Source organism: Propionispira arboris, assembly GCF_900109225.1.
GTDB lineage: Bacteria > Bacillota > Negativicutes > Selenomonadales > Selenomonadaceae > Propionispira > Propionispira arboris.
The window spans coordinates 1-115,343 of the sequence record NZ_FNZK01000011.1 but is presented as its reverse complement, the minus strand read 5'-3'; the positions used below and the strand labels follow the sequence as shown (position 1 = coordinate 115,343).

Sequence of the window (115,343 nt, the reverse complement as noted above, 5' to 3'; positions counted from 1 at the left end):
CTGCAAAATTACCTGGTAGTTTTTGTCTGCCGTTACGGATACCGTTTTATCAAAACGGACGGTGTTGGTCGTAGCATTTAGGATACGTCCATTTACAATCCCAATCTGACTAACCGCATGCGCATACCCTACAATATCGCCATAACTGCATACAAGCGCATCAATGTTGGTATTCAAGTCAATAAATTGCGTTATGAGCAGGTTATTTGCCAAAGAATACATACCTTCACGATAGGCTTGTGATTTTCGTTTGACACCTTCCAGTGTTAGGGAAGCCGGGCTTTCATCTGCTTCATTGTTGGTACTCCATGCGGAAGATCGAACCTGAAACTGTGTGTTTTTAAAATCATTGTCACTATCGGAATAAATAACATCAATGGACGATGCCCGATCCGCAATAGCAGAAAATTTGCCGGATACACTGCTCATGGTTGTCCGACCTTCGCCGAATACCTGCACCATATTCCCTGGCTTATCGCAAATAATCCCTATATTATTGCCACGCGGCATGATGACCGAATGTCCGACCGTTGCCGCTTTTTGTGCAGCAGCATAACGCTTTAGTTCCGTGTCATAAAAAAAATCAAACTCAAAACGATTTTCCAAGGTACTTTTATCACTACCAGTAACCTGACTATCTGAATATGCTGCCGCATCCACCCATTCATCCCAGCAAGCCGACAAGCGGGATTGATCTACACCAAAGACATGATATTCCATCAAACCTGTGTTGATGTTTTTAATATACTGGCACTGATGGTACACATCATAAGCCGCCCAAATTGGATTGCGTGCGGATCTCGTTTCATATTTTGAGGTTTCAGGGTTCCATACATTAACGGTATTTCTAATTTGCCGCCATGTAACGTCCGGTATTCCACTTGATAATTGATTTGTCGCGAGCATCCGCAAGCCGACTAAAACTTTGCCCGGTCTTGCATAGGTTCCCGGACTAATCGCCGTGAGCATGGACCAGGTACATATATTACAATGCCTTGAGCCTGTTTTTCTCGATACCATAATCAGTTTTACATCATATTGCCCAGCTTCCAACCCATTTATCCGTGTACTTTTTCGCAAGGCTGAACTTTGTGCGGCCGTAATAATAAATGCACTGCTTGATACAACGATGGTATAGGTTTGTTTTCTTAAAAAGCCATTATGCCGAATTATTGCCGGCATGAATTTTATAAATCCGTTATCGTAGGGGGTTCCCGAAACAGCATCTGCCGTTCGACCACTTACAGAGCCTGTGACAGAATAACTATTAATACCAGTGGCTGTTATGCTCCATGTTTGTGGTGGTGCAGACGGATAACAGGTCGCATCTGCTATTGTACTGGACGCCACCGAGCTATCGCCCGTAAGCCATGCAGTGTCACCTGTCTTTCGATAAAAAACGCCAATTTCAACCGTTTCATTTCCGTATGAACCATCATCATTGACAAAATACAGCCCGCTTGTGAATTCAACAACCACTTCAAGGCTGGTTGCTATGTTACTATCACTCGTTTGAACGAGTCCCTTTTCTGTTACTTCCAGACCAACCGCTTGATCCAGCGGCGTGTCTGTGAAAAATGAAATAGGTTCTTGATCATTGGTTCCCAGTCGGGTTTCCATTTGCACATCTGTATAATTGCCTATGCTTGTTGAGCCTATTTTTATATCGGTAATTGCGTCAATCGGTCCCATACCGCCACAAAGTAATAGGTTTAAATATTGTTTGTCATTAATGGTTTCCACGTGCCGTTCTAAAACCTGCGGGGCTGGTATACATTCTCCATAGGTCATACCAACCACGCCCCCTTCGCCCGTAACGATGGAAGGTGTTGACCATCCATAGGTCTGTGACGTACTGGTTTCAGAGGCGGCTTTTGCGGTATTATTGGGAACAACAGCATTAATGATTTTCCCGCCGACATACATCACCGCACCAGCGGCTAAGTAGGCAGACAGCGTGCCTTTGGCAATCCCGCCAAAAATCCCGCCCGCTGTGCCGGTTATAATCTTACCGGCAAATCCCATAAGCCACATCGAGGCAACCATACCAATGATGCTTTTTAAAGAGCCACTGCCCACATGAGCCATAACAATAATTTGATCACCATCCGCTGGATAGCTCAGGTTTGGAGCGTCTACAAAATTACCGTTTAAAACAAATTCTATTTCTGTATCCGTAATATAGTCCGTTAGGACATTACCCTGAACAAACTCGATCTGTTCTATTTCTCGTTTCGTTTTATCGAAGGGGTTTTTTAATTTTACAACTTCGAGCACATGTTTTCTCCTTTCTGGATATAAAATCCAACAATCAAACTTCGCCAGCTTTTTATTTTTTCAATGACAACCCCTGTTGTTTTATAGGCATGAATAAATTGACCGTTTCCGATATATACCCCCACATGATTTGCCCAAGATTTATCGGAAAGCCGAATGACTACAAGACAAGGAACACAAGGCTTTTCTAATTTCTGCCACATTGTTTCCTCTTGTTTCATTTGCTGACCAATCTTCACAGCATCCATTGCCGAAATGGGATACTCAGGAAGTGTCTGCTCATACATCAAATACACTTTTTTCGCTAAACCCCAGCAGTCATATTCAGTTGGCCCACGCCCACCATCTTTAAAGGGACGTCCTATTAGATCGTCAAACATTGTGCATCACCTACTATTTTGTAATCCTGATTCCCCGCCAAATCGCTTTGGAATTCGACATGTTGCAAGGGTATTATCGCAAATATCCAGTGAGCCATTATAGCCGCACTGGATATTTTTAAAACGAAATGGACAAAATTTTGTCATATAACGCCAGATAGGAAATCGAAAAGAATGATCATTGGATGCTCCTATCGAAAATGTGACCCATTCTTCTGTATAGGATGTCTGTTTCACTACAAAGTCCAGTTCAATCTCAGGAATTGTATTATCCAAATGCGCTGCATGAATGACCATTACTTTAACGTTAGCATCACAAAACCCGCGATATCTTTGGACGTAGCCTTGAATCAATCCTTGTACATTTGATACTTTGAGATTTACAGAGGGTATTTCTTTTCCATCTTGTGTTGTCAAATTATCAAAGTCGAAAGGAAACCGCTGCCATGTTTCACCATTCCACTCACAATCTACATTATCTCGCACTAAGCGTATCGGCTCATCAATACCAGCTACAACCATTTCAAGCACAATTAAAAATGGTTTATCATTTGCTAATTTATTTTTTTCGAGTATACCTGCTGTTGACCATAAATTCATCCTTACACCTCTTCAAAGGATAATGATCCACGATACCCTTCATAATATGGCTGCCAGTCACCTTTGGCCGAAAATCTTACTATTTTTTGAATGCCTTTATATGGACCTTCATACGGCGTGAAATAAAACATTCCGGCGGTACCGTTTACAAGCCGCCAAAAATCAATCAATGCAAAATACTGTTCTTCTGTTACACCTCTATAGGTATACGACCAAGAACCCGGCATTCTCGAAGCACGCGGCCTTGTGATTTTGTAGTTTGCATCCGTTGTTGAGGAGATCGTACTATCCTTAAAATCTTCCTTAAAACTAGAACTATCTGTTTCGGGAATAACAGGTTCGGGAAAATCACTTAAAAATACAAGCAATGCCATATCAAGAACCAACTCCCAGCGATGTTTTTAAATTGTTATTGAATCCCGAAACATTTCGTTCTGCTCCATCCACTACGATATCCAACACCCATTTTTGTAAATCCGGGCTATATTGCGGCTGTGAAGCTGCTACCTTGGCCGTACTATAGTTATTTACATTTACCTGAAGGTTTGCTGAACCGGATGATCCACTAAATCCTGCATTTTTCATTCCTTGTGGCGTAAGTGGCATAATTGCTTCTGGATAGCCGGCCTCGCCAATCATTCCAACCGTCGGTCCTGTTACAATGCCACCATCCGCAAATTTATATGGGTTCTGCCAATCCGTATTAACTAGTCCTGTTCCACTACTAGCATTTTGTGTTTCTGTTCCAAGCCAGTCTGTACTAATTGGCATATAGCTACTCATAGAGCCGCCATAACTATTCGCTGTTGTCCCTAAAAAGCTATTGAGTAAGCTACTAGTAATTTGAGTTGCCGCACGTTCTGCTACAATTTTTTCAATCGTGCTAAGTATTAAACTGCCAAAAGATTTAATCAAATCCTCCGCATTTTTTACACCTTTGCCTATATCTTCAAAAACGTTTTCCATCCCAGACTCGAAATCTCCTGAGGCTTCAGCCATATATTCCATCGCTGATTTATGTTCTTTTTTCCAAAGATCATAATACTCCGTTATAAATGCTTGTTTTCCCGCTAAATCTTGTGCATCCAAAGCCTGTTGTGTGCCTAATTGATTGACAGATCCTGATACATTGCCATATTCACTCAGACTCTGCATTGTTTTTTGATGCAAATCCCGTTGTTTCTTTTCGCGGTCTTTCTGCGCTATCAAAACTTGATCGTTATACCATTGTTCTACGACCAATGCATCTGCCTTATCATTTTTATCCTGCTGAATAGATTTTAATTTTTCTTTTCGTTCCTTATCCAACTTTGTAACCGTCATCTGATATTCGGCATCCGCCTGCCCGGCAAAATCATCAATAAGTTGTGCATGGGCTAAACGCGAATCATCTTTTAATTGCCTCAGTGCAGCTTCCCACTGATCTGTTATTTTACTTTTTAATATATCTTTATATTTCCCCAATTCAGCTGATAAATTAGTTGTATCAACACCTTCTGCCTGTAATTTTGCAATCTGTTCTGCTTTTTTGCTAACATCTTGTGCTATTTTATCCATTCCAGCTGAATAGGTAGTGGATGTTTCTGCATCAATTTCAGTTGCCATCCCAGCATAAAGAGTTACAGCTTCTTCTTTTGCTTGCTGTAATTTTTTCAATTCTGCTGCCTGATCATATTGTGCCGGTCCTTTTGATGTCGATGCACCTTGGTATATTCCCATGACCTTTGAAACATAATTTTGCGTTTCCGGTATATTAGGAACACCGCCTGCAGCTTTTACAGTATCTGGACTAGCGTTATAAGCTGCTAACGCTAATCGAATATCACCATTAAACATATCCAGCATACTCTTAAAATATGCGGCTCCACCCATTAGATTGTCATTCGGATCATAGGCGTTTACCCCAAGGCCTGCCGCTGTATCTGGCATAAGTTGCGCAAAGCCGATTGCACCAGCACTAGAACGTGCATTTGGATCGCCACTTGACTCGGCTTCAATTAACGCACCATACAAATTTGGATCAAGTCCATAGGTATTTGCTGCATATAATGCCTGGTTTGAATAATCACCCAATTTATCAATTTCGGAATAATGTTCCGTAGTATCTTTTTCTACTTTTTCTGTTTTTGGATGTCCTGTTTTATTTTCAGACTTAGCTTCATCTTCAAGTTCTTTCTGTCTTGCCCTAAGTTCTGCTAATTTGTCATCTTCATAACCTCCATTATCCATCCATGGTTTTTTGTTTTTTTGTTCTTCAATATATTTTATATAAGCATTATGTTCCTCAACTTCAGCATCGCTTAAATCCTTATATCCCCAGCCTCCATCCGATGCAGTCACTTCAATATTCTGTTTAGTGGTTGGATCATAAAGTGAAGAAGTTTTCCCTTCTATCCATGCTTTTTTCTGTAATTTTCCAGTTGTCTTATTGTAGCTTACTTCTGCATCAGAATTGTAACTTTCAATGTTATTTTTAGTACTTTCATATTGCACCAGCTTATAAATAGCATATCCCGTCGCCGCTGCCACACCAATCCAGCCACCCATCAAAGCAAATACAGCTGCCCTCAAGTTTCCAACTGCGGATATTGCTGTTGCCATGGCACCTACGGTCTTCGTTCCAGTTACCACTGCCTCATTTCCGGCTGCTTCTGTCGCTACGGTTAAAACTGTATTTGCCCCGGCATTTTCCAGTGCAGCCGCCGCGGCTGCCGTATTTGCTCCAACAGCTTTCGTTCCAGTTTCAACGGCTTCCAATCCGGCAGCCGTTGTTATTTCGACAACTTCTGCTTCAGCTACAGCTGCCGCTCTAGCTGTTTCAGCGGTTTCGGCATTGGCAATTGCCGCTTTTTCTCCGGCAATGGTTGCTTCTATACCCGTCATCGTTATATAATCGGCTAGTTCCGCTTCGGCTACACTTGCACCACGAGCCGATTCTGCTATTCCGGCATTCGCCAGTATTGTTTTTTCTCCAGCCGCTGTTGCCGCTATTCCTGTTTCCAACATTGTTTCAGCAAGACTTGCTTGAGCCGTTGCTGTTTCCTTTGTGCTTGCAATAATTTCATTGTTCGCAATTGTCACTTTATCAGCAGTTTCTGTTGCTACAACTCCCACAGCCTGCAAAGATACGGACGTATTAGTCAAAGACTCTTTAGCTGAAATATTGCTTTGCATAAAACTTGCTGTCATATCAGCTCGTATTTTTTCAGCCGCAATAGCTGCCTGATTTGATATTTCTATGCATTTTTCTGATATAATCGCCGCCGATTCCGTAGCACTTAAATTTGCTGTTTGTGCCGCTTTTACAGCTGCTTTTTCTATTTTTGCATAACCTGCATTAGATGTTGCAACCGCTCTATTAATTGATTTTTCTTGTGTCGTTGTCAAAGCTGCCGGGTCCACCGTCGGCACAATCGATTTTGCTGCCGTTGCAGTTGCATTCCCCCAAAAACTTGATACACCACTGCCAATCTTGCCAATTGCCTGCATGCTTTTATATAACGCTAATAATTCCAAGGCGTTTTTCGTAATATCTTTTATTTCAGTCTTATTATCAGCCAAATATTTTGCGGTTTGAGTAAGTCCTGACAGTATCACAGGAAACATTTCTTCTGCAACAGGGGCCAACGCTGCTCCACCAGCAAGTTCTAACTGAGAAGCCTGCATTTTTACAAGTTGTAATTCTTGCGACATTTTATGCATTTCTTCTGGATCAAGACCAATACTTTTTATTTTAGCAGCGTTCGTTGAGGCTTCATTATAGTTTTGCAATGTCTTTGTTAATGCCATGCCACGGACACCCAGGGTATTCATTATAAATTCTTGTTGTAACCCTGAATCAGAGGCTTTTTTATATCCAGCTGATAAATTTTTCAACTGTTCGTTCATAGGCAGCATATGGCCATTTGCATCCGTAACGGATACACCGAATGTTTCTAAAGTCGCCTTTATTTTAGCGCTTGATTCGCCACTCGCTGAAAGATTCTTGTCCAGACGCATCATAGCTCCAGAAAAAGTATCTGTATCGCCGCCAGTGAGTTTCAATATTCTTGATAAAGTTCCTGCTTCGCCAGCACTTATTTTAAGCTTGTTGGAAAGTTGATATACTGATTCACCTGCATTGACAGCGCTCTCAATCATACTTCCAAGACCAAATCCTCCAGCAGCTACAGCGGCAATACCTGATAATTTTCCAAGAACACCACCAATACCATTAGTGGCACCTGTAAGAGCATTTGTAAATTCATTAACTGGATTTGTATTAAATGCTGTATTGATCGTTTCTTGTGTCTTTGTCATTTCTGACTTTAATCCACTTGAATCCGCCCCAATCTTAATCAGCATTTCACTTACCGTTGACATTCCGCTATCCCTCCCTTCGGCATTTTAAATCGGTTGCGCAGATATTCTTCATCATCAGCAGTCTGTCTTTCATTTTGTTCTTCTTTCCAGATTGGTTCTAAAATTTTATGTGGTGTTATCGGCTCTTTTAACTGCGTATTCATGATGCATGCTGTGAAATATGCATCGTTGAATTCTTGTTCTTTTTTTCTTTTTTTGTAACCATCTATCAACTTTTCAAACTCATGCGGCTGCAATTCCTCAAATTCTCGGGGCAAAAGTTTAAGCGGACCGTATGCAATTTCCTCGGCCCGCTCTACCCATTCCGCAAATGACGAAACTATTACCCCTGTTTGGTTTCGTCCACTGCGTTTTTTTCTTCTTTTTTAGGTGTAAATAACCCAGTTTCTAAAATCGCCTCTATCAATTTCGAATTAATTTCGTCAATATCTGATCCTGCATTGCAACATGCTTCAATCGTATCGAAGGCCTCATCTACACTAATATTCTCCGTTAATCCATTTCGTAATCCTGCTACGGTAAAGTTTATATTTGCTTTTTGCACAACTCCACCTCTAAAAACTCCCAGAATAGATGTGCCAATGTCCTGTTCAAGCTTTGCCAATCTGCGAATATCGAAATATATTGTCTTTTCCTTACCATCTATTTTAATTTGTACTGTTTTTTTCATTTATTATTAAACCCCCACCGTAATAGTTATAGTCAAATCATTCGCAGGCGTATCGATAAGCAACGCTACCGATCCATCGGACTGATTGGCTAAATAATTCTTTAAAATCGTCAATGTTCCACCGGAATATGTGTAATCTGTGCCCAATATCAATATATCGCCCCCGTTCGATACGGAACGTACCGTCGTCGTTGTCGGTGAAATCGTAATAGGTAAGTCAGCTGCAGCCGCTTTACTAAATGTTCCTGTTGTTGGTGATGCCGATGCTGTTGCAGGTACTTTAATTTCCGATATAGGGCCAACACCTTCCAGCGACGTTTTCAGGGTTGCCACTCCATCGTGCGGTGTATCTAAAGCATAGGATGTAACACTTGCCCAGCCTGTTTGATAACTCCCATCTGGATATTCAAATTTTGTATTCACCTGTTGGCTTTCTCGAAAAGCTTGATGCATTGCCGCAACGCCGATATTTCCCAGCATGCCCAATCCTGAATAATCAATGCTCCATGATTTCATTCCAGGCAATGTGCTCTTCCATCCGCCCGATGTTTTATGTGATGCATCAATACTATCAGCCTTTTCATTCAATGCTGCATTTCGTTGTCCTCCTACAAGCTGCCATTCCGGAGCCGCTATCGTCCCTGTATTAATCGAAAGCAGGTGATCTTTACCAGTTGTCGCCGTACTTTTTGAAGGATTTTCCGGCAGTGTAATATTTTCTAATGTCGTTCCCATTTCTCATTACCTCACTTTATTTTGTATCCAACTTGGACACATTATTTTTCACATCTTGAATTTTAGCTATTACAGTTATTACTCCATGATAACCAGCGATTTCTTCTGGAAAGGCTTCTACAAAGTCAATATCTTGATCAATAACGCAAAAATTGGCAGCAGATAAGTCAACATTTACGGACGAAATTACAGTTGATACATCATCTAGTATTTCATTTATCTCAGCTTTACCGGAATACTCTGACCATCCGTGAATTTGTATAGATACATCCCAGATACTAGCCGTTTTATCTCCATTTTGTTTGCAGGTGAATGCACCCAATGTGATATATGGTAATTTTGCTTCATCTGGGACATCATCATATACAGGTGTTGTTTGCCCTTGTGTTAACAGAGCATATAAAGCAGTCTGCATGGCTACCATAGGTATTCTTTTTTGTATTTTTGCAATCATTTCAATGCCTCGATAATTTTCTTTTCAATATCTGGACGAACTTTTTCAATTGCGGGTCTCATGAAAGGATGTGCTGCTTTAGCTGGAATATTAGCATATGTCGCAAATTTCCCATTTATTTCTAATACTTTTCTCATTTGAGGTGTTATCGTTACGGCTCGTGTTCCATATTCGACAAGATGAGCATGTGGTGACTTTGCCCTGACAATTCCCATTGATTTATCATAATCAAAGCTCATCGTTATACTTGCTTTAAGTTTTCCCGTTCGCATTGGTGCCCGGCGTATTGCCTCAGTTAATACCTCTTTTGTCCCGTCTCGTACTGCACTTCTAATATTTTTTTGTGTTTCTTCATCATATTGTTTGATATTTCGTAAAACCTTAAATACTTCATCGCTAAGGTTTGAATATACTCGACATGTTACGGCCATTATTTCTAATTCCTTTCACACTCAGCAAATCTTCCTAAAACCACTCATGATTTCGTGTCCTCCCTGCATATAAGCACCATTTCCAAATCATTCAAGTCATATGTGTGATTTACCTTATAAATTTTTTCTTTATATCGTATACGCCAACCATCAACTATATCTGTCCTAGTCCATATATAAATATTAGCGGTAACATCCGACACAATAGTGCCTGTCTTGTTTAGTAGTGATGCTTTTTGTGATGTCTTTATGTTCGCCCATACTTGCGTAACGGTAGCCCAGCCATCACCACCGGGTTTTGGTTTTCGTCCACCGCTGCCATCATTAATCAAGTCAGGTTTTTGCAATGTTATTTTAAACTTTTTCTTTTCAACCATCATAGTGTTGCACTCTCTACCATATATTTGGAATGCAGTTGACCAATCATGGCTAACAGTCCATTATTACTAACTTTTCCCATTTGGCTAGGATCTTCAAACCACGTAACTAAAATTACACTGGCTATCATGACAGCTAACGGATCAATGGCGGTATACGTATCAGTCAGAATCCCCCAATCTTTTCCGGTGGCATTTGTAAGATAGTTATCAATTGCCGGCAGATAAATTGTTACAACTTTTTCTGGCATATCTGCCGGATCAATATAGTTGAGAGCATTTGCCGCATTCATTTCAGTTAAAATCAAGATTCCGCCTCCTAAACTTTATAAATATAAGAAAAGCCTTCTCCACCGATATCGATGAGGAAGACTTTTCTTTTTTATTTATTAGGTGGATGATTTTGTAAGTTTTACAAATGCCTGATTCAGTGCCGGTTTAGCATCTAAGAACATGGTTCCCCTGTAAATTCTTGATGTAGATAAGAAACCTGCACTATCATCTGCCGTAATAATAGGGTTTTGATTAATGTTCATGTAGTAGTAATCTAAATTTGCACATAAGATCGTGTCATCTGGTAAATAATAATCCACAATATATGGAATTCCTAACGGATTGCTAATCAATCCCGTAATAGGATTCTGGGTAAATAGTGGCTGTCCTTGTGTCGTTTTAATTTTAAATAATTGTGCTTCGGTATTATTATTCACAATCCAGACTGCATTGCTCCGGTACAACCCAAGTAATGCACGTGTATCGACAAGATCATCATATCCAAGCCCAGACTTAGCAAATGTTAAAGAATTTTTAGTATTCCACGTTACTCCTGTCAATATTCCACTCGGTTGATTCAAACCAGTACCATTGAGAATAGAATTTTCCAGCGCAATCGCCAGCTGATCAGCAATTGCAGAAACAATATATGTTTCAAATGCATCAATAGCCATAATAAGCAGCTGTCCTTTTACCGCTGCAAATTTTGAAAGTGGGAAAGCGCCAAGCGTTACAGATCCAATTGTATCGTCCTCTGTAGTTCCCGACATCAATGCAGCAGGTGCAGAATCCGTCCAGCCTGCCGCAACTTGCGGATCAGCTACCGGTAAAGCAACATTTCCCGGAATATAGGATTTTTTGATAAGACCAAAAATAGCCGATGTTTGCGTTAATCTTTTCAATATGAGATCATACGTTGTCGTTGGCACTGCCGCTCCGCCTGATCCAGCCGCCGTGCTTAACGCACGTTTTTCCACATCATTTAGACCTTTACCTGCCAAATTTTTAAGATACCCCGAACGATATTCTTCACATGCAAATAAAGCAGATCTCATTTCTGCCTTTTCTTCTTCCGAGCTAACCGACATCGCTAAAACTTTGTCAATTCCACGTTGTTCTGATGATGGCGTCACATTAAATGTTCCTAATGGTTTAAAGCCCCCCACAGGCTGTTGTGTGCTTCCACGTTTTTCTGGCTCAGTACCAGGTTGCGGTGGATCTTCAATGGTCGCTATAATACTGCGTAATTCGGCAATTTCACCATTTAAATCCGTTAGTTCATTATTCATACTGCGAAGTTCTGTTACATCCTCGCATGTGCTTGATTTTGTGTCCAAGGCAGCTTTACGCGCCTCTTTTTTTGCGATTAATTCCAGTAATTTTTTCTTATCCATGTTATATAGTTCCCACCTTTAATTTAATATTTTTTCTCAGTTCTTTGACTAATTCTGCTTGATTTCGCTGCTCATTTGAACTCTCCAGTTCTTTCGCACGTGCGCTGTCCAGTGCACGTTTTGCATTATCCAATGTATTGCTACTACGAGCATTTATGTCAGTCCCTGCATAAGCGGGAAATGATACCGCCGATACTTCAAATACTTTTGCAATGGATTTAATTGTCCTGTGCGGCATATCTGAATCCAAATTGGTCCACTCATCTTCCTTAACTTTGAAAATGAAACTCATCGCACTCATATCGCCCCTTTTAACAGCGCTATAAAGTGCTTTTGCCTCTGTATTATTTTCAACATCAAGTACTGCTCTTGTATCGAGTCCCTGCTCATCAACTTGCAGTTGAAGTGTTGAGCTAGAATTATTATTACGACTCCTAGCCAAAGGGATTCCATCCAAATCATGGTTAATTGTCATCAAAACATCTTTAAAATCAGTCTGATCAAAAGCACCCCGTGCTATTGTTTCTGTATACCAAAACATATCTGTCTGCTGGTCAAATACAGCCGCATGACCTTGAACGGTAGTACCGGCTTCATCTGCTTGTAAATCAGGCATAGCAAAAGACCTTATTTCAGAGCCTTCTTTAAGTTCCTTCCTCATTTGTTTCCCCCTTCTTCTGCCGCTGTAGGTTTTTGACTTTGAATACCTGCGCGGGCAAGTTGATATTGGTCTGCAATTGCAACATTGATGTAATTTAGCGACGTATAATAAACGTCACCATTTTCAATGGGCGGTAAGCCAAAAAGTGCTAATAAATCATTGTTTGACATAGCCCCACGGTTGCCTAAAGTATCACAAATCAACATTTTATTTTTTATATCTGTCAATTCCAAGGCATTTTGATAAAAACGAACCTCATTGCCGTTTGCTATCTCAAATGGTGAAAATAATACCGTCGTAAATGCTTGATTTAAAGATATTATGATAGGTTCTAATGTTTTATTGTAAAATGCTGCATATTCAGCGTCGGTATAGGTACCATCCAGAATTGGCACACTTACACCAAACCATCTGAGTATTTTGCTATCAATAAATTTCATTGTCTCACTATCAATTGTTTTACTGGCAAAATTCACAGGGGTAAAATCTCCTTTAAAATCCATGACTGCAACGCCTGATCCATCTGCTACAGATTTCATAAAAGCCGCTCGTTCTGCTGCTTTCATTTTATCGTCGATGGTTGTGTTTACTTTGAGTATTCCGCGAATGCCTTGACTTAATGTGACGCTGTTGGCGGTTCCTGTAAGTACGGTCTCGTTAATCGAAAGTACTTTTAACAGTGCGGCATTATCAACGGTTCCGCTTTCACCGCCGCCCATTACATCATTAACCGAAAACTTTTTCCGTAAATGAATCAAATCTTCGTAAGGAAGTGTTGTTTGTTTCCCACCTCGAAACGTCATTCGAATAAAGATTGATCCGCTTGCATCTTCTAACCATTCCGTCTGCATCGGATTAAGCGGCCATATCGCAGTGTAATTTCGACTAGAAATCCCCTTAGAATTTGTCACAACGTCATACGCTGGATAGATCCAAGTATTACTGTTTAGATATAATGTCCAAATTGTTTTTTCAATAAAATCTCTCGTTATCATGAGGGGATTTGGCATCCTTTTCAAAAGGTTATTGAGCATGTTACTTGCCGGTGTTAAAAGTTTTCCGGTATTTGGATCACACCGAATATGCCTTGGCTGTAATTTAGACATTTCCGACGCTATACAATCTATACAGGTTTGAACAATGTCACTTGCGTAGATATTTCTTCCATATTGTGAAAAAATCGGCACCGTATTGTTTAGCAGACTCGCCTGTGTTGCTTGCGATGGTCCTTTTTTGAATAATCCATCTAGTAGCAAATATGATCACCCCCTTATGCTGCATACTTTTTTGCTACGATAAACGCTAATAATACGAAACATATTCCTATCGATATAAAACCAGCCGGTATATTTACTAAAAATACACCGATATTAATAAACGCCATACCCAATAATAAGAGTATGGCGTCTATGCATTTTTTCAGAATTAAGACTATATGATCGATAAATTTTCTAAGTAATATTTTCATGATTCACCTTCTAACTATTCACATATGCATTAAATTCTGAACTATTCTGCAAGTAAACCGCTTCGCAGTTGATGATCGTTGCAGCTCCATCAATTTTTTTCTCTGCTTTCCCACCCGCTTTACATGGCAAAATAAGACCTCGCTTATCCATATCAATCGCCAGATTACTAAGACACCATTCATCAATTGGATTGTTATTTGTAACAATGAGTTTATTTCTCAGATCGGATTCCAGTAAACTAAAGGGTGCTGATAAAACTTCTCTTTTTTGTGCAATTCGCGTCATACAAACTTGATCAACATCATCAAATATTTCAGACATTGATTTTAGCCAGTATTTGGCCAAAGCATCATCATACCCAATTTTGAAAACTCGAAGGCTGTATTGATTTACCGTATTTACAAACCAATCTGTTATTTTATCAAAATCATTCGCCGCCCCCGGTGAAACTGTAATTAATCCTTGTCTTGACCATTCTTTATAATCTTTGCCATCATCCTTTGCGCTCAATTTGTCTTCAGGAATAAAGTATTGCTGAATAAAATATTTTTTGCGGTCATTTGGCCTCATGACCATAAGACGCGCCGACGCTAAATCAATCGACATTGCCAAATCCACACCACCTATTGCCATACATCCCTGCAATACGGAAGGATCAAACGTTTCCGAACAAGTGTAAAGTTCCGGTGAAAATGCTGCATTTGAATTATTCTGCTTCAGGTTAAAATCTTTTGACAAAACAAAAGCCCTGGTCTGCATATTTGTTTTTGCTTCATCAATCATTCCCGCCAAAAATGATTTCTTTTTGATAATCCCAATGCCCGGATTACTCTTAACCCAAGATTCTTTATCTTGCCATACTTCCGTTTCACTATCTTGTGTATACAGCCATATGAGCCATCTTGGTCGATCTAATTCACCTTTTAGAACCATTCTGGCATCATGCAATCTATGGTCTAAATAGCCATCATTCACAAATCCCTCTGTAGTCAGTTCAAAATATATTGGATCGTCCTGTGTTGACAGTGCTTGGCGAATCGGCATTACGGCGGCATCATCCTTCATTTCATGTATTTCATCCGACATTCCCACACGAATATTCTTACCTTCTTTTGCACCTGTCTTGGCTGATATTTTACGGATATTTCCTTTATTGGCATAACTAAATTTGCCTTTTTTCTTTACATGCCGTGGGTTGCCAAAATAAATACCCTTGATGTTTTTACGTGTGCATTTCTCTAGCTTTTTGCTTTGCTCCCGCATTGCATCAATGGCTTGAAAAGCTAAATCTGCCTGATCATAATCATTACTGCTGCATAAAATTTTAGTGCCAAGGTCGCCGCTAAAAAATTCTGCAAGACACAAGGCACTGATAAGTGGCGTTTTTCCATTTTTTCTAGATACTAAAAATAATATCTCGTTATATTTGCGTACCAGCCGGCCAACTTCTTCGTCATAGATCTTAAATGCGTAAATAGCTTCAACAAAAGCTTTCTGAAATAGTTCAAGTATAAAAGGTTTACCCGCATGTGGTGCCTCACTATGTTTACATTCTTTTTCTATAAAGCGAATACGTTTATCTGCATCAGAAAAATCAACGGTGATATCTTCATTGTTAAAATCATCCATGATTAAATCCAGTTGCAGCATTAGTTCTTTTCCTATTGTAATTTCACCGGATTTACAGGCTTTTATATATGCCATTAGATTTGAATCAGGGTATTTCTCAATTAGCTCTTGCAGTTCCATATGCTATCCCTGTTTCTATTCTTTTGCTTTGTCCTTGGCTTCTGGTTCTGTTCTGCCAATCTCAAACTTGCTTTTTTGTGCACCACAGGTCGGGCACTTTGCATCTTCACTTTCTGTCTCGAATTCATCATAACAATTAATACACCGAAATCGAATCATAAATAACACGTCCTTTTTATAAAATTAAAAAATTTGAAGTCATTCTTATTCGTAATCTTCCAGACCATCGTCATCATCATCAATATTTTTGCCAAGAATATTGGACAATTTGGCGATATAGTTTAAATAATTGGCTCTAACTCGAACAATCAGCTTACTTATAGGCAATTCTTTCTGTTGCACAGGATTGGCTATGTTTATTTTAAGTAGTCCTGTCTGTTTAATTATTTCATTAAGGCGATTCAGTTCAACGCGCAAGCGTGCAGCCTCCCAAATAGCCCCATCAATAAGCGAAAGCTGTTTTTCATCTGCTCCCTCAAACAAAGCCTTAATTCGCCTATATTCTTCTTTACTATCGATAAGATCACCCCATTTACCTTTTTCTTTCAAAATCGCCGCTAAAAAAAGTCAAAATTGCCTCATGTGTTAAAATGTTGGGTAGCAATCGGTCTGGCATTTCCGGTTAAAAGTTCTCAATACGGGGGGCTGTAATGGCAATAAATACAGGCTTATTTCAAGCTTCATAAGCATTCCACCATTTATCAATCCATTGCTGCCATTCTGTACTTTTTGCATCACAAGAAATAGCATGTGAATAGCATTCTTCCTTTGTACTTTCACAATAAATCAATTCTGCACCCAACTCTTTTGCTAAACGTTCTCTCTCAACTTTGGCAGGATACCCACCGACAATATAAGCGTTGTGCCACTTACCATAACGAGTTTTCACCATATCAATTATTTTGTCGCGCAATGCAAATACATTGAATCTCAGATTATCCGGCTTATCATACAGCGGCATACCACTAATACATTCAAATATTTTATCTAAATCTAAAATCAGATCGCCACGTACTGCCAATTGATTTACCATACTCGTTTTCCCACTGCACGGTGCTCCATAAACAATATAGACTTCGTGTTTCCTACTGCCAGCAAAGTGCCCCGGCTCTTTGCTATGGCACTCTGTGCAGATAAGTTCTATCTTTTCAGGATTCAATGTTATATTGACGTCATGAATATTTTGCGGTGTTAAATGTACTTTATGATGACCAATTAACTTTGATGTATCAATCATAATTTTTTTACAATGCTGGCATATTGGCCCGCGTTCTTGAATTAAATTAAATCGTAAACGTATCCACTCTTTTGTTGAATAGAATTGTTTGGCGAAATCCTGCGCCATAGTATCACCAATCTTCTTGCTTGATTTTTAATTCTTGTTTACGAATATCCAAAATAGCTTCATCATAATCCTTTTTATGTTTGCTCATTGGATTCATATTAAAGTAATCAGATAGCCACTGCATCGCTTTCATACGGTCTTCAAGCTTAACCCTGATGCCATTCTTACCAATACTTATTTCTTTTATCAAACCACCATCGACCTGATCATCGCTCTTGAAATTAACATAGTCTTGTTCATAGAACATCAATGTACCATTGTTATCAGTCACCCATTTGTTGTCCTTATCCAATATTGGTATCTTTCGAACCCCAAAATTTGTGAAGTCCGTCATATTTGCAAAGGCAATTTGCATATACTTTTCGACAAGATCTTCCGGCTCTAACATAATGCTTTCATTTTTTATTTTTTTCAGAATATTAATTTCTATTTTTATCTTAGTATTTCTTAGCAATTTAAAGCCATTCACCATGGCTGTTGTATAGGTACATGTATACGCTCGTAAATAGGCCTGTGTGGCATTATGATTATTGACAAAAAATAAGCAAAAAAGTTTTTGTTTCTCATTTAATGCCTCATTTTCTTCGACCTCAGAAAAAAGAGCCTTATTCAGCTTTTTCTTTTCTGTCAATTCAGGACTTTGAATGGTAAGATTTTTATTGATTTTCTTACCATTCGATTTGGTAAGGTTTTCTTCCCATTTGTCGAGATTTTTCCACTTACTGATTAAGTTTTTCGACACGCCCAATTGTTCGGCAATTTCTTTAATTTTGATCTTACCTTTATGCTTTTTCCAAAGTTCAAAAGCTTTGTCACGGTCTGGACTCCTAGCTCTTGGCATCTACATCAACACCACCCGCCCGTCAAATATTTAAATACTCTAAGTTTATTTCATGTATATACCACCGCCACGCGAAATTAGCCGTCAATATAAAAAAACCACCAGTACATAGGTACCAATGGTTTATCATTTCAATATTTTGTTTCTGCTCATATGAATAACTAGCTCATGATTGATATCTGTCTGATTATTAATCTGACAAGAATTCCCGATCTTTATTCTTTTCAACTTCTATTGCTTGTAACATATAATCTAGAAAGCATGAAATTTCTACTGTATTTTTGTTAGAGTTAGGAACATTATATATTAATTCAGTAAATTCCCCCGAAAGAAAAAATGGGAAATATTCCATTTCGTGCATTGTTATTTTGTTTATTATGCTCCTCCAATAATATTTAAACTTTGTTATATCAAGTTTATTCTTGTCACTTTTTTCACCATATATGTAATATGCCGCCCTAATTACATTTTGCTTTGGAATATTATCCCTGGCATATATAATATTTTTGTATAGTATGTTTGCACACTTTTTATTAATTGCTTTACTATTTAAAATATATAAGTTCTCTGCTAATTGCATAATCTCAATATGACACTTTAACCCTTGATGCTTATAAAATGAAAAAAAATCTGTATAACTTTCAAATGACATCTTTGCGCCTAAAAAAATCTTTGTCAAAACTCTTGTTCGATAAAAAATATTCCTTGGAAAAGTATCTTTTTCAATATTTTCCCCGCCAGGTCGAACCATAATTCTAACTTCATCTTCATTTTCCCAAACTTTAGATTTTGTTTTTAATATATCCTCTATTTGTTTTCGAGCCACAATAGGTTCTTTTGAAAATCTAAAAACAGGTCTATCTTCTTCATATTTAATTTCTATCAATTTAGATTGATAAGGTTGTTTTATATTCGGATAAATCCCGAAAAAAAATTTTTCCAAAGGTTGTCTAACCTTAAATTCTAAAGAAATGCCTTTATGTTTATCCCCATAATGTGCCCACATTAAAATATCCTTAGGTGTTTTTGAAAAACATGTTATTCCATAACTATTTCCATGCTTTCGATCATGAAGAAATGCTAATTGTTTTATATCACTGGAAGAAAGCCCCGTTGGATTGACTCCTGCAAGTTCCTCGATATATCCAACCTGTTCATTATCTATTTGATAATTAGGGAAAATATCAAATGGATCATTAAAATTCTCAACCACATTAAATCTTAAAAATTTTTTTGAATGTTATTCTTTACGTGTTGGTCACCTTCCCAACTAGAATATTTATACAAAAAACAACTTTTATTTGTTAACCGTTTCATAACTTCCCCCCCTTAAGATATATATTATATATCTTAAGGGCTTTCTTTACTACTAATGGCTTACTTACATATCTTTATATATAGTTTTCGAAAAGTGACTCATAGTCAATCTATAGAGAATAATATTTTTCCCATGTAAGTTTGCTCATTATCGAATTTACAGTTTTTATTATTTAGAAAGCACGTAGAAAAAGCCACCAGCAATTGCTAGCAGCTTATGTGTGATTCTTCAATTTCTCTTAATATAACATATATTTTATCTAGTTTTTTCCCAAAAAAGTTTCTTCGTCTAAATCTATTTTCTGATCATCTAACCCTAATCTTTTTACTGTCTTATTATATCCGTTAATAATTTCTGTCACTAACGATCTTTCCACTTGGCAACGTCTTTTTACAACTTTTAATAAGTCAACTCCTTCTGGAGATTTATTAATTTCTACTTTATCTTCAGGAGTAAGAGTAGCCGGATCATCATACTTCGGAAATCTTCTACTTAATTTATCTTTAAAGTCTTCATAAATTCCAATAATCAAAGCATATCTTGCAATTAATATTAACAAACCGGGTCGAGCCAATCCATAATTGGATTTTTCAAGAACCTTAAAAAAATCTTTATTATTAACCACACCTGGTCCCAAATCAATTACTGAAGTTGTTTCTTTACATACTGTATCTTTAAATTCAAACTTTGTTTCAATTCTTTTAGTTGTAATATTCAAAACAGGGTATTTTTCTCTATCTGCATCTGGTACCATGACAGCCCTATATTCCTCTTGATTGATAATTATTTTACATAATGGTGCATACACTTCTTGCAATCTTCGTTCATAAAGTTGTCTAGTTTTTTCATCATTCCACTTCCAATAAACGCCCCAAGCTGTACCAATAGCACCAAAACCAGCTAACGCTTTTATTAGATAATCAACATCTTGGTAATTTAAAATATATTTTAAGTAATACTCGAAAAGCAAAAACAAAAACAATACTATTATAGATATAATAATTAAACCTTTCTTCATATATCTTATCCTCCTTATTTAAAACAGTGCCATAAGTTGCAAACCGACCGCACAGAGCTGTGCATAATGCATTCCTTCCTGTAAATAGCAATAATAAATATTGCGACTGATATTCAATTTATTGCAAGTCTCACCATAACTTTCCCCAGAAAAACGATCTTGAAGAACATCCATCGTTGTTTTCCCTTTGAAATACGCATATGTATAATCCACAACCTTCATCCACTTCTCTGGATTAGAAACGACTAGTGAGTCTTGATTCTTACCCATATCAATAACAACTTTTCGAAGTTCCATTGAATTTCTTAATGCAGCAATAGCTGTTGGATCACTCACGAAAGCATGACCACTGCTGTTTCCTCCAGCTTTAATACTTCCTAAATCATTTCTTGCTTCATACACTGCCTGCCTTATTTTATCATAATTGTAAAATATTTTTTCTATATATTTTTGATTTAATTTCATCATTCTTCTTTCACCCCATCTAAAACGCACTAAGAGGACGACTTTCGCCGCCCTTTTATTTTACTTATATTTATATATACCCCGCTCAGTATTACGCAGCGGTATGTATTGACCAATTTTTATTTGTAAAGATAACCATCCGACATCTATACCTTTTCGTTTTCTCTGCCAATGTAGACCTAGGTTGAATTTACGATTTATTGCTATTTTAAACTCCATTGTTCATCACTCCATCAATCAAAATCACTCTTTTACTTTAATTAAAAACACTTTATCTAAAAAACAAACCCGCAAGCTGTATTTCACATGATAACGTTCTAAGTCATTTGCTTTTACGTACTTCCGCCCGAAATATTCTTTCATGTCTCGCCAAAGATCCCATGGTACCGTGAAAAATTCATCTTGTATGGCTATCAGTACAAAGGCAATTGCTCCAAGATTGTAATATGATTCTAACGTTGCACTTTGCTTTTTCGATAACACACTTTGTTTAATATTATCTTCCTGTGTGCTTTTCACTTCAAAGACAATCGTTTTGCCACCCCTCATAGTTCCCTTGAAATCTGGTTGCGCTTTGCTTTTTGTGAATTGGCCTGTAAATATTCCTCGCGTTCCTTTTTTTATAACACGAAACGGTTCTGGTGTTTTGTCTATGTCAGCAAACCCCCGTTCTTTATAATACATGCAGCCGCGCATAACTTCGCCCTCTATAAGGTGTCCTTGTGCATTGTTAATGCGATTTTGGTATGAACGCTCATTTATAATAAAACCATTATTCACTATTCAACGCCCCATTTCTGATCTGTTAATCCTGTATGTGCTCTAACCTTTTCGTCTATTTTTTTAAATCCATTTTTTTAATATTTTTAGCAATTTTATTTTGTTGCGGTGGTCCAGGCGGTATCCTTATTCGTCCTTCGTATAACTTGCAATAATCTTTATCATCATATGGTGTCATAATACAATATGTTCTTTTTTTAGTCCCAAATATCCAGTTAATAAACCTATAAAAGAGTCCTTTTTTTATTTTCACCAATGTTTCTCGCTCTTGATGTTTGCATTCATGCCGTTCTTCTCCCATATGTCCACATTTCCCATCATAATATTTGCAATCAGGTCCTGGCCAATACATTTTTTTTACCCCCGTTCAGCCTATAAAAATATTGTTCAAAGTTTTTTTGGCTTGCTTCTAGCACATATTCGCCGCCCGCTGCGCTTCTTGATATGTTTAAGCGGTTGCCCCCTGAATCTCAGCCACTTAATTATTTTTAGTATCCTTTTCATTACCTATCAACATGTCCTCCAAAATATTCTCTGCGTTGGCCTTCATATACCTATTAACTTTTTCATACCCTTCATCATTTGATTTTTCATCAAATCCACGATAGTTTACCCTTGCCGGATAAACTCTGCTTAACGTTCCAATTCCACTTTCATATACGATGGCCCAGCCAAAGGTATGAATAATCATATTTACCCACCACAATAATCCACTATCTTTGAATTCTTCCCATGTTTTTTCATCAACCATTATCGCCACTTCCATACGGGTTGTTGTTTACATCTTGCATTTTGAATTCCATTTACTGAACAATATTCGTTCTCCTCAAGATGGCAAGAAACACATATCTTACTGCGGTAAATAGCCTCACGCTTATAACATTTCAAAATCATTCGCCAACGTGGAGCCCTTCTTTTCCAATCTTCAGCACGAGATTTCCAAAAGATTCTTCTAAATGCTATTTCAGTTGCAGTGTTCCCTCGTTCTGAACAATATTCATCATAATCATTGCATTTTTGCGAGCATCGCATTTTACGACCACAAATACATTTACCATTATTAATATGTTTTCTTAACATTGCATGAGTTAATTGATCGCGCATATCGTTGCAAAGTTCTGTTTCATCAAACATACATCATTTCTCCTTTATTGATATTCTGGCATTCGGTAAAATTCTTCGTCAGACATCCACTTCTTGAATACCGTCATGCCTTCTATTTCTCTGCCTGTTTTATAGTATCTACCAGCATCACAATTAACTACCTTTTGCAAAATATTCTTAAACGATGGATATTTATTAAAAAACCTCTGAATATCGCCTCGATCGCAAGCCTGTTCATGTGCCTGATATCCGCTCCCCCAAATTTTTTTGCTTTCCTCGCAAGCTTTTTGCATATCATACTCATAGCCGTTATTTGCAATGATTTCCTGTACAATCATATATTTGTCGTCTGAATAAATCGTTTCAGTATCTATGGTCAGCCCGAATACTTCTTTCATTTTTCAACTCACATCCTTAATCGATCATATCAAAATGCATTACATCGTATCCTTTTTCCTTCAGGTATTTTGAAAATGCATTTCTTGCTATCACCCTATCGTTTCCCTGCCCCCCGCCAACGCTAATTAAATATCCGTTTCCAATCCAATGTATTTTGCTCCCGCAATATAACCCTGCATCATTTATAGCTTTAATCGTTTTCTTCTCATTCCAACGCGGCAATGTTAAAAATGTACTATCAAGATTTGCCGTTCCTCCATCATCGCCGGTTACAGCTTCTTTTGATTTCTGATGAGCTTCTTTTAAATCTTCTGTTAGCTGTTCATATTTTGTCATGATTTTTTCTCCACTTTCGGTTTTACATAGTTTTCTTCGCCGATATATGGAACGTCCCAACCACTCGGCAAACTGCACGGTTTATAGTTTTTCTCAAAGCAATTTACAAAGCAATCTTCGCACTTGTGATCTCTACACCAAGTTTTCATAATTGACGCGGCAAGTTTTGCTTCTGAACTTGTGATTTCCATCATTCTTCACCTTCATAAAATACGTTTTTGCTACATTCCATGCATTTGTCAGTTGGTTCATCGTTTTTATCTGATTTTCTAAAACCTACACATTTTCCGTTTTCTTCTCCTGGTTCACCATATATTGTTATAAGACTGCATCCTCCCGCCGTTTTACTTGCTAAGGCTTCTCTTTCTTTTCGCAATTCGTTCCATTCATCAATCCATTCTTTTGGGTATTTCTTTCCCGCGTGATTGTATTCTTTGGTTGCCCTGGCAATATCGTTCATTCTGTCTGTTAAAATGTTCATTTTCCATAAGTTATGGGGAGTAACGCCCCTTGGTGGCTTTCTTTCCATCAGTCCTCACCTTCCGCTGAAAGAAGTGCATCAATTAAATCATGGATTCCGCCGCCAATATCTAACATTTTATTTTCCATTTTTTAAATGCCTCCCTGTATCACCATCGTTGGCTGATGATTTTGCCAATCAATGATTTTCTGCTCTCTACGTTGTTTTTTGCGCCTATGTTCCTTTTGATGCCGTCCCGCCCGCTGTGTACGACATATATTGTTCATTGCCGTCCATGCAGTTGTATCTGCCATATATCCTGATCTCACTTATTCATGCACCCCTCAAAAATATTCTGTCCTACTAAATCAAATAGATCGTTTTGTGCCCGTCCTAATATCTCTCCTAAGTATTCTATCTGTGCCGCCCGATTTGCCACTCCTTGGGTGTTTCCTCCACTTTCGTCAATTTGTTTCAATGCAGCCACCTTTTCAATTTGTTTTTGCAATAGTTCCATGGTCGATTTTACAGCGTATATTCTGTGTTCTGTATCCGCCGGCAATTGGCTCCCAGATTCTTGGTATTCCTGTTTTTTCTCTTTTGCTGGTTTTGCTATATACCCGCCCGAAATTAACGATTTTTTCAGTGTTTCGTTCCAGTCAGCCATTTCTTGCAGTGCAGCCGCCCGTGCTTCTTCAACCGTGCTGTATGTTTCACCATATTCTGATGGCATATAGCTATGTCCCGACGTGCTCGTTTGGCAATCTATGCCATATCTATATTTACCGTCTGTGTAGTAACCAATTCTTATTTCTGCTTTTGTTTTATGGCTTTTTGGTAAAACCATAGTTTCTCTTTCGATTTTTCCGACTGGTTCGACTTTTTCTTGCAATTCAGGTATATTATTTTTATTATTTACATCGGAAAGTTTTACCTTACCGCCTGTTTGCTCATACACTGCTTTCTGATCGGCTGCCGACATGCCCGCCAATTCTGTTGCTGTTGTAAGTGCAATATCTCCATTTTTTAGAGAGCCTTTTAGTTCGGGTACCAAATTTTTATCTATTTTTTCTAACCGTCCTGCTGTCGTCGGTGATACATCCAATGCACCGGCAATATAATCTCTGAGCCGCCCAGGTAATGCATTTCCTAAATCTTTATATTCTTTCAGCACTTCTTTTAGCTGTCTGGTCTGTTCGACTCTTTCCCAATCACTGAGCTGTCGCATGGTTGCATTTGCAAAAAGCAGTTGTAGCCGCGCTCTTATTTTTTCTTCCTGTTCCCTTATAAGGCAAGGAACTTGGCGGAATTGCGTTTTACCTTCTTCTACAAGCCGATTAATGGCCATACAGCGACGATGTCCGGCAAGAATCCTATATTTACTACTGTCCGGTATTTTCGTTACCAGGATATTTTGCATGACTCCAAACATTTCAATGGTTGCCTTTAGTGTTTCGATTTCTTCTGTGCTATAAAAATTTTCTTTTGATGGCACAAGGTCTTTGATATCCAACATTTTCATAGCAGTTACCATATTATCCTGCGTTACTGTAATAGCTTGTTTACTGGTCTGATTCAGCATTTCGAAAATACTTTTCTTTGCCATGTGTCGCCCTCCTTTTTGTGTCCAAGTTGAACACAATTATTTTTGCAGATATTCTTTGACAAAGGCTTGATAATCTAGTGAAGCACGGCAATATCTTGAATGTCTCATGATTGGCATTTGATAGAATGTACTTTCATCGACTTTGACCGTGCGGTGTATGACTGTTTTAAACAATGGATATTCGGCTTTACTAGCCAACCATTCCGTACCATCTTTATTCGTCTTGTTGTTTGCGTACTGCGTCACAAGGCACCCTCTGAAAGTTAGTTGAGGATTCAGTCCTTCCCGAATTGAATCAAAGTATTCTATTAGCTGCTCAAGACCATCAAAAGCAAACTGGTCTATCTTTATCGGGACAATGACTTCGTCTGCCGCGACCAAGGCATTCATTACACCGATATTGATATCCGGTGCGTTATCGATAATTACAAAATCATAATCATCTTTCACAACTTTTAGTTTTTCACGCAATATGATCTGCTGTATCCGCGTTGAATCTAAAATCAACTTTTGATTTGCCATCATCAGGTCCATATTTGCACTGATAAGGTCTAAGTTTTTATATTTTGTATGCTCTATCACATCCCGAATATTGCATTTTGGATCAAGCAATACGTCTGATATTGTCTTTTTGTCATAGCCATGCAGGCCAAAGAATTTACTTGTGTTTCCCTGCTTATCATTATCGATTAGCAAAACTCGTTTTCCATGGACACTGACTAAAATATCCGCCATATTATCCGACGTGATAGTTTTGGCAACTCCGCCCTTAAGATTAATTACAGCAATTATTTTCATAGCATTTGCCTCCTAGCAGATAAGTCTATTACCTTCGCACTTTCAGACTGTTTAATTTGTTTTTTCTTGTGGGACGATGGAACGTTTTCGAAACCAACCTCTGCCGTACCAACATAAACACGCTCATTGGTTACTGGATCACGACGAAAAACCTTATAAATTCCTGGTTCTGGTGGTAAATCTAATTTCACATCATTCATTGCAAATATCTCCTTTTATTTTCGAATTTGTCTTAACAGCTTTCACGTTTCATATTCTTCGCCATGGATTTTTATAAAAATATAGTGTCGGTACGGGTACCCATCTTCTGTATATCCTTCGTATGTGTACCGCTTATCTAAGTAATACCCTTTTGGCGGCTTTGGTTTTCTCCATCTTTTTGCTTTTACTTTTTTTACTGTAATTTTTGGTTTTTTTAAATTTCTGCTTTTGCAAAATCGATCGGCATAAAGACGACGCTCTGGATCATAAAAACTTTCCAATGTATTTTTGATAATATATGCCGCAAGATCTGCGTGATTGATACGTGTATCCATCGGCTTAAAATTCATTGTTGGATATGGAGTTTCTTTTGTTCCTGCAATCGCTCTCCAAACCTCTGCAATCTTTCCTGCTTCAATGTAATTCATGACTAAATGAAAATGGACTGCTCCGCGTTTCCCCATCCCTGCCGCCATGATGTATTTCAGTTCTTTTCCCGCTTTTTTATAAATTGTTCTCATTCCGCGGAAAAATTTGCTTATATCGTTTTTTGCTTTCTCTATTGTCGGTCTGATCTTTGCCGGATAGGTCAAATATATCCACCAATCTCCAGCTCTAAAGTTTTGATTGATATACCACCGACATTTACTTTCAGCATTTTTGTCATTTTGCCGTTTTTGTTTTTCACTCGTTTCATTGCTTTTTGGGGCTACAGGAATTTTCAACCCTTTTCTCCCAGACGCATATTCGAAAATCTCAAATGTGTTTCCGGCTTTAATCTTCTTTCTCCAACGTCCCATATTGTCAACCTGCTTTTTAATTTTGTTTTACCATCTTGTAAAGTATTGATCTATCTATACTTTTTTTATAATATGTGTCGATAGATTAATACTTTTATCAAGTTATTTAAGCTCTTTTCAGGCTGACTTTTTACGCAAAATGTGCTATAATAATTACGTAAATATTTCGAAATCAGCCTATGAAAACAGCAGTGTTAGACGCGCTGCTGTTTTTGCTTTATAGGATTGTCTAATGGCAACTTCTTTCTTGGAGGCTGCTTTTTTCTTGCGCTGAAAACATACAATGCCAAAACATCCGGCGAAAATGTTCACAGTCCAAACAATGATTCATGCAAATCGTCCCTTCATACATGCGGCATACAACACCCGTCATGATTAAACTTCCACATATTAGGCAATGTCGGTTATTATAAAGCGGTGCATTTACTACAATTTGCGAATGATTTTTCATTGTCGGTCGACGACCATATTTGTATTTCGTCAACGCTTCTTGAGGTCTGCTCTTTAACCTGCATATATATTTACCCAAACTTATACATCCCCTTGCAGATATGTTTTTTAAGTACCTCGTCGGTTACTGAAATTTTGCACGGATAAACTCATCCGCGTTTTGACGGTTTCCTTTGATTTTATATGGTTCTTCTGTCAGCTTTGCCAATCTGGCATAACGCTGCCGATCTTTTAGTGGCGCACGTATCGGTTCAAGTTTGCTGCCAAAGCGTGCAACAAGTTCCTGCTCAATTTCTTCGATAGGCTTTACATCATTCAACATGTCCGGTGCCTCTTTTCTGCCTGTAACTTCGCAAGACCACCGACACGTTTTTCTGCGTGTATGCAGTATTCCAATTCTTTTTCCGTTAATTTTCCAACATACTGGTATCCCTCTTTGATGGGTCTATCCAATATATTGATTACATTCGCTTGTTGAGCGATTTCCAGCATTGTGCATGTATTTGGATTCATGCACTTTTCTCCGTACCGTTTCATTCTTGGGTAATGTGCAAAATTTGATTTACAAAATGTTTTCTTGCATGGTTTATTTTTCATTGTTTCTCCTGTCCTCCTCACAAATCGTCTTGAAGGCTTTTTCAAAGTCATCAAGTGTCGGGCTGAGGTATTGCATATCAGCCTCTCCAAGGAAGCGTAATAAATTCCCACGCTTATCTGCATCGCACATAACAATAATCACTTTTTCTTTTTCTTCAATTCGGGTTTGAATGGTATCCATTATTGCATCGCTCCTAAATAATGATTCACTCGTTTCTCCCCATCCTTCATCATGCTTTTTGCAAATTTTTTAGTTCTGCTAAATAATCAAAAGTTTTACAATGTTTTCTTACTGTTGGTTTGTTAATTCTTGGTCCTATTTTTTCTCTATCCATCATTTTTTTATTTCTATTTTTTGCCAAAACCATATCCGTTTCTTTGACATCAATTAAATATCTACGTCCAAGCTGATCACATGGAATCGTACCGTCTTTACACCAGTTTTTTACCGTTATAAGCGGATATCCAGAATAAGCTGCATACTCATTTGCATACATTTTTTTCTTAAACGTTTTTTCTTCCATTCAGCACACTTCCTTTCATAAATTCATATGGGCCGACAAGTTCATTTGACTGGTTAAATATAATTTCTCTGAGTGCAAAGGCTTTACCGAAGTAATATGCTTGTTTTGCATATACCGCATTGGAAATAATATTTCGTATAATACTCTGTAACTCATGGCGTGAAAGTTCTAACAAATTTTCAGCCTCACATGCTTCTAAATAGCCTCTTTTATAATCAGCATCTTGGCTTAAAAACATTCTATGCAACTTTTTTGCATAAATCATTGTTAAGTTTGACATATTAAATTCGCTCCTTGACTGCTTTTTATCAGAAATGATATAATAACAGTAATCACATAGTTATTTTGCTATGAGTCGTCTGTGCGCTAACGCAGGCGACTTTTTTTGTTTGTATAGCCTCTGTAATGTCTAGCCGATATCTACTATCTAACTCCATTACAAGATTTAATGAACAGTTCACCCGTTCTACAAGCTTTTCTGTCGCAGTTTTCAATTGTGAAAATTCATCTTCCGACAAGTCAGCCGCCGTTTCTTTATCAAGCAGCAGTACCGGCAAATCATCCAAAAGCCGCCCCGTTTCCTTATCCTTTGATTTCACGCGGATAATCATTGACTGAATATGCCGATCGACCTTTTGATACCCGAATATCTGACTTAATCCAGTTCCTTCAAGGGCGACAGTGCAAGCCATAATAAAGCTCTTGCTCGCAAGCTTTGCCCGTGCTTTTACTGGGATAGCTCTATCCCCTTTTACCGCTGAATAGAGACTGTCGACAGAATAACCAATCTCCGTAGCTAATGCTTTCGGCGGTATGTCAATCGCCATAATGGCCAACTGCAACATATCACCGATACTGTCTATCATTGGTACATCTAACATTGGTATCATCTTCCTTATTTTTGTTGAATTTAATAAACAAATTTAAACTTTTAAAGTGATGTCAAACAAAAGAGTATGTTTACTGCCATGCTCTTTTTCCATGTGTTTAATAATCTTCGTGGCACATTGCATCGCGCGATCTTCCAGTCGCCCTGTTATTGCAATTGAAATGTGCATTGTTGGTTTTTTGTAACTATTTTTTTTCAAATTCATTTAATCTCACTCCTTATTTTTGTCGGAATATCATGCGACTATCGGACAGCTAATGGTGTTATTGTATTTATTGAACCATCTTTCAATATTTAATAGTTCATGATTTGTGAACATCAGTATAAAAAGAAGCATCTAGTTCAACACCAAAACGTTTTTTTAAGTTAATTGCTATATTTTTTGATATATCTCGTCCCCCATTTTCTAACATACTATAATAACTTTTAGATATTTTTAGTTCTTTTGCCATATCAATTGGTTTTAAATTGTTATTCAAACGTGTTTTTTTTAAAATATTCATATTATCACTCCACTCAATGTTCACATTACGTAAACTCATTAAAGTTAGTATAGTTCATTATTTGTGAACCGTCAATGGTTTTTTAGAAAATAGTTATCTTATTGTGAACTTTTATTCATAAAGTTCACAAATTGTTGTATAGTTAATTTATTGGAGGTGCTTATATGAAAGATACTATCTCTTCTCTTTTTGGTCAAAAATTAAAAAAGTTGCGTGAAGACAACAACTACACTCAAGAAGATGTAGGTGCATGGTTTAATATGGGTAAATCAACTGTATCTCAATGGGAAAATGGTCGTATTCCACATGCCACTATTCTTACCACATTAGCTGCTAAACTCGGAGTAACTATTGATTATCTGTTAGGCTGTGATGTAGCACCCATATCAAATTCCAATATATCAGCAGAAGATTTAGAACTTCTACAGAAAATAAAAAATCTCCCTGCGGACCGGCGGGAGATTGTAGACACGGTGATTAAAGTTAGTGATACATCAGTAATAAAAAAAGCAGCATCCGAAAAGTAAAAATTTTTACCAAAAGAAATTCGAATTGCTCTTAAATGGAATAAAGCAAGTCATAACAGACGGAGGTGATTATTGAGCTTTTGAGTAAATTTTAACGAGGAGATGTCAGTGTGGAAATAATTGGGATGATTTTGTTAGGATTAGCCGTTTATGGCATTGTTTGCTTTTTTCAAAAAAGAGAAAAACAAACGATTCCCTCTTTAGTCCGTATTCATTATCCATTTTTTGCAATTGATGTAGAGACCGCTAATAAAAATAAAAACAGTATATGTTCTATTGCGATTGCATGGATTGAAAATAATAAAGTTTATGCTCGTCAATGGTATGTTAAGCCACCTACCACTTATTTTGAGTTCACTTATTTACATAATATAACATATGATATGGTCAAAGATATGCCTACCTTTGATATCGTATGGACTACAAAAATAGCACCTCTTGTAAAGAGTAAATTTCTCGCTGCTCACTATGCCCACTTTGATATGAAAGCAATTGACGATACTTTACGATTTTATAATCTATCGATACGGAAAAATAATTTTATTATTTATGACTCTTGTATTGCATCACGCGAAGCTTTTCCGAAATTACCTAATCATAAATTAAATACAGTATGTTCCTATTTACAAATACCTTTAGATCATCATGATGCTTTAAGTGATGTTATGGCATGTGCTAATATTTTAAACATAATTAATACAAAGTGTCCTCGTGCGATATCGTCTATGTTATTTGATCAAGTTACAGATAAACAAATGTATAATTCTTATTTCTTTAAATAAAATCTGCCAGTAAAGGCAATATGAGAGGTAATTATTTATGAAAAAATCTTTATTAACAATCTTATTTCTTTTATTTTTTTGCATACCTAGTACGAGTAACGCTTCATATGATTCTGCGGAATCAGGATTAGATTACGTAACTCGACTTCCACACACACAATTTTTACCGTCAAATGGTTCAACTCAAGATACTGACATAGGCATATCCATTACATTTGATAGTCCTATCTCTGCAATATCAGATGGCCCTAATTTAGATCATAATACCCAATACGCCGATCTTTCAAATAATTATGCTTTATCCGTTGCCGGTGTATTAGTAACATTTAAAAATAATACCAATAATTTAATGGTCTTAAAATTAGGTCAATCCAATATTAGTTTAGGTTCATTATCAGCAATTCCTTTTGTTGATGGCATGAAATATAAAGATGCTGGCAACCCATCAGCAACGCCAGATGTTATTTTGCCTCCACAAAAATCAATACGAAAAACAATTTATGCAGATTATTATCATTTGGATGATACAGATTGGATGGTAGATGGTGTTCCTGTCTTAAAAGACAACTCATTATATGCAACCCTATATTTAAAAGTTGAATCAAGTGATGGAGGCAGCCAGTTTATAACTGTCCAAACACCAAATATAGGAATTCCACAAAATACAGCTACTACTAAAAGTCACTATGATGCATCTTCATACCCTAATGGATTTTATAAATATTCTAAATAAGAAGAAAACGATTAAATGAAGGCAATGAACGTAACAATGGCAATAGGTATCGACAAAGAAATAAGAAGCATTTTAAGGAGTTGTAGAAAGCTACAATGATTATAAAAAATCCAAGTGAATTTAAAATTAACATCACTGGTTACAAAATTTATTATGATATTTTTATGTCTATTTTATCCATAGGCATCCTTGTTTCATTTCTTGCACAAAGTATAACAGATTTTTCTGATTTAGAAGCTACTATTGCAAATGAATTTGATTTTGATGTGTGGTTTATTTTTGTTGTCGATTATATTGTACGGTTGCTATTCGCAGAAAATAAATTCAGCTTTATCAAACATAATATAATTGACCTTATCGCTATAATTCCTTTTGATACGGTCTTTCAAGGATTACGCGCTGTTCGTTTATTAAAATTTATACGTTGTTTCGTCTATTTAGTTCGTGCCTATAATCGAATCAGTTTAATATTAAAAACAAATAATTTTCATCATATCCTGTGCTTTACCTTTTTAACGGTTTTCATGGGAGCTATTGCTATATCTTATATTGACAACATGGATATAGGTGATGCTTTTTGGTGGTCATTCGTAACTACTACAACCGTAGGATATGGGGATATTGCACCTCAATCATTTGGCGGTAGAATTGTAGCCGTTTTTCTTATGCTCATTGGAATTGGGTTTTTAAGTACACTGACTAGCACAATTTCGACTTTTTTCATCAATGGTAATGAAACGAGTAGCTACAGAAACGAAACTATTGATCAAATTATTTTTAAATTAAAAAACTTTCAAGACTTAACCGTTGATGATTTACAAGATATGCATGAAGTCTTGGTTTCATTAAAAAAGGCAAAAAATGAATAGATTTAACTGCATTTTCAAATAGGTTTAATTTTGCAAAATGTCCACAATAAAATTAATTTAATGAAAGCCCTAACCGTCAGAAAGGAACTTGTTTATGGTTACAAAAAAAAGAAGTATCGGCAATGGCGGCATAACGTTTGATAAAGCTAGAAATGCATACCGTACTTATATCACTACCCCCGACGGAACGCGTCTTTTTAAACGTTTCAAAGAAGAAGCCGATGCTATAGAATGGAAATCTACACAGTTACATCACATTCACAAGGGTACTTTTGTTCAGCCATCTGATATAACGATCGGAGAATGGATGATCGAATGGCTCACTACTTATAAGAAAGACACTGTTAAGCAGAGAACCTATGAACGTTATACCAGTCTCGCAAAACATGTAATGGCTATTGCAGATTATAAATTGCAAGATGTAAAACCACTACAAGTGCAGCACTTTTATAAATCTTTATCTCCACAACTTTCTGCCTGTACGATTGCTAAAGTTCACAAGCTTTTAAAAGATATGTATAACAAAGCTTTGGAACTAGAATTAATTCAAAAAAATATTATGACCATTGTAAAACCGCCCAAATTTGAAAAAAAAGAAGTTGAAACATTCACCTTATCTGAACTTGATACCATTTTATCATCCTGTAAGAACGATGCTGTGCTTAAAAAGTATTACCCAATCATTTTATTAGCCGCTACTACTGGAATGCGTTTAGGCGAGGTTTTAGGCTTACAGTGGTGTGATGTCAATTTCTTTGATTCAACCGTCTATATTAGAAAATCTCTGCAGCAGTCAAGTGCTTTAGGTTTAATCTTAGAAACTCCAAAAACGAAAACATCGATCCGCCGAATTAAAGTTACCCAGGAATGTATCGACGAATTAAAAAATCTAAAAAGCCATGCTAAAAATATAGATCACAAACAAGAAACACTTTGTTTCATCACACGAAATGGTACGCCGATTGCACCACGCAATTTTGAAAGAGTTTGGCAGTTATTATTAGATTCCAATCATGCGAATATAGATTATAAAAATTTTCATGTACTTCGTCATACTCATGCTACCGAATTGCTCGGTGCCGGCATTCCACTTTCTGATGTAGCAAAACGACTTGGACACAGCAAACAATCTCACACCTTAGAACTGTATGCCCATGCAATGCCCAATCATGACGAGATCATTACCAATGCTATACAAAAATTATATGTTGTTAAATAAAAAATAGGCACGATAACATATTCAAACATGTTATCGTGCCTAATAAAATAGTAGATTATATCACCTAATGCACCGAATAAAATTATTATTTATTTACATATAGTCATGAAAAAGATTGTATATCTTTTTCTAATTTTCTAGATTTTTTGTAAACAATATGTTTAAATTTATCTTTAATAAGTTCTTCCTCCCATCCATCAATTGCCATTCCATGTATTTCTTTTAAAAAATTTTTCATCTCATTCAATGTATACTTATCAAAATTAGGTATATATTGTGTATTGTGTAAATTTTTTATAATTTCGTTGTAAGTTCTCACGAATCGTTTTATTTTAAATTTCGAATTATCTGGAATTATAATATTATATCTTTTAATATATTTTTTAATTAACCAATCTAAATGATATAAAACAAATTCATCATTTATCTGTGAAAAGAAAAATAACCAACCATATTTATTTTTTTCATTTATACAACCTGTGATTTTTAAATTTAAATCCCAAATAAACAAATTTATATTTTTTCTACCTAAGTGCTGGTATTCTTCGAATGTACTTTGCAATGATTTTTCAAAATTTTTTAAAGATATGTCACGCACTCTTATATCAGATTTATTAATATTGTATCCTAAATATTCAAAACCATCATCGACAATTCCGCTCTTAAGTTTATTTTTATTAATTTCTAATAAGTATTTATCTTTTAACTCTAAAGTAATTTCCTCTTTTATAGTACTTAATTCACTATAGTTACACAAAATTAAAATATCATCCACATATCTAAAATATGCTATATTATCCTTTTCTAAATATATTTGATCAAGATTTTTCAAATATATTGATGCTAATATATTTGAAATTGGTATCCCCTGTGGAACACCACATTTATTCAACCCAATACTTTTTTTAGAGTATCCTCTTGACAGTGTAGGGTTTTCTATAGAATCTTTAATAAGCTTTCTAATATTGTCTTTTCTAATTTTTTTATGTAAAATCCCCATCAATAAATTATGATCTATTGATCCATAAAAATCACTAATATCTATTTTTATGAAACCATCATATAATCTAATTTTATTTGCTAATTCATAAATTGTTACTTGTACTAATTTATAATTTATTTCATCATATATTTCTAGTAAGACTTCTTTTAAAACCCCTAAAACCAACTTATCTTTAATTGTCGGTAGAGAAATTTGCCTTGTTTTATTTTTAGATTTTATGACCAATTTTTCTTTGTATGGAGTAAATTTATATATTTTATTGTGTATGTTCGCATATATGCAGTCTATATATTGATTTAAATTATTTTCAAAATATTTTTTTGTAATACAATCCAAACCTGGCATAGCATTTTTATTAGTATTATTTAAATAATATTCTCTTAAAAATCTCTTAGAAAATTTACGTTTAAAACTCTCTGACGCTGTAATAAAAATCCCTCCTTGACGAAATTACAGTATTCAATAAAAAAATCGATAAAATAAAAAAATTGGCAAAACAAAAAATAGTATACATATAATGACCCACCTAGTTCTATAAAAAATATCCTCAGCATATGTAAAAATACCCCATGATTTTTTTTCACTATCTCTTTGGGATGAAAGAAAATCTTCCATCCTATGATTTTCAGAACTTTTCAATAAAAACAAATATTCTTTTTCAATATCAATAATCTGCTGAACTTCATATTGATCATCAATAGTCATTTGCGTTATTTTTCTATAAAGTTCATCAAAGCCATGATAATTATATTTCAAACGAAGTGCCCGCTCCTTATAATTTTGTGACAATAAATACATTGAAAAAAAAGAAACAGTTATAGATGTAATCAATAACTGTTCAGATATAGCAGTATTTTGGGTTCCTAATTTGGCTAAAGACAAATTATATATTGATAAACCAACTAAAATCACTGAATAATATACTTGCAAAAGTTTCGTCCAACAATTCCATTTATCTAATCGCTCTGATGCATGTATTCTACATTTTCTAGTAATCCAAATTCGATTTTCTAAGCTATTTTTATAGTCAAACTTATCCATTAAATCAAACTCCTCTAAAAGATTAAGGGCCTTTGTATATGTTTTATATTCTATTGAATCTACACCTATATTAGCATGCAAAGTATAAATAACTTGTTGATTAGAAGGAAAAGTTCACTATTAGTACAATAAGCTAATAGTCATTTCTTATCGAAATAAAGGCCCTTATATATCATAATATAACATTAAGCATAATAATAACAAGTCATAATTAAATTTTATTAATATTTTTATAAAAATATTAATTTTTCCTCACCTAAGATCACCCACCATATACTCTATACTCAAGTCAATGTTCATTACCACTTTAACTTTGTAGTAACCACTTGATCCTTTCAAACCTCCTATCATTAAACGCTTTGCATTACAATAAAAAATGGGCACAATAACATATTCAATCATGTTATTGTGCCCATTTTGTGCCCGTGACTAACGGACTATTTCGTGTCCACTCTCGTGAAGCCTTGATTTCATTGGTGCGACTGCCGCGATTCGAACGCGGGACCCACGGCTTAGAAGGCCGTTGCTCTATCCAGCTGAGCTACAGACGCGATTTATGGTCGGAGCAGCAGGATTCGAACCTGCGGCCCCCTGGTCCCAAGCCAGGTGCTCTACCAAACTGAGCCATGCCCCGTCAACCACAAAGATTATTATATAGATTTGCAGGACGTTTGTCAACATTTTTTTATTTTCTCCTTGCAGTAAAAATGTTGTATCCAAAAAACTACTCACAAAATTCAATAGCTTAGACTTTTACTTAATATCATATATCCCAGAGAAAACTTCGATTGCTGATCCTGTCATCATCACGGATTCATTGGGTCTATACTCGATATGCAATGTCCCAAGCTTAACCTGAACATCTACTGTGTCTTCTGTAAAGTCATTCAAATAGGATGCAACCACTGAGGCACAGCACCCCGTTCCACAGGCCAGTGTCGCACCAGCGCCACGTTCCCACGTTTTTACTTTTATTGTATGTTTATCTATGACTTGAACAAAGTTCACATTGGTGTTTTGAGGAAATTTATGATGTTTTTCAAGTTTCGGTCCCAATACACTGGGATCAATTGCCGTGATATCTTCGACAAAAAGCATCGTGTGCGGCACGCCCATCAAAACACTGGTAATTTTGTATTCCTGCCCCGCCACGTCTAAAATTTCATCAATCACTTGCCCCTTAGGACCAATCATCGGGATCTGATCACGTTCCAAAATCGGCTGTCCCATATCTATCGTAATTTGTTTTACTCTCTGGTCAGCAATTTGCAGGCTTGGCTTTATGATACCCGCTTTTGTTTCCACAGAAAAAGTCGTTTTTTTCAAAATATCATGTTCATAAAGATATTTGGCAAAGCAGCGAATACCATTACCGCACATTTCAGCTTCACTGCCATCGATATTAAGAATCCTCATTTTTATATCAGCAATGGTTGATGGTAAAATGAGCAATATACCATCTCCACCAATTCCTGTATTCCGATCACATAAAATCTGTGCTAGCTTGACATAATCCTGCTGTGTATCAGCTAGCTGATTTAGTATGATAAAATCATTGCCTAGTCCATGCATTTTTGTAAAATTCATAAGTAACAGCCCTCTCTATAAGTTCTTGTTTACTCATTAGTATAGCAAGCTATATTTGCAATAAAAATAACAATAATGCTATTAATATTGTAAATATAGCTAAAAAGAATGACAATCAAAATCGTATAGACCGACTTTGATTGTCATTCTTTTTTTATTATATTTTATACAGGCCCAACTTGTATCTGCTGATAAATCCATTCAAGACATGGATCAATATGATTCTTATAGTCTTGAAAGGTCACTTCTTTTACTACATCAGGTTCAAAGGAAAGCTGCGTCTCATCTTCAATAAGTTTATAATACTGCGTCGAGTAACGTATCGCAAGACCTGAACTTGCCAAAGAGAGGTATTTGACTTCCCCATAACAATTCGGCTTGCCACCGGTGGCTTCACCGATGAAAATCGCCGCAGAATGATACTTTAGATAATAGACATTAAGCAGCGCCGAAGAAAAAGTATCCCTTCCCACAATGACAAATAAATGACCTTGTTGATTAAGCCGCTTAAATTTTCCCAGCCAATGGAGAAAATCTTTTAAAAGTTCCGAGTTTCCACCACCATTATTCCGCAAATCGATAGCGAGGTACTGAATTGTCAGATTATCTTCAAGTCTCTTGATGAGCTTACTGGAAAAATATTCTACTGTATGTTCTGTCATGTTTTTACATTTATTGTAGTTAACATATAAAAATCCTTTGTCTTCGGTCAAGTGACTCCAATAGTATTGATCCGGGTGTTGTCGATACAAAGGTAGTGCGACAATTTCCTGCTTCTGCTCTGTTAAAACATCCTGCCAATCTTCATACTTGATCGCATGTACCTGGCAATCGATTATTTTTTGCTGATCCGTTTCGACTTGAATGGTTACATGATGCAGATCATCAATGATACCCAGCCCAAATAAAATATCTGTACAAATCAAATATTCTGGCAACTGTGCCAGCACAAAGCTTTGATTTTCATGCGAAATTACCTGTTCCAGTCGTTTACAGATAGAGGAAATTGTTTCACCATTGATTGCAATCAATTTTTGCCACAGCAAGTTTTGGCAGGTCGGCATTGCCGCTACAACAAACAAACCTTCCTGAAAGCAATACACTTCGATTGGCAGCCTGTTATAGCGTGGTAAAACCACCGCAGTATGAGCATCACCAATTGTTGCGACAATTTTAGCAATTTCTATAACAATTGTGTGTATGTCCAGCCGCGCACTTTTTTGTTTAAGTACATCAATGCGACTAAAAAACTCTTTTTTTGTTTGCTGAAAAAATAAATTTTTGTGCCAGTTTGGTAAGTCAACAGCTAGTTGTGTTAAATCGCTTGGCCAGTTTATAGGAGGCATAATCATCACCCTTCCGTCAGCAGTATACGATCATGCATACTTTTATTATGTGATTATCACATATAAGAATGACTGATTTTGACAACTGCATTATAAGTTTTATTCAATACCAAAATATCTGCTTGAATTTTTTTTTTCAAATCAGCATCTGAATATTTAAAACCAAATACAACTACGACATCAAAAATCAAATTAAATCCATTACAGCTTTTTGTGACTCTGAAATCATGCATATGGATACTTTCATCAATTTTTGCAATTACCTGTGCTACCGATTCTCGCATAAGGACTAGTTTTGGATTATCAATAATAATCGGATCCATATGAATCGTCACTTCACAGCCGCAGCTTCTACGCAATTTATATTCGATACCATCAATCAGTTCATGCGCTTCCATCATATCCATAGAAGCTGGCACCTCAACATGTAATGAAACAAAGCGGCGTCCAGGTCCATAATCATGAACAATTAAATCATGCAGACCCACAACGATAGGATTCGCATTGACAATCTGTTCAATGGCTTCAACAAAATCGGCATCCGGCGCCTGCCCCAATAAAGGCTGCAACGTATCTTTCGCTGTCATAATACCCGAATAAAAAACAAAAAGTGCTACACCAATTCCAGCAAATCCATCTACATTGATACCAGTAAAATAGTAAACCCCCATTGCTATTAAAACGACAGTTGTCGCAACACAATCACTCAAACTATCAACGGATGTAGCTTCCATTGCGGCTGATTTAATTCGTTTCCCCAAATTTTTATTAAAAGCAGCCATCCAAAATTTCACTACAATTGACGCAAGCAAAATTCCACCAGAAATAAAGTCCACGGTAATTTCTTCCGGCGAAAAAATCTTTTGCAGCGATGTACGAAACAGCTCTACGCCCACCAATATAATTGCAATGGAAATAAATAAACCAGCTAAATATTCGATGCGTCCGTGCCCAAAAGGATGTTCAAAATCAGGCGGTTTTTCGGCCATTTTAAAACCCAAAAGCGTCACAACCGATGAACCTGCATCCGACAAATTGTTAAATGCATCTGCGACAATAGATACCGCGCCACTCAATAGCCCTGCTGTCAATTTGAATACAAATAGGAGGATATTGGCTATTATTCCCACGCTGCCTGCCAATATCCCATAACTTGCCCGAACTTTTGAATCATGAATCTGTTCATAATGCGGAACAAATTTTTTAATTAATGCCGTTGTCATATATAACTCCTTCAGTTTTTATCATTTACAATCTTTAATGTTTTGATTTCATCTAATAAAGAATTTATTTTTGCATCTTGATAAACCAGATGATCCATAATTATTTTAATTTCTACTTCTGCTTTTTTATTAATTTCATAATCTTGTTCCGCCATCAAGCGATCTTTTTCATTTTGCCGATTTTGGCTCATCATCACAACAGGACCCGTATAAGCCGCTTGAAAACTCAATGCTAAATTAAGCAAAATAAATGGATAGGGATCCCACGATACAAAAAAATCAGAATTGGTGCCTGCCATATAAACTAAATAAACATTAGCCCCCATCCAAATAAGTATAATCGCACTTTGAAAAATAATAAACGGCCAGCTTCCAACAATTTGCGCCACTTTATCAGCTACACGCTGCCCTCTGGTACCTTTTTTTTGAAATTCTTCATTTACATTACGCACAGCCGCATGCTCATGTTTATAGATTGCTGCCGGACCTCTTAAAGTATCCATATATTCTCCTTTTTTGCACCTACACGTTTTATTACGTTATGCTTTTATTTAGTTATCGGTTTATAAGCTAACGCTTCATCAATAAAAGATCTTGCCACTTTTTCAGAAATTTGTACCACAGTTTCTGGTGGTAAATTTTTCTTTTTAGTGAGTAAATCCGCTCGATACTTTTGGTATAAGAATTTTTGTTCATTGCAATTCGCTTCCAGCATCTGTAAAGCAGTCAAATCTGCCTCAGCAAGCTGTTCAAACAACTTTAATTGCGGAAGGCATTCCTCTTTATCTTGCTTTGGCAATTGGGTCTGTAAGTTTTCCGAGGCAGTTTTCATGTCAAAAAAATCTTGTTGCAATAGATTGATATCAAAGGAGCAGTCTTGTCCCGTTTGTAATTTTTGAAACAATGTATCCATGTGTTTTCTTACAGAGGGTGCATCCGCCAAGCCCACATGAGCCCAGCTATTTTCCATGCGCCTCGAATGGTAAGCAAAGATTTCCATTGCCTCTGCCTGTTTACCATATTGCGCTGCAATCGCCTGCTGCCATGCTTTATTATAGTCATATTGCTTTGGGTTCCATGCATAGTCAGCTCCCGTTGCCAGGGTGATTTTCGATAAGTTAGCATATTCCATGGGATTCATAATAAACATCTGTAAGTTTGCTCCAGCCTTATCATCAATCCCCGTAATCGGCCCCAAGGCCAGTTTACTTTTTAGATAATCTGAAACTGGATAATTCCACCAAACAGCTACCTTACGTTTATAGATATCTTCCACCTTCTGCAAGGCCTCGCTTGATATGCCTTCACAGACAACGCCTTCGCCTGTATACATCACAACAATATCTTTCGATAGGTTCTTAGAAAAATCCGCTGTATAGGACTTCACGTGATTATTTTGTATCATATCCGCTGTGTAGTATTCAGTTGGCACCGTGAGCAGCGGATTTATATTTTCATGTTTTTTCACAAAACGTTTATTCACTTCATTCAATACATAGGCTTGCTTTGCACCATCTTTATTTTTAATATCATCAAAATAAACCGCAAAACTATGCACTCCCATATTATAAAGTAATTCAAATTTATTCAGCAATAACTGCAAGTCCTGTTCTCCCGCTTTGCCATCAAAAACCATATTTAAACCCGGTGATAAAGCAAAAATAAAATCAACATGATTTTTTTCAGCAGCTGTAATAAGTTCTTGGAGTTGTTGCATTTCAACTTTCGGATATGGCTCACGCCATTTTTCGCGATGATATGGATCATCCTTTGGAGCATAAATATAAGTATTTATTTTCTGTTCTCCATAAAAACGGAACTGATCCAACCTGTCTTTTTGTGTCCACGGCTTCCCATAAAACCCTTCAATAACACCACGTTTCTTGATGATTGGATAATCGCAAATCTCTCCGTTTGGCACCTTTCCCGAAGACTTTGTCAAAAGCTGTGAAAATGTCTGCATTGCATAAAAAAGACCATCTTGATCGTTTCCAACTAAAGAAACCTGTTTTAGCTTATCATTGATCAAGATTTTATAACCCTGTTCCGGGAAATATTCCCCCATCTGCTGATGCGAAATATTTTCTGGCAATAAATCAAATCGGGTACCCAAATAAATCGTAGGATATTCAATGTCTGCCTGTTTGCAGCCTTTCATACCATTTTCCTCTAGAATTCCGATAAAACGATTTTTCGTATCATCATCCACTGATTTTCCAAATACAAGCTGGACCGCTTTACCTAAGGTCAACGTTCCGTCTTGTATTATAAAAGACTGTGGTGATGGCTGCAAACTAAATGTTGTGTCCATGGCTTTTACATCTCCTGTCATAAAGAAAATACAAAGAACGAATAAACCGCCAGCGATAGATTTCCAATGCACTCGATGCACCTCCATTGTTGTTTTTCTATTTAAAATTTTACCATAAAATGAGTCTGTAAACTTGCTTTTTTGAAAAGAAAAAATGCCGACCTCATTGAGATCGGCATTTTTATGAAAATCTTATTTATTAAAGATATTTTTGATCGCTTGTTTATTCACATCTCGATTGAGTTGTGCTAAATAAGTTGTCAATTTAATATTTTTAGGACATACTTCAACGCAGTTTTGGCTATTACCACAACTCGTGATACCGCCTTTTTCCATCAATGCGTCCAAACGTTCTTCTTTATTAAATTTACCAATTGGATGTAAATTGAATAAATGAGCTTGAACTGTAGGCGCAGGTCCAATAAAGTCAGATTGTGTTCCAACATTAGGACATGCTTCCATGCAGCAACCGCAAGTCATGCAATGAGAAATTTCATAAGCTGTAGCAGCTGTTTTTGGGTTCTGAATTGGAGCATCTTTAACTTCCCATGAACCATCAACATTAACCCAGCCCTGAATGCGTTTGAGACTTTCAAACATTACAGAACGATCAATAAGAAGATCGCGAATAACAGGGAAAGTACGAGCTGGAGACAAACGAATCGGTTGTTCCAAATGATCAATAAGCGCTGCACAAGCCTGTTGAGCTTTGCCATTGATAACCATCATGCAAGCACCGCATACTTTTTCCAAACAATTACATTCCCAAACAATTGGACGAGTTTTTTTACCGTCTTTTGTTACAGGATTTTTCTGAATTTCCATTAAAGAAGCAACAACATTTAATGCTGGACGATAAGGAACTTCAAATTCTTCTGTATAAGGAGCACTTGTAGGTGAATCTTGTCTTTCAATAATAAAATGAACTGTTTTTTTATCTGCCATTCTTATTTATCCTCCTTCTTAGCAACAGCGTAGTTACGAGGACGCGGTTTAATCAGTGAATGATCAAACTCAATATAGCTAATTTTTGGTTCACTCGTTCCTAAGTCAAAGTCAGCAATCGTAGTTTTCATGAAACGTTCATCATCACGTTGTGGGAATTCTGCTTTATAATGAGCACCACGACTTTCATCGCGCATACGTGCAGATTTTGTTACAACAAGTGCATAAATGATCATATTACGAAGCTGTCTTATAAACATTGCTTCCTGATTTGCCCATCTGCTTGTATCCGTTACACCAATATTGTCCCAACGTGCAAGTATTTTCTTTACTTCATCGAAACAATAGTCAAGTTCTTTATTGACACGTACAATTGTAACGTATTTATTCATAAGATCGCCCAGTTCATGATGAAGTTCATGAGCGTTTTCTGTACCATCCATCTTAAGAATCGCTTCGAATTCATCAACACATTCTTGTTGTGCCTTTGCGAGATCTTCATCTGTAAGGTCAGAACCTCTTTCGCCTTCATATGCCCAGCGCATAGCTTCCGGACCAGAAACTGTTCCTGAATAAGCTGCCGAAAGCAGAGAATTAGCACCTAAACGGTTTGCACCATGGTACTGATAGTCACATTCGCCCGAAGCCATAAGCCCTGGTACGTTTGTGTTATGTTTTGGATCTACCCAGATACCACCCATTGAATAATGGACAGATGGATAAATCTGCATTGGAACTTTACGTGGATCATCACCAACAAATTCCGAATACATTTCCAAAATCCCGCCAAGTTTGCGTTCAAGATAATCTGCATCAATATGGGAAAGATCAAGATAAACTCTGTTTTCACCATTGATACCAAGGCCTTGATTCACGCAGACATCATAAATGGCACGAGACGCAACGTCACGTGGCACCAGATTACCATATGCAGGATACATTTCTTCAAGGAAATACCAAGGCTTACCATCTTTATAAGTCCATACACGGCCGCCTTCACCACGACAAGCTTCCGACATCAGACGATTTTTGTCTGTACCCGGAATAGCTGTTGGATGAATTTGAATAAATTCAGTATTCGCAAGATGCGCACCCTGCTGATACACAGCCGATACTGCTGAACCGTTACAAATTGTTGATGCTGTACATCTGCCAAATACCATACCTGGACCGCCAGTTGCCAGAATCGTTGTATCACCGCGAAATGCCTGGATTTCCATCGAGTTCATATTCTGAGCTACGATACCACGGCAAACGCCTTCTTTATTTTTTATAACTTTAATGAATTCCCAGAATTCATATTTTTTAACATTACCTTTAACTTCCCATTTACGAACCTGTTCATCCAAGGCGTAAAGAAGCTGCTGGCCTGTTGTAGAACCAGCGAAACATGTACGTTTATTCTTTTGTCCACCGAAGTTACGAAGATCCAAAACACCTTCTGCTGTACGTGTAAACGGTACACCCATACGGTCAAACATCTTAATAAGCTTAGGTGCTGCATCTGTCATGCCTTTAACAGCCGTCTGATCAGCCAGGAAGTCACCACCATATACGGTATCATCAAAATGTTCCCATATACTGTCGCCTTCACCTTTTGTATTCATGCAGGCATTAATCCCACCCTGGGCACATAGTGAATGCGAACGTTTTACTGGACAATATGAGAATAAATCTACATCGCCACCAGCTTCACATATTTTCAGGGCAGCCATTAAACCGGATAAACCGCCACCTACAACAATAATTTTCTTTTTATCTTTCACGTAGGTCCTCTCCTTATTTCTAAGATTTTATGAATTCAATTATGCAAGATAGCTACTCATAAAGATTAATGTAACAACCGTTAAAAGAGCACATAATGCCATAGCGCATTTATTAACAACGGATTGCGCGCGAGGGCCTTTTGCAATACCCCAAGTCATTGTAAAGGTCGTTAAACCATTGCAGAAATGGAAAATCGCAGCAACCATACCTAATGTATAAAGTACAAATACGATAGGATTGCTAAAGTAACTTTGCAATAATTCATAACTGATTGGTGTACCGCCACCTTTGACCATGATACGAAGATAAACAACATGCCAGATCAAAAATGCAGCAACATACCATGCAGTCCATCTTTGTAGCGCAAACTGCCAATTACGTGTGTAACCATATTGGCTGGGATTGTTTTTCCCTTGTAATGCGATATAAGCACCATAAAGTCCATGAAATAAGAATGGAATTGCAAGCACGCAAATTTCTATTGGGAGCATAATATCATGCGGAATTGCAGCAAGTTCTGCAACAGCATCATTGAAAAGTTTTGGTCCACCCAAAACTTTTGCGTTAGTGATGACATGTTCTAAAAGGAAAAATCCGATTGGAACTATCCCACATAAGGAATGTAAACGACGAACATAAAAACTAGTGTGACTCATGCTTAAACCTCCTATATTTTTCTCTCCCCCGAAGGGGAAAAACTTTTATAACCTACGGTAAGGTGCTTGACCCATTTCGTAGAAATTATTACCTTCAGAATCAATGACAACAATTGCCGGAAAATCAACAACAGTAAGCGCAGCTACTGCTTCAGGACCAAGTTCAGGATAAGCGAGAACTTCGTATTTCTGTACTGATTTCGCAATTAAAGCAGCGGCTCCGCCAACTGCTGCAAAATATGTAACACCATGTTTTTTCATAGATTCAACAACTTCTGGTGTTCTAGAACCTTTACCAACCATCCCTTTAATTCCCTGATCAAGCATTGTAGGCGTGTAGGCATCCATACGGCCAGATGTTGTAGGACCACAAGAACCAATTGGATCGCCAGGTTTTGCCGGTGTAGGACCAAGATAATAAACAATCTGATTATTCCAGTCTACTGGTAATTTTTCACCGCGAGCTAATGCTTCGGTCATCACTTTATGAGCAGCATCACGAGCACTGATAATTGTACCAGTAATCAATACACTGTCACCAGCTTTTAATTTACGGGACTGTTCTTCCATCAAAGGTGTAGTAATACGAATTTTTTCAGCCATTTTCTCTTCTCCTCCTATTATAATACACGTTCTGAGTGACGCATTGCATGACAGCAAATTGTTACAGCAACAGGCAAACCAGCGATATGTGTAGCACCCCATTCAATATTAACAGCAAGAGCTGATGTTGTCCCACCAAGTTGTGGTCCAATACCAGTTTTGTTAATAAGGTCTAACAATTCCAGTTCCAATTTTGCATAGTCAGGATGTGCGTTACGAACATTGGTCGGACGAATGAGGGCACGTTTGGACAATACTGCTGCTCTATCCATAGTACCACCGATGCCAACACCAACAACCATTGGCGGACAAGGATTACAGCTTGCATGTAAAATAATATCAAGCACAGCTTTTTTCACGCCTTCTACACCATCGGCTGGGACAAGCATTTTAATATCAGACTTATTTTCACTACCGAAACCCTTCGGTGCTAACTGAATTTTGATTTTATCACCATCAACGATTTTTGTATAAATAATCGCCGGTGTATTATTCTGGGTATTTTTACGATTAAACAAAGGTTCTTCTACTACGGATTTACGAAGATACCCTTCTGTATAGCCTTTTGCTACTCCAGCATTGATCGCATCCTCTAAACTACCGCCTTCAATATGAAGGTCTTGCCCTACTTCAACAAAAATAATAGCCATACCAGTGTCCTGGCAAATAGGTCTATCTTCTGCTTTCGCAATTTCAGCATTTTTGATAATTTGATCCAGAACATCTCTGCCGACCGGAGATTCTTCAGTTTCTCTGCCTTTTTTCAAAGCATCATACACGTCTCCCGGTAAATAATAAGCAGCTTCTTTACACATTTGCGCTACTTCTTCGGTGATCTTTTTTACTTGGATTGTACGCAATGTAAACCCTCCCAAAATATAATATATAATACACTCATAGGCTTCATAATACCACATTTTCCAAGTGCTTTCAACTTATTCTAAGCCCATATTGGAACGTTCAAAAAGATGAATCCTGTTCGTTTATGAAGCTGTCTACAAGAAATATTCATTCTCCAGACAATCCTTGACTTTTCGCTTAAAAGTAATATTCAAAAGTTATTAAACGATAAATATAAAACATACAAAAATATTTTTCTATTAATGAGATTAATATTCTTATTAGTGATCGATACGAAATATTCCTGCCAATCATAATTGTTTTTTATACGTAAATTATAAATTTAAGGTAAAAACAATACTTCAACTGTCACAACTTGTTTTTCAATACGTAATTTCATAAAAGAAGGTGCGCCAAAATAGGGCCGTGCCACACTACCAGGATTTAAAACCAGTACATCACCATAGTGTCTATTTTCAAGTATATGGGTATGACCATATATAGCAATATTTACAGCCTGCTGTTTTGCTGAATCCACTAACAAATGAGTATTTAATTTCACTTCATAGCGATGTCCATGCGTAAGCCAAAGTTTGAGGCCATCTGCTTCAATAAATTCATCTACCTCAGCCTGAGGATTTGGCCAATCACAATTACCAGCAACAGCAATCGTCTGGATACCAGTCAAAGTTTTTAAAAATTCTGCGTCTGTACAGCAATCACCAGCATGCAGCCATAGATCAACAACACCGATCTTTTTTACCGCTTTTTCAATTGCCTGATAGTCGCCATGACTATCGCTCATTACACCAATAATCATTTTATATAAACCGCCAATTTTTCCGCCATCCCTTTCAATGCTGCACCGCGATGACTGATTTTGTTCTTTTCTTCAATTGTAAGCTCAGCTAAAGTTTTTTTTAAATCTTCGATATAAAATAATGGATCATAACCAAAACCGTTTGTTCCCCGCTGCTTGGCCAAAATTGTGCCTTCACAGCAACCATCACAAGTCAGTACTTCACCATTTGTGTCAACGAAAGCTAAAGCACAACGAAATCTGGCACTTGTATGATGACCCTGCACTTTTTTAAGTTCAGCTAAAAGCTTTGCATTATTCGCTGCATCATCCCCATGAATACCGGCATATCTAGCCGAATATACACCGGGAGCACCATCTAAAGCATCCACTTCTAAGCCCGAATCATCCGCCAAACAGGAAAGTCCTGTGTATTTAGCATAAAAGTGTGCTTTCATGACTGCATTCTCCTGAAAAGTTTTTCCCGTTTCAACGGCATCGGGAACGTCTTTAAATTCCGCGAGCGATATGACTTTTATATTCATTGCCGCAAAGGCTTTTATAAACTCTTTGATCTTACCTTGATTTTTTGAAGCGATAACAATCTCTTTCATGGCTCACGGCCCACACGCCAAACAAGTTCGCCGCCTAAAACATCTTTTTGGTAAGAAATTAAATCGTTGATTCCCTGCTCTGCTTTTTCTAAAAGTTCATTGAGTTCGCTGCGTGAAAACGGTCTGCCTTCGCCCGTTCCCTGTACTTCAATAAATTCACCATTTCCAGTCATCACGACGTTCATATCTACAACCGCCTGTGAATCTTCTTCATAACATAAATCAAGCAACGTTGTATTTTCTTTGGTAACACCAACACTAACCGCCGCCAAAAAATCTTTCACGGGAAATGCTTTGCCCGGATTATAAACCGTTTCCAGTGCCTCTACCAATGCCACAAAAGCACCCGTAATTGATGCAGTCCTCGTCCCACCATCAGCCTGAATAACATCACAATCAATCATAACCGTGCGTTCCCCGAGTGCTTTCATATCAATCACACTGCGCAAGGACCGACCAATGAGACGCTGAATCTCATGTGTTCTGCCAGTAACTCTGCCACGCATGGATTCACGAGGATTACGCGTCTGTGTCGAACTTGGCAATAATGAATACTCAGCCGTTACCCAGCCTTCTCCGCTGCCTTTCAAAAAATTTGGAACTCTTTCTTCGATCGTCGCCGCACAAATCACCTTTGTGTTACCTACTTCTATTAATACGGAACCCGCCGGATGTTTTAAATAATGTCTTGTAATTTTAACCTTGCGCATCTCATCAACTGTACGCCCATCTAATCTTTTCATCTGAATCCCCCGAACTGTATTGAATGTTTCTTTACTCATTTTCATTTTATAACGTCATACAAAAAGTATCAATTAAAATCGTTATCAAATTAACGAAAATACCATTATTTTTTCTAAGTCTGGAACAACACCTTATATTTTTTTGTTTTTTCCAGAACCAGACACAAATAAGAAGGGATAGATTCTATCCCTTCTATAAAAATACGGTTTGATTATCAGCCTTGATACTGTTTAAAATTCTTAATAATAACGATTGGTGTTTTCTGTGATGCATTACCAAATGGATTATCAATCAACAGATGTGCCACTTTATCACCATCTACTCCATCTGTAACCCCAACAATACGTGAGCGTTTCAAATCATTCACATCTGCGATGACCGCACCAAAGCAGCCTAAACGTTCTTGAAGTTTCTTCACTACCACTTGCGGATCTTTCGGACCGTATACGATGTACTTATCAAATGGCGGCATGGTCCCTGTCACATCATCGATCAAAGCTGCTTGTTCACCACCAAATTTATAGAACACACCATTTTGACCAATTATTTTTGCTAAAAATCCAAGGATTAAAGCAAACGTCACACGCCATTTCCCTTCAATATCCATCAAAGACTGCATTCCATGTGGACTGGCAAGACTTCCGTAATCCGGGATAAACCGGCAAAGCAGCTGGGCCACACGTGAGATCGTCAAATCTTCAGGTCTGACAATACGACCTTGTGTGATTGCTACAACACTTTCGGCTACAGAAATAACATCATTTTCGCCGATTTTCGCTCCTGCATATTTTTCAACTATATCAATAATATCATCTTTATCTGTTAAGATGCGCGTTGGCACCGGAATAATTTCAAGATCCGCCATGATTCATCGCTCCTTCTATTTTGCTAAAGTAACACCGACAAGTTTTGCAATATCCTCGGCTTTTAAAACAATACGTTTTTTGGTAATAGCCCAAGGTTTACGTGCTGCATATTGATAAACAAGATCAACCGGCAAATCAACCATATCAACCAGTGCTTCTTTAATATCAGCTGTTTTACGAGCTGTAATCTTGATTTTAACCCATACATAGATAGATTCTTTGCGTTGAATCAAGACCGCTTCAAAATAATCATCTTCACGCGGTGCCCCATCCAGTTCTGCTTTTGCTTCAACCTTTACACCATCAAATTGTTCATAAGGCAGCAAGCTTCTCACATAACAATCCATAATAGTCCCACACTGTGTGCCAATATTGGCAAATTCTACTTTCGTACTGACCGTTACACTGTCTTTTGTTAATTCATCCACAACAAATGGAGTATGTGCATCCGTCCGCACATCAATAATAGCATCCCCTTCACGCAGGAGAAATAATTTTACGAATAGGACGATTACTATAATAATTCCAATTAAGCCATATAAAAATTCCACGATAGTGCCTCCAAAAATTCTTTAGTCATCGACTCTGTCCATAATTTCCCAGATCAATGCATTTAAATTCTGCTTTATTCGCGTTCAAGAATAAACTCACCAATTCTCAAATCAAAAATTCCGATTGGTGCATTGTTATCCATTGCACCACCTCCTCATAACAATTGCTGAGCAAAAACCTCGACAAACCCATTAACTTAATTATACTCAATTCCAGCATCATTTCAAAATTTTATTTCAAAGCAGCCTGAAGTTTTGTATAGTATTTTTCTGGTAACCGCGTAATTTTACCAGTTTTCTTATTTGTAAATACATTTTGTGTATGCCCTTCAACTAAAACAGCACCATCGGCTGAACGAATAATTTTATAATCAAAAGCCATTTTAGCCTGCGTAAGTGCTGTTGGTATCGTTTCAATGACAAGAACATCATCGAATTTTCCTGGCAACAAATATTTACAACTCACCTCGGTAATCGGAAAAACATACCCATCATTCATTAATTCATCTAACGTAATACCTGCTTCGCGCAAAAACTCAACACGTCCGATCTCAAACCAACGAATATAATTCGCATGATGAACAACCGCCATCGCATCTGTATCATAAAAATTCACTTTGATTGTTGTTTGTGTTGTCAAACCGCATCCTCCTGACTTATCTATCAGGCATTCCAGGCAAAAATAAAAAGGCCCTCACAAAAATGATCCAAACACATTTTGTAACAGTCTTTTCTACTAGGCCATTCTACCTGATGCATTATCACATAACTTATAGACTAAAACAATTGATTAATAAAGTCAAGGACTTCTCTATCGCTAAGAGGATTTTTGCCGCTTCGCAGCTCCATCTATAAAAAAATCAACGATCCTTTAAATATGACTTAATCTTTTTTGTTTACAATTTTCGCATAAAGCAATATAGGTTCCCACAGAGCCAACTTCAACAATATCGTCTTTCGTATTGCTGTCGAGGCGGAAAGAATACATCGCTTCTTCGCCACAATCCACACACACAGCATGTAATTTTTCAACATACTTAGCTTTGCAGGCAAGTTTCGCCACAATCGGCCACGGTTCTCCCGAAGCATATAGATCTAACCCAGCAACAATAATCCGTTTGCCCTGTAATATAAGCTGATCAAGGATAGGCAATAAGGATTCATCAAAAAATTGCACTTCATCGATACCTACTACATCATATTGCATTTTGCTGACATAAGTCAGTATCTCTTCCGGTTTATTAATGTTCACTGCTTCAATCGATCCGGGAATTTTATTAATAATTTTATGAAAAAAAGACCCTTTACCGACATCATATTTTGCTTCTGCTAAGGACTTTAACATAAACTGTTTCACTTTATTATTTTCATGTGTCATCACACGAGACAGTTCATACCGGTTATCCATCATCGGTTTAAATAAAATATAACGTTGACTAGCGATTTGGCAGCGTTTCAATCGGCGAATCAACTCTTCTGATTTACCACAATACATACTGCCAAAAATCAGCTCGTACCACCCAACCATAAATCCACCTCTGTTTTCTATACGTTTTAAAATAAAAAGCCCCTATAAGCGTAACTTATAAAGCAACGTCTATAAGGGCAGAATCTTTAAAATGGTGCGCCTGAAGGGGTACCATTCATGATGCAACCAATCATCAATACAAAAAAATGATCACGTAATGTCCTTATTGCTTAAATTATTTTATCATATTTATACTATAAAGACAAAAAACAATTCTTCTGAAGATGGAACGATGGTTGCAATTGTAGTGAGATTTATTTGTTCCCATTTCTATCAATAATTATATTTTTTATATCAGTTCAATTATCAAAGATAGTGTATCTCTTATTTCGTCCATAAATACTGCTTCATTTAATTCTTGTAATAATTCGCTTGCTGAAATCATTAATTTGTTCACTTCAAGCACCTTCATACTCATACTGCTATTTCCTATTATATCAAAGACGATTATATATTTTTTAAAAAGTGCATTCCAATGCACCTGCATAAAAAATCACATTATCATACGACGCATTCGGTTTTTTCTCTGCTGTTTTATGTACTCAAAACTGAGAGGGACGCACAGAGCTATTTTTCAGCTAAATGACGATTACTCCAAGAACAGAATATCAAAAATAGGGAAAGTGCACCTGTAAAGCACAAAATAATAACACTCTTTACATAATTTCCGGTATTACCAGAAAGCATTAGTTCTCGCGTCGGACTAGCCATCCATGTAAGCGGAAAGAATATCTTTCCTACCCACTGCATACTGGTTGGCATAGACTGTAAAGGCCAAGTATATCCAGAAAAAATAAAGGATGGTACCACATATAAAAGTACTGCCTTTACAAATTTTAACTCAGTTGCAAAAAATGAAGATATAAGCATCGCCAGCATAATCACATCAAAACTAAAAGCTCCATTGAGCAACATTAATTTTGATAAAGGTGCCCGAACAGGGATATGCCAAAAATAATTCGCAAGTAAAAGAAACACTCCAAAAGAAATCATAGAACCAAGCCAATATACAATGAATTTTGTGATAATGCGTTTCAATACAGGTGTTTCTTTAAGAAGAACTGCTTCTTGAATATCGCTATGTACCGAAGCTCCTACGGCAAAACACAACCCAGATTGAAATGCTGCCAAAGCTAATCCGATACAAAAGAAAAAAAGATATGTCTGCGTTGGGTTATTAAGAATACGAAGTTCAAAGTCTATGGGCATCAGCTTCTGTGCTAACACCTTTTCATGAACACTCAAACGACGAGCCGTATTCTTTATGGCCACTTTGTCAGAAAATTCATTAATTGTATCCTGCACCGCTATTGCTGTCGTGTTTGCAAATATGATATTGGCACCATTTGCCATATAGAGAACAGTACCAGTCTTCCCTAACTGAATATCTTTGGCGAAATTCTTTGGAATTTCGATTGCCATATAAGATTTCTTTTCGGCTAGGCTATACTCCATAGCTTCTTCACTAGTGACATCTTTCACAAAGGAAATACTTTCACTGTCTTCGATCGCCTGCACCAAAGAACGGCTTAATTCGCTTTGGTCTGCATCATAAAGAACAGCCGGTATATGCTTTACTACGCCTTGATTATAAAGAAAACCGAAAATGAAAAGATATCCCCATATAGCACCAAACAAAAATAAAATTCTTCGCGGATCCTTAACAAAAATCCCCTTTACTTCTCTTAAAACTAATGATTTCCAGTTCATGATTCCACCTCCTCGGCTTCTGCGCATTCTTGTATTTTCACCTACGTCGCCGCAACGTAAACAATATTCCTGCCACAGTACCGCAACCAATTCCCATACCCAGAAGCGTGCTTACATCACCAAAAAGATCTGGTGCATAACCAGCTAACAATAAATCTCTCAAAGAATCTGCTGCATAAGTCAATGGCATTGTATTCGCATACCAGCGACCAAAACCTTCCATAGATATAATTGGAAAAGACAATCCACTATAAAGCAACCCTGGCATAATATAAAGGAGTGGCAACTGAACAGCTTGGGTTTCATCTGCTGCTAAAGAGGAAACCAAATATAAAATACCAATAACGGCAAAATTATAGGCTGCACCTAAAAGAAGTATATCAATCCAACTCCCACGTATAGGTACTGCCCAAAAATGCTCCATCACGATTAATGAAATAATATACATAATCACCCCTAACAACCAGTAGGGAAGAGCTTTTGCTAATAAAATAGATGCAGAGGAATACTTTGATTCATCATAAATTTGCCGACGAATAAACGCCGCTAAAAGCGGTGCCACGGTTATCAAAAGAGCAATCTGTAATCCATTTAACATTAGACCAGGCAACATAAACAGCGTATATCCAGTAGTCGGATTATTAATAATACGTACCCCAAGTTTAATTGGATACACCATTTCCATCGCAGCAACCGAATTTGCACCGTAACTTTCCATAAGTTTTTGTGCAATAGCAATGCAAAACGTCCGATTCATTTCTTCCGTAGCTGAAAGTGCCGAATTCGCAAAAAGATTATTCGTAGAATTGACAATCAATGCAATCTGTGTCTGACGCCCTGCATTAATATCTTTTGCAAAATATTTTGGAATTGCTAGAGCCAGCTGTGCCTCATCCTTAGTTAAAGCCGCTTCCATCGCCTCCGAACTATACACATAGTGACAAATATCAATACGATCAGAATCATTATACACTTTAATAAGACTGCGACTTATACTGCTTTGGTCTGCATCATAGATGACCGCCGGAATATGACGTACTGTATTTTGCTCATAAACCATCCCAAAAAGCAATGTAAAAATCAGTGGTGTAAGAAATAAAAGTATCGCGGGAATGCGACCACGGCAGAGGGAGTAGCACTCCCATCGCACGATTTCCGAAAATTGCCGCATCATTTCGCTGCCTCCATAATCCTGAATCTCATCCCCGGGCGCAATTTACCTGAATTTACTTGTACCTTAACGTTAAAACTAATGATGTCACTCGCATCACCACGTTCACTCGTAGCGCGACGAGTAGCAAACTCAGATTTTTTACTGATATCTGTTATTGTTCCTGTAAATTGAGTTTTTCCATCACGACCTTCAATCGTAATTTTCTGATAGAGATTGTAATGATTAAGACTCGTTTCCGCTACTTTGAAATTAACCCAATTATCATTAGTATCTTGTACAGCAACAAGAGGTGTTCCTGTGGAAAGCATCGATCCTTCCTCTACGTATTTTTCTGTTATTACGCCATCAAAAGGAGCACGAATAATGGTTTCATCTAATGAAACATGAATTTGTTCCAAGCTAGCTTTCGCCTGATCTATCTTTTTAATTACAGCATTCTCATTTGCTTCATTAACTGATGTTACATCCAAGCCAGCTTGTGCAGAACTTACAGATGCAGATGCTTGACGATAAGCGGCCTGCGCTGTTTCATACTTTGTCCTATAGGTTTCAAAAATTTGTTTTGATACTGCTCCAGCTTCTAAAAGTTCCTTGTAGCGATCATAATCAGCACGGGCTAAATTCATACTTGCCTCTGCTGACTCCTGGCTAGCCCCAGATTGCCCCACAGCGGCTGCAGCTGTTCCTGTCTGCATTCCCGTCTGTGCAGTAGCTTGTGTATATTGTGCCTCCAAAGCAGCAATATTTGCTTCTGCTTGTGCTACCTGGGCTTCTAAGTCACGAGAATCAATACGTGCAATGACCTGACCTTTTGTTACAACATCACCTTCCTTGACATTTAACTTTACAACACGACCACTAATTTTAGTATTCACGTCAATTTCTTTGGCATCAGCTCTTCCCCATAGCTCACCATCAGTAATATACGTGGTATTTTTCCCACAACCTGCGAATCCTGTTATTAATAAAAGACCAGACACAACAACTGCCGTTATCTGTTTTACCCTTATTTTCCAAAAATTACTCATCTAGATTTACTCCTGTTCTAAATACCGAAAAGCAGATAGTCGGTACTCAATAGATAAAAAGATAGGTGAAACCACCCAATAGGAATGGGTTCACCCTATATCATTTTTTTCAACACCACGAAACAACATATCACCAAAACAATTCATTGCCATACTATAGGTCAATTTGCTTTTTCGCAAAAAATCTTCTGAAAACAATGCTTCTGATATTGCCATCAAACAACAATGCATAACATCCAGATTTACCGCACGAAGTTCTCCTTTTTCAATTCCCTCCTTCAGCAGATGCATAATAATATCCACCTTCTGTCTCCGAAAATCCATAACCCGCCCCCACTCTTCCGTATAATCTTTTCTCAAATCTGAATACAGACTACGATCAAAGTTCTTAAAGGATTCCCTATAAAGCTGGATGAGCATCGTAACTTTCTGACGCACTGGGATATCCTGCGAGCAAATGGTAGCTTCACGAGCGTTAAACATATCAAACATGTAATCTATCACTGCATTAATAAGCTCCGTCTTAGAAGCTATAGCCTTATAAAGTGAAGTTTTGCTTATATGTAAGCGCTTTGTCACGTCATTCATGCGAAATCGGAGGGCATGTTCATGCATTTCATCCAATGCTGCTAAAATAATTTGTTCTTTCATTGTCCTCTCACTCGATACTGATTCTCCCTTCTCCAGTACTACACTAAAATTATAAAATATAATATAGATACTGTCAAGTTTTGTATGCCTCACATCATTTCCTTCATCCAGTTTACAGGAAACATCCGTCTCTTAAGCTAATGGCATGGATCACACTTAGATCACCGACGAATAAACGTCTATACAGGACACACTAGTAGAGGGATTGGCAAATGCCAATCCCTCTACTAGTGTGCTATTTCTTATTTTCCCGTGATTTTCTTAAGCACATCTGCCGTAATATCTGTACCGCCGCAAACCACTTCATTTTTCCCGATCACTATCGACAGTCCCTTTTCGCCAGCCACTGCATTGGTGGCAGCTACAACTTTTTCCGATATTGGTTTTATAAGTTCCAGCCGCTTTTGTTCGATACGTTGTGCAAGCTTTTGATCAAGCTTTTGTTTATCCTGGTCATTCATGCCGACAGATTTAGTTTCAAATTCTTGTTTTGCAGCCTCCTGCTCTGTCTTAAGCACATTATTTGCCTGAACCGTATCAGGATGCTGATTCATTAAATAGATGAAGTCAACATAAATTCCGTATCGTCTTAACAGGTGCATCATCATAAAAAACCGTTTCTGCACTAACAGAAACGGCTCCACCTAAGGACTATGTGATCTTGCTAAACTTATTGAAGATGGCACACACACTTTAATTTCATCCTAATATTTGCCCATCATAATGGACTATGTCTCTTATTTGTTTCTAAACCGTCGGCTTCCATTTTATCAATCACGAATTCACGTAAAAGATTTAAGTGCGTAGCCATAAACCAATGTGCACTAATAACATTTCCTTCATTAATAGCACGCGCAATTTTATGATGATAAAACACCGTGTTCTTATCTCGCAGGGTATCTAACGTTATTTCAATATTCTTCGAAACGGAAGAATGCAGAATGTACATAAGTTGACCAATAACACGATTTCCACTTGCTTCTGCAATCATCTGGTGGAATCGACAATCCGCATCTGCATAAGGTTCCCCCCTCCGAATGAGCGATTCAATATTTCGGGGACTCTCCGCTATTTCTTTACGTTGTTGAGCCGTAGCATTGACTGCTGCAAGCTCAGCTGTATGAGGTTCAAACATTAAACGAACCTCTAACATATCAAGCGCAAGACGATGATCATCATAAATAAAATTGAGGCCAAGAGGGTCCTCTGGTATGCCTTTTTTATGTGATATAAATGTCCCGGCCCCTTGCCGAATCTCTAATATATTGCGCGCAACAAGCAATTTAACAGCCTCTCTTAACGTCCCCCGACTAACTTCGAACCAAGTCAGGAACTCCTCTTCTGTCGGAAGCTGATTTCCCGGGAGCATTTTATTGCTTATGATAAAACGAATAATCTCTTCCGATGTTTTTTCTACGCGTGTCGGATTCTTTTTCTCTGCCATAAAAATCTCCCTTTATAAAATCCATTTTCACAAATGGTTTTCTTTATTCTTTTCTACTCCAAATTATAACGTATTGTATCATGAAAGGTAAAGGTCTTATACTCATAATACGAATCCGATCAATTCAATAAAAATGAATAAAATATCCACGATAACATCATACGAATTTCCCTCTTATTTTTCTTATAAAACATCTATTTACCTATTTTTTATAAAATATTTTTATTTTAATTATTAATTATCTTTATTTTATAATTAATAATATTTATTTTAACTCTGTTTTTATAAAAATAATATATTTATAGTTTCCTTTAAATTCAGCATACTATTCAATATTATTAAGATTATTTTAATTATTAAATAAATTCTGACTATTAAATAATTAATACATATTATTGTTTGATAAATATCAGTCATTGACTTTCTTTAAGCATATTAATATAATAAAATCAATAAATTCATCATATGAATTTTAGTTTTAGGGGGAATATGTTATGAAAAAAGTATGTAAAGACTGGGTCACTAACGCCTTTGATGACAACCTCGTAAATTCCAGTTATTGGCAAGAATTCGAAGAAAATGCCAAGGCTGCTTCCGCCGAAATTATTCATGCAAAAGATCTTCAAGCTGCGCAAACAGCCATATCCGGTCTAATCACTACCCTGAACGTTAATAAGATCATCGCTACCAATGACGAAACGTCGCCAGAGCTCACAACATTATATAAAAATATTGAACTGATGGGGTCAGAAATATATACAAATAAATTTGATATCGCCGAGCACGCCCCGACTGCTGATCTTGGCATTTCTATGGCTGAGTTTGGTATAGGCGAAACCGGCAGCGTCTGTGTTGATACTTATTCTTATGAGGCTCGCGTTGTTGGCATGCTGCCACCCAGTCACATCATAATACTCAATGCAAACCATACCGTCAAAAATGTCACAACAGCCTTTCAAATTATTTCTCGTGTGTTTAATCGAGGTTATATGGGCTTTATCACCGGGCCAAGCCGTACCGCAGATATAGAACGCGTCCTGAGCCTTGGAGTTCACGGGCCAAGCCGCTTTTTCATTATCGCTGTCGACGAAATGCCAAATAGGAGGGTACACTGATGTCCGCACAAAATAGAAATCTTCACAAAGAAATCAAAGAAAAACTGAATAATAATGTTATGCAGACAGCACTTTCGCGTTTCGCTGACCAATATCCAGAAGCTCGCCTTAAAGCCTATGCGAATGTTGATAATATTGAAGACCTACGAGATGCTTTACGTGATATGAAACGCAAAACCGTTGATAATATTGAGCAGATTGCCAATGAATTTGAGACCTCCATAAAAGAACGCGGCGGGCAGCTGTACCGAGCCAAAGATGGTGATGATCTTAAACAACACCTCCTACAAATCTGTCTTGAAAACAATGTTCACCGGATTGTAAAATCTAAATCCATGGCCACAGAAGAAATCCACCTCAATACGTACCTAGAACAAAATGACCTCCATGTCCGGGAGACCGATCTTGGTGAATGGATGCTTTCCGTTGCAGGACAGAAGCCTTCTCACATGGTTATGCCAGCCATTCATCTGGACCGCAACCAATGCGCGGAATTCTTCTCCGAAGCACTCGACGAAAACATCCCTAGCGATATTCCCTTTATGATACAAACAGCCCGGCGAGTATTGCGCGAAGAATTTCTGCATGCAGACATGGGTATCACAGGTGCAAACTTCGGGATCGCCGAAAACGGTGCTATCGGTCTAGTGACAAATGAAGGCAATGCGCGCATTGTCACTACCCTTCCACGCATACATGTTGTTATCATAGGCTACGAAAAACTCATCCCCAAAATTAAAGATGCAGCCAAAATTCTACGACTCTTACCTCGAAACGGAACCTGTCAGCGTATGACTAGCTATATGACAATGGTTGATGGCCCAACACCTGTCATATATAAAAAAGGAGATCAATGGGTTGAAGAGGATCGTAAACTCTACGTCATTTTACTTGACAACGGTCGTTTGAAAGCAGCACATGACCCGAAGCTCAAAGAAGTTTATCAGTGCGTCCGTTGTGCTTCCTGTCTCAATGTTTGTCCCATTTGGACCCTTGTCGGCGGACACGTTTACGGAAATATATACTCTGGAGGCATTGGTGCTATCCTTACAGGTCTCCTAAACAGCCTGGACGATTTCTCAAAATTCAGTGATCTCTGCATTGGCTGCCGTAAGTGCGAGTCGATTTGTCCGGGCAAGATTCCCATCCCAGATCTCATTGATGAGTTGCGATCTCGTGCCGTCCAAGAAAAAGGACTGAACCTTCCAGAAAAAGCTGTCTTCCAAAATGTCCTTTCCAACCGCAAAGTATTCCACACCCTGTTGCGCATTGCCTCCGTAGCACAAAAACCAGTTCAGTCTGGGAAATTCATTCGCCATTTACCGCTCTTTTTTGCTGGCATGACGAAAGGCCGCAGTTTGCCTGCCCTCGCTGCAGAACCATTTCGCGACCGTACCTCACGCCTCTTTAAGAAAAATCCAGAAAAACCGACTATGCGTGCCGCTTTCTTTAGTGGCTGCAATCTAGACTTCGTATTTCCTGATACAAGCGAATCCGTCGTCAAGGTCTTACAAAACCTTGGTATTGAGGTGGTTTTCCCCGAAGGACAGAACTGCTGTGGAAAACCAGTATTAGGGATGGGTGACCGCGATACTGGCTGTAAAATAGCTAAAAAGAACATAGAAGTATTTGAAGCAGCTAATGTTGACATCATCATCAGTGCTTGCCCAACCTGTGCCGAAACTCTTCATAAGACTTATGTAGAGCTCTTTCAAAATGATTCCGAGTGGCTTGCCCGCGCACAAGCGATGGCGGTAAAAGTCCATGAATTCACTAGTTTTGTCGCGGATAAATACAAAAAAGCTGGCCGTTTAAGCCCAGCCAAAGGAAAAACAACACACATGATCACATATCACGATTCTTGCCACATGAAGCGCGGACTCGGTATATTCACGCAGCCACGTGCCCTTATTAAGTCAACTGCTGGTTATGAATTCACCGAAATGAAAAACTGTGACAAATGTTGCGGTATGGCAGGTGCTTTCGGCATCAAATACAGCGAGATTTCACTCCCCTTGCTCGATGAGAAAATCTCCAACATTAAAGATACAGGTGCCGACACCGTCGCGGTCGCTTGCCCAGCCTGCATGATGCAGCTTCGCGGTGGGCTTGATCAACAAGCACCAAATATTCAGGTCAAACACATCGCTGACATTCTTGCAGAAAATCTACCCGTATAATATATCTCACTTTACTACGCAGATGGTTTAACAAAATGTCTGCGTAGTAAAGTAAATAACATCATTGTTTACATAACATTTGCCACCGCTTAAATTGATTGAATTTTTGGAAAACATACTATTTTACAATATTTAAATTCTTAACTTACATATGGAAAGGAATGATTTTCTTTGTTTATTATCGCACTTTCCCCTATTATTTGGCTTGTCGTCGCTCTTAGTATACTAAAAATATCGAGCCACAAAGCCTGCCCGATTGCGCTAGTGTTCGCTTCTTCAGCAGCACTTTTTATCTACCACATGCCCCTGGTCAATGCAGCTACTGCCATGCTTGAAGGAATCGCCCTTGCCTGCTGGCCTATCTTATTGGTTATCATCGCTGCAATTTTCACTTATAACTTGTCAATCCATACAAAAAGTATGGATATCATAAAAAAAATGCTCACTTCGGTAAGCACAGATCGCCGCATCATAGTGTTACTCATCAGCTGGGGATTTGGCGCTTTTCTTGAAGGTATGGCCGGTTTTGGCACCGCCATTGCTATACCGGCTAGCATGTTAGTTGGCATCGGCATAAATCCAATGCTTGCAGCACTAGTATGCCTCATTGCAAATTCTGTGCCGACAGCATATGGTTCTATTGGTATTCCCCTGGTAACCCTCGGGCAAATTACTGACATTGCGCCATTACAACTGGCAAAATACGTCAGTCTACAACTAGCTCCGCTTAACCTGCTCTGTCCTTTTCTTATCGTAATTGCTACCGGGCAATCCATTCGTGCACTCAAAGGAGTATTTTTTCTCACTTTCATCGCAGGCATTAGTTTTCTTATTCCCGAAATGCTCGTCTCCTTTTTCATGGGACCCGAGTTAGCAGTCGTTGCAGCCTCAATCTGCACAATGACTGCCATCATCATCTGTGCAAAAACATTAAAGGTCACAGATGACACATACCGGATGGCTATAAACAAAGTGCCTGTTCCCTTTAAAAAAGGTCTTTTAGCCTGCCTCCCCTTTATCCTTATCTTTATATTTCTTCTCACTACATCAAAGCTCATCCCTGCAATCAACCAACCACTAAACCTCATCAAAACTTCCGTGCTTATATACAGTGGTGCCGACGCCTCACCTTATACATTCACCTGGCTTGCCACACCGGGAGTACTGATTCTGCTTGCCTCCTTCATCGGTGGGCGAGTACAATCTGCATCTTTCGGAGAAATGTTCCTGGTTCTAGCCAAAACGATTATTAGCCTGCGCAACACAATCATTACAATCATCACAATTATAGCTACAGCCAAAATCATGGGATACAGCGGTATGACACATGAAATCGCTGAAACAGCGGTCAATACAACTGGCATCTTCTATCCAGCCATCGCTCCTTTCATCGGCTCAGTCGGCACATTTATCACTGGCTCAGCAACATCAAGCAGTGTTCTTTTTGGCAAACTGCAAACAGCTTCCGCCTCCGCAATTTATGCAAATGCAAGTTGGATAGCAGCTGCCAATGCAACTGGATCCTGTGCTGGAAAAATGATTTCACCGCAAAATATCGCTATCGCTACCGCAGCAATTGCCAGTAACGGGCGTGAAAGCGAATTGTTAAAGTCTGCAGCCAAGTATTACGTCTCTTTCATCATTCTCATGGGTTGTATTGTCTATTTCGGCCAGATTTTTATTCATTAAAACACTCTACATTCTCTCCATTGGACTGCACCGACGAGTAAACGACCATTCCTGGCGCACAGAAACACCCCGGCGATTTTTTTTCAAATCACCAGGGTGCACCGTTCCTTCTAACTCCGCGTTGGTGACCAAGTCATTGTCTCCATAATCAGCCGGACTGCATCGGAAAAACCCTGCCGATAATATACATCCATTCCGCTCATCATCATACAATTATATTCATCATCAAGTTGTTCCAAAATTTCCTGCAAATCCAAGGGCAATGCATTTTTTATTTTGTCCTGATATGCAAGGACTTTTTCGCTGGCATGAAAATATTCACTAGAATATTTTCTTAAATCTAAGCCAACCAAAATTTCATCTTCCTTCGTGGCAGCCAATGAATCAAATACATTTTTCATCATCATTTATATCCCCCATCCTCATTCTGCAAGGGGTTTCTCTATTGTAATCCAATAAAGGAACCCACCCTACAGTTTGTTTCAGGGGAAATCAAAAAAGCGCATGCGCGGGTTTATTCAACCTACACATGCGCTTTGCTATATCTTAATTGCATGCAGACGCTAAGCCCTGTCAAAACTTCAATCGTATTATACCGAACAAACCATCTCCCTTGTCACCAAAGGAAAATAACGGTATAATAAATTGTCGTCGTAGACAGCTAGCTGTTACGTGTAGGTGCTGGTTCACCTGCTCGTGCCTAAAGAGTGCGCTAACACTCTTGGGACACGGCGACTTTTTTAATTTCCACCCTATTTCTAATTATATTACACTTCGTAACGATTGCAAGTAAAAATAAGATGAAACATGATTTTTTTATTGTAAAAATCATGTTTTTTTGTGGTTTTCAGGAGATATTACCTGCGTATAATGTACCATAAATCTACTATACTGAAATTCAGAAAGCGGATTCTTTTTCTTATAATATCATTTTTTATTGACAAAAAAAAGACACCTTACCATTGTTTTCCTGCTTCATCAACACGTGTAAAAACATTTGTTTATTTGCCTTTGTATGTGTAATAATATGTGTTATAGTTAACTATAAGAAGGATGACATGAAGTCAATTGTGCAGGTGACCACCACCAGTTTAAGCATCCAAGCAAAAAAGGGCGTGTCCACGGTCACACATTCCCGAAAAGATATTCCGCAGGCTGCTCTCAAGCGAATACAAGAATAGGCCGGAGTCAAATTTTCTTGACGCTTCGCCTTTCTCCTTATCTATTATTGGAGGTTGATAACAATGAAAGACACTTATACGTTCCCTGCTCTATTTGAAATCGCTGATGATGGTATTTTTATCTTTTTTCCTGATCTCCCCGGTTGCCTACCATCTGCTGCCACAATGGAAGAAGCCTTTAAAAACGCAAAAGAGGCACTCCAACTCCAACTGTACGGCATGGAAGAAGATGACGAAGAAATCCCAGCTTCCTCAAGCCCTATCAAAATTAAGCAAAATCCGGGTCAAGTACTTGTTATGATTGATGCCTGGATGCCACCTTTCCGTGAAAAAATGCTCAACAAGTCCATGAATAAGACTGTGACCATTCCCCGCTGGCTGGATATTCTCGCCCGTAAGGAAAAAGTAAACTATTCCCACCTATTGCAGACTTCACTCAAGCAATATTTAGGCGTAGAAGACAGCTCATCAAAACATTTTTCAGTATAATAAAATGAAGACTGATAGCATCGTCAAAAATGAAAACATGAGTATTTTAATTGACAAGCTTGATAAGGTCGATGCAGAACGCTTTATTTCCTTAATCATCAGAGAACTTTTTGATTATACGAAATGGCAGCATGATCATTTTAGTGACGATATAAGTATTAGAGATCTTAGTAAAAAGACAATGAATGCAATCCGCAAAATATAAATAAAAAAAAGCCGCCCCTGCGTCAACAGTGAGGCTTCGCCCAAAGGCTATGTGATATGTGGATCTCATTAAATAATATGATTTCACCTTAGTAGAAGACAGTTCATCGTTAGTACCATGCGAGCTTCTCTTACGGAAATTTCTGCAATTAATTATCCCACAACAGATGTAGCATAATAGAAAGGATTGATTTTTATGAAAAAAAGTGCACATTCTCCATCAAGTTCCGATGCAAATAATATTTCTATTGTAAGCAAGAATAACATTACTATCGAGAAAAAAATAGCCGCGGCTTCCGCCCGTCTAATGCAACGAAATCAAAAAGCCTATAGGGAACTTGCAAACAAATGAGTGACATCAAACAAACTATACAAATTATTTTAAGAGATGTCCTTTCTTTCCATGAAGAAATGGAAAGAACTTTTACTATGGATAAAGGAATTCTTGACCATAACTTACTTGAATCAGCTATAAATAACCCTTTTGCAACATATGATGGGAAAGATTTATATCCTAGTATCTTTGATAAAGCCGCGCGTTTATGTTTCGGCTTAGCCAAAAATCATGGTTTTCGTGATGGCAATAAAAGAACCGCCGTACACAGTATGCTTGTTTATTTACTGGTTAATGATTTTGAAATTAATTATACTCAAAAAGAACTTGAAAACATAGCTATCAATGTTGCTTCGGGAAAAATGAGCAGTGAAGAACTTGCCCTATGGTTAGAAGAACGCTCTACCTCCATTGATATTAATAAATTTTTATCTGATGGTAATATAGCTGACACAATTATCGAGAAATGAAAAAACCGCTCAAAGGCGGTAAATATCTTTTAAATATGACTATTTTTTATTATACAGTTGAAAAAAGTCATTAAAAAACAAATCAGTTTTTAAACGAGTTTATGTTGAATGCGGTACATTAGTTTGAAATGATGAGGAAATTGATATTGCTCCCGAAAATTTATATAAAAATAGCTATGCCTCTGAATTAAATACATCGACGATATGAAAGTCTAATTGAAATAAAAAAGCCGCCCCTGCGTCAACAGGAGCAGCTTAACCTAAAGGCTATGTGATATTTAACACACATTTATTATATCACAATCAGCCTTTTTATTTTTAAGTAAAGAGGTTTTTTATATGTATAAAAAATATAATGACAGTTATGTATTTCCTGCATCTATCGAAAAAGAAGAGACAAATTTCGTTATTCATTTTCATGATTTACCTGGCTGTGTTGCTGTTGGTGATACTCTTGATGAGGCTATTCATTTGGCAAAAGATGGACTTGCTTTGCATTTATGGGGTATGGAACACGATGGCGAAGAAATTCCTACACCTACTCCACTTTGTAAAATCCCCCTCGAAAAAAACGAAACACTTTATCTTATCGATGTAGATATGTCTAATGCCCGTTCCCAAATGGATAATTACGCGGAAAAAAAACCTCACTGGACCAACAGTGAGGCTCCGCCCAAATTTTGATTGTGATATAACAATTAAAATTCAGTCTACATAAACAAAAGACTGTGGTGCAAATGCTATACCAAAGTCTTTTAAGGATTTTGGTATAGTAAAAGTTTCAACTTCTCCTAATTCATATGCAACAGCAAAAGCTCTTTTATCAAAATAATTATTAAAAAATCCTCTTGTTATCCCTGATATATTTTTTGTCCTATCCCATATTTTGTCTGGATTATCAACAAAAATATTTTCCAGTTGTACTTGCGCCACGACTTTTTTAATAGGTGCTGTTGAATATATAAGAATCGAATCAATATCCGCTCTAGCACATTTCACTTTTCTATATTCAACTTTTTTATTCCCATTAAGAATATTCTCCACATGTTGCGGATTAATCGAGAATAATATCTTGCTCATTTTTTCCACCTTCTCTAAGAATTTCACTAAACGCTTCAGGCTCTAATAATGTTTCATATGGATGCCCAACAAAATAACCTTTTTCTTGCAACCATCTATGATTCACATTATTACCAGCACCAAAATAACCATTATATAGCATTTTTATAACTATTACATTTCTTCCACTTCTATAAAAACGTATTAATTCCTCTCTATTAAAATAAGATTTATTTCCAACAAAGGACAAATATTCTTCTTCGGTCATAATATTTTTTCTTTTGTTTATGACAACTCGATAATCTACAACTACACCAAATGAAGAAACAACCGAAAGAAATGTTTTTCTAGTTTGGGCTTTAGTAATTCGATAAATAGCAATAGGTTGATTACGTTTATAGTCTAAGCTTTCTGGGTCTCGAGGAAATCCAATAAAAACCTTTGTCATACCATTCGCGACTGATAAATTTAGAACATTTTGAGATGTTCTCGATAACTCCGAGTAAGGAAATAATGTATCATGGTAATCTTCTTGTATGGGCAAATATTTAGCATGTTCAAATCCATTAGATATGTACGGAAACATTTTATAAGGATCATCATGTGATAATCTGTTTTTATCTTTTAAAAAAACATGTTCACCTCTTAAATTGATTCCAACATCCTCAAATCCAAATTTTTTCAAAACATTAATTAGCATTTCATGGTGTTCAAAAACGGTCAAATAAATTTGATTAACTTGAGCTTGCTGCCAAGTCCATAATGCTATAGCAAGAAGCCCCTCGCCCAACCTTCGACCTTTCGCATCTTCTTCTATTTTTAAAGTTCCAATTTTCACTCTATTTTCATTTGGAATACTACTATTTTGTAATTCAATTTCCTCACACTCATTTTTTAAATATTGAAAAGCAAAAATAGTACCATATTCTCGATACACATATGCAAAATCATTATTTGATTGTTTATGAGAAAACCATCTCTCAAATTCTGGGTAATCATTTTTCAACGAATCAAAAAATGGATCATCTAAGTCACAATCTCTAAAACTAAGGTATTCAAAGCGTCCACTCACACAAATTCCCCCTTTTAAAGTATATATGATATTTTTCTTTCAAGAAAAATATGTAAATTCCTTCAAAAATAATAAAAGGAGTGATTTTATGATCGCTGCACTATACGCTCGCTATTCATCCGATAACCAGCGGGAAGAATCTATTGTTGCCCAGCTTCGTGTCAGTCTCGAATACATGCGTTCCTATAACAGAACTTGACAATTTTATATTGAAAAAAGTAGATGCACTTTTTAGTTCTTCCAATGCTATTGATAAATTAACAGAAAAAGTTACAGCACTTTACACAAAACGCACTCGAGAAAATAATATCCAGCAGTATACGCTGACCACAAAACAAAAACAACTAAAAAAACGTATGAATAATTTATATGAACTCCTTAAAGAAGGAACTGCTGATCAATTCGATAAAGAACGTTTAAAAGATGTAAAAAAAGAACTACTTATCATTAACTCTAAACTTTCAGAGCTTGATAGTAGTTCTATGCCTAGTATATCTCAAGAACAAATCAAATATTATATTCTGAAATATCGCACCGACATTAAAAATGGTACAGCTAAAAGCCTACGTACTCTAGTGCATACTTTTATTGATAAAATAACGGTGAGTCGTGACAATCACGATTCGCTATAAGTTTGGCTTTAGTGGTGCGCCTGGTGAGAATCGAACTCACGCCTTTAGCTCCGGAGGCCAACGCTCTATCCACTGGGCTACAGGCGCACATCATCGGAACAGGATTTATTATAGCATATCTGTTGATTCATGTCCAATAAAATCCAAATTTTACAAAATGAAAAGTTATTCGTCGGATTCTTCCACTTTACTTTTCTGGTGTTTTCGTCTGACAATTTGGGCAGACTTTCCAGTCACGTTCCAGTTCATACTGACATTTTTCACAATAAAGTTTTAAGGTGTAACCACAATGTGGACAATTATTGTATTCTTCATTGACCTGTTTCCCACACATTGGGCAGTCAATAACCACGCCTGAAAATTTTGCGTCTGCTTCAATTGTAATATTCTCCATCGTATTTTTATCTTCCGGTTTCGCTTTCAGCTGAGGTTTGCGGCCCAGAATTAAATATAACGGGAAAAATAAATACACCGTAAACAAGGTTCCAATTGACCAAAGTATAATCCACAGCTTTGTATAACCCCACTGTTTTGCATCTTTATACACCCAAACAGCTGCAAGCAATCCCGCTAACAGCATAATATAATGAAACATAAAATCCTCCTGCCAATAAATAAATTTCATGTTTTCTATTATAACATATTTTGTCGTTCAGATACATTTTCATTACAGCGACTTAGACTTTGCTGATTTCATCTAGTTTCAAGCCTTTTGTTTCCGGTCCAAACAAAGCAACGATACCAGCCACGCCAAGCATAACAATCGTAAACATCAAGAAAATGTCTTCAAACCCGCTCTGCCTTGCCAGCATCATGCCAACAACAGTTGGGGCCAGAACTCCACCAACTCTGCCAATTGCTGCCGCCCAGCCTGAACCAATCGCCCGAATCCGCGTTGGATAAAGTTCCGGGGTGTAGCTGTAGACAACCCCCCATGCACCAAGATTAAAAAAGGACATCAAACTTCCCCAAATCAAAATTACTCCGGCTGTACCACCTTGTCCAAAAAAATAGGCACACACTGCACAACTCCCGAGAAAGCTCACCAGCGTTGCTTTCCTGCCGATTCGTTCGACAAAATAAGCGGCCGCCAAATATCCAGGCAGTTGTGCGATCGTCATAATCAGTACATACTCAAAACTTTTAATTTCCGTAAAACCATTGCTCACCATCAACGACGGCAGCCAGGTAAAGATCCCATAATAAGAATAGACGATTCCAAACCAAAGACACCATAACATCAAAGTTCTTTTTAAAAATGCAGGCTGTAAAAGTTCACGAAAAGAAATTTTCACCTTAGGCAATAGCGTCTGTTCAAGACAAGCAGATTCGGCATCGAATAAACTGTCCGGGCTAATGATACCAGCCTGTTTTTCAATCCGTCTGACAATTTTATCAGCTGCCACAAAATCCCCTTTATTGATTAAATAGCGAACGGACTCTGGTACCATATGGAAAATATAAAATACATAAAGAGCCGGTAGTGCTCCCAAAATAAAAGCAACGTGCCAGCCAAAGCGCGGGATCACCAAATAAGAAATCAGAGCTGCTGCAAGCCAGCCCAACCCCCAAAAGCTTTCCAGTAGAACAATGAAGCGCCCTCTCAAATGAGCTGGAGCAAACTCTGTTACCAAGGTCACCGCTACCGGCAATTGCCCACCAAGTCCAAACCCCACTAAAAATCGAAAAACCAACAAGGATTCAAAACTCCAGGCAATACTGCAAAGGCCCGTTGCTACTGAATATAGGAGAAGTGTTGCCATAAACATTTTTTTACGGCCAAAGCGGTCGGCTAGTTCTCCCGCCAATACAGCTCCAATTGCCATTCCAACTAAACCTATACTGCCAATATACCCCATTTGCGGCGTTGACAAGCCCCAAATTTTTGCTAACGTTGGTAAAACAAAAGCAATAATGCCTGTATCCATCGCATCAAACATCCAGCCAAGTCCAGTAACAAAAAGTAATTGATAGTGAAATTTATTTACGGGTATTCTTTCTAAGCGATTAATTAAGTCCATGTTATTTACACCTGTCTTTACAGTAAATTTGTCATGTTCTCATTATAACGATGAATCGCTGGAAAGACAAGAGCTGCTTTAATAAAAAATAACACCGCCCAGCTAAATACCGGACAGTGTCAAGTGCTCCTAAGTTGCATTAAATATGCACTCTATATAGCAATGGCAGACTATTTACCTCTGTTCATTTGCTTCTTCAATCAAAATACCTTCTGAGCGTAAATCTTGTTTGATAGCCTGCAAGGTTTCCTCATCGGGAACTTCAATCGTATGTAAATGAAGACCTCCCGTAACAATAAGCAATAAATTTGCCGCACAATCTTTCACTTTTTTTAGAAAATTAGCCACATCTTTACGAGTGGAAAGTAATAAATCTACGCGAATTTCACCATAAAGCGGATGTTCTACGCAAACATCACAAATTTTACCGCCATTATCAATAATAATTTCCAATTCGCGCGCTAAACCATCATTGTCATGCTGGCAGGCAATCATAGCGATTAATTTTTTTGTCTCACCATGATCTGGTATCACATAACCACGTGGCGTTGCATACACCTGGGTACCCATCGCACGAATAATTCCAATATCACCCACAATAATTTGCCGACTGACATTGAATTCTTTCGATAGTGCTGTTCCCGTAACTGGAATAGACGAAGCCACTAAACGCTGCAATACTTTTTCACGCCGTTCTTCTGTATTCATATTGGAATCCCCTCCAATGCTACTTGCAATTTTAATCGTATGAATCTTCTTTATTATAATAGATCAAACGAAAAAAGCAATATAAAACAAAAGAGCCTTCACAAAAGGAAGACTCTTTTAAAGAATAGAAAAATCCTGAAATTTTAATTTAAAAGGAAAAACATTCCCACAACCATCGCTAAAACCATCGGCAAACAGTTACGTTTGGCAATTTCCATTGGATTTACGCCAGCAATACCAGCTACAATAATCGTTGCACCGGCAATTGGTGACATTGTCCGGCCTAACGTTCCACCTAACGTTGCCATACTGCCCATCTGAACTTGTGACAAACCAAAATCTTGTGCATGCGGTGTGATGGCTTCATTAAAAGCGAAAGTTGCTGCATCACCGGACCCCATGATGACGCCAAGAACAAACGGCCCAACAGCCGCGCAAATTTTTACAATGGCTGGATTATTCAGCATGATATCCATAAAGTTGTTGACCAGCCCCATCGCCGTAAGACCTGATACAAATACACCTGCCGAAATGATAATCCCTATAATGCTGCCATAGGCTTTCCCCATGCCTTCAAAAAAAGCATTACTGAGATTAACTGGATGCGTTCTTGTTACAAAGAGCGAGACGGCCGCTCCAATCAACATAGCTTGTGGCACATCCATTTTAACCTTGTCGACAAACAGCGTTGAACATACGATAAGAATGGCAATTGGCAAAATTGGCATTAATGCATATAAATAATTAACCTTAAACGATTCATCTGCTTCAAATCTGGTAGATTGATAGCCTTTATGTTCTTTTAGATAATAAGCCGTTAATGTAATAACGACCGCCGCCGTCAGTAAGGATGCTATATTGGCTTTATAGTGAAAACTGATGACATCCATTACACTGACACCGGCAATTTTCGCAACAAAAGGATTATGGGCCAAGCCTGGATTGAGCATACTTCCATACGTACCACATTTGACTGCAGCTGCTGCCATTGCAGGATGAACACCAGCCGACATCATCAGTGGAACAAAAATTGCTCCAGCTGCAGCTGCCGTACCAGCCGCACTTGGCAAGGCAACATTGACCGCATACGTAGCCAAAACTACCCCAGGAATCAAAAACGGGCGGAACCGAGATAACGCTTTAGCCATAAAATTAATTAAATGTTTATCACACTGGGTAATCTTCATCACCATAGCAAATCCCATGACGGAACAAACTGCCTGAATCAAACCGCCATTTGTCATATTTTTAGCGAAAGAGTCCAGTGAGCTCATGGGCACACCACCAATGCAGGCCATAATAATACCGGAAGCCAATAAAACAAATCTTGCATCATACTGCTTTATTAAAAAATACACTGTAGCAATAACTATAAAAAGTCCTACGATCATCATCACAATTACAACACTCCCAAATTTTCAAGTATCTATATTTAAGCGGAAAAAAATTGCGTTTCCAGCAATAAAACCAGAAACGCCTTTTCTACCGCAAATTGAAACTTCATTGTTTCTAAACTTTCTCTATGAATTTATCTGTCAATAATTGTGCCGTGACACTGCTTAAAAGCTTTGCAGCATAGTCCAATGCCGTTTCATCAAAATCAAAATATGAATCATGATGACCAGCAGCCAGGTCGGCACCAACCATCATGTAAGCAGCTTGTCCACCTTTTTTCTGGACACGTTCCATATAATAAGAAAAATCTTCACTTGCCCCAAAATCAGCAGTTGGTACAATATCATCAAAAATTGCAAGGCGCTCGGCAACCATTTGAACTTTTTTTGATAATTCTGGCGTATTACTGCCCCCGGCAGCACTTCCAACTTCTCTAATTTTAAGCTTTACATCATACATTGCTGCTGCTGCTTTTATAATTCGCAATGCCTCGCCAGCCATATATTGATTAATTTTACTTGTTGCACCTCGTGTTTCAAGTTTTAGCACAGCCTTATCACCGATGATGTTGCGGCCACTTCCAGCCACTAAACTACCAACATTAATACGTGAAGCACCATCACTATGGCGAGAGATCGCATGTAAATTAAGCGTTGCGCACGCTGCGGCCAATAGAGCATTTCGCCCGGCTTCTGGTGCCGCTCCGGCATGTGCAGGTATACCTATAAATTCTGCATCATATTTACTCGTAGCCAAAAAGCCCGTAACATCACAAGCTACTTGTCCTGTATGCTTCATTTTAAAACCAAAATGCGCTCCCAGCATATAATCAACATCATCAACAATCCCGCTAGCTGTCATTGCCCTTGCCCCACGCACGCCCTCTTCGGCTGGTTGGAATATCAGCTTTATTGTACCAGCCAATTCATCTTTTAGTGACATCAAAACCTGCGCTACAGTTAAGCCGACAGCAGTATGTCCGTCATGACCACACGCATGCATGGCGCCATTTTTTTTTGAACCAAAACCACATTTATATGGTCTGTGGTCTTCTGTTTGTGCCTCGCAAACATCATTAGAGTCCATATCAAAACGCAAGGCAACGACCGGTCCTGGCAAAGCAAATTTAAAGACAGCCATAATACCCGTTTTACCACCAGCCATTTGATCGACAAACTCCGCTTTCGCTCCGTTTTTTATAGCTTGCCGCGCTGCCTCTTTAAGAATTGCCTCCTCGGGTACGCCCATCATTTTTTCAGGATTAAGAACCGCATCCCCCAGTGATACCGCATACCCTAAATTTGTTAATATTTTCGCTGCAAAAGCTGCCGTATGGAATTCCGTCCATCCCGGTTCAGGGTAGGCATGTAAAAATCTTCGCCGTTCAATTGTAAGTTTTTTCAATTTATCTACCTGCACAGCAACTTTTTCATCCAATACCATCTCAATCACTTCTTTCCACGGCTGCCAAATTAATTCTATAAAAGTTTTCATGAAATACAATTTTATATTCCGCGAATATCCACTTGATAAAAACAAAAAGTCATTTTATAAAAACAATATGTATAACAATCAAACAGCAACGCATGTATTTATTATAACAGATGGTATTTTATTCATTATATCTATTTTTTATTCTACGATAAATATAAATGTGATTTTGTGATAAGATAAACATTTTATTTAAAAATTGAGCTTCTATTATGTTATAATAAAAACACTTATTATTTTCACCAGCTGCCAGAACCATAATAAAAACAAATCAATCGAGATGTTCTGGTTTATAGTTGCGTGTAAGGAAACGGAGCTTAAATCATGGAATTAAAGCAGCTTGAGTATTTTCTCACAGTAAGCAAATTAAAAAGCTTTACACTTGCTGCCGAGCAAATGTACGTATCCCAACCAGGTGTAACTACCGCCATCAAACGTCTCGAAGAAGAACTAGGGATTCAGCTTTTTATCCGCAATAAAAAGAATGCCACACTCACAGCTGAAGGCCGCGTTTTTTTTAATCATATTGAGATCATTATGAATGATGTTTCCAAAGCAATTACCAGTGTTACCGAACTAAAAAACCTTAATAACGGAAACATTCGCATCGGACTTTCTCCCGTTACCGGCGTCTCGGTATTAACCTTTATTCTAGCAAAATTCCATGCATTATACCCTTCTCTTTCATTGATTTTTATTGAAGATGGCTCCCTTCAACTTCAAAAACAATTAGAAGAAGGTCTTATCGATTTTGCTATTATCAGCATCTCTGGAAAAGATTCGCTCGACATGCTTGAAATTCACCCCCTTGGTCAGCAGGAGTTTCGCATTGCTCTGCCAACTTATCATATGTTCAAAGACAAAAAACAGCTTAAACTTATTAATTTGGCGAACGAAAACTTGATTTTATTTAAAGAAAATTGTTTATCGAGAAAAATTGTACTCGATATGTTTCATCGTAACGAAATTGAACCAATAATCAGTTTTTCTTCAAATTCCGTGCAAACAATTAAACGATTCATTGTTTGTGGCAGTGGAATTTCACTGCTTCCCGCCGAGGCTTTAGAAGACGACAAAAGCATCTGTTCCATAACAATAGACCCACCATTATATATTCCCTTCGGACTAGCCATCAAAAAAAGCAATCATTTATCACATGCAGCCGAAACGCTGATTGAATTTATCAAAAACGCCTTGGCAAATGAATAAAAACGGACCGCTGCAACAATTTCTGCAACGGTCAGTTTTTATTTGCCATGATTATTTTATTGCACTTAATTTTTTTGACAACCTTAAATATTTTTCATTAAGTGAACTGATATTTTCAAGGGTCTCAACAATTTCCCGATTTGATGAACCATCCGGATCGGTTGTTTTGCTATGAGCGGATTTTTTATAATAATCGACCATCGTTATATGCGGTGAAATTTGATTTGCAAAAGATTTCATAACCGCATCATGCATTGTAAAAATCAATTGATTGCTTTCCGTTAGCAAACGTTCAAGTTCATTTGCTATACATGACAAATCGCCGATCTCGTCATTTGCTTGATTTTGGACAACCGCCTGCCGCAATTTAGTGGTAAGCATCGCTACCTGCCGGGTTACCGTTTGTTGAAAATAAGCTGCACTCCATTGAATCAATAGACAAGCAGACTGCATGGAAGCGACACGATGAATACCAATAATATGTACATCCGTTCGCAAAAAATCTGCATACGGGGGAGAAAGCAAAATAGTCTCACCAACTTGCTTTGCTATACCAATAATATATTTTGCGTTTCGCAAAGATGCTGCAACCTTTTGTTCAGACAATTCTTCATACCCAAGCAAAATGAACTCAACTTCCCGAATTCCCACCCGATGGCATGATTCAACCAATCGCTTTGCATATTTTGAATTTGAATTGAACACATATACTGTTTGTCCAACCGGTATACGAGCTACTTCAACAAAAAATTGTGACGTTGGTTGTAAATCTAAAACAATTATCTTGTTAGAAGGCACCCTTTTTGCCAATTCTTCCGCCTGCGTTGTCGCACAAATAAACAAATCCGCCATATTGGCATCTGTTATTTCCTTGGTTATAACGAGCATTGCATCCCGTACAAGATTCCCTAAAATCAAACGCACAGCATCAAGAACTTCTTCGGCGTTCATCGTATTACTCCCAGCCACGGCTATATTCAATTTCAAAAATTTCTCCCCCCTTTTTCCTTCTGGTACACGAAACATTTATTTCACTCAACAAACAATTCATTTCTCAGTAAACGCTAAATACTAGTTATTATTATCGATTATAACAAATCAAAATAAGAATGCACAGACTTTTATTTATGACAAAAAAAGCCTCATCCTCCATGGACAAGGCAATAAATACACTATATAAAAAATTCATTACTCCATAAATATTTTATTGGTGGGCGATGACGGGATCGAACCGCCGACATCCTGCTTGTAAGGCAGGCGCTCTCCCAGCTGAGCTAATCGCCCGAAAATGGTGACGCGTATGGGATTCGAACCCATGAAACCGCCGTGAAAGGGCAGTGTCTTAACCGCTTGACCAACGCGCCATTTTGGCTCCTTGAGTAGGACTCGAACCTACGACCGATCGGTTAACAGCCGATTGCTCTACCAACTGAGCTATCAAGGAAGGAACATTAACTATTATAATGCAATTAAAATACAAATGCAAGCTTTTCTTATTTTTACATCTCTATCTTTGGCAAATTCTTGTCTATGAATCCCATTTAGTGGTACAATATTTGAATAAATCAATTTATAAAGGAGATTTATGATATGGATCCAAGAATAGAAACTCTGGCAAAAAATCTGATTCAGTACTCAACGAACTTACAAAAAGGCGAAAAGATATTAATTGAAGTTTTCGATAGTGGGAATCCCCTCGCCAAAGCTATCATAAAGGAAGTCTATAAAGTTGGCGGCATACCTTTTTTATCATGCAAAAACAATGAGCTCCAACGTGAACTGCTCATGCTTGCAAGCAAAGAACAAATGCAGTTGATTGCGCAATATGAATCCATGCGTATGCGCGAAATGGATGCTTATCTTGCGGTTCGTGCCAGTGATAATGTTAGTGAACTTGGTGATGTACCATCCGACAAGATGAGCCTTTATCAAACATACTGGTCAAGTCCTGTCCATAGTGAAATCCGCGTTCCACTTACAAAGTGGTGCGTAATGCGCTATCCAAACGGCCCCATGGCACAGCTTGCCAATATGAGCACCGAAGCATTTGAAGATTTTTATTTCAACGTTTGTAACCTGGATTATGCAAAAATGGATACGGCCATGACGCCACTGGTAAATTTAATGGAACGTTCCGACAAGGTACATATTGTTGGACCAGGAACGGATCTGGTGTTCTCGATAAAAAACATTGCAGCGATTAAATGTTCCGGCACGTGCAATATTCCGGATGGTGAAGTATATACTGCGCCAATTAAAAACAGCATCAATGGTACTTTGGCTTATAATACACCCGCTGTTTATCAGGGTGTTACGTATGAAAATATCAAACTTACCTTCAAAGATGGAAAAATCATTGAAGCGACGGCAAATCATACGGAACAAATCAATCAAATATTCGACACGGATGCTGGCGCTCGTTATGTCGGTGAATTCTCTTTCGGTTTAAACCCTTACATCATAACGCCAATGAAAGATACATTATTTGATGAAAAGATCCGTGGCAGTTTTCATTTTACACCAGGCAATGCATATGCTGAAGCTAATAATGGCAATAAATCTGCTATCCACTGGGATCTGGTCTGCATCCAGACACCAGAATACGGCGGCGGTGAAATTTATTTGGATGATGTCCTCGTACGTAAAGATGGCCGTTTTGTCTTAGAAGAATTACAAGGCCTAAACCCTGAAAATCTCAAATAATAGAAGAAGCAAAGGGCGATCTCAAAAAAATTGAGATCGCCCTTTTGTGTAAACAAAAATAGCAGCAAAAGACTTTGCTTATTTAATCAGTTCTTTTACAAAATTAGGTAATGCAAACGCCGCTTTTTGTAATTCTTCATTATAGTATTTTGTTTCAAGTTTTTGACGATTGCTTAAATCTACATCCTTGGATGCATATTTTTTTGAACCAATCGTAAAGCAATGCATACCACCTGGATAGATAGGAATATGCGCCAAATACATTTCATGAATTGGGAAAATATCTTTTATATCCTTACTCAAACGTCGGATGAGCGGCTGATGATAAAATGGCGATTCCGTCTGTTGCACAAATAAACCATCTGGTTTGAGTGCTTTATAGACATTTTGATAAAAAGCATGCGTAAACAGGCCTTCACCAGGACCGATTGGATCAGAACAATCTACAATAATTACATCGTATTCGTTTTCAGCCGCTGCCATATGTCCAATGCCATCACCGATTTTAAGATCCAATTTAGGGTTATTCTCCAACATTGCTTTGCTGATTTGCGGCAAATATTTTTTAGAAACTTCAACCACTAAACCATCGATTTCTACCATTTCAACTTTTTCTACCGTATCATGACGAACTACTTCGCGAACTGCACCACCATCGCCACCGCCGATAACCAAGACTTTTTTAGGATTTGGATGAATAAATAGCGGAATATGGGCAATCATTTCATGATAGACAAATTCTTCAGCAATACTAGTCTGAAAAACACCATCTAAAACCAGCATACGACCAAATTGATACGTATCAACAACGGCTACATCCTGAAATTCAGATTTCCCCGCAAATAAAGTTTCTTTAACCCTTGTTGTCAGACCTAAGTATTCGGTCTCATTTTCTGTACACCATAATTGCATAAAAACGACTCCTCTGTTTGTTAGTTTAATCGATAAAAATTTTATCGATTATCGTACATTTTTTTATAATAAGATTGATAGCCGCCACCTAAGATGCGTTCCCACCATTCTTTATTTTCTAAATACCACTGTACTGTTTTTTTAATTCCTGAAGAAAAATCTGTTGTTGGTTCCCAGCCAATTTCTTTTTTAATCTTGGATGGATCAATCGCATAACGACGATCATGCCCTTTGCGATCCGTAACAAATTCAATTAAATCTTCCGATTTGCCAATTTCACGCAAAATCGTTTTCACAACATCAAGATTTGTCTTTTCATTATGCCCACCGATATTGTATACTTCTCCAATTATACCATGCTGCAGAATTTGGTCAATCGCTGCACAATGATCTTCCACATAAAGCCAGTCTCGCACGTTTTCCCCTGTGCCATAAACCGGCAGTTTTTTATCGTTTAAAGCATTGGCAATCATCAAAGGTATCAATTTTTCGGGAAAATGATACGGTCCGTAATTATTCGAACAACGTGAAATCGTAACTGGAAGTTGATACGTACGATGGTAAGACTGCACTAAAAGATCCGCCGACGCTTTTGATGCAGAATAAGGACTCGATGTATGAAGCGGTGTGCTTTCTGTAAAAAACAAATCCGGTCGATCGAGTGGTAAATCGCCATATACTTCATCGGTCGATACTTGATGATAACGCTGAATACCATATTTTCGGCAGGCATCCAGCAAGACACTTGTCCCAATAATATTGGTCTGAAGAAAGATCTCCGGATTTTCAATAGACCGATCTACATGGCTTTCTGCCGCAAAATTGACTATCATATCTGGTTTTTCAGCTTCAAATAAACTATACACAAAATCTCGATCCGCAATATCACCTTTTACAAATTGAAAATTTCTCGATTTCATTACAGGTGCCAATGTTTCTAAATTCCCTGCATACGTAAGCAGATCCAGACAAATTATTTTATACTCTGGATGCTGTTTCATTATATAATGAATAAAATTACCGCCAATAAACCCTGCTCCACCGGTTACAATAAGTTTCATTTATTTATTCTCCCCATAAACAAAATTTAGATTCGTACGATCTTTTAAATAAGGTGCTTTTTGGTCTTTCTCAGACAAGATAAAATCGCCGTTTCCCCAGTCAACACCAATATCCGGATCATCATAGCGAATATTGCCATCACAATCAGGTGCATAATAATTGTCCGCTTTATACTGCACTTCCACATCATCCGTCAACGTAACAAAACCATGGGCAAAACCACGCGGAATATAAAGCTGCTTTTTATTTTCAGCCGATAATTCTACTGCAATCCATTTTTTATACATAGGTGAACCTTGACGAATGTCAACCGCTACGTCAAGGATAGTACCTTTTGTGCAGCGAATTATTTTCGACTGGCATTTGGGATTCAGCTGGTAATGAAGCCCCCTCAAGGTTCCTTTTTGCGCGGAAAAGGATTGGTTATCCTGCACAAAGTCGCAATGAATACCCGCCGCTGCCAAATCTCGTTTTGACCAACTTTCCATAAACCAGCCCCGATTATCACCAAATACTTTAGGTTCAATTATGTACACATCATTTAAGGTTGTTTCAATCACATTCATGTTTTTCACTCCTATTATTCCTTGATCAGCTGCAATAAATATTGACCATAGTCATTTTTTTTCAATGGTTCGGCGAGTCGAAGTACTTGCTCAGCATTGATATAGCCCATGCGATACGCAATTTCTTCGATACAAGCCACTTTCAATCCCTGTCGGCCTTCTATCGTCTGGACAAAAGAAGATGCCTGCAAAAGCGATTCATGTGTTCCCGTATCAAGCCAGGCATAACCGCGACGCATCGTTTCCACCTTCAGCTTTGCTTGATTTAGATAAACCTTATTCACATCGGTAATCTCAAGTTCCCCGCGTGGTGATGGTTTGATATTTTTTGCAATATCAATAATTTTATTATCGTAAAAATAAAGACCTGTAACCGCATAATTCGACTTAGGTTTTTCTGGTTTTTCCTCAAGGCTTACAGCCTTACCGTCTTTATCAAATTCAACTACACCATAACGCTGCGGATCTTTTACATAATAAGCAAACACCGTAGCTCCATCACTTTGAGCTGCTGCCCGCTGCATTGAAACAGCCAAATCAGCACCATAAAAAATGTTATCCCCCAAGACCAATGCACAGCCATCCTTGCCAATAAATTTCTCACCGATTAAAAAAGCCTGCGCCAAACCATCGGGACTTGGCTGCACTGCATATTCAATCTGTATCCCCCATTGGCTGCCATCTTGCAGCAATGCTTGAAAGAGCGGAGCATCCTGCGGTGTCGTAATAACCAATATTTCTTGGATACCCGCTAATAACAACGTACTTAAAGGATAATAAATCATCGGCTTATCATAAATTGGCATAAGCTGTTTACTTACTACTTTTGTTAATGGATACAATCTTGTACCAGAGCCGCCCGCAAGAATAATCCCTTTTTTTATCATAAAAAAACCTCCGCATTTCCTTTTATAAACAAAATATCTATTATATTATAACCTAAAACAAGAATTTTTTCTTGTTTTCAGCAAACAATCGAAAAAAATACCGTAAATTCAATCGTGAATTTACGGTATATCTTATCAAAATTCGACAAATTCATTGATTTCAGCTCCATATTTTATCATGGGCTGAACAAATTCATGTTCAATATTAAGAACAATGACTTGCGGTCTATCCACCAAAAAAGCCTTCTGCAACGCCTGCCTAAATTCCTCGGGTGTACTTACCGCTGCACCTTCAATACCAAAACTTTTCGCATATAAGACATAATCCATCGGATATGTCATATCACAGGCAATATAACGCTCGTTATATTGTACCTTTTGCAATTGTCGAATCATGCCTAAACTAGAATTATTGATGAGAATCGAAATAACCGGTAAGTTGAGTCTGGCAATCGTATAATATTCATTGCCCGTCATTTTTATACCGCCATCCCCCGCAATATGAATAAGTCGACGTGTTTTCCCAAAAGCCAGCTGTGCGCCAAGTGCTGCTGGCAGCCCAAAGCCCATTGTACCCAGACCGCCGGATGAAATCCACGTTCTTGGTTCTTGCAGCCGCAAATGTTGTGCCGCCCACATCTGATGCTGCCCAACATCCGTAGCAATCGCTATGTTTTTGTCTTTGCTCAACTGATTAATACAATCCATTGCCCAAGGAACATTAAGATAAGATCCATCATAATTGCGTTCGTATTTATCTTGCCAGCCTTGTAAAACACTCCACCAGCGATCCAGTGATCGCAATGGTTCGTATTGCATCAGTAGTGTCAATATTACTTTCATATTCCCCGCAAGCCCAATGCTGCTGGCAACATTTTTGTCAAGTTCTGCCGGATCAATATCAATATGAATAAAGTGCGTATTATGCGTGTATTTATCGCGGTTTCCCGTCTGGCGATCACCAAAACGACTCCCCACAGCAATGATGAGATCCGCCTCAGCAATCGCATTATTCGCCGTCTCTAAGCCATGCATTCCGGCAAATCCTAGTGACAAGCGATGATCATGTGGAAACGCACTGATTCCCATCAGGGTATTGGCTACGGGGAGATTGAATTTTTCAGCAAACAGACAAAGTTCACGACTAGCTCCAGCTGAAATGACGCCGCCTCCGGCTATAATTACAGGACGATTTGCTTTTTGAATCACTTCGGCGGCTTCGGCAACACAAATCAGAAAATCAGCGGCTGGCTTAGCAAATACCTTACTTGCTGACGGTGCTTCAAATATAGTCTCTGCAAAAAAAGATCACGTGGAACATCAACTAAGACCGGGCCCGGCCGCCCTGACTTGGCTGTCTGAAAAGCAAGCCGTAATGTAGAAATCAGCTTTTTAGGATCTTTCACCTTAAAATTATGCTTTGTGACGGACATTGTAACCCCAATGATATCCGTTTCTTGAAAAGCATCCCGACCTAATAAAGTCGTATCAACCTGCCCGGTAATAGCCACCAAGGGTATTGAATCCATAAATGCCGTCGCAATGCCCGTAACCAGATTCGTCGCCCCCGGTCCCGATGTCGCAATGCAGACCCCGACCTTGCCACTAGCACGAGCATAGCCATCTGCTGCATGAGCCGCACTTTGTTCATGCGTCGTTAAAATCTGCTGAATCCGCGTATCGTCATATAGGGCATCATACAAGGGTAAAATCATCCCGCCCGGATAACCAAAAACGATTTCTACCCCTTCTTCGACCAGACATTCAACAACGGCTTGTGCTCCCTTCATAAATCCACACCTCCAATCTATTTTCTGTATCACAATTTGAGTTTTCGGAAACTGCTGCGTTTTTATATCCTATCAAAAATGGCTTGTGTCATTTCTTCTGTATTCGCTTTTTTAAAACCATCACGATATAAATCCATTGTTCTATACCCATCCAGCAATGCTTTTTCGACAGCTTTTTCAATGGCCAAAGCTGCTGCTTCGGCAGCAAACGAATGTCTAAGCAGCATTGCTGCTGATAAGATCGTGCCGATAGGATTGGCAATACCACGTCCCGCAATATCCGGTGCTGATCCATGAATTGGTTCATAAAGGCTTGTACATTCACCGATACTTGCCGATGGCATCAAACCAATCGACCCGCCGAGCACAGCTGCTTCATCACTTAAAATATCACCAAATAAATTACCGGTAACAATTACATCAAACTCTGTCGGATGAATTGCGAGCTGCATTGCACAATTGTCTACATACATATCCTGCAGTTTAACATCAGGATAGCTTGCTGCTACCTTGGTCGCGGTGCGGCGCCATAGACGTGAAGTGGCTAAAACATTTGCTTTATCAACCGATGTTACTTTATTATTGCGTTTTTGGGCTGTTTCCATAGCAAGTTTCACAATGCGTTCAACTTCCGGCACACTATAATTTTCTAAATCCCACGCACGTTCAAAGCCGTCTTTCATTTCTGATTCACATTTGTCGCCAAAATAAATTCCGCCAATGAGTTCACGAACAATCATAATATCAATGCCACTGACAATTTCTTTTTTCAGCGGCGAATATTCCACTAAACAATCCATAACTTTTATCGGGCGCAGATTCGCATATAAGCCAAGGGACTTGCGTAACCCTAAAATAGCTTTTTCGGGACGAAGTGCCGGATCAACGTTATCCCAAACAGCACCGCCGACGGCACCAAATAAGACTGCATCGGCAGCTTTCGCCGCCAAAATAGTTTTTTCTGGCAGCGGGGTTCCGTATAAATCATAAGCAGTCCCGCCAGCGGCATGACTTTCAAAAGTTAAATCCAATTGAAATTTATCAGAAATCTTTTTCAAGACCAGCACCGCTGCATTGGTTATTTCTTCACCGATTCCATCACCGGGAATCACAACAATTTTTTTTGCCATATCATTTTTTCTCCTTGATATAGTTTATAAGCCCGCCTGCTTTCGCGATATCCTGAATAAATCCCGGCAGCGGCTGCGAATGAAACACATCGCCTGTACTCAAGTTTTCTATCGTACCCGTTGCAATATTCACCCGCAGCTTGTCGCCAGCTTTAATTTTGTCAACCGCATCGCCAATTTCCAGAAGAGGCAGCCCGATGTTAATGCCATTGCGATAAAAAATCCGAGCGAAATTTGCGGCAATAATGACTGGAATCCCTGATGCTTTGATTGCAACTGGAGCATGCTCTCTGGACGATCCACAGCCAAAATTTTTGCCGCCAACCATAATATCACCAGCTTGTACAGTTTGGGCAAACGTTTCATCAATATCAACCATACAATGACTGGCTAGTTCCTGGGGATCAAATGAATTTAAATATCGCGCCGGAATAATTACATCTGTATCTATATTGTCGCCATAGCGCCAAACTTTTCCTTCTATTTCCATTTTATTGAACCTCCTCTGGTGTGGCAATTCTGCCTAAAATTGCGCTTGCTGCCGCTACATGTGGACCAGCCAGATATACTTCGCTATCTACATGCCCCATACGGCCTCTAAAATTACGATTTGTTGTTGATACACAGCGTTCACCCGCCGCCAGGATCCCCATGTGTCCACCCATGCATGGGCCGCAGGTAGGTGTGCTCACAGCAGCTCCAGCATGAATGAATATTTCAATATAACCAAGCTTCATAGCATCGAGATATACCTGCTGACTTCCTGGAATAACAATGCATCGTACATCTTTATGTACTTGATGACCTTTCAGTATATCCGCTGCATTTTTCAAGTCTTCCAACCGTCCATTTGTACACGAACCAATTACCACCTGATCAATTTTAATTTCACCGATATCTGCAACCTGTTTTGTGTTTCCCGGCAAATGAGGGAAGGCTACAACTGGTTTCAGCCGGGAGAGATTGATTTCAACCGTTCGCACATACTGTGCATCTGCATCCGATACAACAATTTCATACGGTTTCGTTACCCGATCTTTGATGTATTCACGAGTTTTTTCATCGACGGGAAATATACCATTTTTCCCGCCCGCTTCAATTGCCATATTTGCAATCGTAAAACGATCGGCCATCGACAATGAACTGAGTCCTTCACCTGTGAATTCAAGAGCCTGGTACCTCGCTCCATCCACGCCGATCTTACCAATTAAGGTTAAAATAACATCTTTTCCATTAATCCCCTCCGGACGACGGCCCGTCAAGTTGACCTGAATCGTCTCTGGAACTTTAAACCAAGCTTCCCCCGTTGCCAAGGCCACACCAAGATCTGTAGTCCCCACACCAGTTGAAAAGCCGCCCAGAGCCCCATACGTACAAGTATGGGAATCTGCACCAATGGTAAGCATACCGGGTGCCACCAAACCCTTTTCCGGCAAAATAACATGTTCGATCCCCATACGACCTACTTCAAAATAATTTACGATCTTATGCTGCTTAGCAAACGTACGCACCGCCTTTGCGAGATCTGCCGTTTTTATATCTTTATTTGGTGTAAAATGATCCGGCACCAAAGCAATTTTCGTATTATCAAAAACCGGTTTGCCGATTTTTTCAAATTCTTTAATCGATGGCGGTGCTGTAATATCATTCGCCAAAACCATATCAAGCTTGCAATTAATTAATTGTCCTGGCACAACAGACTCGAGTCCAGCATGTTTTGCCAAGATTTTTTCAGTCATGTTCATTCCCATGTATGAAACCCTCCTAATAGCTTTTCTTAGAAAAACCGGCCTACACTCCCATACGATATGTAAGCGTAAGCCGATTCAAATTCAATTCCTGCATCGTCAAATTTTATAGCAAACAGAACTTAATCTTCTTTTTTATTATCCTTGAGCCAAGACATCATGCCACGTAATTTTGCACCAACTTGTTCAATCTGATGTTCTGCACCCTTACGTCTTTTTGCCAAGAATTCGGGACGATTGGCTTTATTTTCCAGCAGCCAGTTTTTAGCAAACACACCATCTTGGATTTCAGTCAATACTTTTTTCATTTCTTTCCGTGTTTCATCGGTAATGATACGAGGTCCAATCATATAATCGCCATATTCTGCTGTATCACTGATTGAATAACGCATGTTGGCCATTCCGCCTTCATACATAAGATCAACAATTAGTTTCATTTCATGGAAACATTCAAAATAAGCAATTTCTGGCTGGTAACCCGCTGCAACCAAAGTTTCAAAACCAGATGTGATAAGTTTTGTAACCCCGCCACAGAGAACAGCCTGTTCACCAAAAAGATCTGTTTCTGTTTCTTCTTGAAACGTCGTTTTAATAACCCCGGAACGTGTACCGCCGATACCGCGCGCATAGGCAAGAGCAATCTGCCAGGCATTGCCTGTAGCATCTTGATGGACAGCAAATATATTAGGAACACCGCCGCCTTCCGTAAATACGCGACGCACCAAATGACCAGGTCCTTTTGGCGCAACCATAAATACATCAACATTCGCTGGTGGAATGATTTGCTGGAAATGAATATTAAAACCATGCGCAAATGCCAAAGAACTGCCCGCTTTAAGATATGGAGCGATTTCAGCCTTATAGATATCAGCCTGCTTTTCATCTGGAAGCAAAATCATTGTAATATCAGCCTGTTTCACAGCTTCTGCTACTGTAAAAACTTTTAAGCCAGCAGCTTCTGCTTTAGCCTTTGATTTACTGCCTTCATAAAGACCTACAATAACATTTACACCACTATCTTTTAAGTTTAGTGCATGCGCATGTCCCTGGCTGCCATAACCGATAATTGCTACTGTTTTACCTGTCATGATATCCCAATTTGCGTCCTGATCATAATAAATTTTTGCCATAATACTCGCTCTCCTCACAATGTTCATAAATAGTATGTTCACCTCGTTCCAGACTAATCAGTCCGGTACGAATGACTTCAAGAATGCCATACGGTGACAACAGGCGCATAAATGCACTCACCTTTTCGTCATCGCCGGTAATCTCAAAAATAAGTGTTGTCGATTGTACATCAATGACATGCGCCCGAAAAAGTTCCGTTAATTTCAGAACATCCAAACGATTGCTGTCACTGGCTTGCACCTTGATTAAAGTCATTCCTCTATATACAGCTGAGCTAGCGTCTAAACGCTGTACAGCGACAACTTCCAATAACTTCTCCAACTGTTTGATCATCTGATTGACAATTGCTTCATCACCATGAACCACAACGGTTATGCGGGAAAAATCTGGAGATTGGGTAACACCAACTGACAAACTGTCGATATTAAATTCACGCCGTGAAAACATGCTGGCAACGCGCACTAACACACCTGGCTGATTTTGTACTAATACAGATAAAACATGCTTCATGTGTCACCCTCCCTCTCAAAAAAAGATAATAAAAAGCCCCTACCGGCACGTTTTACGTCATGCCAGCAGGGGCGGATATTCCGCGGTACCACCCTACATTATACTCAATGTCTCTAATAGACTTCCATTAACGCTGAAAAACGTTTGTGCCTCCTGTAAAAACAATCGACACAAAAGCTCCGGGGCGAAGTCAAGTATTCAAATCCTACCGATTTACAGCAACCATCGGCTCTCTGCAAGGAATTAAAAAATACTTTTTACCCTCTCATCACTGCTATTTTTCTATTGTACTACACATTTATGTGAAAATCAATGTGTAATATCGTAACCATGTATACATTATTACAGTATTTATAATATTTGTCAATCAATTTTTGTAACTTTTTATTTAATATATATACACACAAGAAAAAAACATACGTCACAAATGGAAAACAAGCTATACAGCAACGCTGTTCTTGTATAAAAAAACTGTAATGACAAGTCTCATTCAACTTGCCACTACAGTTTTTGTGTTAAATTTGTATTCTACTTTATTTTTAATAAAACTTTCATATTAATATTCGTTAAACATTTTTTGAATTTCAGCTAAATTTGAGGTTTTTGTTAAAGCAAGCGATAATAAAATGCGCGCTTTTTGTGGACTCAAAGAATCTCCATTTAAGAAATGTTCATCGATATAAGACTGTTCCGCATCAATTACTGTTCCATTGCCAACCCGTGAGCTGCGTACAACTACAATTCCTTTAGCGGTTGCTTTAGCCAAGGCGGCTTCCGCATTTTTATGGATGCTTCCATTGCCAGTCCCTGCATAAATAATACCTTTTGCCCCAGCTGCTACTGCTGCATCAACAAAGATACCATCATCATCGGCGTGTCCATAAATAACTTTTACGTAAGGAAGCTGCGATAGGTTTTTCGTCGTAAATTCACTGTCAGCGGTATGGCGACGCGTGCTTTCACGATAAAATTCTGGTTTACCATCATTAATATATCCCAAGAAACCAAGTTCTGGTGCCTTAAATGTGCTTACACTTGTTGTATTCGTTTTCGTCACATCACGTGCTCCGTTGATTTCGTCATTCATCGCTACTAAAACACCTTTACCAACAGCTGCTTTGTTTGCTGCAACGCGGACTGCATTCAATAGATTCATCGGACCATCGGCGCTGATTGCTGTTGCCGGACGCATCGAGCCAACTAAAACAACCGGCTTATTGCTTTTTACGGTCAAATTCAAGAAATATGCCGTTTCTTCTAAGGTGTCCGTACCATGTGTAATGACAATACCATCTACACTGTCATCAGCCAGCAATACATTGATTCGTTTCGCTAAGGTCAGCCAGATTTCATTTGTCATATCTTTACTATCAATACTACAGATTTGTTCACCTGAAACATTTGCGTACTGTTTGACTTCTGGTACGGCATTGATCAACACATCAATACCCAAAGCTCCCGCTTTATAGCCAGTTGTGGCTGTTGCTGAAGCAGCACTGCCGGCAATTGTACCACCAGTGGCCAATATTTTAATATTGGGCAATTTGTTTGCTGTTTCTGCTGCGAATCCACTCTGCACCCCCAAAACCATTACCAATAAGGCCATAAGAATAATACCTACACTTTTTTTCAACAAGAACACCCCTTTTATTTTTTATATCTTACACATTATATAGAACGAAGTAAAAAATTGCGCTCTGTTGGTCCATTTGTTAGCAGACAATCTTTTTCCGTTTTATATATTAAAACAATCCCAGCACTTTCATCCATGGCAAACCGATACATAACCAGACAAAAAGATGCAGTGTCGTTATGATAAAACCAATTCTCCACCATTGTCCTTGCGGCATATAATTTGAGCCAAAAAATATCGGTGTAACACCACAACCGTAATGCGTCAATAAAGAGCAGCTGTTTGCGAGTGCACCAAAAAGAATCAAGACACCAAGTACAGGAGCACCAGCGGCAACCAAAATTGTTGCAAAAGCACCAAACAAGGCCATAATATGGGCACTATTACTTGCCAGACCATAATGTACATACGTATAGACAATCGCCAAGACAACCAACATAAACAGCCATGATGTACCTTCCATTTGTTGACCAACTGTGCCAGCAAACCAAGTCATCAGACCGAGCTTTGATAAAAAAGCCGCCATATTGACTAAAACACCCATCCAAACTAATACATCCCATGCACCTTTTTGGTTTAGAACATCCGCCCAGTCAATGATCTTCGTAATAAGCATCGCTGAAAGACCTAACAGAGCCACAAACGCTGAGTCAATCCCATGAATGGAACTCGTTGCCCACAGAACTAAAGCACACAAGAAAATTCCGCAGAGCATTTTTTCCGCTAAACTCATTGAACCCATTTCTTCAAGTTCTTTTTTCGCCATAACTTTTGTTTCTGGCGTTTCTTTAAGTTCCGGATTGATCAGTTTATATAAAACCCATGGTGTCGCTACGGACAAAATCAATCCCGGAACGATACAAGCAGCAAACCATGCCAGCCAGCTGACATCAACGCCGAACATTTCTTTGGATAAAGTAACAACCAACACGTTATTCGATGCACCCGTTAAAAAAATACAAGCACTCGTAATAACGGCGCAATAGGAACTAAAAATCAGAAAAGCACCCGTTCTTTTATTTTTTTCCGAATCAGGTTCCGAGCCAATGGCTGAACAAATACTACGCACGATCGGATAAATAATACCGCCCCCACGTGCTGTATTGGAAGGTGTAAATGGTGCTACAATAAAATCAGCTACCGAAAGCACATATGCTACATTTAATGTGCTGCCACCGAAACGACTCAATAAAACATAAGCGATTCTTTTCCCAAGTCCTGTTTTAATGAACCCTTCGGCAAACATAAATGCCGATACAATAAGCCATATCGTTCCATTGCTAAAGCCAGCCAAAGCTTCAGATGGTGTCAATACACCAAGAACCACCAGCATTGTACAGGCGATAATGGATACAGCACCAATCGATAAAGGTTGGAGCACAAATCCCGCAATCGTTGCCACGAAAATAGCGAGTAAATGCCACGCTTGTGGTTTAACTCCGTTTGGAATTGGCAAAAACCAGATTAGAGCTCCAATCAAAACACATAAAAGACCTTTTCCTAAACTACCGCGCAAAAAACTTTTTTTGCGCTTTGACCAGCCGCCATCGTCCCAGTCTGGGACACCGACATTGCTTTCATTTTTCCAGCCATAATATTTCCCCCTAATAAATCTAAAGAATATAATACGATAATGTACAATCTCAATATACTAAGGGGTCTATAGAATCCGACAAAAAACTAAGTAAAAATTTTCTGACTATTTTTATATAATATCTTATCATTAGTAATAAATATGTATATTGATACATTTAATAAATATATTATATGCAAATAAGAAGCATAGCCACAAATTTCTATTTCATGCTATAATTGAGCTAATGATTTTTTCTTATATTATTTTATCATTGAGGTTATTTATGAAACAACATCGAAATCTAATACTTTTTGCATTAATGCTCTTGCTCGTTCCGCTTGCTGGTGAACCAAAGTTTCACCCATTTACAGGGGATCTTGCTTCTTTCCGTGTGAGTTTCGGCTCACCACTCTTTTTACTATTTTTGCTTTGGCTCCGTAATGTTCCTTTTGTTGTATCCGGTTTTTCTGTTGGGTTAGCTGTTACAATATTTCGAATTTTCCTTGATCTATGGACTACGACAATTTCATTTTCCACGAGTTTGGGGCTGCACGGACCGACATTTTTCTATTATTTGACGTATGCCGCTTGTTTTCATATTCCTAAATTTAATGCAGCACTCTACAACAAAGCGCTGCAAATTGCCGGTTGGTCAATTCTAGCCGAAATCGCCGCCAGCATTGCTGAACTTACTATGACAAGCATCTATGCCAGCAGCGATTTCAATATAACACTTTCGGTTCTGATCAAAATATCCGCGATTGCATTCTTACGCTGTTTCTTTATCTTAAGTTTTTTCTTCCTGACACAAATTTATCAGGCTGAAACGAGGGCTAACCAGGAACATCAACAAAAGCAGCACATGCTGCTTTTAATCTCCAATCTATATGAAGAAGTAATCCAACTGAATAAATCACAAAAGAATGCCGAAGCAGTTACCCGTAATTGTTATAAAATCTATGAAAATCTGCAGGATCAAGCTACGATAATCGACCCGCCAAAACTAGCCAGTGAAATTTTAAGCATTGCTGGTCAAGTCCACGAAATCAAAAAAGACAACCAGCGAATCTACGCAGGGCTCCGTCAGTTGACCAATAACCGTGAACTAAAAGATTATATGCCAACGACTGCACTTGTTGATCTCATTATAGAATCAAATCGCAAATATGCTAAGGCCTTGCAAAAAGAAATCACCTTCGCCAGTCACGTCGATCCGCAGCTCCCTGCCTTGCATGTGTATACAGTATTATCTTTGGTAAATAATTTAGTTGCAAATGCCGTAGAAGCAATCGAGAAATCTGGTACCATTGAGCTTCATTTTACCAAAATGGCTGATATGATAAAAATACAGATTTCGGACACTGGCATAGGTATTTCACCACAAAAGGTACCGTTACTCTTTAAACCTGGTTATACAACAAAATTCGACTCGATAGGCAATCCATCGACGGGAGTCGGTCTTGCTTATGTAAAACATCTCACGGAAGAACTGCATGGAAATATAATTGTAACGGTTGAAGATAAGACCTCTTTTCTCTTATCAATCCCTTTACTAAATTTGAAAGGATGATTCCCTTTTATGCGTTTTATGATTGTGGATGACGATGAAGTCATCCGTACGATGCTCTCAGACATCATTGAAGATTATGACCTTGGTGAAATTGCGGGCGAAGCTGACAACGGTTCGCTGATTGATACAGCTTTGCTGGAAAGGAAAAAAATCGATATATTAGTAATTGATATGCTCATGCCGATACGCGATGGTGTACAAACGGTAAAATCAATCAAAGCCGATTTTACAGGAAAGATCATCATGTTATCACAAGTTGAAAACAAAGAAATGATTGGCAATGCCTATAGTTTAGGTGTCGATTACTATATTACCAAACCAATCAACCGTAATGAAGTTGTTAGTGTCATCCGAGCGGTCAGTGAACACATGCAGCTTAAAAATCTTGTTCACAATATCGAAAAAAATCTTCATACGGCTTTACGATCCAATAATTCTGCCGAAATAGCTAATACGATAAGACATACGCCCCTGCCGCTGACCATTCGGCAAAAAGGCGAAATGATGTTAACAGAAATGGGTATTGGCGGCGAAAAAGGCTGTAAAGATCTTTTGGATATCCTGCAATTTTTACAAAAACAGGAACAGGAAACTCTACTGCAAAAAGATTTTCCCTCACTTAAAATTATATTCACCAAAATTGCCGAAGCAAAACTAGGCCAGGAAAATACGATTGAAATTCAGAAAGAATACAAAGCTTTGGAGCAACGTTTGCGCCGCACCATTTTTCAAGCTCTGGTTAATCTTGCCTCAATGGGCATCATTGATTATGCAAATCCAAAGTTCGAGGAATATGCTGCCAAATTTTTTGATTTTACGGAAGTACGTAAAATTATGCTGACTCTCGAAAGCAACGAAAAAGTAAATATGTCGCAGATTCATATCAATAGTAAAAAATTCATCAAAGTATTATTTATGGAAGCGAAAAAAGATTGATCCGCCACAAAAAGGCACACGATTTCAAACCAATAATTTGAGATCGTGTGCCTTTTATTTTATGCCCTATTTGTTATTTGTTAAATCTTCTCCATTACTGGCAATTACTTTTTTATACCAGTAAAAAGATTTTTTCTTCAAACGTTTCATATCCTTCAAGTCGTCTTCCGTACGATTCACATATATAAACCCATAACGTTTAACAAACCCCTGATGAGTACTAATAAGATCAATGGCCGACCACGGACAATATCCCAGCAGTTCTACGCCATCATCTATCGCGAGCTTAGCCTGCATGATATGTTTTTGCAAATATTCAATGCGATAATCATCGATGATTTCACCATTTTCATTGACTTCATCATACGCACCCAAACCATTTTCCGTAACAATAAGTGGTAAATGATAACGATCATAGATTTCTCTTAGTGTAATGCGGAAACCTTCTGGATCAACTTCCCAGCCAAACTGTGTTTTTTGTAAATGTTCATTTTTAGAGCCTGCATAAAAACCTTTCATGCCAATCGAAATCTGTTGATCGCCACTTTCATCATCCTCAAAAATTGCACTGCCATCGGCTACAGTAGCCGTCGCATAGTAATTAAAAGCAATAAAATCTGGTTTCGCATCCTTTAACGCCTCCATATCACCAGCTTCTATCGTTGGTGTAATTCCTGTTTTTTCCATAAAATTCCATGCAACCGTATTATAACGACCATAAACTGCCATGTCCAGATACAACCAATTGCGAATTGCCGAAAAGTTCTGCATAGCTAAGATATCTTCCGGTTTACAGGTTTTAGGGTACACATAGCTGATATTTGGTGCTGGACCGATTTTGGCATCAGCTACCATCTTATGCAGTAATTTCATTGTAAGTGCTTGGGCGATGAGCATATGATGATTTTGCTGATATAATATTTTTTGAACCTCCGCCGCACTTCCATTTACCGTGCCAATTGCAGCACCATGCAAGATCATCATGTTTTCCTCATTGATGGTCAGCCAATATTTTACACGCGTCCCAAATTCCTCAAATAACACTTTGGCATATTTTAAAAATGCATCAATTGTTTTACGATTTGACCATCCACCTTTTTTTCCAGTTCATACGGTAAATCAAAATGGTACATCGTAATCAACGGTTCAATCTTATATTTAAGACATTCATCAATCAACTTACTATAAAATTCAATACCTTTAGGATTGATTGCCCCATCACCGTCGGGAATAATTCTTGTCCAAGCAATCGAAAAACGATATGTTTTAAATCCCATTTCAGCCATCAAAGCTATATCTTCTTTGAAATGATGATAATGATCCGATGCCACTTTAAAATCTGGTGTTCCTGGCAAAACTGCCTTAACATCCTGCACGGACAAACCTTTATCATCTTCACTGTATGCTCCCTCAACCTGATAAGCCGAAGTAGAAGCACCCCATAGAAAATCTTGTTTAAATTGTTTCATAAACCAATCGCTCCCATCATTTTTTCTCTGCAATTGCAGTATAACAAATCAAATCTGACATCTCTACAAAATTAGAAAAGTTGATGTTTTGTTTCATCAATTTTACGAAAAAGTTTATATTTTCTGACATTTATATGTCAGATTACTGCAAATCGCTGTCGCAAAAACAAGGTATAGCTATGCTATAATAACAATATATATGGCATTAAACATTTTATATGGCACTCGTCAGGAATGGGGTGTAGGGTTGAGTGGCGTTACGTAGGAAGCAAACGATGCCCGATACCCAATTTTTGGCAGACTGATAGACTGGATATAATTTCTTTAATGCGTTCTATATAGCATGCTAACAGAAAGGAAAACTTTATGATTTTAGAACAACTGCAAAACGCGAAAAATTTCTCTGAATCAGAACAAACAATTATCCGCTATCTATTAAATGCACCGGAAACAATCCTCGATTTTTCGATCAAAGATTTGGCAAAAGTCAGTTATACAAGTCCCTCGACCGTGATACGACTCGTCAATAAACTGAACAATAAAAAAGGATTTTCGCATTTCAAGGCCACATTTTTTAACGAAATAAATTCCCTGGCAGCACACGCTACGCCAGCTACGGCAATCAATATCAATGAAACGAATTATTCGATTATCAATAAAGTTGCCAATCTGGAAATTGAAACAATCGAAAAGACTCGACTTTCCATCAACTATACAACCATTGCCAATGTATCAAAACTACTCAACAGTAGCACGCAGATTGAATTTTTTGGGTTTGATGATAACCTGCATCTCGTAAAAACTTATCTGTATCGCATGATGGCACTGGGTAAACAAGTATCCATCCATGATTCTGCCAATGCACAATATTACCAGGCAATCCAGTCATCAAGCAAAGCCGTTGCAATTATCATGTCACGTACCGGTGAAAATCGTCGTCTGGTCGAGATTGGAACCCACTTAAAAGAACGCCACACCCCCATAATCATGTTGACACCTTCTCATGACTCAACACTAGGACAACTGGCGACAGAATGGATCGAAATTCAAAGTGATGTACACCGGGAGTCCATTGGAAATATTGTTTATGACACCTGCTGCCAATACATCTTAAATGTTTTATGTGGTATTTTATATAGCAATAACTATGAAAACAACAAAAGCATCCTCCAAACCTATAAAAAAAATGTAAAACATATGCTGTTAAAATAAAATCGGCTGGCATATATATACCCTGAACTAAAAAACAGACCTGCATCTATAAAAAGATACAGGTCTGTACTCATTTTAAGTTTTATTCTTTACCAGCCAATTTTTTATAATTTTCATATCTTTCTTTGGCATCAGCAGCTGTCTTATCAAACAGTGCATCTGCAGTGTCAGGGAAAGCACGTTTTAGTGAAGAATAACGAACTTCACCAAGAATGAATTCTTTAAAGTCCGCGGTAGGTTCTTTCGAATCTAAAACAAACGGATTTTTATCAGAATCTTTTAACGCTGGATTGAATCTGTACATAGACCAGTACCCTGCTTCTACGGCACGTTTTGTTTCAAGATGGCTGTTACCCATACCCAAACGTAAACCATGATTGATACAAGGTGAATAAGCAATAATCAAAGAAGGTCCTTTATAAGCTTCTGCTTCAGCAATTGCTTTTAATGTTTGGTTTTTATCGGCACCCATAGCAATCTGAGCTACATAAACATAACCATAACTCATTGCCATCATACCAAGATCTTTTTTCTTTGTTTTTTTGCCAGTTGCCGCAAACTGAGCAATTGCTGCTGCTGGTGTTGATTTAGAAGATTGTCCGCCAGTATTGGAATAAACTTCGGTATCAAATACAAGCACATTCACATCTTCACCAGATGCCAGTACATGATCGAGTCCGCCGTAACCAATATCGTAAGCCCAGCCGTCACCACCAAAGATCCATTGGGAACGTTTCACAAAGAAATCTTTATTTTCATAAATACTATTTAATACAGCATTATCTGCTTTTTCAGCTTCGAGTAGTGCTGTAAGTTTATCAGCACGATCACGAGTGCCTTCACCTTCATGAATATTTGCAATCCAATCGGCAAAAGAAGCTTTGAGTTCTTCACTCATACCACCGGCTTCAACTGCTGTTTGAATATCGGTTGCTAACGTTTCGCGTACAGCATTTGCTCCTAAGAACATGCCAAATCCATATTCTGCATTATCTTCAAATAAAGAATTGGCCCATGCTGGTCCACGACCAAATTGGTTTGTCGTATATGGCATAGCTGGTGCCGATGCTCCCCAAATGGACGAACAACCGGTTGCATTCGCAATCATCATACGATCACCAAACAATTGTGTAACGAGTTTTGCATATGGTGTTTCACCACAACCCGCACAAGCGCCAGAGAATTCAAGTAAAGGTTTTTCAAACTGACTACCTTTTACCGTATTTTTATTCATTGGATTTTCTTTTGGTGCTACTTCATTGATTGCATATTCGAAAGATGCACCATTTGCTTCTTGTGTTGCTAAAGGTTTCATAACAAGAGCTTTTTCTTTAGCCGGACAAACCTGCGCACAATTTCCGCAGCCAGTACAATCAAGCGGTGATACCGTAATTGCATAATGCAGACCTTTCGCACCAGCAGCTGGTTTCGAAGTCATCACAGCTGGAGCAGCCTCTTTTTCAGCATCTGTCATGAGTGCTGGACGAATAACTGCATGTGGGCACACGAACGCACACTGGTTACATTGAATGCAGTTATCAACCTGCCATTCAGGAACATTGATTGCAATCCCACGTTTTTCATAGGCAGCCGTACCCGATGGGAATGTACCATCAGCAAGATCCGTGAAAGCACTAACTGCTAATTTATCGCCTTCTTGACGGTTCATCGGTTCAAGAATATCTTTAACAAAGGCTGGTACTGCCTTTTTCGTAGTAACTGGATCGACTGCATCTTTCCAGTTTGCCGGAATTTCGACTTTAACAACCGCTTCAATCCCTTTGTCAATTGCACCATTATTCATATCAACGATTTTTTGACCTTTTTTACCATAAGACGTTACGACAGCATCTTTCAAGTATTGAACTGCAGTTTCTTGTGGAATGATATTAGCCAATTTAAAGAATGCAGACTGCATTACCATATTGAAACGTCCACCCAGACCCAGGCTTTGCGCAATCGCTACGGCATTAACAATATAGAAACTAATGTTATTCTTCGCAATATAACGTTTCATTGCAGCTGGTAAATTATCATCTAATTCTTTGCCGGTCCAAATTGTATTGAGCAAGAATGTTCCATTTGGTTTTAAGCCAGCAAGAAGATCATATTTCATTACATAAGATTCCTGTGAACAGGAAATAAAATCTGCTTTATTGATAAGATATGGCGACGTAATTGCCGATTTACCAAATCTCAAATGCGACATCGTAATACCGCCTGATTTTTTGGAATCATAGGCAAAATACGCTTGTGCATACATATCGGTTTTATCACCAATGATCTTAATAGCGCTTTTATTTGCACCAACTGTACCATCGGAACCAAGACCCCAGAATTTACATGCCGTTGTCCCTTTTGGTGTCATATCAACATCTTTCGTGTAAGCTGGCAAGGATTTGAATGTTACATCATCTTCAATCCCAATTGTAAACCCGCGTTTTGGTTCAGCCAGTTTAAGGTTTTCATAAACAGCCAAAATCTGATCCGGCGTAATATCTTTACCACCGAGACCATAGCGACCACCAACAATAACCGGATGTTTATCTGTATTGTAAAAAGCAGCTTTTACATCAAGGTACAATGGATCACCAAGTGCCCCTAATTCTTTTGTTCTATCTAAAACAGCAATTTTTGTTACCGTGTCTGGAATATATTTAAAGAAATGATCAATCGAGAATGGTCTATAAAGATGTACAGTAAGCACCCCGACCTTTTCGCCATTGGCATTTAAATAATCAACAGCTTCTCTTGTCGTTTCACAGACAGAACCCATGGCAATAACAAGACGATCTGCATCTTTGGCACCATGATAATCAAACAAATGATGTTCACGACCCGTGATTTTTGCAAGATCTGCCATAGCCTGTTCGACAAGTTCTGGCAATGCATCATAATATTTGTTAACCGATTCACGTTCCTGGAAATAAATATCAGGATTTTGTGCAGTACCGCGAATTACCGGATGATCCGGATTGAGTGCATTATGTCTAAATTTCTTAACAGCATCCCAGTCCAGAATCTTGCCAAGATCAGCAAAATCAATGACTTCGATTTTTTGAATTTCATGTGACGTTCTGAAACCATCAAAGAAATTAACAAATGGGACTTTGCTTTTTATAGCTACTAAATGAGCTACAGCACTTAAATCCATAACCTGTTGGACACTGCTTTCAACGAGCATTGCACAGCCAGTTTGTCGCGCTGCCATAACATCTTGATGATCACCAAAAATATTTAAAGATGATGCTGCGAGTGCACGAGCACTTACATGAAATACTCCTGGCAAAAGTTCGCCTGCAATTTTATACATATTTGGAATCATCAGCAGCAGACCTTGTGATGCTGTATATGTTGTGGTCAAAGCTCCTGCCTGCAAAGAACCATGAACAGCTCCTGCTGCGCCTGCTTCTGATTGCAATTCGATAACTCTCACTTTTTGTCCAAACAAGTTTTTGATGCCTTTAGCTGCCATTTCATCAACATCTTCTGCCATTGGTGAAGACGGAGTGATTGGATAGATTGCAGCCACATCTGTAAATGCATAGGAAATATATGCAGCGGCGGCATTACCATCCATAGTTTTCATTTTTTTACTCATGTTTAAATAGCTCCCCTCATTTGATAAAATCTGTTTTACCGTACTTCTAACAAAAAAAGTACTCCCTCACATAAAATAATGTAATAAAATAGTGATGTAAGATATAGAAACTACATCACAATGTACAACCTGACAAAGTGTTAGAATGCTATGTATATTTATGAATACAATTTATATTTTATTCATATTCATTGAACTATATACACGTTCATTATACACCGTGATTATTTCAATGTAAATAATATTTCCGCGTTTTATCAAAAGATTCATTGCTTAATTTGAGATGAATTCTAATGTTGTATATTTTATATTAATAATATTATAACTGCATAAATAGAATTTTTATGCAGTTATAATAAAGGAATCCATATTATTTTGTAACTTTTTTATTGAGATTACTATGGGAGCGCCCATAATAAAAGTAGATAATAATACCAATAAAGCTCCAAACAAAGAAACGTTCCCACGTCATAGCCGATAAATTATACATCACATAGCTGCAGCTAATTACTGCTAAACAGCCAATGGTTTTGATCCAGGGACAACGAAATGGTCTTTTTGCTTCCGGATATTTATATCGCATAACCATAACACCAATCGATGATATAATAAATGCAAACAATGTACCAATGCTGCACATTTCTGCAACAATATGAATGGGTGTAAAACCACTAATCAAAGCAACGGCAGCACCAACCACAATCGTAATACGATGCGGGGTAGCATAACGAGGATGGATTTTACAAACAGATTGCGGTATAAGTCCATCGCGGGCCATTGCAAAAAAAGCTCTGGTCTGAGCATACATCATAACGAGCAGTACTGTCGTAAGCCCGGCAATAGCTCCTGTTCCAACTACTGCTGAACCAAAATTATAGCCAATCGACCTAAGTACATAAGCAACTGGTTCCGCCGTATCAAGCTTTGTATAAGAAACATTGCCCGTCATAACACCTGTAACTGCAATATATAAAATTGTACATATAATAAGCGATCCAATGATACCAATCGGCATATCCCTTGCCGGATTTTTCGTTTCTTCGGCTGCGGTCGAGATAGCATCAAACCCAAGATAAGCAAAAAAGATAAACGCCGCTCCCGCTGAAACACCCGCAAAACCAAACGGCATAAATGGCTGCCAGTTTGTAACATCTACACTCGGACCAGCTAAAAACAAGAAAAGGAAAATTGCGGCAATCTTAATACCAACCAACGTCTTTGTAACCGTAGCACTTTCTCGAATGCCGCGAATCAATAAATAGGACAAAAATAGCGTAATTAAAATCGCTGGTAAATTCATAATGCCGCCATCAGCTGGTACAGCCGTCCATGTTTTGGAAAGTTCAATTCCAGCCGATTTCAAGAGACCAACAACATAGGCTGACCAACCACCAGCTACCGCACTAGCTCCCACCGTATATTCTAAAATAATATTCCAGCCCACAAGCCATGCCCAAAATTCGCCCACTGATGTATAAGCATAAGCGTATGAACTGCCAGCAACCGGAACCATGGAAGCTAGTTCCGAGTATGCCATACTAACAAAACCACAGGTAATACTTGCTATAACAAAAGACAGCATAAGTGCCGGCCCCGCATACTCTGCTGCTGCTACTCCTGTCAATACAAAAATTCCGGTACCAACAATAACACCTACACCAAGCATAATGATATCCACTGCACTTAATGAACGTTTTAAAGCTGACCCATCTGCATCTTTTTGATAGGCTTTAATTGTTTTTGTTCGAAAAATATTCAAAATTGCTTCCCCCTAAATTCCTTTTGCTCAAAAAACTCTACACGAATACTGATTATATCATATAATATATTTCTTTGACATGTAAAATTGTATCATTTTTACATGTCAAAATTTTCGCATAAAAAATAGATGCCTGCAAAAGGCACCTATCAATAAAGTCAAATATTAGAAAAATTTAACCAAGAAGCGCTAAAACATCGGTATTACGGTGATTACTGAGAGTCATGAGATGTAGAGCAATTGTTTGCTGCGTTTGACTCGATTTCAGATTTGTAATTTGTTTTGCCATATCACTGTCACCTGTTGTCGAAGCAGCATCCGTTACGCTAGCCGCCTGCGTTGTATAATTGCTTGCCGAAAAATCAAGTCCTTCTTGGGTCGCACCAAGCTTTGTCTGCTGCGATAATGAACTTTGTAAAGCAGTATCCACCACACTCAGCGCATCTGCAATGCCCTTTGATGAAGAAAGATCAAGTGTTGAATTTCCCTTTGAGTCTTGCAGCCCCAGTGCCTGAGCACTCATATCAGGAAGGCTCACATTGTTATAGCCATTATCACCAGCAACGGTAATCTTTGTCGACCCATTAAGAAGTGACTTATCATTAAACGTAACTCCTGCATTGTCGCTAATCTGTGAAACCGTTTGATTCACTTGCTGTTGTAACGCACTAATATCCGCATCATTATTTGTCCCATTTGCGGCTTTCAAAAGCTGATCATGGAGTGAACTTAAAGAGCTGACCGTTGAGCCAATAGCTCCATCCGCTGTTTTCAATAAGGCATTGGATGTTTGCGTATTTTGGCTTGACTGTGCCAAGGTTCCCGCTGACACATTCATCCTTGTTAAGATTTGATACCCCGAGGCATCATCGGCTGCACTATTGATTTTAAGACCCGTAGCAATGTTCTTCATGCCAGACTGAATAGCACTTGATGATGAATTCAGTGTTTTAAGCATCCCTGCTGAGTTCTGAATAGAAATTCCCATTATTTTCGCCTCCTTGTCAATTCATCTGGAAACTTAAGAACTTATATAGTATTATACATTGATTTTTACTGGTAAATCAATGTAAATTCTGTAAAAGCACTACATATTTTTTTTAATATATCGTGTATAACTCCATTGCTTCAAAAAGGTCATTAGTAATAAAAGTATCGCTGTAATAAGCAGTATCAGTGCCAGCGGATTTGTTAATAAAATAGAAAAATCACCCGCCGAAAAAGCTAAGGTATGTCGTAAATTCACCTCAATAATTGGACCTAAAATAAAGGCCAACAAAAATGGCAGCAAAGGGTACCGATAACGATTTCTAATATAACCTATGATTCCAAATAAAATAGTCAAATAAACATCAAAAAAACTCTGATGAATTAAATAGACCCCGGCAATCGTTATTACAAAAAGAATTGGCAGCAAGATCCGTCCATCCAAACGACTGCATACGGCAAAAAAATGCATGCCACAAAAGCCAAGACCAATGAGGAGCATTCCCGTTACAAATGCTCCTCCTAAAACACTGTCAATCACCTCAATATTAGGCTGTCCGAAAAAGGAAGCTGGCGACAAGCCGTGTAAAAGAAATGTCATAAAAAGAATTACCCCCAACCGAGTCCCCGGTATCCCAAATAACAGCAACGAAAACATAGAGCCAACACTGCTTGAAGCCTGAGCTGCCTGACTGGCGGCAGCAAGAACAAAAGGATTTTTCTTGCGCCGGGCAGCGCGTTTCGTATCATAACATGAAATAAATGCCGCAGCACGAGCGGCCGCCGGTATAACACTGATGAGAAGACCAATGATACTTCCTGTAACCATCGGCAGCAACATCATTTTCAACTGCCCCCAGTTTGGCAAAAAAGCAGCGATATGCTTCGTTTTTTCAAACAAGACAAAGCGTTCCAGACTGGTAAGTATGTCCGATAATACCATAACACCTAAAATAAGTGGCAGCGGGGGCACTCCATTAAATAATCTTTCAACACCATAAGTCCACCTTGAATATGTCGAAATTGGATCTGAACCAATTGTGCAAAGCAGTAAACCTAGTAACGCTGAAATCAATCCTTTCCCCACCGATTTCCCCGAAACAACGATTGCCACACAAAGGATGCAAACAAGTGCTGCAAACAGATCCGCCGTTTCAAGATCTATATTCCATTGCGCCACCACTGGTATGCCATAAAATAAAACAACAAGACTCGTAGTAAAACCAAAAAGTGAAGCCAGTTGACCGATAAAAAAATTTTCTCTGTTGTTTCTCGGTGGCTAAACCTCGAAGCAACAGAAGCCGCAGCCACCGATAAATCAAAACGCGCTCTCATAGACCCCAAAAGTAATGCCCCGTACCGACCACCCCCATAAACAGCCAGTACTAAGCCAACAGCTATAGCTAGTGGCAAATGGATTGTAAAGGGCAGTACAAAAGCTGCAACAGCTTCCGCTTGGAGTTTAGCTGTAAGACAAAAAAACATTCCACAAAACACACCTAAAAATAGAATTGGCAATAACTCCAAAAACAAACTCATGCGAAACTGACTCAAAAAAATCCCTGTATCCATAAACAATCACCTATGTATTTCTTTGTACTTTTTATTAATGCAGCAGCATCTGCAAAACACCCAGTGGCAATTCTATATCGAAAAAACGACAAAATAAGCTATGCACAATCACAGGGGTAGCTGCTGCCCCCAAAATAGCTGTGCCAATATTTCGCATATTCGCTAAATACAGCATAATAAATGTAAATATCCCTGTTGATAAAATAAAACCAATTCCTTTAAAACCGATTGGATAAAGCAAACAAAGTAGGATCAAGCAACTAACCCGACACGTTCCGCCCGCTGCCAGTTGGAATTTATCACCATTTTCACTTCGTATAATCTGAACAAAATTAACCAAAAAAGCCACAGTCAATAATAAAATGACACTACTTGGGAAAAAATCGGCACCTACATGGTTTATAGTATCCTTCGGTATTTTACTATTCAACATCCACGCCCCTGCACACAGACCCAATCCAAAAAAAGAGATAATACTATCACCAATCTTCATCACTTTGCTCCTTCCTGCGCTGCCAAAACGAACAGCCTAGAATCATAAAAATTTTTACACAGTAACTTTTTTATCAAAAAGCATGACAAAAATTTTAGCAATATACGGAAAAGCAAGCATAATAAACAAAAGTCTTACCAATTGGTATGCGGTCATTGTTGATATATCCGCACCAACTAATAACGCTGTAATTCCCATTTCCGTCAAGCCGCCTGGTGCAGTACTCAAAAAAGCTGTAACGAAGGCCACCCCTGTCAATTCGCCCACAATATACCCCATAAGCAAAGATATTAAAAGAACGACGCAAACGCCGCTGAATAAACAGGATAAAAGGCCATGATATTGTTTGATTTTAGCCAGATTGATACTTGCCCCAATGTAACTGCCCACACAAATCTGCGCAATACTGATATAAGAAATAGGAACGATAGGGGCCTCCGTTCCTGTCAGTAAAATATAAAACCCTGTACTCAAAATCGGTCCCAACAAATAAGCAGTAGGCAAATGCACGATTCGTCCCAGCACTGCCCCGCCAATTGCCACACTAGAAAAAACAAAAATAGTCGTAAGACTCACCGCTGGCATACTGGCTGCCGCCTCTGCCATATTTAAATTTCCATCATGTAAAATATGCATCGTAAGAAATGGTATTACAAAAACAACGGATAGCATTCGCATCGTCTGCATAATGGTCACAGCCGTCTGATCAGTTCCATCCATTTCTCCAGCTAACACAACCATCTGTGAAAGACCGCCCGGCACGCATCCCAATAAGCAAGTGGTAAGACTGATGTTCGTTTTTTTGTGCGTAATATACCCAATCACAACACCAGCAAACACTGTGATCAATGTCGCACAAAGCATCATCGGCAATTGATCTATAATTTTATGACCTGTTTCAATCGTAAAGGGGCGCCCCATAGCATACCCCAATAAAATCAACGCAGTATTCCGAATTTTTAGCGGCCAATAAATGCGCTGCCCTGTTTTCCATGAATAAAGTGAAACCGCCACAATAGGTCCTAATGTCCAAGGCAGGGGAACTTGCAAAAATTCAAAAAAAAAGCCAACCGGAATTCCAAGGCAGAGCACCTTGCATATATTCGTCATACACTCAACACCTGATTTTCTATGTATTTCATCCCTCCATTTTACGATAGAATAGACCCCATCGTCAAATCACTTTATCATAGAGGTAAAAAATATGCTCTATCGGATATTTCAACGCTCTTGTACCAGCCCCAATTTTCTTGTTTCATTCTATCTTCAATGCTATAATTGAAGATAGAATGAATCGAAAAAAATACAAAAGCAACTATAAAATGAATAACCCTGTTAAATTTTTCATAATTTCTTTTTATGTGTTATTCGCCATTACTAGAAAGGATTATCCCCATGCACATTAAACTAATTGCCCTCGATATGGATGGCACAACCTTAAACGAAAATCATGAGGTATCCACCATAACAAAAGATGCTATAGAGCAAGCGATTGCCAAAAATGTAGAAGTAATCATATCCACGGGTCGTACCGGCGTTGAATTAAAACCTATTTTCGATAAATTTACCAATATCCGTTATTTTATTTGCGGTAATGGCTCAAAAATTTATGACCGTGAAAAAAACATCAACATCTATCAAAATATGCTACCATTCAAAGAGTCCTCTTCCATTATGCAACAGCTTATCCAGTATGATGTCGTTCCTGAAGTCTATGCCAATGAACGAATCTATACCGATCAATATTATTACGATCATATTGATGATTATATTGATCCCACTTTGAAATCTCTTATTTTACGAAGCCTAACTCCGGTGGAGAGTATTCATGACTTTTTATTGCAACACAAAAAGCCAATAGAAAAAATTAATATTTTCTATAAAGACAGCAAAAGTAAAAACAAAATTCATTCGCTATGTACAAACATGCCTGTTACCCTAACGAGCTCATTGGATCAAAATATCGAAATCAATAGTAAAACGGCCAGTAAAGGCAATGCGCTTCAGCACCTGTGTCAACATCTGCAAATAGAATCGACCGATGTCATGGCAATCGGTGATGCTTTTAATGATATTTCTATGCTGAAATATGCAGGTTATTCCGTTGCGATGGGCAATGCAATCCCTGAAGTCAAGGAAATTGCTAAATTCACAACATTAACGAATATAGAAAATGGCGTTGCCGCGTCCATTCATGAACATATCCTAAAAAATTAAAATAAAAAATGCCCTGCCGACTCAAACGATAGCCGACAGGGCATTTTTTATTAAACTTTCAGCAAGGCTCGTATTTTCTTATAAAAAGCCCGTACGATATGCCAAGGTGAAATATCATGATTTTCAAAATACAAAAAAACAATTGGAATTGCAATCAAAGTAAAAAAGGTGGAAGACAATAACCCCCCGATTACAACCCAGGCCATACTAACTCTGGTTTCAGCCCCAGGCGTAATAGCCAGAGCCGTTGGCAGCATACCCGTAATCATCGTGATTGTTGTCATAAAAATAGGCTTCAACCTTGTTTTACCAGCTTCAATGATTGCCTGTTCAGCTGTTTTACCGCGTTCCATTAATGTTAATGTATAATCGAGCAGTAATGTACCATTTTTCGATACCAGTCCATCCATAACCAAGATACCAATTAAAGAATAAAGATTGATGGAATTATGGGTAATCGCTAAGAAAACAAGTGACCCAATCAAGCCAAATGGCAGAGAAAGCATCCGAATAGCCGGTGTAGACACCGATTCATAAAGTGTCGCTAACAGCATATACACCAATAGAAGTGATAATAGCAGTGCCTGTCCCATTTCGGTAAAGGTGCTGTTCATATTATCAGCCTGCCCGATAAACCGATATGTTACATTGTTGCCCAATTCCTTAGAACTAATATTTTTAGCTATATCATCCAGTACAGCCTGCAACTGCCGATCCGTAATATTCGCGGCGATATTGATGGACTCTTGCTTATCAACACGACGAAGCATAACCGGCCCCACTTTATCTTCGACCGAGGCTACATCGCCAACCTTCACAAAACCAGTATTCGTCTTAACGGGTATAGAACGTATATCCGAGGCTTTATATCCATCACTATCTTTTAGACGAACATAAATATCGGTGTCCTGCCCATCATTATTTGGATCATTGACCAGATATCCGGCCAGAGTTCCTGTAATGGCTCCAGAAAATACATTTTGTACATCGTTCGCTGATGTATTAAAAAATTTTAATTTTTCACGATCCACCATTAAACGAAGTTCCGGTGCACCTTCTGTATATGAACTGCGTACATCTTTAATGCCATCGATTTTATTCAAAACATCTTGAACATAATAAGAAGCTTTGACAATCGATTCTAAGTTCGAACCGCGAATTTCAATCTGTACCGGTGCAGAATTCCCGCCACCGCCGCCAGTACCAGTTCCACCTGAAACCCCAGGCATTGAACTTTGCGTTTCATTCACCTGTGCTACGGCTTGGGGGAATTTTGTTTTCAAAAATTGTCGCACTTCATCCGTAACTTGCCAAACTGTTTTATCACGATCTTTTCGGTCAACCATTTGCACACTGACCCCGCCATAATTTCCGGCTGGTTGACCCACGCTGGATAAATAATTCGTAACTTCAGGAATTTGCGTCAAATAGGTTTCAATATCCCGCACCATAACATTCGTTGTATCAATATTTTGGCCAACCGGGAATTGAACTGATATACGAAAACTCCCTTCATCGGTTTTTGGCATATATTCACCGCCAATGATTCCGGTAGGATAATATAAAGCTAAGGATGCAAAAAAGATAATCGTTACGGATATGATTATTTTTTTCGGATGATGCAAACTCCAACGCAGAAAACGCTCGTAAGAGTTGATGAATCCCTGTTCCATTCGAGCAAGTTGATCCCAAAAGACCCCTGTTGGTTCAGACAAACCATTTTTATAAAATTTAGATGCAAGCATTGGTGTTAATGTAAAGGATACAAATAAAGAACACAATGTTGCAAAAACGATCGTAAGACCAAATTGGCGAAAAAACTGCCCAGTCATACCTGTCATAAAGGCAATTGGCATAAATACAACAACATCGCACAGCGTGATAACAATTGCCGCCATACCGATCTCGCTCCGCCCGTCTTCAGCTGCAACATCGGAAGACTTGCCCATCGCCAAATGCCGGTGAATATTTTCTAAAACCACAATCGAGTCATCCACCAAAATCCCGATACATAACGACATTCCCATGAGTGACAGCATATTAAACGTAAACCCTGCCATATACATCACAAAGAACGTCGTAATTAACGAGGTTGGAATGGCAATCAAGACAGCAACGGTCGATCTCCAGCCTCTTAAAAAGAGAAATAAAATCAAACCAGTTGTGCATAAACCTTCAATTAACGCTTCTAATGTATTATGCAAAGAATCATCCACATACGTTGCCGAATTCGTAATAATTACAAATTTGTAATCTGGATATTCACTACGCAAAGAAGCCAATTGTGCCATTGTCGCTTTCGCTGTTTCAACAATATTCGCATTGCTGTTTTTATAAACAGATAAAGAAACAACATCCTGTCCATTGGTTCTGGCATAACGTGTTACCCGCTTATCTTGTTCACGTACCGTAGCCAGACTGCTAAGCGGAATCGCTACATTTTTACTATTTTCAAGATGAATTGATTCAATTTCAGCGGGAGAACTGAACTGCGCTGCTAGTCGAACATTTGTTTCTTGTTTGTTATTAAATACTGACCCTGCCGGTGTTAATACATTTTCCTGATCAATTCGAGTTGCGATTTGATTCAATGCAATATTAAAGTAAGCTAATTTATCTTTATCAACCTCTACCGCAATTTCTTTATCACGCCCGCCATCGAGCTGTACATCAGAGACACCACTCGCCCGTTGCAGTCGTTCGACAAAAACATCATTGGCTACTGTATAAACATCACCTAATGGCTTATCTGCCATAACTGATATTTCCATAATCGGTGAAGCATTGACATCCCGCTTAATAACGGTAGGTGTTTTTATGCCCGTCGGCAATTTATTCAATACTGAATTTACATACTGAGTGGCATCAATCGCCGAGGTATCTACATTCGCCCAAAATTCAAATTCCAAGGTAATTTGCGCTTTTTCCGGACGAGCCACGGCTGTCATATGTTTTAAGTTCGATAACGAAGAAAGTGAATTTTCTAATGGCTTGATTACATCTTGTTCAATTTCTTCCGTACCCGCCCCCGGATAATTCACGGTGACCGTAACATAAGGTATATTGATAGCTGGTAAAAGTTCTACGCCAATGCGATAAAAACTATACAGTCCCAAAACAACGAACAGCAGAACAATCATTGATATACCGATTGGTTTCTTGATGGCATAACGTGTTAAATTCAATTACTGTCACCTGCTTCATCACTCGCTGGCAAAATCGTCATGCCTTCTCTTAAACGTGACAAATTATTTGTTGCTACTTGTTCCCCCTCGTCAAGCCCTGATAAAATTTCTACGGTTGCATCACCACGCGCCCCAATTTTAACAGTTCGCTGGTGCACTGCCTTCTTATCATCAACAACAAATACATATTGTTCACCATTTTTTTCGAGCAATGCATCTTTACTAATAACCAAGGTATTCGGACGCAGTACTGTATTTAAAATAGACCGTGTAAACATACCACTTTTTAAGGTTCCCGCTTCATTGTCAATCAAAACCCTCACGGTATAGGTTAAATTCGTCGTATCAACACTGGGACTAATATAGATAACTTGTCCTGCAATACTCTGACCAATCGACTCAATACCTACATCTACATTCATGCCAATAGAGAACGCTGCTAAATCTTGTTCAGAGACCTGACAATCAACATACAGTTTTCGATTATCATAAATACTCAATAATTTTTGTCCCTGCGAAACAATGTCGCCAGCTTCCACTTGCCGATAACCGATTATGCCAGCCCGTGGTGCTCTCAATACTAGATCATCCCGTTGTTTTTGCGCTGCGGCAATTGTAGTCTGTGCTTTTTGAGCATTCGCCTGTGCGGATACAATCGAAGCCGGTACACCTTGATTCATTTGGTTTGCAATTACATCCAAGTTTGCTTTTGCATCAGCCAATGCCTGCTGACTTGTTTCAAACTCCTCAAGCGATATGCCGCCAACATCAAAAACTTGTTTATTGCGGCGATAACTTGCCAAGGCTTTATCATAATCGGCCTGCACTTTATCATAATTTGCATTTACTGTTGAAGCCGTTGTCATTGCATCGGCAGAAGCCTGCTGATAGGATGCTTGATTTTGTCCAATAGAAATATCGGCATCGCCGGTATCCTGAACAACTAGAATCTGCCCAGGTGTAACTACCTGTCCCAATTCTACATTGACTGTATTCACTTTGCCCTGATATTTTGCAGCAATATCAACTTGTGCCTGTGGCAGCGTCTGCCCAACTAAAGATATGGTTTTAATTAAATCAGTACGCGTAACTGCAGCAACCATTACTGTAGTTTGAACATTTTTTTTAGACACAACAACATTATGTACGGATAAACGGTAGATACCAAAAATACTCAAACAAACAAAGATAAAAACACTAACAATTAGAATATTTTTACTTTTTTTATTTTGCACAAAAAAGTTATACTTCATTCTCCCGGTCCCTTCTTTTTACCAAATTAAAATTTTACTACAATGAATCCAAACTCTGCTCATCAATTTTTCGTGACTCTCTATAATTTATAATTCCTATTTATTTGAATAGTACTGCATTTAGCCTATACTGTCTAGTAAATTCTATTTTATGGAATTTACTAGACAGTAACCGTAATTTGAGCACCCCCTCCGATCCTTATAATGTACAAATCTAAAATGCAGCTAATTTTTCAACAATGAAAAAGATTTGCTGCTTGTAGACCTATACCTATAATGCTATGATAAACAATGAAAATGAAAAAAAGAAGGTAGTTTAATGTTGAACCGAAAAGAAAAAGTTTTTATTGTAAGTATAATATGTATTTTTTCGATTAAAACACCGTTGGTTCTAGCGATGGATCAAGATATTCCCAGCCATGGCATAACAATCGCAGAAAGCCCAAATTTAAAAGCCTATACGAAGCAGTGGGAAACAGCTCCAAGGATAACATCACATTATGACAAAAATAATCCTGCTTCCTGTTCACCTTTACTCACATGGACGAAAAACCTCAATGCCGTAAAATATGAAGTCGAATTTTTTACCACTTTACCCGACGATCTGCAAAACACACAGCTTTCGCGGGATCATATTTATTTTTCACGCAGCATCTACAGCAATGGTTATAACCCGCCACTCGATAAATTCGCCCCAGAATTATTGGGCAAGCAGGCTCTATATTGGCGCGTGCGAGCCATCGATTATGATGGAAATCCAATCAGCCTTTTCTCTGTCCCCGAAGCACTCTATACGGATCCTGCCAAAGAAAATATGAAAGCACCGATTTTAACGGCACGTTATAACCAAGGCAATGGAACCACTTTGCTTTATCCCGTGTATAGCTGGATTCCAAATAGTGGCGCAAAACAATTTGAAATTGAACTACTTTCTGCGCCACCAGAAAATCATGATGGTATTACCCCCTCTCGCTATCGCATTGCGGCTTTTACCACGAAACTATGCGATTATTATGATAAACAGCCACGTTCCTCGTCTAAACCTTTTTACTGGCGAGTCCGCAGTCTTGATGCAACAGGAAACCCGATTGGTGTCTATTCTAAAGCTGATTCCTTTACTGTTACACCCGCCTCAGCCTGGCAAACCGCAGTTTATGGCGACAGTATTACCCATGGCGGCGGACATATGTCATATGGACCAGCGGACTGGGAATATAGTTATGAAACCTATCTAAATTTCCCTGTAATAAATTTGGCACTCAGCGGCGATACAAGTGAAGCCCTGATGGATCGTTTTGATCGTGATGTCCTGCCATTTCATCCCCATTACCTGATTATCATGGGCGGCACCAACAGTCTGCGTGGTGGTTATTCCGCCGATTCGGTCATTTATAATCTGGAAACCATCAAAATAAAATGTTTAAAAAACAATATTAAACCGATTTTTTTGACTTTACCTCCTATTAATCCAGAAAACATCAAAAAAGTCTTTGGTGAAAATTCGGCTCCCGACTGGCAAAACCAAATGAATCTGGTCAATCAATATATTCGCAGCCAAGTCTACATCGACATTGCGGCCGCCTTGCCATGTCATAATGGTATATTAAGTGACGGCTTAGCCCTTGATGGACTGCATCTTGATGTAGTAGGTAAAAAAATCATGGCCCAAACGATCAATCAGGTCTGGCCCTCTATAACGAAACAAGCTGACGAACAAACACTCCCTACAGAAAATTCCCTATAATGCTATATTTTATATTAATTTCACGAACCAAGTTGTATTATTTTTAAATATCATTGTATTTAAAAATAAATCGTATTACAATTATAATTAGAATTATGTTTAAGTAAGATTAATTATTGTGATAAGAAGGGTGATCTATGATGCAAGCAATTGAAATGAAAAAAGGAATTTATTGGGTTGGTGCCATTGATTGGGCTTTGCGGAATTTTCATGGGTATGAAACCAGCCGTGGTTCAACGTATAATGCATATCTGATTATCGACGAAAAAATAACACTTATCGATACCGTCAAAGAAGGCTTTACCGATGAACTCATGCAGCGTGTTTCATCGATTATTGATCCGTCGAAAATTGACTATGTAATTTCCAGCCATTTGGAACGCGATCATTCGGGAGCAATTCCTGCCGTTATGAAGTATTGTCCAAACGCAACCGTTGTTACCAGTCTCCCACATGGACTCAAAGGATTAAAATCCTATTATGGCGAGTATAAATATCAGGGTGTTAAGGCCGGTGATACAATTAGCATCGGTACCAGAACCTTACAATTTGTCACAACGCCAATGCTTCACTGGCCGGACAGTATGATTACCTACTGCCCCGAAGAAAAAATTCTCTTCTCGAATGATGCATTTGGTCAACATTATGCAACAAGCGGTCGTTTTGACGATGAATGCCCTATTTCACAAGTGATGGAAGAAGCAAAGAAATATTATGCCAACATCTTAATGCTTTATGGTCGTCAAGCTGAAATAGCGTATAAAACTGTATCAGGTCTCGATGTAGAAATGATCGCAACTGGTCATGGCGTTAACTGGCGCTCTCATGTAAAAGAAATCCTTGCCGGCTATAAAGAGTGGAGTACCGCGATTCCAGAGACCGGTGCTGTTGTCGTCTTTGACAGCATGTGGCATTCAACCGAAATCATGGCTACCGCGATTGCAGAAGCTTTTACTGTGAAAGGTATTGAAACAAAGTTATATGATTTAAAAGTAAATCATATTTCTGATATTGTTACCGAAGTTCTCACAAGTAAATATATCGCTGTTGGTTCGCCAACCTTAAATAATATGATGATGCCTACCGTTGCTGAATTCCTCTGCTATCTGCGTGGTCTCTCACCGAAAAATCGGCAAGCATTTGCTTTTGGTTCTTATGGCTGGGGTGGACAAAGTATTGCACAGGTTGAAGAAGAACTTAAAAAGTGCGGATTTACGATCTGCCTCGACAAAATTCGTTTAGAAAATATCCCAAATCAGAAGCAGTTAGCTGAAATCACACAAAAAATAATTGACCTTTAAAAAGGGGCTGTGAAATAATGCCCCTATAAAAACAAAAGAGGATCACTAGCTCGAAAGAGCCGCTGATCCTCTTTTTGTGTTAAAATTTTACATAGCACATGAAAAATTCAAACATACATTATTTTAAAACAAAACAGGCAGTTTTGCCACTGTTTATTTCAGATTATCTGAATATCTGTGATCCCGTGCTGGTTTTTGACCGATTTATGGAGGAAATCGACTTGGAGAAATACCTGAAAAATGTTCCAGCTCACTTTGCTGGACGTATCAGGTATAACCCGACCAGCATGTTGAAAACAATCTTATTCGGATTTATGACA

General features: G+C 38.3%; 122 protein-coding genes, 6 tRNA genes, 2 pseudogenes and 1 other annotated feature (1 of these 131 running past the window's edge). Of the genes and pseudogenes, 23 read left to right on the top strand and 107 right to left on the bottom strand.

Going from position 1 to position 115,343, the window contains the following annotated elements:
• From BMY14_RS11845 to BMY14_RS11640, 45 genes are all read right to left on the bottom strand, one after another.
• Window positions 1–2,277: the 5' end (the start) of a phage tail protein gene (locus tag BMY14_RS11845; protein WP_091831991.1), read on the bottom strand. 2,910 nt of this gene lie to the left of the window's left edge; the window shows 2,277 of its 5,187 coding nt (coding positions 1–2,277); it begins with the start codon at window positions 2,275–2,277; its stop codon lies beyond the left edge, outside the window.
• Window positions 2,262–2,657 carry a C40 family peptidase gene (locus BMY14_RS11840; protein ID WP_091831987.1) on the bottom strand — a complete coding sequence of 132 codons (396 nt, stop codon included), beginning with the start codon at window positions 2,655–2,657 and terminating at the stop codon, window positions 2,262–2,264. Before BMY14_RS11840 ends, BMY14_RS11845 begins: the two co-directional genes overlap by 16 nt.
• A 6-nt stretch (window positions 2,658–2,663) precedes the next feature.
• Complete coding sequence (locus BMY14_RS11835; RefSeq protein ID WP_091831984.1) at window positions 2,664–3,257, bottom strand: DUF1833 family protein; 594 nt, start codon at window positions 3,255–3,257, stop codon at window positions 2,664–2,666.
• 2 nt (window positions 3,258–3,259) lie between these two features.
• Window positions 3,260–3,631 (bottom strand): hypothetical protein, encoded by a 372-nt coding sequence (locus BMY14_RS11830; protein WP_091831981.1) that lies wholly within the window; start codon window positions 3,629–3,631, stop codon window positions 3,260–3,262.
• Between the two features lies 1 nt (window position 3,632).
• Window positions 3,633–7,619, bottom strand: a complete 3,987-nt coding sequence (locus BMY14_RS20885; protein ID WP_245741391.1) for a lytic transglycosylase domain-containing protein — start codon at window positions 7,617–7,619, stop codon at window positions 3,633–3,635.
• Window positions 7,607–7,876: a hypothetical protein gene (locus BMY14_RS11820; RefSeq protein WP_091831978.1), complete on the bottom strand. Its 270-nt coding sequence runs from the start codon at window positions 7,874–7,876 to the stop codon at window positions 7,607–7,609. Before BMY14_RS11820 ends, BMY14_RS20885 begins: the two co-directional genes overlap by 13 nt.
• Window positions 7,877–7,941: 65 nt before the next feature.
• Window positions 7,942–8,289: a hypothetical protein gene (locus BMY14_RS11815; protein ID WP_091831976.1), complete on the bottom strand. Its 348-nt coding sequence runs from the start codon at window positions 8,287–8,289 to the stop codon at window positions 7,942–7,944.
• A 6-nt stretch (window positions 8,290–8,295) separates the two neighbouring features.
• Entirely contained in the window at window positions 8,296–9,024 is a 729-nt protein-coding gene (locus BMY14_RS20570) for a phage tail tube protein (protein WP_177177577.1), read from the bottom strand.
• Window positions 9,025–9,040: 16 nt separating this feature from the next.
• The gene (locus BMY14_RS11805; RefSeq protein ID WP_091831973.1) at window positions 9,041–9,478 is read right to left on the bottom strand and encodes a DUF3168 domain-containing protein; all 438 of its coding nucleotides are present in this window, start codon (window positions 9,476–9,478) and stop codon (window positions 9,041–9,043) included.
• Window positions 9,475–9,909, bottom strand: coding sequence for an HK97-gp10 family putative phage morphogenesis protein (locus BMY14_RS11800; protein ID WP_091831970.1), 435 nt, complete (start codon window positions 9,907–9,909; stop codon window positions 9,475–9,477). Before BMY14_RS11800 ends, BMY14_RS11805 begins: the two co-directional genes overlap by 4 nt.
• A 44-nt stretch (window positions 9,910–9,953) precedes the next feature.
• Window positions 9,954–10,289, bottom strand: a complete 336-nt coding sequence (locus BMY14_RS11795; RefSeq protein WP_091831967.1) for a phage head closure protein — start codon at window positions 10,287–10,289, stop codon at window positions 9,954–9,956.
• Window positions 10,286–10,594, bottom strand: coding sequence for a hypothetical protein (locus tag BMY14_RS11790; protein WP_091831964.1), 309 nt, complete (start codon window positions 10,592–10,594; stop codon window positions 10,286–10,288). Before BMY14_RS11790 ends, BMY14_RS11795 begins: the two co-directional genes overlap by 4 nt.
• Window positions 10,595–10,675: 81 nt before the next feature.
• Window positions 10,676–11,953, bottom strand: a complete 1,278-nt coding sequence (locus BMY14_RS11785; RefSeq protein WP_091831962.1) for a phage major capsid protein — start codon at window positions 11,951–11,953, stop codon at window positions 10,676–10,678.
• Between the two features lies 1 nt (window position 11,954).
• The gene (locus BMY14_RS11780) at window positions 11,955–12,614 is read right to left on the bottom strand and encodes an HK97 family phage prohead protease (RefSeq protein WP_091831960.1); all 660 of its coding nucleotides are present in this window, start codon (window positions 12,612–12,614) and stop codon (window positions 11,955–11,957) included.
• Entirely contained in the window at window positions 12,611–13,870 is a 1,260-nt protein-coding gene (locus BMY14_RS11775) for a phage portal protein (RefSeq protein ID WP_091831958.1), read from the bottom strand. Before BMY14_RS11775 ends, BMY14_RS11780 begins: the two co-directional genes overlap by 4 nt.
• A 222-nt stretch (window positions 13,871–14,092) precedes the next feature.
• Entirely contained in the window at window positions 14,093–15,832 is a 1,740-nt protein-coding gene (locus tag BMY14_RS11765) for a terminase large subunit (RefSeq protein WP_091831955.1), read from the bottom strand.
• Between the two features lie 15 nt (window positions 15,833–15,847).
• The gene (locus BMY14_RS20565) at window positions 15,848–15,991 is read right to left on the bottom strand and encodes a hypothetical protein (protein WP_177177576.1); all 144 of its coding nucleotides are present in this window, start codon (window positions 15,989–15,991) and stop codon (window positions 15,848–15,850) included.
• 45 nt (window positions 15,992–16,036) lie between these two features.
• Window positions 16,037–16,381, bottom strand: coding sequence for a hypothetical protein (locus BMY14_RS11760; RefSeq protein WP_218144898.1), 345 nt, complete (start codon window positions 16,379–16,381; stop codon window positions 16,037–16,039).
• A gap of 124 nt (window positions 16,382–16,505) precedes the next feature.
• Window positions 16,506–17,177, bottom strand: a complete 672-nt coding sequence (locus BMY14_RS11755) for an HNH endonuclease family protein (protein ID WP_091831953.1) — start codon at window positions 17,175–17,177, stop codon at window positions 16,506–16,508.
• A 4-nt stretch (window positions 17,178–17,181) separates the two neighbouring features.
• On the bottom strand, window positions 17,182–18,018 hold the full coding sequence (locus BMY14_RS11750; protein WP_091831951.1) for a terminase small subunit: 837 nt from the start codon (window positions 18,016–18,018) through the stop codon (window positions 17,182–17,184).
• A gap of 190 nt (window positions 18,019–18,208) precedes the next feature.
• On the bottom strand, window positions 18,209–19,231 hold the full coding sequence (locus BMY14_RS11745; protein WP_091831949.1) for a DUF2971 domain-containing protein: 1,023 nt from the start codon (window positions 19,229–19,231) through the stop codon (window positions 18,209–18,211).
• A 364-nt stretch (window positions 19,232–19,595) separates the two neighbouring features.
• Entirely contained in the window at window positions 19,596–20,354 is a 759-nt protein-coding gene (locus BMY14_RS11740) for a hypothetical protein (RefSeq protein WP_091831948.1), read from the bottom strand.
• A gap of 18 nt (window positions 20,355–20,372) precedes the next feature.
• A complete protein-coding gene (locus tag BMY14_RS11735; protein ID WP_091831946.1) occupies window positions 20,373–20,822 on the bottom strand; it encodes a hypothetical protein in 450 nt (149 codons plus the stop codon).
• A 240-nt stretch (window positions 20,823–21,062) separates the two neighbouring features.
• The gene (locus tag BMY14_RS11730) at window positions 21,063–21,599 is read right to left on the bottom strand and encodes a Holliday junction resolvase RecU (RefSeq protein ID WP_091831944.1); all 537 of its coding nucleotides are present in this window, start codon (window positions 21,597–21,599) and stop codon (window positions 21,063–21,065) included.
• 55 nt (window positions 21,600–21,654) lie between these two features.
• Entirely contained in the window at window positions 21,655–21,900 is a 246-nt protein-coding gene (locus tag BMY14_RS11725; protein WP_143063167.1) for a hypothetical protein, read from the bottom strand.
• 177 nt (window positions 21,901–22,077) lie between these two features.
• Entirely contained in the window at window positions 22,078–22,350 is a 273-nt protein-coding gene (locus BMY14_RS11720) for a hypothetical protein (RefSeq protein ID WP_091831940.1), read from the bottom strand.
• Entirely contained in the window at window positions 22,350–22,733 is a 384-nt protein-coding gene (locus tag BMY14_RS11715; RefSeq protein ID WP_091831938.1) for a hypothetical protein, read from the bottom strand. Before BMY14_RS11715 ends, BMY14_RS11720 begins: the two co-directional genes overlap by 1 nt.
• 14 nt (window positions 22,734–22,747) lie before the next feature.
• Window positions 22,748–23,101 (bottom strand): hypothetical protein, encoded by a 354-nt coding sequence (locus BMY14_RS11710; protein WP_091831936.1) that lies wholly within the window; start codon window positions 23,099–23,101, stop codon window positions 22,748–22,750.
• 16 nt (window positions 23,102–23,117) lie between these two features.
• Window positions 23,118–23,438, bottom strand: coding sequence for a hypothetical protein (locus BMY14_RS11705; RefSeq protein ID WP_091831934.1), 321 nt, complete (start codon window positions 23,436–23,438; stop codon window positions 23,118–23,120).
• The gene (locus BMY14_RS11700) at window positions 23,435–23,632 is read right to left on the bottom strand and encodes a hypothetical protein (protein WP_091831932.1); all 198 of its coding nucleotides are present in this window, start codon (window positions 23,630–23,632) and stop codon (window positions 23,435–23,437) included. The genes BMY14_RS11705 and BMY14_RS11700 overlap by 4 nt, the downstream gene beginning before the upstream one ends.
• On the bottom strand, window positions 23,629–23,919 hold the full coding sequence (locus tag BMY14_RS11695; RefSeq protein WP_177177575.1) for a hypothetical protein: 291 nt from the start codon (window positions 23,917–23,919) through the stop codon (window positions 23,629–23,631). The genes BMY14_RS11700 and BMY14_RS11695 overlap by 4 nt, the downstream gene beginning before the upstream one ends.
• 131 nt (window positions 23,920–24,050) lie before the next feature.
• Window positions 24,051–24,227: a hypothetical protein gene (locus BMY14_RS20560; RefSeq protein ID WP_177177574.1), complete on the bottom strand. Its 177-nt coding sequence runs from the start codon at window positions 24,225–24,227 to the stop codon at window positions 24,051–24,053.
• Window positions 24,224–25,504, bottom strand: coding sequence for a ParB/RepB/Spo0J family partition protein (locus BMY14_RS11690; RefSeq protein WP_091831928.1), 1,281 nt, complete (start codon window positions 25,502–25,504; stop codon window positions 24,224–24,226). Before BMY14_RS11690 ends, BMY14_RS20560 begins: the two co-directional genes overlap by 4 nt.
• Before the next feature lie 36 nt (window positions 25,505–25,540).
• Window positions 25,541–26,302, bottom strand: coding sequence for a ParA family protein (locus BMY14_RS11685; RefSeq protein ID WP_091831926.1), 762 nt, complete (start codon window positions 26,300–26,302; stop codon window positions 25,541–25,543).
• Window positions 26,299–26,502, bottom strand: a complete 204-nt coding sequence (locus tag BMY14_RS11680; protein ID WP_091831924.1) for a hypothetical protein — start codon at window positions 26,500–26,502, stop codon at window positions 26,299–26,301. The genes BMY14_RS11685 and BMY14_RS11680 overlap by 4 nt, the downstream gene beginning before the upstream one ends.
• Before the next feature lie 42 nt (window positions 26,503–26,544).
• Window positions 26,545–27,303 (bottom strand): rolling circle replication-associated protein, encoded by a 759-nt coding sequence (locus BMY14_RS11675; RefSeq protein ID WP_091831922.1) that lies wholly within the window; start codon window positions 27,301–27,303, stop codon window positions 26,545–26,547.
• 229 nt (window positions 27,304–27,532) lie between these two features.
• The gene (locus tag BMY14_RS20360; protein ID WP_143063166.1) at window positions 27,533–27,832 is read right to left on the bottom strand and encodes a hypothetical protein; all 300 of its coding nucleotides are present in this window, start codon (window positions 27,830–27,832) and stop codon (window positions 27,533–27,535) included.
• Between the two features lie 45 nt (window positions 27,833–27,877).
• Window positions 27,878–28,075, bottom strand: a complete 198-nt coding sequence (locus BMY14_RS11670; RefSeq protein ID WP_091831920.1) for a hypothetical protein — start codon at window positions 28,073–28,075, stop codon at window positions 27,878–27,880.
• Window positions 28,069–28,266 (bottom strand): hypothetical protein, encoded by a 198-nt coding sequence (locus BMY14_RS11665; protein ID WP_143063165.1) that lies wholly within the window; start codon window positions 28,264–28,266, stop codon window positions 28,069–28,071. Before BMY14_RS11665 ends, BMY14_RS11670 begins: the two co-directional genes overlap by 7 nt.
• Window positions 28,267–28,339: 73 nt before the next feature.
• On the bottom strand, window positions 28,340–28,531 hold the full coding sequence (locus BMY14_RS11660) for a hypothetical protein (RefSeq protein ID WP_091831916.1): 192 nt from the start codon (window positions 28,529–28,531) through the stop codon (window positions 28,340–28,342).
• A 49-nt stretch (window positions 28,532–28,580) separates the two neighbouring features.
• Window positions 28,581–28,874, bottom strand: a complete 294-nt coding sequence (locus BMY14_RS11655; RefSeq protein WP_091831914.1) for a hypothetical protein — start codon at window positions 28,872–28,874, stop codon at window positions 28,581–28,583.
• Window positions 28,855–29,154 carry a hypothetical protein gene (locus BMY14_RS11650; protein ID WP_091831912.1) on the bottom strand — a complete coding sequence of 100 codons (300 nt, stop codon included), beginning with the start codon at window positions 29,152–29,154 and terminating at the stop codon, window positions 28,855–28,857. The genes BMY14_RS11655 and BMY14_RS11650 overlap by 20 nt, the downstream gene beginning before the upstream one ends.
• A 52-nt stretch (window positions 29,155–29,206) precedes the next feature.
• Window positions 29,207–29,755 (bottom strand): hypothetical protein, encoded by a 549-nt coding sequence (locus BMY14_RS11645; protein ID WP_091831910.1) that lies wholly within the window; start codon window positions 29,753–29,755, stop codon window positions 29,207–29,209.
• A 42-nt stretch (window positions 29,756–29,797) separates the two neighbouring features.
• On the bottom strand, window positions 29,798–29,968 hold the full coding sequence (locus BMY14_RS20555; protein WP_177177573.1) for a hypothetical protein: 171 nt from the start codon (window positions 29,966–29,968) through the stop codon (window positions 29,798–29,800).
• A 97-nt stretch (window positions 29,969–30,065) separates the two neighbouring features.
• Window positions 30,066–30,266: a helix-turn-helix transcriptional regulator gene (locus BMY14_RS11640; RefSeq protein ID WP_177177572.1), complete on the bottom strand. Its 201-nt coding sequence runs from the start codon at window positions 30,264–30,266 to the stop codon at window positions 30,066–30,068.
• Window positions 30,267–30,430: 164 nt separating this feature from the next.
• Here BMY14_RS11640 and BMY14_RS11635 point away from each other — a divergent pair, with 164 nt between their 5' ends.
• From BMY14_RS11635 to BMY14_RS11615, 5 genes are all read left to right on the top strand, one after another.
• Complete coding sequence (locus tag BMY14_RS11635; protein WP_091831906.1) at window positions 30,431–30,793, top strand: helix-turn-helix domain-containing protein; 363 nt, start codon at window positions 30,431–30,433, stop codon at window positions 30,791–30,793.
• Between the two features lie 110 nt (window positions 30,794–30,903).
• Window positions 30,904–31,575 (top strand): exonuclease domain-containing protein, encoded by a 672-nt coding sequence (locus tag BMY14_RS11630; RefSeq protein WP_091831904.1) that lies wholly within the window; start codon window positions 30,904–30,906, stop codon window positions 31,573–31,575.
• A gap of 37 nt (window positions 31,576–31,612) precedes the next feature.
• Window positions 31,613–32,308, top strand: coding sequence for a hypothetical protein (locus BMY14_RS11625; protein WP_091831902.1), 696 nt, complete (start codon window positions 31,613–31,615; stop codon window positions 32,306–32,308).
• 95 nt (window positions 32,309–32,403) lie between these two features.
• Window positions 32,404–33,177, top strand: coding sequence for a potassium channel family protein (locus tag BMY14_RS11620; protein ID WP_091831899.1), 774 nt, complete (start codon window positions 32,404–32,406; stop codon window positions 33,175–33,177).
• Window positions 33,178–33,271: 94 nt separating this feature from the next.
• A complete protein-coding gene (locus BMY14_RS11615; protein ID WP_091831897.1) occupies window positions 33,272–34,396 on the top strand; it encodes a tyrosine-type recombinase/integrase in 1,125 nt (374 codons plus the stop codon).
• A 103-nt stretch (window positions 34,397–34,499) separates the two neighbouring features.
• On the opposite strand, the gene BMY14_RS11610 is transcribed toward BMY14_RS11615, so the two are convergent.
• From BMY14_RS11610 to BMY14_RS11475, 27 genes are all read right to left on the bottom strand, one after another.
• Complete coding sequence (locus BMY14_RS11610; RefSeq protein WP_091831895.1) at window positions 34,500–35,744, bottom strand: reverse transcriptase domain-containing protein; 1,245 nt, start codon at window positions 35,742–35,744, stop codon at window positions 34,500–34,502.
• A 114-nt stretch (window positions 35,745–35,858) separates the two neighbouring features.
• Window positions 35,859–36,440, bottom strand: a complete 582-nt coding sequence (locus BMY14_RS11605; RefSeq protein ID WP_091831893.1) for an SLATT domain-containing protein — start codon at window positions 36,438–36,440, stop codon at window positions 35,859–35,861.
• 474 nt (window positions 36,441–36,914) lie between these two features.
• A tRNA-Arg gene (locus BMY14_RS11600) sits at window positions 36,915–36,991 on the bottom strand.
• Between the two features lie 6 nt (window positions 36,992–36,997).
• Window positions 36,998–37,074 (bottom strand) — tRNA-Pro (locus BMY14_RS11595).
• Window positions 37,075–37,193: 119 nt separating this feature from the next.
• A complete protein-coding gene (gene dapF / locus BMY14_RS11590) occupies window positions 37,194–38,027 on the bottom strand; it encodes a diaminopimelate epimerase (protein WP_091831891.1) in 834 nt (277 codons plus the stop codon).
• 164 nt (window positions 38,028–38,191) lie between these two features.
• Complete coding sequence (locus BMY14_RS11585; protein ID WP_177177570.1) at window positions 38,192–39,373, bottom strand: S41 family peptidase; 1,182 nt, start codon at window positions 39,371–39,373, stop codon at window positions 38,192–38,194.
• 56 nt (window positions 39,374–39,429) lie between these two features.
• Window positions 39,430–40,596 carry a cation diffusion facilitator family transporter gene (locus BMY14_RS11580; protein WP_091831887.1) on the bottom strand — a complete coding sequence of 389 codons (1,167 nt, stop codon included), beginning with the start codon at window positions 40,594–40,596 and terminating at the stop codon, window positions 39,430–39,432.
• Between the two features lie 11 nt (window positions 40,597–40,607).
• Window positions 40,608–41,099, bottom strand: coding sequence for a DUF1003 domain-containing protein (locus BMY14_RS11575; RefSeq protein ID WP_091831885.1), 492 nt, complete (start codon window positions 41,097–41,099; stop codon window positions 40,608–40,610).
• 44 nt (window positions 41,100–41,143) lie between these two features.
• Window positions 41,144–42,979 carry a glycoside hydrolase family 84 protein gene (locus BMY14_RS11570; RefSeq protein WP_177177569.1) on the bottom strand — a complete coding sequence of 612 codons (1,836 nt, stop codon included), beginning with the start codon at window positions 42,977–42,979 and terminating at the stop codon, window positions 41,144–41,146.
• Window positions 42,980–43,099: 120 nt separating this feature from the next.
• The gene (sdhB, locus tag BMY14_RS11565; protein WP_091831881.1) at window positions 43,100–43,852 is read right to left on the bottom strand and encodes a succinate dehydrogenase iron-sulfur subunit; all 753 of its coding nucleotides are present in this window, start codon (window positions 43,850–43,852) and stop codon (window positions 43,100–43,102) included.
• 2 nt (window positions 43,853–43,854) lie between these two features.
• The gene (gene sdhA / locus BMY14_RS11560) at window positions 43,855–45,567 is read right to left on the bottom strand and encodes a succinate dehydrogenase flavoprotein subunit (protein ID WP_245741395.1); all 1,713 of its coding nucleotides are present in this window, start codon (window positions 45,565–45,567) and stop codon (window positions 43,855–43,857) included.
• 90 nt (window positions 45,568–45,657) lie between these two features.
• On the bottom strand, window positions 45,658–46,275 hold the full coding sequence (locus tag BMY14_RS11555) for a succinate dehydrogenase/fumarate reductase transmembrane subunit (protein WP_091831877.1): 618 nt from the start codon (window positions 46,273–46,275) through the stop codon (window positions 45,658–45,660).
• Window positions 46,276–46,320: 45 nt separating this feature from the next.
• Window positions 46,321–46,878: a Fe-S-containing hydro-lyase gene (locus BMY14_RS11550; protein WP_019555433.1), complete on the bottom strand. Its 558-nt coding sequence runs from the start codon at window positions 46,876–46,878 to the stop codon at window positions 46,321–46,323.
• A 17-nt stretch (window positions 46,879–46,895) separates the two neighbouring features.
• A complete protein-coding gene (locus BMY14_RS11545; RefSeq protein ID WP_091831874.1) occupies window positions 46,896–47,738 on the bottom strand; it encodes a fumarate hydratase in 843 nt (280 codons plus the stop codon).
• Between the two features lie 323 nt (window positions 47,739–48,061).
• Entirely contained in the window at window positions 48,062–48,538 is a 477-nt protein-coding gene (locus BMY14_RS11540) for a YfcE family phosphodiesterase (RefSeq protein ID WP_091831872.1), read from the bottom strand.
• The gene (locus tag BMY14_RS11535) at window positions 48,535–49,131 is read right to left on the bottom strand and encodes an XTP/dITP diphosphatase (protein ID WP_091831870.1); all 597 of its coding nucleotides are present in this window, start codon (window positions 49,129–49,131) and stop codon (window positions 48,535–48,537) included. Before BMY14_RS11535 ends, BMY14_RS11540 begins: the two co-directional genes overlap by 4 nt.
• Window positions 49,128–49,874 carry a ribonuclease PH gene (gene rph / locus BMY14_RS11530; RefSeq protein ID WP_091831868.1) on the bottom strand — a complete coding sequence of 249 codons (747 nt, stop codon included), beginning with the start codon at window positions 49,872–49,874 and terminating at the stop codon, window positions 49,128–49,130. The genes BMY14_RS11535 and rph overlap by 4 nt, the downstream gene beginning before the upstream one ends.
• Before the next feature lie 215 nt (window positions 49,875–50,089).
• A complete protein-coding gene (locus tag BMY14_RS11525) occupies window positions 50,090–50,740 on the bottom strand; it encodes a coenzyme F420-0:L-glutamate ligase (RefSeq protein WP_177177568.1) in 651 nt (216 codons plus the stop codon).
• Between the two features lie 15 nt (window positions 50,741–50,755).
• Window positions 50,756–51,292 carry a hypothetical protein gene (locus BMY14_RS11520; RefSeq protein WP_177177567.1) on the bottom strand — a complete coding sequence of 179 codons (537 nt, stop codon included), beginning with the start codon at window positions 51,290–51,292 and terminating at the stop codon, window positions 50,756–50,758.
• A gap of 232 nt (window positions 51,293–51,524) precedes the next feature.
• Window positions 51,525–51,932 carry an acyl-CoA thioesterase gene (locus BMY14_RS11515; RefSeq protein ID WP_091831864.1) on the bottom strand — a complete coding sequence of 136 codons (408 nt, stop codon included), beginning with the start codon at window positions 51,930–51,932 and terminating at the stop codon, window positions 51,525–51,527.
• 231 nt (window positions 51,933–52,163) lie between these two features.
• Window positions 52,164–52,820: a thymidine kinase gene (locus BMY14_RS20550; RefSeq protein WP_091831862.1), complete on the bottom strand. Its 657-nt coding sequence runs from the start codon at window positions 52,818–52,820 to the stop codon at window positions 52,164–52,166.
• A 567-nt stretch (window positions 52,821–53,387) separates the two neighbouring features.
• Entirely contained in the window at window positions 53,388–54,530 is a 1,143-nt protein-coding gene (locus tag BMY14_RS11500; protein ID WP_177177566.1) for an ABC transporter permease, read from the bottom strand.
• 37 nt (window positions 54,531–54,567) lie between these two features.
• Complete coding sequence (locus tag BMY14_RS11495; protein ID WP_091831856.1) at window positions 54,568–55,704, bottom strand: ABC transporter permease; 1,137 nt, start codon at window positions 55,702–55,704, stop codon at window positions 54,568–54,570.
• Window positions 55,701–56,732 carry an HlyD family secretion protein gene (locus BMY14_RS11490; RefSeq protein ID WP_091831854.1) on the bottom strand — a complete coding sequence of 344 codons (1,032 nt, stop codon included), beginning with the start codon at window positions 56,730–56,732 and terminating at the stop codon, window positions 55,701–55,703. Before BMY14_RS11490 ends, BMY14_RS11495 begins: the two co-directional genes overlap by 4 nt.
• A 90-nt stretch (window positions 56,733–56,822) precedes the next feature.
• Entirely contained in the window at window positions 56,823–57,476 is a 654-nt protein-coding gene (locus BMY14_RS11485; RefSeq protein ID WP_143063164.1) for a TetR/AcrR family transcriptional regulator, read from the bottom strand.
• Between the two features lie 149 nt (window positions 57,477–57,625).
• Entirely contained in the window at window positions 57,626–57,991 is a 366-nt protein-coding gene (locus BMY14_RS11480; RefSeq protein ID WP_091831850.1) for an OmpH/Skp family outer membrane protein, read from the bottom strand.
• A 110-nt stretch (window positions 57,992–58,101) separates the two neighbouring features.
• Window positions 58,102–58,827 (bottom strand): FadR/GntR family transcriptional regulator, encoded by a 726-nt coding sequence (locus tag BMY14_RS11475; protein ID WP_091831848.1) that lies wholly within the window; start codon window positions 58,825–58,827, stop codon window positions 58,102–58,104.
• A 494-nt stretch (window positions 58,828–59,321) separates the two neighbouring features.
• Here BMY14_RS11475 and BMY14_RS11470 point away from each other — a divergent pair, with 494 nt between their 5' ends.
• From BMY14_RS11470 to BMY14_RS11460, 3 genes are all read left to right on the top strand, one after another.
• On the top strand, window positions 59,322–59,942 hold the full coding sequence (locus BMY14_RS11470; protein WP_091831846.1) for a LutC/YkgG family protein: 621 nt from the start codon (window positions 59,322–59,324) through the stop codon (window positions 59,940–59,942).
• Entirely contained in the window at window positions 59,942–62,122 is a 2,181-nt protein-coding gene (ldhH, locus tag BMY14_RS11465) for an L-lactate dehydrogenase (quinone) large subunit LdhH (RefSeq protein WP_091831844.1), read from the top strand. The genes BMY14_RS11470 and ldhH overlap by 1 nt, the downstream gene beginning before the upstream one ends.
• A gap of 171 nt (window positions 62,123–62,293) precedes the next feature.
• The gene (locus BMY14_RS11460) at window positions 62,294–63,811 is read left to right on the top strand and encodes an L-lactate permease (RefSeq protein ID WP_091831842.1); all 1,518 of its coding nucleotides are present in this window, start codon (window positions 62,294–62,296) and stop codon (window positions 63,809–63,811) included.
• Between the two features lie 110 nt (window positions 63,812–63,921).
• Here the strand turns inward: BMY14_RS11460 and BMY14_RS11455 are convergent, their stop codons facing one another.
• Window positions 63,922–64,218 (bottom strand): hypothetical protein, encoded by a 297-nt coding sequence (locus BMY14_RS11455; protein WP_177177565.1) that lies wholly within the window; start codon window positions 64,216–64,218, stop codon window positions 63,922–63,924.
• An 837-nt stretch (window positions 64,219–65,055) separates the two neighbouring features.
• Between BMY14_RS11455 and BMY14_RS11445 the strand changes: the two genes are divergently transcribed.
• From BMY14_RS11445 to BMY14_RS11430, 5 genes are all read left to right on the top strand, one after another.
• Entirely contained in the window at window positions 65,056–65,481 is a 426-nt protein-coding gene (locus BMY14_RS11445) for a type II toxin-antitoxin system HicB family antitoxin (RefSeq protein WP_091831840.1), read from the top strand.
• A gap of 4 nt (window positions 65,482–65,485) precedes the next feature.
• On the top strand, window positions 65,486–65,686 hold the full coding sequence (locus BMY14_RS11440; RefSeq protein ID WP_091831838.1) for a hypothetical protein: 201 nt from the start codon (window positions 65,486–65,488) through the stop codon (window positions 65,684–65,686).
• 195 nt (window positions 65,687–65,881) lie between these two features.
• Window positions 65,882–66,037, top strand: a complete 156-nt coding sequence (locus BMY14_RS20545) for a hypothetical protein (protein ID WP_177177564.1) — start codon at window positions 65,882–65,884, stop codon at window positions 66,035–66,037.
• Window positions 66,034–66,489: a type II toxin-antitoxin system death-on-curing family toxin gene (locus BMY14_RS11435; protein WP_091831836.1), complete on the top strand. Its 456-nt coding sequence runs from the start codon at window positions 66,034–66,036 to the stop codon at window positions 66,487–66,489. Before BMY14_RS20545 ends, BMY14_RS11435 begins: the two co-directional genes overlap by 4 nt.
• A 339-nt stretch (window positions 66,490–66,828) precedes the next feature.
• Entirely contained in the window at window positions 66,829–67,173 is a 345-nt protein-coding gene (locus tag BMY14_RS11430; RefSeq protein ID WP_091831835.1) for a type II toxin-antitoxin system HicB family antitoxin, read from the top strand.
• A 21-nt stretch (window positions 67,174–67,194) separates the two neighbouring features.
• On the opposite strand, the gene BMY14_RS11425 is transcribed toward BMY14_RS11430, so the two are convergent.
• Together BMY14_RS11425 and BMY14_RS11420 are read right to left on the bottom strand one after the other, a co-directional pair.
• Window positions 67,195–67,569: an ASCH domain-containing protein gene (locus BMY14_RS11425; protein ID WP_091831833.1), complete on the bottom strand. Its 375-nt coding sequence runs from the start codon at window positions 67,567–67,569 to the stop codon at window positions 67,195–67,197.
• Entirely contained in the window at window positions 67,544–68,620 is a 1,077-nt protein-coding gene (locus tag BMY14_RS11420) for a GNAT family N-acetyltransferase (protein WP_091831831.1), read from the bottom strand. The genes BMY14_RS11425 and BMY14_RS11420 overlap by 26 nt, the downstream gene beginning before the upstream one ends.
• 209 nt (window positions 68,621–68,829) lie before the next feature.
• On the opposite strand from BMY14_RS11420, the gene BMY14_RS11415 reads away from it, so the two are divergent.
• Window positions 68,830–69,252: a hypothetical protein gene (locus tag BMY14_RS11415; protein ID WP_143063162.1), complete on the top strand. Its 423-nt coding sequence runs from the start codon at window positions 68,830–68,832 to the stop codon at window positions 69,250–69,252.
• Between the two features lie 12 nt (window positions 69,253–69,264).
• Here BMY14_RS11415 and BMY14_RS11410 read toward each other — a convergent pair.
• The 6 genes from BMY14_RS11410 to BMY14_RS11385 form a co-directional block, all read right to left on the bottom strand.
• A tRNA-Arg gene (locus BMY14_RS11410) sits at window positions 69,265–69,339 on the bottom strand.
• A gap of 100 nt (window positions 69,340–69,439) precedes the next feature.
• A complete protein-coding gene (locus tag BMY14_RS11405) occupies window positions 69,440–69,847 on the bottom strand; it encodes a double zinc ribbon domain-containing protein (protein ID WP_177177563.1) in 408 nt (135 codons plus the stop codon).
• Between the two features lie 82 nt (window positions 69,848–69,929).
• The gene (locus BMY14_RS11400; RefSeq protein WP_091831825.1) at window positions 69,930–71,273 is read right to left on the bottom strand and encodes an MFS transporter; all 1,344 of its coding nucleotides are present in this window, start codon (window positions 71,271–71,273) and stop codon (window positions 69,930–69,932) included.
• 174 nt (window positions 71,274–71,447) lie between these two features.
• The gene (locus tag BMY14_RS11395; protein ID WP_091831823.1) at window positions 71,448–71,981 is read right to left on the bottom strand and encodes a transcription repressor NadR; all 534 of its coding nucleotides are present in this window, start codon (window positions 71,979–71,981) and stop codon (window positions 71,448–71,450) included.
• A 143-nt stretch (window positions 71,982–72,124) separates the two neighbouring features.
• Window positions 72,125–73,375, bottom strand: coding sequence for a C4-dicarboxylate transporter DcuC (gene dcuC, locus BMY14_RS11390; protein ID WP_245741393.1), 1,251 nt, complete (start codon window positions 73,373–73,375; stop codon window positions 72,125–72,127).
• Window positions 73,376–73,490: 115 nt separating this feature from the next.
• Window positions 73,491–74,819, bottom strand: coding sequence for an amidohydrolase (locus BMY14_RS11385; protein WP_091832061.1), 1,329 nt, complete (start codon window positions 74,817–74,819; stop codon window positions 73,491–73,493).
• A 372-nt stretch (window positions 74,820–75,191) separates the two neighbouring features.
• Here BMY14_RS11385 and BMY14_RS11380 point away from each other — a divergent pair, with 372 nt between their 5' ends.
• A complete protein-coding gene (locus tag BMY14_RS11380; protein ID WP_091831819.1) occupies window positions 75,192–76,076 on the top strand; it encodes a LysR family transcriptional regulator in 885 nt (294 codons plus the stop codon).
• A gap of 51 nt (window positions 76,077–76,127) precedes the next feature.
• Here BMY14_RS11380 and BMY14_RS11375 read toward each other — a convergent pair whose 3' ends face one another.
• From BMY14_RS11375 to BMY14_RS11360, 4 genes are all read right to left on the bottom strand, one after another.
• Window positions 76,128–77,063: a hypothetical protein gene (locus BMY14_RS11375; protein ID WP_091831817.1), complete on the bottom strand. Its 936-nt coding sequence runs from the start codon at window positions 77,061–77,063 to the stop codon at window positions 76,128–76,130.
• Window positions 77,064–77,284: 221 nt separating this feature from the next.
• A tRNA-Val gene (locus BMY14_RS11370) sits at window positions 77,285–77,360 on the bottom strand.
• A 5-nt stretch (window positions 77,361–77,365) separates the two neighbouring features.
• A tRNA-Glu gene (locus BMY14_RS11365) sits at window positions 77,366–77,440 on the bottom strand.
• Window positions 77,441–77,444: 4 nt separating this feature from the next.
• Window positions 77,445–77,520 (bottom strand) — tRNA-Asn (locus BMY14_RS11360).
• Between the two features lie 146 nt (window positions 77,521–77,666).
• Between BMY14_RS11360 and BMY14_RS11355 the strand changes: the two genes are divergently transcribed.
• Window positions 77,667–78,779: an aminopeptidase gene (locus tag BMY14_RS11355; protein ID WP_091831816.1), complete on the top strand. Its 1,113-nt coding sequence runs from the start codon at window positions 77,667–77,669 to the stop codon at window positions 78,777–78,779.
• A gap of 78 nt (window positions 78,780–78,857) precedes the next feature.
• On the opposite strand, the gene speE is transcribed toward BMY14_RS11355, so the two are convergent.
• The 12 genes and pseudogenes from speE to BMY14_RS11295 all read right to left on the bottom strand — a co-directional run bounded on the left by speE (window position 78,858) and on the right by BMY14_RS11295 (window position 91,664).
• Complete coding sequence (gene speE, locus BMY14_RS11350; RefSeq protein ID WP_091831814.1) at window positions 78,858–79,691, bottom strand: polyamine aminopropyltransferase; 834 nt, start codon at window positions 79,689–79,691, stop codon at window positions 78,858–78,860.
• A 41-nt stretch (window positions 79,692–79,732) separates the two neighbouring features.
• A complete protein-coding gene (rfbB, locus tag BMY14_RS11345) occupies window positions 79,733–80,752 on the bottom strand; it encodes a dTDP-glucose 4,6-dehydratase (RefSeq protein ID WP_091831812.1) in 1,020 nt (339 codons plus the stop codon).
• Window positions 80,753–81,319 (bottom strand): dTDP-4-dehydrorhamnose 3,5-epimerase, encoded by a 567-nt coding sequence (rfbC, locus tag BMY14_RS11340; protein WP_091831810.1) that lies wholly within the window; start codon window positions 81,317–81,319, stop codon window positions 80,753–80,755.
• A gap of 14 nt (window positions 81,320–81,333) precedes the next feature.
• A complete protein-coding gene (rfbA, locus tag BMY14_RS11335) occupies window positions 81,334–82,206 on the bottom strand; it encodes a glucose-1-phosphate thymidylyltransferase RfbA (RefSeq protein ID WP_091831808.1) in 873 nt (290 codons plus the stop codon).
• 135 nt (window positions 82,207–82,341) lie between these two features.
• Window positions 82,342–83,996: pseudogene (gene ilvB, locus BMY14_RS11330) on the bottom strand (biosynthetic-type acetolactate synthase large subunit).
• 62 nt (window positions 83,997–84,058) lie between these two features.
• Window positions 84,059–85,126, bottom strand: a complete 1,068-nt coding sequence (leuB, locus tag BMY14_RS11325; protein ID WP_091831806.1) for a 3-isopropylmalate dehydrogenase — start codon at window positions 85,124–85,126, stop codon at window positions 84,059–84,061.
• A gap of 1 nt (window position 85,127) precedes the next feature.
• Window positions 85,128–85,616: a 3-isopropylmalate dehydratase small subunit gene (locus BMY14_RS11320; protein WP_091831804.1), complete on the bottom strand. Its 489-nt coding sequence runs from the start codon at window positions 85,614–85,616 to the stop codon at window positions 85,128–85,130.
• A gap of 1 nt (window position 85,617) precedes the next feature.
• On the bottom strand, window positions 85,618–86,877 hold the full coding sequence (gene leuC / locus BMY14_RS11315) for a 3-isopropylmalate dehydratase large subunit (protein ID WP_091831802.1): 1,260 nt from the start codon (window positions 86,875–86,877) through the stop codon (window positions 85,618–85,620).
• Between the two features lie 119 nt (window positions 86,878–86,996).
• Window positions 86,997–88,004: a ketol-acid reductoisomerase gene (ilvC, locus tag BMY14_RS11310; protein WP_019554521.1), complete on the bottom strand. Its 1,008-nt coding sequence runs from the start codon at window positions 88,002–88,004 to the stop codon at window positions 86,997–86,999.
• Window positions 87,985–88,515 carry an acetolactate synthase small subunit gene (gene ilvN, locus BMY14_RS11305; protein WP_019554522.1) on the bottom strand — a complete coding sequence of 177 codons (531 nt, stop codon included), beginning with the start codon at window positions 88,513–88,515 and terminating at the stop codon, window positions 87,985–87,987. Before ilvN ends, ilvC begins: the two co-directional genes overlap by 20 nt.
• Window positions 88,516–88,579: 64 nt before the next feature.
• Window positions 88,580–88,793: a binding site (T-box leader), on the bottom strand.
• A 278-nt stretch (window positions 88,794–89,071) separates the two neighbouring features.
• The gene (locus tag BMY14_RS11300; protein WP_425438920.1) at window positions 89,072–90,151 is read right to left on the bottom strand and encodes a type II asparaginase; all 1,080 of its coding nucleotides are present in this window, start codon (window positions 90,149–90,151) and stop codon (window positions 89,072–89,074) included.
• Between the two features lie 106 nt (window positions 90,152–90,257).
• The gene (locus BMY14_RS11295) at window positions 90,258–91,664 is read right to left on the bottom strand and encodes a DASS family sodium-coupled anion symporter (protein WP_091831800.1); all 1,407 of its coding nucleotides are present in this window, start codon (window positions 91,662–91,664) and stop codon (window positions 90,258–90,260) included.
• Window positions 91,665–92,007: 343 nt separating this feature from the next.
• Between BMY14_RS11295 and BMY14_RS11290 the strand changes: the two genes are divergently transcribed.
• Both BMY14_RS11290 and BMY14_RS11285 read left to right on the top strand, forming a co-directional pair.
• A complete protein-coding gene (locus BMY14_RS11290) occupies window positions 92,008–93,294 on the top strand; it encodes a sensor histidine kinase (RefSeq protein WP_091831798.1) in 1,287 nt (428 codons plus the stop codon).
• Window positions 93,295–93,303: 9 nt separating this feature from the next.
• Window positions 93,304–94,230 (top strand): response regulator, encoded by a 927-nt coding sequence (locus BMY14_RS11285; RefSeq protein ID WP_091831796.1) that lies wholly within the window; start codon window positions 93,304–93,306, stop codon window positions 94,228–94,230.
• A gap of 66 nt (window positions 94,231–94,296) precedes the next feature.
• Here BMY14_RS11285 and BMY14_RS11280 read toward each other — a convergent pair.
• Window positions 94,297–95,699, bottom strand: a pseudogene (locus BMY14_RS11280) (glycoside hydrolase family 1 protein).
• 366 nt (window positions 95,700–96,065) lie between these two features.
• Between BMY14_RS11280 and BMY14_RS11275 the strand changes: the two are divergent.
• Window positions 96,066–96,911, top strand: a complete 846-nt coding sequence (locus tag BMY14_RS11275) for a MurR/RpiR family transcriptional regulator (protein ID WP_091831794.1) — start codon at window positions 96,066–96,068, stop codon at window positions 96,909–96,911.
• Window positions 96,912–96,993: 82 nt separating this feature from the next.
• Here the strand turns inward: BMY14_RS11275 and nifJ are convergent, their stop codons facing one another.
• The 7 genes from nifJ to BMY14_RS11240 form a co-directional block, all read right to left on the bottom strand.
• Window positions 96,994–100,512, bottom strand: coding sequence for a pyruvate:ferredoxin (flavodoxin) oxidoreductase (gene nifJ / locus BMY14_RS11270; RefSeq protein ID WP_091831792.1), 3,519 nt, complete (start codon window positions 100,510–100,512; stop codon window positions 96,994–96,996).
• A gap of 370 nt (window positions 100,513–100,882) precedes the next feature.
• Window positions 100,883–102,271, bottom strand: coding sequence for an amino acid permease (locus tag BMY14_RS11265; protein ID WP_091831790.1), 1,389 nt, complete (start codon window positions 102,269–102,271; stop codon window positions 100,883–100,885).
• 175 nt (window positions 102,272–102,446) lie between these two features.
• Window positions 102,447–103,259 carry a flagellin gene (locus BMY14_RS11260; protein WP_091831788.1) on the bottom strand — a complete coding sequence of 271 codons (813 nt, stop codon included), beginning with the start codon at window positions 103,257–103,259 and terminating at the stop codon, window positions 102,447–102,449.
• Between the two features lie 99 nt (window positions 103,260–103,358).
• Window positions 103,359–104,447, bottom strand: coding sequence for a tripartite tricarboxylate transporter permease (locus tag BMY14_RS11255; protein ID WP_342741766.1), 1,089 nt, complete (start codon window positions 104,445–104,447; stop codon window positions 103,359–103,361).
• On the bottom strand, window positions 104,420–104,830 hold the full coding sequence (locus BMY14_RS11250; RefSeq protein ID WP_091831784.1) for a hypothetical protein: 411 nt from the start codon (window positions 104,828–104,830) through the stop codon (window positions 104,420–104,422). Before BMY14_RS11250 ends, BMY14_RS11255 begins: the two co-directional genes overlap by 28 nt.
• 34 nt (window positions 104,831–104,864) lie before the next feature.
• Complete coding sequence (locus BMY14_RS11245) at window positions 104,865–105,323, bottom strand: tripartite tricarboxylate transporter TctB family protein (protein WP_091831782.1); 459 nt, start codon at window positions 105,321–105,323, stop codon at window positions 104,865–104,867.
• A gap of 54 nt (window positions 105,324–105,377) precedes the next feature.
• Window positions 105,378–106,433: an AbrB family transcriptional regulator gene (locus BMY14_RS11240; protein ID WP_091831780.1), complete on the bottom strand. Its 1,056-nt coding sequence runs from the start codon at window positions 106,431–106,433 to the stop codon at window positions 105,378–105,380.
• Between the two features lie 285 nt (window positions 106,434–106,718).
• Here BMY14_RS11240 and BMY14_RS11235 point away from each other — a divergent pair, with 285 nt between their 5' ends.
• On the top strand, window positions 106,719–107,540 hold the full coding sequence (locus BMY14_RS11235; protein ID WP_177177561.1) for a Cof-type HAD-IIB family hydrolase: 822 nt from the start codon (window positions 106,719–106,721) through the stop codon (window positions 107,538–107,540).
• 50 nt (window positions 107,541–107,590) lie between these two features.
• Here the strand turns inward: BMY14_RS11235 and BMY14_RS11230 are convergent, their stop codons facing one another.
• Window positions 107,591–110,725: an efflux RND transporter permease subunit gene (locus BMY14_RS11230; protein ID WP_091831776.1), complete on the bottom strand. Its 3,135-nt coding sequence runs from the start codon at window positions 110,723–110,725 to the stop codon at window positions 107,591–107,593.
• Window positions 110,722–111,978, bottom strand: coding sequence for an efflux RND transporter periplasmic adaptor subunit (locus tag BMY14_RS11225; protein ID WP_091831774.1), 1,257 nt, complete (start codon window positions 111,976–111,978; stop codon window positions 110,722–110,724). Before BMY14_RS11225 ends, BMY14_RS11230 begins: the two co-directional genes overlap by 4 nt.
• A gap of 319 nt (window positions 111,979–112,297) precedes the next feature.
• On the opposite strand from BMY14_RS11225, the gene BMY14_RS11220 reads away from it, so the two are divergent.
• The 3 genes from BMY14_RS11220 to BMY14_RS11210 form a co-directional block, all read left to right on the top strand.
• The gene (locus tag BMY14_RS11220) at window positions 112,298–113,722 is read left to right on the top strand and encodes a GDSL-type esterase/lipase family protein (RefSeq protein WP_091831773.1); all 1,425 of its coding nucleotides are present in this window, start codon (window positions 112,298–112,300) and stop codon (window positions 113,720–113,722) included.
• A 140-nt stretch (window positions 113,723–113,862) separates the two neighbouring features.
• Window positions 113,863–115,023 carry an FprA family A-type flavoprotein gene (locus BMY14_RS11215; RefSeq protein WP_091832054.1) on the top strand — a complete coding sequence of 387 codons (1,161 nt, stop codon included), beginning with the start codon at window positions 113,863–113,865 and terminating at the stop codon, window positions 115,021–115,023.
• A 98-nt stretch (window positions 115,024–115,121) separates the two neighbouring features.
• On the top strand, window positions 115,122–115,343 hold a 222-nt coding region (locus BMY14_RS11210; protein ID WP_483878439.1), incomplete at its 3' end, for a transposase.

Coding starts and splice junctions, on each gene's coding strand:
- BMY14_RS11660 (WP_091831916.1), bottom strand. CDS start 28,531: ATGGATACCATTCAAACCCGAATTGAAGAAAAAGAAAAAGTGATTATT.
- BMY14_RS11425 (WP_091831833.1), bottom strand. CDS start 67,569: ATGAGCAAGATATTATTCTCGATTAATCCGCAACATGTGGAGAATATT.
- BMY14_RS11815 (WP_091831976.1), bottom strand. CDS start 8,289: ATGAAAAAAACAGTACAAATTAAAATAGATGGTAAGGAAAAGACAATA.
- speE (WP_091831814.1), bottom strand. CDS start 79,691: ATGCAATTATGGTGTACAGAAAATGAGACCGAATACTTAGGTCTGACA.
- BMY14_RS20555 (WP_177177573.1), bottom strand. CDS start 29,968: ATGAATTTGAAAAAAAATAGTTACAAAAAACCAACAATGCACATTTCA.
- BMY14_RS11735 (WP_091831946.1), bottom strand. CDS start 20,822: ATGATGAAATTAAATCAAAAATATATAGAAAAAATATTTTACAATTAT.
- BMY14_RS11320 (WP_091831804.1), bottom strand. CDS start 85,616: ATGGAAATAGAAGGAAAAGTTTGGCGCTATGGCGACAATATAGATACA.
- ldhH (WP_091831844.1), top strand. CDS start 59,942: ATGTCCGCACAAAATAGAAATCTTCACAAAGAAATCAAAGAAAAACTG.
- BMY14_RS11215 (WP_091832054.1), top strand. CDS start 113,863: ATGCAAGCAATTGAAATGAAAAAAGGAATTTATTGGGTTGGTGCCATT.
- BMY14_RS11715 (WP_091831938.1), bottom strand. CDS start 22,733: ATGTTTGATGAAACAGAACTTTGCAACGATATGCGCGATCAATTAACT.
- BMY14_RS11805 (WP_091831973.1), bottom strand. CDS start 9,478: ATGATTGCAAAAATACAAAAAAGAATACCTATGGTAGCCATGCAGACT.
- BMY14_RS11250 (WP_091831784.1), bottom strand. CDS start 104,830: ATGGATACAGGGATTTTTTTGAGTCAGTTTCGCATGAGTTTGTTTTTG.
- BMY14_RS11470 (WP_091831846.1), top strand. CDS start 59,322: ATGAAAAAAGTATGTAAAGACTGGGTCACTAACGCCTTTGATGACAAC.
- BMY14_RS11675 (WP_091831922.1), bottom strand. CDS start 27,303: ATGGGACGTTGGAGAAAGAAGATTAAAGCCGGAAACACATTTGAGATT.
- BMY14_RS11830 (WP_091831981.1), bottom strand. CDS start 3,631: ATGGCATTGCTTGTATTTTTAAGTGATTTTCCCGAACCTGTTATTCCC.
- BMY14_RS11435 (WP_091831836.1), top strand. CDS start 66,034: ATGAGTGACATCAAACAAACTATACAAATTATTTTAAGAGATGTCCTT.
- rfbA (WP_091831808.1), bottom strand. CDS start 82,206: ATGATAAAAAAAGGGATTATTCTTGCGGGCGGCTCTGGTACAAGATTG.
- BMY14_RS11285 (WP_091831796.1), top strand. CDS start 93,304: ATGCGTTTTATGATTGTGGATGACGATGAAGTCATCCGTACGATGCTC.
- BMY14_RS11290 (WP_091831798.1), top strand. CDS start 92,008: ATGAAACAACATCGAAATCTAATACTTTTTGCATTAATGCTCTTGCTC.
- ilvN (WP_019554522.1), bottom strand. CDS start 88,515: ATGAAGCATGTTTTATCTGTATTAGTACAAAATCAGCCAGGTGTGTTA.
- BMY14_RS11380 (WP_091831819.1), top strand. CDS start 75,192: ATGGAATTAAAGCAGCTTGAGTATTTTCTCACAGTAAGCAAATTAAAA.
- rfbB (WP_091831812.1), bottom strand. CDS start 80,752: ATGAAACTTATTGTAACCGGTGGAGCAGGGTTTATTGGCGGTAATTTT.
- dapF (WP_091831891.1), bottom strand. CDS start 38,027: ATGAATTTTACAAAAATGCATGGACTAGGCAATGATTTTATCATACTA.
- BMY14_RS11245 (WP_091831782.1), bottom strand. CDS start 105,323: ATGAAGATTGGTGATAGTATTATCTCTTTTTTTGGATTGGGTCTGTGT.
- BMY14_RS11445 (WP_091831840.1), top strand. CDS start 65,056: ATGAAAGACACTTATACGTTCCCTGCTCTATTTGAAATCGCTGATGAT.
- BMY14_RS11700 (WP_091831932.1), bottom strand. CDS start 23,632: ATGATGGAAATCACAAGTTCAGAAGCAAAACTTGCCGCGTCAATTATG.
- BMY14_RS11670 (WP_091831920.1), bottom strand. CDS start 28,075: ATGTTGAATGATGTAAAGCCTATCGAAGAAATTGAGCAGGAACTTGTT.
- BMY14_RS11225 (WP_091831774.1), bottom strand. CDS start 111,978: ATGAAGTATAACTTTTTTGTGCAAAATAAAAAAAGTAAAAATATTCTA.
- BMY14_RS11575 (WP_091831885.1), bottom strand. CDS start 41,099: ATGGATACTTTAAGAGGTCCGGCAGCAATCTATAAACATGAGCATGCG.
- BMY14_RS11650 (WP_091831912.1), bottom strand. CDS start 29,154: ATGTCAAACTTAACAATGATTTATGCAAAAAAGTTGCATAGAATGTTT.
- BMY14_RS20545 (WP_177177564.1), top strand. CDS start 65,882: ATGAAAAAAAGTGCACATTCTCCATCAAGTTCCGATGCAAATAATATT.
- BMY14_RS11690 (WP_091831928.1), bottom strand. CDS start 25,504: ATGGCAAAGAAAAGTATTTTCGAAATGCTGAATCAGACCAGTAAACAA.
- BMY14_RS11400 (WP_091831825.1), bottom strand. CDS start 71,273: ATGGACTTAATTAATCGCTTAGAAAGAATACCCGTAAATAAATTTCAC.
- BMY14_RS11840 (WP_091831987.1), bottom strand. CDS start 2,657: ATGTTTGACGATCTAATAGGACGTCCCTTTAAAGATGGTGGGCGTGGG.
- BMY14_RS11430 (WP_091831835.1), top strand. CDS start 66,829: ATGTATAAAAAATATAATGACAGTTATGTATTTCCTGCATCTATCGAA.
- BMY14_RS11500 (WP_177177566.1), bottom strand. CDS start 54,530: ATGAACTGGAAATCATTAGTTTTAAGAGAAGTAAAGGGGATTTTTGTT.
- sdhA (WP_245741395.1), bottom strand. CDS start 45,567: ATGGCTGCCCTGAAAATATGTGAAGCTGGTGGCGATGTAGATTTATTC.
- BMY14_RS11640 (WP_177177572.1), bottom strand. CDS start 30,266: ATGAATATTTTAAAAAAAACACGTTTGAATAACAATTTAAAACCAATT.
- BMY14_RS11665 (WP_143063165.1), bottom strand. CDS start 28,266: ATGAATCCAAATACATGCACAATGCTGGAAATCGCTCAACAAGCGAAT.
- BMY14_RS11580 (WP_091831887.1), bottom strand. CDS start 40,596: ATGACAACGGCATTAATTAAAAAATTTGTTCCGCATTATGAACAGATT.
- BMY14_RS11645 (WP_091831910.1), bottom strand. CDS start 29,755: ATGTTAGATGTACCAATGATAGACAGTATCGGTGATATGTTGCAGTTG.
- BMY14_RS11680 (WP_091831924.1), bottom strand. CDS start 26,502: ATGAATGATGTGAAATTAGATTTACCACCAGAACCAGGAATTTATAAG.
- BMY14_RS11240 (WP_091831780.1), bottom strand. CDS start 106,433: ATGACGAATATATGCAAGGTGCTCTGCCTTGGAATTCCGGTTGGCTTT.
- BMY14_RS11720 (WP_091831940.1), bottom strand. CDS start 22,350: ATGGTTGATGAAAAAACATGGGAAGAATTCAAAGATAGTGGATTATTG.
- BMY14_RS11550 (WP_019555433.1), bottom strand. CDS start 46,878: ATGGCTGAAAAAATTCGTATTACTACACCTTTGATGGAAGAACAGTCC.
- sdhB (WP_091831881.1), bottom strand. CDS start 43,852: ATGGCAGATAAAAAAACAGTTCATTTTATTATTGAAAGACAAGATTCA.
- BMY14_RS11260 (WP_091831788.1), bottom strand. CDS start 103,259: ATGGGAATTTCTATTCAGAACTCAGCAGGGATGCTTAAAACACTGAAT.
- BMY14_RS11795 (WP_091831967.1), bottom strand. CDS start 10,289: ATGATGGTTGAAAAGAAAAAGTTTAAAATAACATTGCAAAAACCTGAC.
- leuB (WP_091831806.1), bottom strand. CDS start 85,126: ATGGCAAAAAAAATTGTTGTGATTCCCGGTGATGGAATCGGTGAAGAA.
- BMY14_RS11385 (WP_091832061.1), bottom strand. CDS start 74,819: ATGGTATTGGATGAAAAAGTTGCTGTGCAGGTAGATAAATTGAAAAAA.
- BMY14_RS20885 (WP_245741391.1), bottom strand. CDS start 7,619: ATGTCAACGGTAAGTGAAATGCTGATTAAGATTGGGGCGGATTCAAGT.
- BMY14_RS11740 (WP_091831948.1), bottom strand. CDS start 20,354: ATGAAGAAAGGTTTAATTATTATATCTATAATAGTATTGTTTTTGTTT.
- BMY14_RS11625 (WP_091831902.1), top strand. CDS start 31,613: ATGAAAAAATCTTTATTAACAATCTTATTTCTTTTATTTTTTTGCATA.
- BMY14_RS11610 (WP_091831895.1), bottom strand. CDS start 35,744: ATGCCAGGTTTGGATTGTATTACAAAAAAATATTTTGAAAATAATTTA.
- leuC (WP_091831802.1), bottom strand. CDS start 86,877: ATGGGAATGAACATGACTGAAAAAATCTTGGCAAAACATGCTGGACTC.
- BMY14_RS11725 (WP_143063167.1), bottom strand. CDS start 21,900: ATGGGAGAAGAACGGCATGAATGCAAACATCAAGAGCGAGAAACATTG.
- BMY14_RS11620 (WP_091831899.1), top strand. CDS start 32,404: ATGATTATAAAAAATCCAAGTGAATTTAAAATTAACATCACTGGTTAC.
- rfbC (WP_091831810.1), bottom strand. CDS start 81,319: ATGAATGTGATTGAAACAACCTTAAATGATGTGTACATAATTGAACCT.
- BMY14_RS11780 (WP_091831960.1), bottom strand. CDS start 12,614: ATGAGGAAGGAACTTAAAGAAGGCTCTGAAATAAGGTCTTTTGCTATG.
- BMY14_RS11710 (WP_091831936.1), bottom strand. CDS start 23,101: ATGAAAGAAGTATTCGGGCTGACCATAGATACTGAAACGATTTATTCA.
- BMY14_RS11605 (WP_091831893.1), bottom strand. CDS start 36,440: ATGGATAAGTTTGACTATAAAAATAGCTTAGAAAATCGAATTTGGATT.
- BMY14_RS11655 (WP_091831914.1), bottom strand. CDS start 28,874: ATGGAAGAAAAAACGTTTAAGAAAAAAATGTATGCAAATGAGTATGCA.
- BMY14_RS11705 (WP_091831934.1), bottom strand. CDS start 23,438: ATGACAAAATATGAACAGCTAACAGAAGATTTAAAAGAAGCTCATCAG.
- nifJ (WP_091831792.1), bottom strand. CDS start 100,512: ATGAGTAAAAAAATGAAAACTATGGATGGTAATGCCGCCGCTGCATAT.
- BMY14_RS11615 (WP_091831897.1), top strand. CDS start 33,272: ATGGTTACAAAAAAAAGAAGTATCGGCAATGGCGGCATAACGTTTGAT.
- BMY14_RS11555 (WP_091831877.1), bottom strand. CDS start 46,275: ATGAGTCACACTAGTTTTTATGTTCGTCGTTTACATTCCTTATGTGGG.
- BMY14_RS20565 (WP_177177576.1), bottom strand. CDS start 15,991: ATGATTCGATTTCGGTGTATTAATTGTTATGATGAATTCGAGACAGAA.
- BMY14_RS11455 (WP_177177565.1), bottom strand. CDS start 64,218: ATGATGATGAAAAATGTATTTGATTCATTGGCTGCCACGAAGGAAGAT.
- BMY14_RS20550 (WP_091831862.1), bottom strand. CDS start 52,820: ATGGTTGGGTGGTACGAGCTGATTTTTGGCAGTATGTATTGTGGTAAA.
- BMY14_RS11835 (WP_091831984.1), bottom strand. CDS start 3,257: ATGAATTTATGGTCAACAGCAGGTATACTCGAAAAAAATAAATTAGCA.
- BMY14_RS11800 (WP_091831970.1), bottom strand. CDS start 9,909: ATGGCCGTAACATGTCGAGTATATTCAAACCTTAGCGATGAAGTATTT.
- BMY14_RS20570 (WP_177177577.1), bottom strand. CDS start 9,024: ATGGGAACGACATTAGAAAATATTACACTGCCGGAAAATCCTTCAAAA.
- BMY14_RS11535 (WP_091831870.1), bottom strand. CDS start 49,131: ATGAAAGAGATTGTTATCGCTTCAAAAAATCAAGGTAAGATCAAAGAG.
- BMY14_RS11405 (WP_177177563.1), bottom strand. CDS start 69,847: ATGTTTCATTATATTATGCTGTTAGCGGGATTGCTTGCAGCTGTTTGG.
- BMY14_RS11525 (WP_177177568.1), bottom strand. CDS start 50,740: ATGGCGGATCTTGAAATTATTCCGGTGCCAACGCGCATCTTAACAGAT.
- BMY14_RS11695 (WP_177177575.1), bottom strand. CDS start 23,919: ATGAACATTTTAACAGACAGAATGAACGATATTGCCAGGGCAACCAAA.
- BMY14_RS11540 (WP_091831872.1), bottom strand. CDS start 48,538: ATGATTATTGGTGTAATGAGCGATAGTCATGGCGACTATCAGGCAATT.
- BMY14_RS11585 (WP_177177570.1), bottom strand. CDS start 39,373: ATGCCTCCTATAAACTGGCCAAGCGATTTAACACAACTAGCTGTTGAC.
- BMY14_RS11220 (WP_091831773.1), top strand. CDS start 112,298: ATGTTGAACCGAAAAGAAAAAGTTTTTATTGTAAGTATAATATGTATT.
- BMY14_RS11475 (WP_091831848.1), bottom strand. CDS start 58,827: ATGGCAGAGAAAAAGAATCCGACACGCGTAGAAAAAACATCGGAAGAG.
- BMY14_RS11235 (WP_177177561.1), top strand. CDS start 106,719: ATGCACATTAAACTAATTGCCCTCGATATGGATGGCACAACCTTAAAC.
- BMY14_RS11685 (WP_091831926.1), bottom strand. CDS start 26,302: ATGAAAATAATTGCTGTAATTAATCTTAAGGGCGGAGTTGCCAAAACT.
- BMY14_RS11750 (WP_091831951.1), bottom strand. CDS start 18,018: ATGCCAAGAGCTAGGAGTCCAGACCGTGACAAAGCTTTTGAACTTTGG.
- BMY14_RS11765 (WP_091831955.1), bottom strand. CDS start 15,832: ATGGAACTGCAAGAGCTAATTGAGAAATACCCTGATTCAAATCTAATG.
- BMY14_RS11275 (WP_091831794.1), top strand. CDS start 96,066: ATGATTTTAGAACAACTGCAAAACGCGAAAAATTTCTCTGAATCAGAA.
- BMY14_RS11395 (WP_091831823.1), bottom strand. CDS start 71,981: ATGAATACAGAAGAACGGCGTGAAAAAGTATTGCAGCGTTTAGTGGCT.
- BMY14_RS11785 (WP_091831962.1), bottom strand. CDS start 11,953: ATGGATAAGAAAAAATTACTGGAATTAATCGCAAAAAAAGAGGCGCGT.
- BMY14_RS11480 (WP_091831850.1), bottom strand. CDS start 57,991: ATGATGATGCACCTGTTAAGACGATACGGAATTTATGTTGACTTCATC.
- dcuC (WP_245741393.1), bottom strand. CDS start 73,375: ATGATGATCGTAGGACTTTTTATAGTTATTGCTACAGTGTATTTTTTA.
- BMY14_RS11495 (WP_091831856.1), bottom strand. CDS start 55,704: ATGATGCGGCAATTTTCGGAAATCGTGCGATGGGAGTGCTACTCCCTC.
- rph (WP_091831868.1), bottom strand. CDS start 49,874: ATGAAAAGATTAGATGGGCGTACAGTTGATGAGATGCGCAAGGTTAAA.
- BMY14_RS11490 (WP_091831854.1), bottom strand. CDS start 56,732: ATGAGTAATTTTTGGAAAATAAGGGTAAAACAGATAACGGCAGTTGTT.
- BMY14_RS11635 (WP_091831906.1), top strand. CDS start 30,431: ATGAAAGATACTATCTCTTCTCTTTTTGGTCAAAAATTAAAAAAGTTG.
- ilvC (WP_019554521.1), bottom strand. CDS start 88,004: ATGGCAAAAATTTATTATGATCAGGACGCAAATTGGGATATCATGACA.
- BMY14_RS11355 (WP_091831816.1), top strand. CDS start 77,667: ATGGATCCAAGAATAGAAACTCTGGCAAAAAATCTGATTCAGTACTCA.
- BMY14_RS11755 (WP_091831953.1), bottom strand. CDS start 17,177: ATGGCGCAGGATTTCGCCAAACAATTCTATTCAACAAAAGAGTGGATA.
- BMY14_RS11440 (WP_091831838.1), top strand. CDS start 65,486: ATGAAGACTGATAGCATCGTCAAAAATGAAAACATGAGTATTTTAATT.